Annotated in this window: 80 protein-coding genes and 1 tRNA gene; 28 read left to right on the top strand and 53 right to left on the bottom strand. The window is 62.9% G+C overall.

What is annotated here, in order from left to right:
• A partial coding sequence (locus tag GCN75_RS19415; protein ID WP_152283887.1) for an extracellular catalytic domain type 1 short-chain-length polyhydroxyalkanoate depolymerase occupies positions 1-1,086 on the top strand: 1,086 nt, incomplete at its 5' end.
• Positions 1,087-1,090: 4 nt separating this feature from the next.
• Here GCN75_RS19415 and GCN75_RS19410 read toward each other — a convergent pair.
• From GCN75_RS19410 to GCN75_RS19400, 3 genes are all read right to left on the bottom strand, one after another.
• Positions 1,091-2,242 carry a response regulator gene (locus GCN75_RS19410; protein ID WP_152283886.1) on the bottom strand — a complete coding sequence of 384 codons (1,152 nt, stop codon included), beginning with the start codon at positions 2,240-2,242 and terminating at the stop codon, positions 1,091-1,093.
• A gap of 31 nt (positions 2,243-2,273) precedes the next feature.
• The gene (locus GCN75_RS19405; RefSeq protein WP_152283885.1) at positions 2,274-5,321 is read right to left on the bottom strand and encodes a response regulator; all 3,048 of its coding nucleotides are present in this window, start codon (positions 5,319-5,321) and stop codon (positions 2,274-2,276) included.
• A 94-nt stretch (positions 5,322-5,415) separates the two neighbouring features.
• Positions 5,416-5,619, bottom strand: a complete 204-nt coding sequence (locus tag GCN75_RS19400) for a cysteine-rich CWC family protein (protein ID WP_152283884.1) — start codon at positions 5,617-5,619, stop codon at positions 5,416-5,418.
• 231 nt (positions 5,620-5,850) lie between these two features.
• On the opposite strand from GCN75_RS19400, the gene argB reads away from it, so the two are divergent.
• Both argB and GCN75_RS19390 read left to right on the top strand, forming a co-directional pair.
• Positions 5,851-6,744: an acetylglutamate kinase gene (gene argB, locus GCN75_RS19395; protein ID WP_010393729.1), complete on the top strand. Its 894-nt coding sequence runs from the start codon at positions 5,851-5,853 to the stop codon at positions 6,742-6,744.
• A gap of 65 nt (positions 6,745-6,809) precedes the next feature.
• Positions 6,810-6,884 (top strand) — tRNA-Thr (locus GCN75_RS19390).
• Between the two features lie 145 nt (positions 6,885-7,029).
• Here the strand turns inward: GCN75_RS19390 and GCN75_RS19385 are convergent.
• Positions 7,030-7,899: a TraB/GumN family protein gene (locus tag GCN75_RS19385; RefSeq protein ID WP_226941467.1), complete on the bottom strand. Its 870-nt coding sequence runs from the start codon at positions 7,897-7,899 to the stop codon at positions 7,030-7,032.
• Between the two features lie 90 nt (positions 7,900-7,989).
• Here GCN75_RS19385 and GCN75_RS19380 point away from each other — a divergent pair, with 90 nt between their 5' ends.
• The 3 genes from GCN75_RS19380 to pabB all read left to right on the top strand — a co-directional run bounded on the left by GCN75_RS19380 (position 7,990) and on the right by pabB (position 11,250).
• A complete protein-coding gene (locus GCN75_RS19380; RefSeq protein ID WP_152257851.1) occupies positions 7,990-8,724 on the top strand; it encodes a pyrimidine 5'-nucleotidase in 735 nt (244 codons plus the stop codon).
• Between the two features lie 103 nt (positions 8,725-8,827).
• Positions 8,828-9,403, top strand: coding sequence for a nucleoid occlusion factor SlmA (gene slmA, locus GCN75_RS19375; RefSeq protein ID WP_152283882.1), 576 nt, complete (start codon positions 8,828-8,830; stop codon positions 9,401-9,403).
• A gap of 8 nt (positions 9,404-9,411) precedes the next feature.
• On the top strand, positions 9,412-11,250 hold the full coding sequence (pabB, locus tag GCN75_RS19370; protein WP_152283881.1) for an aminodeoxychorismate synthase component I: 1,839 nt from the start codon (positions 9,412-9,414) through the stop codon (positions 11,248-11,250).
• Here the strand turns inward: pabB and GCN75_RS19365 are convergent.
• Complete coding sequence (locus GCN75_RS19365; protein ID WP_152283880.1) at positions 11,243-11,605, bottom strand: DUF1428 domain-containing protein; 363 nt, start codon at positions 11,603-11,605, stop codon at positions 11,243-11,245. The genes pabB and GCN75_RS19365 overlap by 8 nt on opposite strands.
• 115 nt (positions 11,606-11,720) lie before the next feature.
• On the bottom strand, positions 11,721-12,314 hold the full coding sequence (locus GCN75_RS19360; RefSeq protein WP_152257847.1) for a glutathione peroxidase: 594 nt from the start codon (positions 12,312-12,314) through the stop codon (positions 11,721-11,723).
• A 181-nt stretch (positions 12,315-12,495) separates the two neighbouring features.
• Between GCN75_RS19360 and GCN75_RS19355 the strand changes: the two genes are divergently transcribed.
• Positions 12,496-13,632, top strand: a complete 1,137-nt coding sequence (locus tag GCN75_RS19355; protein WP_152283879.1) for an extracellular catalytic domain type 2 short-chain-length polyhydroxyalkanoate depolymerase — start codon at positions 12,496-12,498, stop codon at positions 13,630-13,632.
• 144 nt (positions 13,633-13,776) lie between these two features.
• Here the strand turns inward: GCN75_RS19355 and gabD are convergent, their stop codons facing one another.
• From gabD to GCN75_RS19280, 15 genes are all read right to left on the bottom strand, one after another.
• Positions 13,777-15,231, bottom strand: coding sequence for an NADP-dependent succinate-semialdehyde dehydrogenase (gene gabD, locus GCN75_RS19350; protein ID WP_152283878.1), 1,455 nt, complete (start codon positions 15,229-15,231; stop codon positions 13,777-13,779).
• 92 nt (positions 15,232-15,323) lie between these two features.
• Positions 15,324-16,166 carry a PPK2 family polyphosphate kinase gene (locus GCN75_RS19345; RefSeq protein ID WP_152283877.1) on the bottom strand — a complete coding sequence of 281 codons (843 nt, stop codon included), beginning with the start codon at positions 16,164-16,166 and terminating at the stop codon, positions 15,324-15,326.
• Positions 16,163-16,585: a CoA-binding protein gene (locus GCN75_RS19340; RefSeq protein WP_152283876.1), complete on the bottom strand. Its 423-nt coding sequence runs from the start codon at positions 16,583-16,585 to the stop codon at positions 16,163-16,165. The genes GCN75_RS19345 and GCN75_RS19340 overlap by 4 nt, the downstream gene beginning before the upstream one ends.
• Before the next feature lie 66 nt (positions 16,586-16,651).
• Positions 16,652-17,305 (bottom strand): bifunctional 2-keto-4-hydroxyglutarate aldolase/2-keto-3-deoxy-6-phosphogluconate aldolase, encoded by a 654-nt coding sequence (locus GCN75_RS19335; protein ID WP_152283875.1) that lies wholly within the window; start codon positions 17,303-17,305, stop codon positions 16,652-16,654.
• A gap of 13 nt (positions 17,306-17,318) precedes the next feature.
• Positions 17,319-18,212 (bottom strand): SMP-30/gluconolactonase/LRE family protein, encoded by an 894-nt coding sequence (locus GCN75_RS19330; protein ID WP_152283874.1) that lies wholly within the window; start codon positions 18,210-18,212, stop codon positions 17,319-17,321.
• Between the two features lie 14 nt (positions 18,213-18,226).
• Positions 18,227-19,957, bottom strand: a complete 1,731-nt coding sequence (gene araD / locus GCN75_RS19325) for an L-arabinonate dehydratase (protein ID WP_152283873.1) — start codon at positions 19,955-19,957, stop codon at positions 18,227-18,229.
• Positions 19,954-20,967, bottom strand: coding sequence for a 2-dehydro-3-deoxygalactonokinase (locus GCN75_RS19320; protein WP_152283872.1), 1,014 nt, complete (start codon positions 20,965-20,967; stop codon positions 19,954-19,956). The genes araD and GCN75_RS19320 overlap by 4 nt, the downstream gene beginning before the upstream one ends.
• 84 nt (positions 20,968-21,051) lie before the next feature.
• Positions 21,052-21,825 (bottom strand): aldose epimerase family protein, encoded by a 774-nt coding sequence (locus tag GCN75_RS19315; RefSeq protein WP_152283871.1) that lies wholly within the window; start codon positions 21,823-21,825, stop codon positions 21,052-21,054.
• Positions 21,822-23,021, bottom strand: a complete 1,200-nt coding sequence (locus GCN75_RS19310) for a XylR family transcriptional regulator (protein WP_152283870.1) — start codon at positions 23,019-23,021, stop codon at positions 21,822-21,824. The genes GCN75_RS19315 and GCN75_RS19310 overlap by 4 nt, the downstream gene beginning before the upstream one ends.
• 153 nt (positions 23,022-23,174) lie before the next feature.
• A complete protein-coding gene (locus GCN75_RS19305) occupies positions 23,175-24,317 on the bottom strand; it encodes a sugar ABC transporter permease (RefSeq protein WP_152257836.1) in 1,143 nt (380 codons plus the stop codon).
• Positions 24,314-25,891, bottom strand: coding sequence for a D-xylose ABC transporter ATP-binding protein (gene xylG / locus GCN75_RS19300; RefSeq protein WP_152283869.1), 1,578 nt, complete (start codon positions 25,889-25,891; stop codon positions 24,314-24,316). Before xylG ends, GCN75_RS19305 begins: the two co-directional genes overlap by 4 nt.
• A 120-nt stretch (positions 25,892-26,011) precedes the next feature.
• The gene (gene xylF, locus GCN75_RS19295; RefSeq protein WP_152257858.1) at positions 26,012-26,986 is read right to left on the bottom strand and encodes a D-xylose ABC transporter substrate-binding protein; all 975 of its coding nucleotides are present in this window, start codon (positions 26,984-26,986) and stop codon (positions 26,012-26,014) included.
• Between the two features lie 92 nt (positions 26,987-27,078).
• Entirely contained in the window at positions 27,079-28,866 is a 1,788-nt protein-coding gene (locus GCN75_RS19290; protein WP_152283868.1) for an IlvD/Edd family dehydratase, read from the bottom strand.
• A complete protein-coding gene (locus GCN75_RS19285; RefSeq protein ID WP_152283867.1) occupies positions 28,863-29,630 on the bottom strand; it encodes an SDR family NAD(P)-dependent oxidoreductase in 768 nt (255 codons plus the stop codon). Before GCN75_RS19285 ends, GCN75_RS19290 begins: the two co-directional genes overlap by 4 nt.
• Before the next feature lie 28 nt (positions 29,631-29,658).
• On the bottom strand, positions 29,659-30,819 hold the full coding sequence (locus GCN75_RS19280; RefSeq protein WP_152283866.1) for a fumarylacetoacetate hydrolase family protein: 1,161 nt from the start codon (positions 30,817-30,819) through the stop codon (positions 29,659-29,661).
• 102 nt (positions 30,820-30,921) lie between these two features.
• Here GCN75_RS19280 and GCN75_RS19275 point away from each other — a divergent pair, with 102 nt between their 5' ends.
• From GCN75_RS19275 to mmsB, 4 genes are all read left to right on the top strand, one after another.
• Positions 30,922-31,200 carry a hypothetical protein gene (locus GCN75_RS19275; RefSeq protein WP_193317567.1) on the top strand — a complete coding sequence of 93 codons (279 nt, stop codon included), beginning with the start codon at positions 30,922-30,924 and terminating at the stop codon, positions 31,198-31,200.
• 50 nt (positions 31,201-31,250) lie between these two features.
• Positions 31,251-32,273, top strand: coding sequence for a multiple monosaccharide ABC transporter substrate-binding protein (chvE, locus tag GCN75_RS19270; protein WP_226941468.1), 1,023 nt, complete (start codon positions 31,251-31,253; stop codon positions 32,271-32,273).
• Positions 32,274-32,388: 115 nt separating this feature from the next.
• On the top strand, positions 32,389-33,930 hold the full coding sequence (gene mmsA / locus GCN75_RS19265) for a multiple monosaccharide ABC transporter ATP-binding protein (RefSeq protein WP_152283863.1): 1,542 nt from the start codon (positions 32,389-32,391) through the stop codon (positions 33,928-33,930).
• Positions 33,920-35,137 carry a multiple monosaccharide ABC transporter permease gene (gene mmsB, locus GCN75_RS19260; protein WP_152283862.1) on the top strand — a complete coding sequence of 406 codons (1,218 nt, stop codon included), beginning with the start codon at positions 33,920-33,922 and terminating at the stop codon, positions 35,135-35,137. The genes mmsA and mmsB overlap by 11 nt, the downstream gene beginning before the upstream one ends.
• A 63-nt stretch (positions 35,138-35,200) precedes the next feature.
• On the opposite strand, the gene GCN75_RS19255 is transcribed toward mmsB, so the two are convergent.
• Together GCN75_RS19255 and GCN75_RS19250 are read right to left on the bottom strand one after the other, a co-directional pair.
• Positions 35,201-36,832 (bottom strand): NAD(P)-binding protein, encoded by a 1,632-nt coding sequence (locus GCN75_RS19255; protein WP_152283861.1) that lies wholly within the window; start codon positions 36,830-36,832, stop codon positions 35,201-35,203.
• Complete coding sequence (locus GCN75_RS19250; protein WP_152283860.1) at positions 36,832-38,343, bottom strand: polyamine aminopropyltransferase; 1,512 nt, start codon at positions 38,341-38,343, stop codon at positions 36,832-36,834. The genes GCN75_RS19255 and GCN75_RS19250 overlap by 1 nt, the downstream gene beginning before the upstream one ends.
• Before the next feature lie 60 nt (positions 38,344-38,403).
• On the opposite strand from GCN75_RS19250, the gene GCN75_RS19245 reads away from it, so the two are divergent.
• The 7 genes from GCN75_RS19245 (at position 38,404) to rsgA (ending at position 43,806) form a co-directional block, all read left to right on the top strand.
• The gene (locus GCN75_RS19245; protein ID WP_152283859.1) at positions 38,404-38,790 is read left to right on the top strand and encodes a DUF350 domain-containing protein; all 387 of its coding nucleotides are present in this window, start codon (positions 38,404-38,406) and stop codon (positions 38,788-38,790) included.
• A 30-nt stretch (positions 38,791-38,820) separates the two neighbouring features.
• Positions 38,821-39,831, top strand: a complete 1,011-nt coding sequence (locus GCN75_RS19240; RefSeq protein ID WP_152283858.1) for an SPFH domain-containing protein — start codon at positions 38,821-38,823, stop codon at positions 39,829-39,831.
• A gap of 10 nt (positions 39,832-39,841) precedes the next feature.
• Positions 39,842-41,305, top strand: coding sequence for a DUF4178 domain-containing protein (locus GCN75_RS19235; RefSeq protein WP_152283857.1), 1,464 nt, complete (start codon positions 39,842-39,844; stop codon positions 41,303-41,305).
• Positions 41,302-41,472 carry a hypothetical protein gene (locus GCN75_RS29245; RefSeq protein ID WP_193317566.1) on the top strand — a complete coding sequence of 57 codons (171 nt, stop codon included), beginning with the start codon at positions 41,302-41,304 and terminating at the stop codon, positions 41,470-41,472. The genes GCN75_RS19235 and GCN75_RS29245 overlap by 4 nt, the downstream gene beginning before the upstream one ends.
• 2 nt (positions 41,473-41,474) lie before the next feature.
• On the top strand, positions 41,475-41,846 hold the full coding sequence (gene speD, locus GCN75_RS19230) for an adenosylmethionine decarboxylase (RefSeq protein ID WP_152283856.1): 372 nt from the start codon (positions 41,475-41,477) through the stop codon (positions 41,844-41,846).
• 65 nt (positions 41,847-41,911) lie between these two features.
• On the top strand, positions 41,912-42,466 hold the full coding sequence (locus GCN75_RS19225) for a hypothetical protein (protein ID WP_152283855.1): 555 nt from the start codon (positions 41,912-41,914) through the stop codon (positions 42,464-42,466).
• 275 nt (positions 42,467-42,741) lie between these two features.
• Positions 42,742-43,806: a ribosome small subunit-dependent GTPase A gene (gene rsgA, locus GCN75_RS19220; protein WP_152283854.1), complete on the top strand. Its 1,065-nt coding sequence runs from the start codon at positions 42,742-42,744 to the stop codon at positions 43,804-43,806.
• 57 nt (positions 43,807-43,863) lie between these two features.
• Here rsgA and GCN75_RS19215 read toward each other — a convergent pair whose 3' ends face one another.
• The 13 genes from GCN75_RS19215 to mnmG all read right to left on the bottom strand — a co-directional run bounded on the left by GCN75_RS19215 (position 43,864) and on the right by mnmG (position 55,712).
• Positions 43,864-44,283, bottom strand: a complete 420-nt coding sequence (locus GCN75_RS19215; protein WP_077398374.1) for a F0F1 ATP synthase subunit epsilon — start codon at positions 44,281-44,283, stop codon at positions 43,864-43,866.
• 62 nt (positions 44,284-44,345) lie between these two features.
• On the bottom strand, positions 44,346-45,746 hold the full coding sequence (atpD, locus tag GCN75_RS19210) for a F0F1 ATP synthase subunit beta (RefSeq protein ID WP_034752705.1): 1,401 nt from the start codon (positions 45,744-45,746) through the stop codon (positions 44,346-44,348).
• Between the two features lie 29 nt (positions 45,747-45,775).
• A complete protein-coding gene (gene atpG, locus GCN75_RS19205; RefSeq protein WP_034783836.1) occupies positions 45,776-46,651 on the bottom strand; it encodes a F0F1 ATP synthase subunit gamma in 876 nt (291 codons plus the stop codon).
• Positions 46,652-46,713: 62 nt separating this feature from the next.
• Positions 46,714-48,255: a F0F1 ATP synthase subunit alpha gene (gene atpA / locus GCN75_RS19200; RefSeq protein WP_077398373.1), complete on the bottom strand. Its 1,542-nt coding sequence runs from the start codon at positions 48,253-48,255 to the stop codon at positions 46,714-46,716.
• 78 nt (positions 48,256-48,333) lie between these two features.
• Entirely contained in the window at positions 48,334-48,879 is a 546-nt protein-coding gene (locus GCN75_RS19195; protein WP_034783838.1) for a F0F1 ATP synthase subunit delta, read from the bottom strand.
• A 2-nt stretch (positions 48,880-48,881) separates the two neighbouring features.
• The gene (locus GCN75_RS19190; RefSeq protein WP_034752697.1) at positions 48,882-49,352 is read right to left on the bottom strand and encodes a F0F1 ATP synthase subunit B; all 471 of its coding nucleotides are present in this window, start codon (positions 49,350-49,352) and stop codon (positions 48,882-48,884) included.
• A 43-nt stretch (positions 49,353-49,395) separates the two neighbouring features.
• Complete coding sequence (gene atpE, locus GCN75_RS19185; protein WP_034752695.1) at positions 49,396-49,674, bottom strand: F0F1 ATP synthase subunit C; 279 nt, start codon at positions 49,672-49,674, stop codon at positions 49,396-49,398.
• 59 nt (positions 49,675-49,733) lie between these two features.
• Entirely contained in the window at positions 49,734-50,543 is an 810-nt protein-coding gene (gene atpB, locus GCN75_RS19180) for a F0F1 ATP synthase subunit A (RefSeq protein WP_046681851.1), read from the bottom strand.
• Positions 50,544-50,594: 51 nt separating this feature from the next.
• Positions 50,595-50,963, bottom strand: a complete 369-nt coding sequence (locus GCN75_RS19175) for an ATP synthase subunit I (RefSeq protein WP_034752692.1) — start codon at positions 50,961-50,963, stop codon at positions 50,595-50,597.
• 281 nt (positions 50,964-51,244) lie between these two features.
• Positions 51,245-52,129, bottom strand: coding sequence for a ParB/RepB/Spo0J family partition protein (locus GCN75_RS19170; RefSeq protein WP_152283853.1), 885 nt, complete (start codon positions 52,127-52,129; stop codon positions 51,245-51,247).
• 64 nt (positions 52,130-52,193) lie between these two features.
• Positions 52,194-52,964, bottom strand: coding sequence for a ParA family protein (locus GCN75_RS19165; RefSeq protein WP_034752687.1), 771 nt, complete (start codon positions 52,962-52,964; stop codon positions 52,194-52,196).
• A 168-nt stretch (positions 52,965-53,132) separates the two neighbouring features.
• A complete protein-coding gene (rsmG, locus tag GCN75_RS19160) occupies positions 53,133-53,777 on the bottom strand; it encodes a 16S rRNA (guanine(527)-N(7))-methyltransferase RsmG (protein ID WP_152257816.1) in 645 nt (214 codons plus the stop codon).
• Positions 53,778-55,712 (bottom strand): tRNA uridine-5-carboxymethylaminomethyl(34) synthesis enzyme MnmG, encoded by a 1,935-nt coding sequence (gene mnmG, locus GCN75_RS19155; protein WP_152283852.1) that lies wholly within the window; start codon positions 55,710-55,712, stop codon positions 53,778-53,780.
• A gap of 317 nt (positions 55,713-56,029) precedes the next feature.
• Between mnmG and sugE the strand changes: the two genes are divergently transcribed.
• The 5 genes from sugE to GCN75_RS19135 all read left to right on the top strand — a co-directional run bounded on the left by sugE (position 56,030) and on the right by GCN75_RS19135 (position 58,949).
• Entirely contained in the window at positions 56,030-56,350 is a 321-nt protein-coding gene (gene sugE / locus GCN75_RS19150; protein WP_152283851.1) for a quaternary ammonium compound efflux SMR transporter SugE, read from the top strand.
• A gap of 11 nt (positions 56,351-56,361) precedes the next feature.
• Positions 56,362-56,721, top strand: coding sequence for an NADH-quinone oxidoreductase subunit A (locus GCN75_RS19145; RefSeq protein ID WP_152283850.1), 360 nt, complete (start codon positions 56,362-56,364; stop codon positions 56,719-56,721).
• Positions 56,718-56,879, top strand: coding sequence for a hypothetical protein (locus GCN75_RS29240; RefSeq protein ID WP_193317565.1), 162 nt, complete (start codon positions 56,718-56,720; stop codon positions 56,877-56,879). Before GCN75_RS19145 ends, GCN75_RS29240 begins: the two co-directional genes overlap by 4 nt.
• A gap of 76 nt (positions 56,880-56,955) precedes the next feature.
• The gene (locus GCN75_RS19140; RefSeq protein WP_152283849.1) at positions 56,956-58,113 is read left to right on the top strand and encodes an iron-containing alcohol dehydrogenase; all 1,158 of its coding nucleotides are present in this window, start codon (positions 56,956-56,958) and stop codon (positions 58,111-58,113) included.
• Positions 58,114-58,157: 44 nt separating this feature from the next.
• The gene (locus GCN75_RS19135) at positions 58,158-58,949 is read left to right on the top strand and encodes an EAL domain-containing protein (RefSeq protein ID WP_226941465.1); all 792 of its coding nucleotides are present in this window, start codon (positions 58,158-58,160) and stop codon (positions 58,947-58,949) included.
• Between the two features lie 46 nt (positions 58,950-58,995).
• Here the strand turns inward: GCN75_RS19135 and GCN75_RS19130 are convergent, their stop codons facing one another.
• The 7 genes from GCN75_RS19130 to GCN75_RS19100 form a co-directional block, all read right to left on the bottom strand.
• Positions 58,996-61,056, bottom strand: a complete 2,061-nt coding sequence (locus GCN75_RS19130) for a 3-hydroxybutyrate oligomer hydrolase family protein (RefSeq protein WP_152283848.1) — start codon at positions 61,054-61,056, stop codon at positions 58,996-58,998.
• Between the two features lie 76 nt (positions 61,057-61,132).
• A complete protein-coding gene (locus GCN75_RS19125; protein ID WP_152257810.1) occupies positions 61,133-62,113 on the bottom strand; it encodes a branched-chain amino acid ABC transporter permease in 981 nt (326 codons plus the stop codon).
• A gap of 31 nt (positions 62,114-62,144) precedes the next feature.
• Positions 62,145-63,029: a branched-chain amino acid ABC transporter permease gene (locus tag GCN75_RS19120; protein WP_152283847.1), complete on the bottom strand. Its 885-nt coding sequence runs from the start codon at positions 63,027-63,029 to the stop codon at positions 62,145-62,147.
• A gap of 164 nt (positions 63,030-63,193) precedes the next feature.
• On the bottom strand, positions 63,194-64,402 hold the full coding sequence (locus GCN75_RS19115; protein ID WP_152283846.1) for an ABC transporter substrate-binding protein: 1,209 nt from the start codon (positions 64,400-64,402) through the stop codon (positions 63,194-63,196).
• Positions 64,403-64,478: 76 nt separating this feature from the next.
• Entirely contained in the window at positions 64,479-65,207 is a 729-nt protein-coding gene (locus tag GCN75_RS19110; RefSeq protein WP_152283845.1) for an ABC transporter ATP-binding protein, read from the bottom strand.
• The gene (locus tag GCN75_RS19105) at positions 65,207-65,977 is read right to left on the bottom strand and encodes an ABC transporter ATP-binding protein (RefSeq protein ID WP_152283844.1); all 771 of its coding nucleotides are present in this window, start codon (positions 65,975-65,977) and stop codon (positions 65,207-65,209) included. The genes GCN75_RS19110 and GCN75_RS19105 overlap by 1 nt, the downstream gene beginning before the upstream one ends.
• Positions 65,978-66,110: 133 nt before the next feature.
• Positions 66,111-67,736 (bottom strand): GMC family oxidoreductase, encoded by a 1,626-nt coding sequence (locus tag GCN75_RS19100; protein WP_152283843.1) that lies wholly within the window; start codon positions 67,734-67,736, stop codon positions 66,111-66,113.
• A gap of 1,478 nt (positions 67,737-69,214) precedes the next feature.
• On the opposite strand from GCN75_RS19100, the gene GCN75_RS19095 reads away from it, so the two are divergent.
• Complete coding sequence (locus tag GCN75_RS19095) at positions 69,215-69,991, top strand: 5'-methylthioadenosine/adenosylhomocysteine nucleosidase (protein WP_152283842.1); 777 nt, start codon at positions 69,215-69,217, stop codon at positions 69,989-69,991.
• Positions 69,992-70,068: 77 nt separating this feature from the next.
• On the opposite strand, the gene putA is transcribed toward GCN75_RS19095, so the two are convergent.
• Positions 70,069-73,722: a trifunctional transcriptional regulator/proline dehydrogenase/L-glutamate gamma-semialdehyde dehydrogenase gene (gene putA / locus GCN75_RS19090; RefSeq protein ID WP_152283841.1), complete on the bottom strand. Its 3,654-nt coding sequence runs from the start codon at positions 73,720-73,722 to the stop codon at positions 70,069-70,071.
• A 207-nt stretch (positions 73,723-73,929) separates the two neighbouring features.
• On the opposite strand from putA, the gene GCN75_RS19085 reads away from it, so the two are divergent.
• Both GCN75_RS19085 and GCN75_RS19080 read left to right on the top strand, forming a co-directional pair.
• On the top strand, positions 73,930-74,385 hold the full coding sequence (locus GCN75_RS19085; RefSeq protein ID WP_010393827.1) for an Lrp/AsnC ligand binding domain-containing protein: 456 nt from the start codon (positions 73,930-73,932) through the stop codon (positions 74,383-74,385).
• A gap of 202 nt (positions 74,386-74,587) precedes the next feature.
• On the top strand, positions 74,588-76,147 hold the full coding sequence (locus GCN75_RS19080) for a methyl-accepting chemotaxis protein (protein WP_152283840.1): 1,560 nt from the start codon (positions 74,588-74,590) through the stop codon (positions 76,145-76,147).
• Positions 76,148-76,209: 62 nt separating this feature from the next.
• On the opposite strand, the gene GCN75_RS19075 is transcribed toward GCN75_RS19080, so the two are convergent.
• Positions 76,210-77,190, bottom strand: coding sequence for a LysR family transcriptional regulator (locus tag GCN75_RS19075; protein ID WP_152283839.1), 981 nt, complete (start codon positions 77,188-77,190; stop codon positions 76,210-76,212).
• Positions 77,191-77,382: 192 nt separating this feature from the next.
• Between GCN75_RS19075 and GCN75_RS19070 the strand changes: the two genes are divergently transcribed.
• Entirely contained in the window at positions 77,383-77,688 is a 306-nt protein-coding gene (locus GCN75_RS19070; RefSeq protein WP_101483346.1) for a hypothetical protein, read from the top strand.
• A gap of 66 nt (positions 77,689-77,754) precedes the next feature.
• Here GCN75_RS19070 and GCN75_RS19065 read toward each other — a convergent pair whose 3' ends face one another.
• From GCN75_RS19065 to GCN75_RS19045, 5 genes are all read right to left on the bottom strand, one after another.
• Positions 77,755-78,351 (bottom strand): chalcone isomerase family protein, encoded by a 597-nt coding sequence (locus tag GCN75_RS19065; RefSeq protein ID WP_152283838.1) that lies wholly within the window; start codon positions 78,349-78,351, stop codon positions 77,755-77,757.
• 113 nt (positions 78,352-78,464) lie between these two features.
• Entirely contained in the window at positions 78,465-78,731 is a 267-nt protein-coding gene (locus tag GCN75_RS19060; RefSeq protein ID WP_152257799.1) for a YfhL family 4Fe-4S dicluster ferredoxin, read from the bottom strand.
• A 14-nt stretch (positions 78,732-78,745) separates the two neighbouring features.
• Positions 78,746-79,243, bottom strand: coding sequence for a pantetheine-phosphate adenylyltransferase (gene coaD / locus GCN75_RS19055; protein WP_034752633.1), 498 nt, complete (start codon positions 79,241-79,243; stop codon positions 78,746-78,748).
• A gap of 112 nt (positions 79,244-79,355) precedes the next feature.
• Complete coding sequence (rsmD, locus tag GCN75_RS19050; protein ID WP_152283837.1) at positions 79,356-80,015, bottom strand: 16S rRNA (guanine(966)-N(2))-methyltransferase RsmD; 660 nt, start codon at positions 80,013-80,015, stop codon at positions 79,356-79,358.
• Positions 80,016-80,106: 91 nt separating this feature from the next.
• Positions 80,107-81,012 (bottom strand): DUF6279 family lipoprotein, encoded by a 906-nt coding sequence (locus GCN75_RS19045; protein ID WP_193317564.1) that lies wholly within the window; start codon positions 81,010-81,012, stop codon positions 80,107-80,109.
• A gap of 27 nt (positions 81,013-81,039) precedes the next feature.
• On the opposite strand from GCN75_RS19045, the gene glmU reads away from it, so the two are divergent.
• Entirely contained in the window at positions 81,040-82,416 is a 1,377-nt protein-coding gene (glmU, locus tag GCN75_RS19040; protein ID WP_152283836.1) for a bifunctional UDP-N-acetylglucosamine diphosphorylase/glucosamine-1-phosphate N-acetyltransferase GlmU, read from the top strand.
• 430 nt (positions 82,417-82,846) lie between these two features.
• Here the strand turns inward: glmU and GCN75_RS19035 are convergent, their stop codons facing one another.
• The 3 genes from GCN75_RS19035 to GCN75_RS19025 all read right to left on the bottom strand — a co-directional run.
• Positions 82,847-84,517: a ShlB/FhaC/HecB family hemolysin secretion/activation protein gene (locus GCN75_RS19035; protein WP_226941464.1), complete on the bottom strand. Its 1,671-nt coding sequence runs from the start codon at positions 84,515-84,517 to the stop codon at positions 82,847-82,849.
• Positions 84,518-84,551: 34 nt separating this feature from the next.
• Positions 84,552-90,269 (bottom strand): YDG domain-containing protein, encoded by a 5,718-nt coding sequence (locus GCN75_RS19030; RefSeq protein ID WP_152283834.1) that lies wholly within the window; start codon positions 90,267-90,269, stop codon positions 84,552-84,554.
• Between the two features lie 341 nt (positions 90,270-90,610).
• The coding region (locus GCN75_RS19025) for a sensor histidine kinase (RefSeq protein WP_152283833.1) at positions 90,611-92,418 on the bottom strand (1,808 nt) is incomplete at its 5' end.

Below are 92,418 nucleotides of genomic sequence, written 5' to 3'. Positions count from 1 at the left end.
CCGGCGCCTGCCGCAGGCGCCCAGCCGCAAGCGGCCGCCGCACCGGAAACGCCAGCGGCGCCGCCCACGCCCGCGCAGGCGGCGCAGGACTTCGCACAGGATTTCATGGCGCGCCTGGGCGTGCCCGTGGGCCTGGGGCAGCACGGCTTCGACATGCCCAGCTTCGAGCTGCCGAATTTTCATCCGCCCGGCTTCAATGCGCCGGCCACGGCACCGGCGGACATGCCCGCTGGCGCGCAGTTCATCGATGGCGTGTACCGCAACCATGCGGGCACGCGTTCGTACAAGCTGTATATCCCCAGCAGCTATCACGGCCAGGCCATGCCGCTGATCGTCATGCTGCACGGCTGCACGCAGAACCCCGACGATTTCGCCGCCGGCACGCAGATGAATGCGCTGGCCGAAGAAAAGGAGTGTTTTGTCGTCTACCCGGCGCAGACGCAGGGCGCCAACAGCTCGCGCTGCTGGAACTGGTTCAATGCCATCGACCAGCAGCGCGACCAGGGCGAGCCGTCGCTGATCGCCGGCATCGCCCAGCAGGTCATCGACGAATACCCGGTCAATGAACGCGCAGTGTTCGTCGCCGGCCTGTCGGCGGGCGGCGCCATGGCCGTCATCGTCGGCACCCTGTATCCGGACGTGTTTTCCGCCGTCGGTGTGCATTCGGGCCTGCCCTTTGCCTCGGCACAGGACCTGCCGTCGGCGCTGGCCGCCATGAAGGGCGGCGCCATGCCCAATGCCCAGCGCCAGGCGCCGGCGGGCGGCGTACCCATCATCGTCTTCCACGGCGACCGCGACACCACCGTCAACCCGCGCAATGGCGATGAACTGATCGCCCAGGGCGTGCGCAGCCAGGCCGGCGGCAAGGCGGCCAGGGCCGATTCCATCGATGGCAGTGTGCCGAATGGCCACCGCTACACGCGCACCACGCACCGCCAGGCCGACGGCTCGCCGCTGGGGGAACACTGGGTGATCCACGGCGCCGGCCACGCGTGGTCGGGCGGCAGCGGCAGCGGCAGCTATACGGATGGCAAGGGCCCGGACGCCAGCCGTGAGATGCTGCGCTTCTTCAAGACCGTCAGCTGAACCGTCAGCTGATTTTGTCGGCAAACGGCGCCACCTGCCGCTGCTTGTCGGCGATCTCGCACACGCCGTCGGCATAGCGGTTGGAGATGGCGATGAACTGCTCCTGGATTTCCAGGAAAGCGTCGACAATCTCGGCGTCGAAGTGCGAGCCGCGCCCTTCGACGATGATCTGCACGGCCTGCGCATGGTCCATGCCCTGCTTGTAGATGCGCCGGCTGATCAGCGCGTCATACACGTCGGCCAGCGCCATCAGGCGTGCCGAAATCGGGATGTCTTCGCCGGCGAGCCCTTGCGGGTAGCCGCTGCCATCCCATTTTTCATGGTGGCTGTAGGCGATCTCTTTCGCGTACTTGAGGAAATCGACTTCGATGCCCAGCTCGTGTTCGGCCGCCAGGATGGCGTCGCGCCCCAGGGTGGTGTGCGTCTTCATGATAGCCATTTCGTGCGGCTCGAAGCGTCCCGGCTTGAGCAGGATATGGTCGGGGATGCCCACCTTGCCGATGTCGTGCAGCGGCGCCGTCTTGAACAGCAGTTCGATATTCTTGTCCGTCAAAAAATCGCGGAAGCGCGGCAAGCCGCGCACCTTCTCGGCCAGCGCCTTCAGGTAGTGCGAGGTGCGGCGGATATGGTTGCCCGTCTCGCTGTCGCGCGTCTCGGCCAGAGAAGCCATGGCGTGGATGGTGACATCCTGCAGCGCCTTGACTTCCTGCACGCGGCGTTCCACCTCCGTTTCCAGGTACTGGTTCTGGTCGCGCAGGAAATCCTGCATCTGCTTCATCGCCAGTTGCGTCTTGATGCGCGCCAGCACGATGGGCGCCGAAATCGGCTTGGTGATGTAGTCGACGGCGCCCAGGGCCAGGCCCAGCTGCTCGTCGGCCACTTCGCTCATGGCGGTGACAAAAATCACGGGAATGGCGGCCGTGGCGGGATCAGCCTTCAGCGCGCGGCACACGTCGTAGCCGCTCATGCCCGGCATCATGATGTCGAGCAGGATCAGGTCGGGCTGGTCGCTGCCGGCGGCGATCTTCAGCGCGCGCTCGCCATTGACGGCGATCTTGGTGCGGTAATCGTCTTCCAGCACCGCGCGCAGCAGGTCGATATTGTCTGGCGTGTCATCGACCACCAGGATGGTTGGCTTGCTTGCCGGCGCTCTCATGCCCGTCCTTCGCTTTGCATAGTTATCCTTGTCACAGTGTCAGCTCCAGCGCATCGGCTACCTCGCCCAGCTGCGCCAGCGCACCTTCGAAATCGTATTGTCCCAGCATGCGCTTCAGCTGGCGCGCATGTTCGGCCTGGCCCGCCGCGACCAGCACGGGACCGATGCCGTCGAGGTGCTTGACGGCCTGCGCATCGTCCTGCTGCAGCAGTTGCGACAGCTCGCGCAAGCCCGCCTCCAGCTGCGCCCGGTCCACCGCGGCCACCTGCACCACCGGCGCAGCGCCCGCCTCGGCCGCATTGCTGCGCGCCTGCATGGCCAGCACGATCTTCGGCACCAGTTCGTCGAGCGCCAGGGTGCAGGCGGCCAGCGCCTGCGGCAAGCCGTCGTGCGAGCCCAGGCTGAGCAAATGCTCGACCCGCGCGGCGCTGTCGGCCAGGCCACCGGCGCCGATATTGCCGGCCAGGCCCTTCAGGGTATGCGCTTCGCGGATCGCCGTCTCGAGCTGGTTGTTCTCGATGGCGGCAACGATGCGCTGCATGGCATCGAACTGGGTTTCCACAAAACGGTCCAGCAATTTTCGCATCAAAGCGGCGTTGCCGCCCACGCGGCGCATGGCCTCCGCCATTTTCAGGCCCGCGATCACGGGCAGCTCCGCTTCCGGCTGCGCCACCACCGCCGTCATTTCCTGCGGCGCGGCTGGCGCGATCCAGCGCGCCAGCGTACCGAACAGCTGCGCCACGTCGATCGGCTTGGCGATGAAATCGTTCATGCCCGCGTCCAGGCATTTTTCCTTGTCGCCCACCATGGCATTGGCCGTCATGGCGATCACGGGCAGATTCGAATAACGGGGGTCCTGGCGCAGCTTGCGGGTGGCCTGGTAGCCATCCATCACGGGCATCTGGCAATCCATCAGCACGCCGTCATAGGCGTTTTCCTCGATCTTTGCCAGCGCGATGGCGCCGTTGCCCGCGATATCGACGCGGATGCCGGCGTCGTTGAGAATATGCTGCGCCACTTCCTGGTTCACCTCATTGTCTTCCACCAGCAGCAGCCAGGCGCCGCGCAGCGCGCGTTCGTCGTCGCGGTAGCTGCTCTGGCGCTGCGTCTTGCGGCTCTGCCCCGTCACGCCGCCAAACACGAACGAGATCTGGTCGAGCAGGGTCGAGGCGCTGACCGGCTTGTTCAATACGCCGTCGAGCGGCAATTCGCGCTGGCGTGCCGCCTCCAGCAGTGCTTCGCGATGGAAGGCCGTGACCATGATGCAGGCCGGCGTCGCATCGATGCCGGCGGCATCGGCGCGGATGCCAGCCAGGGTATCGAGGCCGTTCATGCCCGGCATTTTCCAGTCCATCAGCACCAGCCCGTACGGCCGCCCCTCGGCGCGCGCCTGCGCCACGGCGCCGATGGCCAGCACACCGCCAAACACGGCACGCGCCTCGAAGCCCAGCGCCGTCAGCATGCTGACGAAGATTTCACGCGCGCTGGGGTTGTCGTCGACCACCAGCACGCGCAGGCCCTGGAATTGCAGCGGCACCGGCAGGCTGTCGCGCGGCACGGCGGCCAGGCCGAAGCGGGCCGTAAAGAAAAAGGTACTGCCCACGCCCGCTTCGCTGACCAGGTCAATCTCGCCTTCCATCATTTCCACCAGGCGCTTGCTGATGGTCAGACCCAGGCCCGTGCCGCCATGGTGGCGCGTGGTCGAGGTGTCGGCCTGGGTAAAGGCCTGGAACAGCTTGCTGCGCTGGGGCGGCGTCAGCCCGATGCCCGTGTCGCGCACGTCCACGCGCAAGACCGCCGCATGTTCCTCGAGCTGCTGCAGACGGATGGTGACGACGATCTCGCCCTTTTCCGTAAATTTGATGGCATTGTTGGTCAGGTTGATCAGCACCTGTCCCAGGCGCAGCGGATCGCCCTGCAATGCATTCGGCACGTCGGGGCCGATGTCGAACAGCAGTTCCAGTCCCTTGTCCTGGGCCCGCATCACGGACAGGTCGGCGATCTGCGCCAGCACGTCTTCGAGGAAAAAATCGACTTTTTCAAAGGCCATCTTGCCCGCCTCGATCTTCGAGAAATCGAGGATGTCGTCGATGATGGCCAGCAGATTCTTCGAAGCCGATTCCACCTTCTCCAGGTAGTTGCGCTGGGTCGACGTGAGATCCGTCTGCAGCGCCAGGTGGGTCATGCCGATGATGCCGTTCATGGGCGTGCGGATCTCGTGCGACATATTGGCCAGGAAGTCCGACTTCATCTTGGTCGCATCCTCGGCCACTTCGACGGCGTGGCGCAGGTCCTGCTCGACGGCCAGGCTGGTGCTCATGTCCTTGAGCGCCTGCAGCAATTCGCCCGTCTCGTCGCGCGACGTCACTTCGATGATGGAACTGAGGTCGCCATTGGCCACGCGCGTGGCGATCGCCACCGCCTCGCCCAGCGGGCGCGTGATCGAGCGCGCCGACCAGGCAAAGGCCAGCCCCGTCAGCAGGGCAGCCAGGCCGATGCCGCCCATCAGCAGCAGCGAAGTGTCGATGTCGTTGCGTATCCTGGCCGCGCTGTCGCGGATCTGCTGCTGCTGCAAGTCGTCGAGCTGGCCCACGTACAGCAGCACCTTTTCCAGCACGGGCAGCGTTTGCGTCTGCATCGTCTGCTCCGCGCCAGCATCGTCGCCCTGCCCGACCAGTGCGAACAGGGACTGCAGGGACGTGTAATAGCCGGCGCGCGCCTGGTGCATCTGCTGCAGCAGGCGCCGCTCGTCGGGCCGCGCATCGAGCCCGTCGAGGATGCGCACCTGGTCGTCGATGCCTTGCCGGATCGCCTCCAGGCGTTCCTGGTTCGCCTGGCGCTGCGCCAGCTTGTGCTGGCTCGGCAGGCTGGCGATACGCGTGGCCGCCTCGCGCGCCAGGCTGTGGATCTTGCTGGTGGCCTTGGCGGCGACCCAGTCGCGCTGCAGGATATCGTCCGTCTCGGCGCGGATGGCGTAGATACGGCTGCCCGCCAGCACGATGACGACCAGCATCAGCACGATCAAAATGGCATAACCGGCATTGATGCGCACGCCGATCCGGATATCCCTGAAGCGCATGACTTTCCTATCAGAAATTCTTAAAAATCGAAGTCTGAACGTATTCCCCTACAGAATGCAAGGTTTATTGCAAAGCAATTGCATGCCGAAGCGCTTAATTGGCCGACGTTATGGCTTTTGCGGGCAGCGGCAGCGCGGCGATATGCGCTTGCAGGCAGGCAGGGCACCAGCAGCCGATGGCGCTGTTGCCCGGCACGGGCATGGCGGGCGGCAGGGCCGTGCACCAGCATGGTCCGCTGGCCTGGGGGTCGGTCTGGCCACATTGGAAAGTGGCGCCGCAGCGGCTGCACTGGCTCATGGCTGTGTTTGAATTGGCAAGTGTGTGACACGCCAGGTCCCCGCGCGACGCAGATGTAACTGGCAGTAAAAGGGCTGGCTGGCGGACATATCGGACCAGACTATAGGATGATCAGGGAAAATACAACAAGATCGCCCTATAATGCCTCCAAGATTTTCGTCTTCCCTGTAAAATCTCACCAATCTATTTTCCGGACTCGCCATGAATCAACTAGCTAACTTGAACCTGGACATGAATGACGACTTGACGGCGGTGTCGCCGCAAATCAAGGCGCAGATTCTGGCCGAGGCCCTCCCCTACATCCGCAATTTCCACGGCAAGACCATCGTCATCAAATACGGCGGCAATGCCATGACGGACGAACGCCTGAAGCACGGCTTCGCGCGCGACGTCATCCTGCTCAAGCTGGTCGGCATGAACCCCGTCGTGGTCCACGGCGGCGGACCGCAGATCGACAACGCGCTGAAAAAAATCGGCAAGCAAGGCACCTTCGTGCAAGGCATGCGCATCACCGACGAAGAAACCATGGAAGTGGTGGAGTGGGTGCTGGGCGGCGAAGTGCAGCAGGATATCGTCATGCTGATCAACCATTACGGCGGCCAGGCCGTCGGCCTGACGGGCAAGGATGGCGGCTTGATCCGCGCGCGCAAGATGCAGATGCCGGACCGCGAACATCCGGGCGAATTCCTCGACATCGGCTTCGTCGGCGAGATCGACGCGATCAACCCGGCCGTCGTCAAGGCGCTGCAGGACGATGCCTTCATTCCTATCATCTCGCCGATCGGTTTCGGCCAGGACGGCCAGGCCTACAACATCAACGCCGACGTGGTGGCGGGCAAGATCGCGGAAATCCTGAAAGCGGAAAAGCTGATCATGATGACCAATATCGCCGGCGTCCAGGACAAGCAGGGCAATCTGGTGACCGACCTGTCGGCGCGCGAAATCGACGAGATGTTCGCCGATGGCACGATCTCGGGCGGCATGCTGCCGAAGATCTCGTCGGCGCTCGACGCCGCCAAGTCCGGCGTGAACACGGTGCACATCATCGACGGCCGCATCGAACACTCATTATTGCTGGAAGTGTTGACCGAGCAGGCTTTTGGTACTATGATCCGTTCGCACTAAAAAAATCGCCGTGCATCACGGCGAGTAGTTTGGCGGCGCAGATCACCTGGCGCCGCTTTTAATTTGCCCTTGTAGCTCAGTGGTAGAGCACTCCCTTGGTAAGGGAGAGGCCACGTGTTCGATCCACGTCAAGGGCACCAACTATATCTCCCCGCAGCTGAAAAAATGTCCATGGCGGCGTTGTCCTTCCTCGCCGTACCTGCGTACTGTCTTCGTCAGTCCGCCTTGCCCTGAACACTTTTCCATCTGCTCTGCCGCCGTTGCTTGCGCGGCTAAGCCAGCAGCTCAATACACCCGTTCGACCTTCAAGCCCTTCTGACGCAATAGATCCGGAACGCTTTTCGTGCCCACCAGGTGCAGCACGCCGATGGCGGCGAGGCTGGACTTTTCGCGTGCCAGCAGTTTGGCGATGCCGTCGGCCAGGGCGGGGTTGCGGCCGTCGAGCAGCACTTTCTGCACGAACTGGGCGGCGAACGACGGGTCTTGCGCCGCTTTGGCGGCCAGTTTGTCGAAGGCGGCCGCATCGGCCGTGCGCCAGGCGTCGGCGATCTCGCGCGCTTCCTGGCTTTGCTCCTGGTCCTCGATCGACACCACGCCGTCTTCCAGGAAGCGGCACTGGTCGGCCGGCGACATGGCGCCGAACAGCGCCATCTGGCCTTCCATCGATTCGAGTTCCACCACGGGGATCTTGCGCGCCTTGGCCTGCTGCGACAGATAATTGTCCACCGCCAGTTCCGAGCGGTAGCCCAGGGTGGAAAATTCGCCGATGGCCAGCATGCTGGCCAGCATCCACGGCTTCATCGGCGCCACCGATTCGGCCGGAATGCCGTATTTTTGCAACAACGGCGCCAGGCGCGGCGCCAGGGTCTGGCGGCAGTCAGGCGGCGCCTTGCTGCCTGGCGCTTCCATGCCGTATTTGAGCACGGCGCCCATGGCGGCGCGCGGATCGGCGCCGGGATCGATCTCCAGCGCCAGCGCCCCGGCCTGCTGCAACGCCTGCGTCACCGTCGGCTCGAGTGGATAAAAATCGGGCGCGCCGACATGGATGGTGCCGAACAGATACAGGGTGTGGCCCCCGTCCTGCACCTTGAACAGGGCACCCCGGTTTTGCGCCACGGGTGCCGCGTCGGCCAAGGCCGCCTGCAACGGCAGCAAGAATAATCCGCAAAACATCACTATAATCTGGCGTCGCATGGTTTTCCTGATTGTTGAATTTTTCATCTTCTCTCGCTAGCAAAGACTCCTGTGCCTGTGTCCCATCTTAACCGCTCGTCGCCGGTCTGGCTGTTTGACCTCGACAACACGCTGCACAATGCCTCGCACGCCATCTTTCCCACCATCACGGCCAATATGAACACCTATATTGCCCGCGTACTGGGCGACGGCGTGACGCCGGCCGACGACGCCGTCGTCAATGCGGCGCGCGCGGCCTACTGGCGCCGCTATGGCGCCACCTTGCTGGGCATGGTCAAGCACCACCAGGTGCAAGCCGCGCACTTCCTCCACGAGACACATGCGTTCGACGATTTGCGCGCCATGATACGCGCCGAGAAGGGACTGGGGGCTTTACTCAAACGCCTGCCTGGCCGTAAAATTTTACTCACCAATGCGCCGCTGCGCTATTCGAGCGACGTCATGCGCCACCTGGGCCTGCGCCAGCACTTTGCGCAGCATATCGCCATCGAGGCGATGCACGTGCACCGCCAGCTGCGGCCCAAGCCATCGACCCTGATGCTGCGCAAACTGATGCGCAAGCACCAGCTCCGCCCGGGCCGCTGCATCCTCGTGGAAGACACCCTGGCCAACCTGAAGGGGGCAAAAAAGCTGGGCCTGCGCACGGCCTGGGTCACGCAATACCTGAAAATGGCCGATCCGATCGGCGTGGCCAAGCTGCCCAAGGCGTTAAATCGCCCCGCTTACGTCGATGTCAAAGTAAAATCTGTCCGGCATTTGGCACGCCGCCTTCACCGACTGCGTTGAAGGGGATTCCTGGGCTTCCGGTTGACGCCGGAAGCCGCACCGCTAGCGGCGGTGACGGACCTCCCCCATCAAGGCAGCATTTTTTTTAACGACAAGAGAAAATATGGCAAGCACACCGCCGGGCCAACGCAGGCTACAAATTCTTCAGGCCCTCGCCGCAATGCTGGAGCAGCCGAAAGGCGAAAAGATCACCACGGCCGCACTGGCGGCCAGACTGGCCGTCTCGGAAGCGGCCCTGTACCGCCATTTCGCCAGCAAGGCGCAAATGTTCGAAGGGCTGATCGAATTCATCGAGTCGAGCGTTTTCGGCCTGATCAACCAGATCGCGGAAAAGCACAGCGACGGCATGACGCAGACGCGCGACATCGTCGGCATGCTGCTCAATTTCGCCATCAGCAATCCGGGCATGACGCGCGTGCTGATCGGCGACGCCCTGGTCAATGAGGACGAGCGCCTGCAAGTGCGCATGAACCAGTTCTACGACCGCGTGGAACTGGCGCTCAAGCAGTCCCTGCGCGTGGCCGCCGCCGAAGGCCATGGCAAGGAAAGCGAAGTGGCGGCGCGCGCCACCCTGATCGTCGGCTACGTCATCGGACGCTGGCACCGCTACGCCAAGAGCGGCTTCAAGATCAATCCATCCCAGGAAGCGGCGCTGCAAATCGCCATGCTGCTGGGATAGCAGTCCCCATGCCTGCCGACTGCTTCGCCCTGCTCGACGACGCCAGCACGCCCGGCGCCGGTTCGCGCCTGTACACGGGCCTGGCGGCGGTCTTGCAATGCACCGAGGGCAGCGGGTGGCCAGCCCTGCTCGCAGGGCTGCAAGAGGCCTTGCAACGCGGCCAGCACGCCGTCAGCGTGTGCAGCTACGAACTGGGCGCGCACTTGCTGGCCATGCCGCCGCGCGCGGCCGGCATCGACGCACCGCCGCTGGCGCAAGTGCTCGTCTTTGAACACTGCACGCCGCTGTCGCAGGATGAGGTGCTGCAGTGGCTGGACCAACGTGCGCCGGCGACGGCAGCGCCGTCTGGCGTGGCCAACATCCGCGCGAACGTGGATCAGGCCGAATTCACGCGCGCGCTGCACCGCATCCACGACTACATCGTGGCCGGCGATACCTACCAGGTAAATTACACCTACCGTTTGCGCTTCGACGCCTTCGGCTCGCCCCTGGCCCTGTATGCGCGGCTGCGCGCGCGCCAGCCCGTGCCGTACGGCGCGCTGGTGATGCTGCCCGATGGCGGCGCCCTGCTGTCGCTGTCGCCCGAGCTGTTCGTGCGCCATGCGCAAGGCGAGCTGACGGCGCGTCCCATGAAAGGCACGGCGCCGGCCGCCCCTGCCGAACAGACGCAGGAAAACGCGCGCCGCGCCGGCGCCCTGGCCAGCGATCCGAAAAACCGCGCGGAAAACCTGATGATCGTCGACCTGCTGCGCAACGACATCGGCCGCATCGCCGCCACGGGGTCCGTCACGGTGCCGGCCCTGTTCGAGGTGACGCGCTACAGCAGCGTGCTGCAAATGACGTCGACCGTGCAGGCGCGCCTGCGCGACGACGCCAGCCTGGCCGACATCTTCCAGGCCTTATATCCGTGCGGTTCGATCACGGGCGCGCCGAAACGCCGCACCATGGAAATCATCGCCGAGCTGGAGCCGGCGCCGCGCGGCATCTACACGGGCGCCATCGGCTGGTTCGATCCGCCACACGCCGGCACTCCCCGCCCGGTGGGCGACTTCTGCATGTCCGTGCCCATCCGCACCCTGGCCCTGCAGCCGGCAGGTCCTGGCGGCATCCGGCGCGGCGAGATGGGCGTGGGCGCCGGCATCGTGCTCGACAGCGACCCGCAGGAGGAATTTGCGGAGTGCCAGCTCAAGGCCCGCTTCCTCACGGGACTGGCCAACGACTTCGAACTGTTCGAGACCCTGCACGCCAGCCGCACGGGCGGCTGCCGCCAGCAGGAGCGCCATCTGGCGCGCCTGGCCGCTTCCTGCGCCTACTTCGGTTTTGCGTGGGACGAGAATGCCGCCCGCGCCGCGCTGCAGGCCGCCTGCGCGCAGCGGCCGGACGATGCGCCATTCCGCCTGCGCCTGGCGCTGCGCCAGGATGGCCAGTGCACGGTACAAAGCGGCGCTCTCGCCGCCCTGCCGGACACGGTCAACGTCCTGCTGGCGCCCGACGCCACCATGGCGGACGACCTGTTCCTGCGTCACAAGAGCAGCGTGCGCGCGCGCTATGACGCAGCCTGGCGCGCAGCCGAAGCGCAAGGCGCTTTCGACATGCTGTTCTTCAATGAACGGGGCGAGCTGACGGAGGGCGGGCGCAGCAATGTGTTCGTGAAACTCGATGGCCGCTGGCACACGCCCCCGCTGTCCTGCGGCTTGCTGCCCGGCGTGCAGCGCGCGGCCATGCTGGCCGATCCCGCCTGGGACGCGCAGGAAACCATCATCACACGCGCCATGCTGGCGCAAGCCGAGGCCATCGTCGTGTGCAATGCCCTGCGCGGGGCGCTGCCCGCACAGCTGCTTATTTGATATCTACCTGCATTTCATAGCCGCCGTAGATCATCCGCTTGCCATCGAACGGCAGCTTGGCCGGGTCCATCATCTCGGCCAGGCGCGGGTCTTTCATGACCTTGTCGTTGATTTCATCGCGCCTGGCGCGCGATTCGAACACGATCCAGGAAAACACCACCACTTCGCCATCCTGCAAGTCCACCGCCTGCGGGAACGAGGTCAGCTTGCCCGGCTTGACATCGTCGCCCACGCATTCGCGAAATTCCTGTGCGCCATATTCACGCCAGACGGCGCCGCAGGCGCGCGACATGGCCAGATAGGTATCGAGCTTGGCTTTCGGTACGGGCACCACAAATCCATCGACATACGCCATGATGTTCTCCTTTGTTGTGACAAACGCGAACACCCAGCTTAGGACAGTGATGGCAAGACGACAAGCGCGGCATTAAAAAAAAGCAGGCGTTCAAGCCTGCTTGTGTCCTGGCAACTTACATCGCCAGCGCTTTTTCCACCGCACCCACCAGTTTCTTGTCGTCCGGCGTCACCTTGCTGGGGAAGCTTTCCACCACCTTGCCGTGGCGGTCGATCAGGTATTTATGGAAATTCCAGGCGGGCGTCTTGCCCGTCTGCTTGATCAGATCCACGTACAGGGGATTCGGCGCCGGGCCCGACACCACCGACTTGGCGAACATGGGGAATTTCACGCCATAGGTGTTGTAGCAAAAATCGGCGATTTCCTTGCTGTTGCCCGGCTCCTGCTTGCCAAAATCGTTCGACGGGAAGCCCAGCACCACCAGTCCCTTGCTGCCGTACTTGGCGTACAGCGCCTCGAGTCCTTCGTATTGGTTGGTAAAACCACAATAACTGGCCGTATTCACCACCAGCACGACCTTGCCCGCGTACTGGCACAGGTTTTGCGGCGCTTCATCCTGCAAGCGGTTGAACGTCTGCTTGAGGATGGCGGGACAGGCGGCCGGTGCGGCGGCAGCCGTGGCGGCTTCCGCAGCATGGGCGGGGATGGCCAGGCTGGCACTGGCGGCAAGGGTGGTCAGCGCAAACAGCTGGGCAAAGGTCTTGGACATGAGGGGCACCATGGTGGGAAGGAAAAAAACCATTCTATGTCAAACGCTGCGCGCGCGTATGAGAGCAACAACAACAGCGATAGCTTGAGCGACATCAACGACGGTGCAGTACTTGCCCAACGCACAGTTTTTTTACCTATGCTCGGCCTTCCTGTCCTTTTTCCTGTCTTGTGGAGATGCCATGCCCTTCCCCGCCCTTTCCCGTCCCGTCTGCGCACTGCTGGCCGCAGGCCTGCTGACCCTCGCGCCAGCCGGCGCCCACGCCGCCACAACCGTCAAGGCCGCCAAGGCCGTCACGCCCGCCGCGACAAGAGACGCCCCCGCCCTGCCCGGCTACCAGGCCGACCTGAGCCAGACCACCGTGTCCGGCCTGTCCTCGGGCGGCTTCATGGCGGCGCAGTTTGCCGTCGCCTATTCCGCCACCGTTGCCGGCGCCGGCATCATCGCGGGCGGCCCGTATTTCTGCTCGGGCCAGCCGGGGCGCTTCCCCTACATTCCCTACCTGACGAACGCCCTGACCACCTGCATGAATCCAGGCAGCGCGCAGGTGGCGCCGCCCGTGGCCAGCGAATTGCTGCGTGCAGCGAACGATTTTGCGCGCATGCGCCTGATCGACGACACGGCCAACCTGAAACGCCAGCGCGTGTATCTGTTCAGCGGAACGAAAGACCAGACCGTGACGCAGCCCGTGGTGGAACAGGTGGGGAAATTCTATGCGCTGGCGGGCACGCCGGCCGAGCAGATCCGCTTCGTCGACAATGTCGGCGCAGGCCATGCCATCATCACGGACAACAACCAGGACACGGCTTGCGGCGTGACGGCGTCGCCCTTCATCAACGACTGCGACTTCGTGCAGGCGCGCGACATCCTGCAGCACCTGTACCCGGGGCTGCAGCCCGCATCGGCCACGCTGACGGGCAAGCTGATCTCCTTCAACCAGCGCAGCTTCATCCAGAGCGCGTACTCGAGCATGAACAATACGGGCTACGCCTATATCCCGAAAGCCTGCGACAGCGAGAGCTGCCGCGTGCACGTGGTCTTCCACGGCTGCCTGCAAACGACGCAAGCCATCGGCGACCGGTTCTATACCAGCACCGGCTACAACCAGGTAGCGGACGCCAACAAGATCATCGTGCTGTATCCGCAGGCCGAACCGAGCCCCGTCTACCCGTACAACCCGAAAGGCTGCTGGGATTTCTGGGGCTACACCAGCCTCAATCCGATCGACCCGGATTTCTACCGCAAGAGCGGCACGCAGATGCAGGCGGTCAAGGGCATGCTGGACAGGTTAGGATCGGCTCGCAACAGCCGTCACTGACAGACGTCACGGATGCCTGAGAAAATCGTAGCGAGCGGCAACGATTTCTGGCCAGGAAGCGCAGCTGTACTAGGTACGGGGCCGCCGAAGCAGCGCGCATCGCAGGCCGGAAAGCGCGCCGCCCGGCAGATTTAATCCAGCATCCTAGATACCGCCCATGCAGATGTACTTGATGACCAGGTAGTCTTCGATGCCGTAGGTCGACCCTTCGCGGCCCAGGCCCGATTGCTTGACGCCGCCGAAGGGTGCGATCTCGTTCGAGATCAAGCCCGTATTGACGCCGACCATGCCCGTTTCCAGGCCTTCGGCCACGCGCCAGATGCGGCCGATGTCGCGCGAATAGAAGTAGGCAGCCAGGCCGAATTCCGTATTGTTGGCCAGGGCGATGACTTCATCGTCCGTCTTGAAGCGGAACAGGGGCGCCAGCGGACCGAAGGTTTCTTCCGTGGCCACGCGCATGTCGTTCGTCACGTCGGCGATGATGGTCGGCTCGAAGAAGCCATTGCCCAGCGCATGGCGCTTGCCGCCAGCGAGCAGGCGGCCGCCCTTGCCCAGCGCGTCGGCCACGTGCTCTTCCACCTTGGCGACGGCCTTGGCGTCGATCAGCGGGCCTTGCGTGACGCCCGCCTCGATGCCATTGCCCACCTTCAGCTTGGCCACGGCGGCCACCAGCTTGTCGGCAAACGCGTCATACACGCTGTCCTGCACATACAGGCGGTTGGCGCACACGCAGGTCTGGCCCGCATTGCGGTATTTCGAGGCGATGGCGCCTTCCACGGCCGCATCCAGGTCGGCGTCGTCGAAAACGATGAACGGCGCGTTGCCGCCCAGTTCCAGCGACAGCTTCTTGATCGTCGGCGCGCATTGTTCGGCCAGCAGGCGGCCCACCTGGGTCGAACCCGTAAATGTCAGCTTGCGCACGATGGGGTTCGACGTCATCTCGCCGCCGATGTCCTTCGGCGCGCCCGTGACGATGCTGAACACGCCCGCAGGCACGCCCGCGCGCTCGGCCAGCACAGCCAGCGCCAGCGCGGAAAACGGCGTCGCTTCGGCCGGCTTGAGGACCATCGGGCAGCCGGCGGCCAGGGCCGGGCCGACTTTGCGGGTGATCATGGCGGCGGGGAAATTCCATGGCGTGATGGCGGCGCACACGCCGATCGGCTCCTTGGTGATGACCAGGCGGCGGTCCGGCCATGGCGACTGCAGGGTATCGCCTGCGACGCGCTTGCATTCTTCGGCAAACCACTCGATGAACGAGGCGCCGAACTGCACTTCGCCCTTCGCTTCCGGCAAGGGCTTGCCCTGCTCGGTGGTCATGATCAGCGCCAGGTCGTCGGCGTTTTCCAGGATCAGGTCATGCCAGCGGCGCAGCACGGCCGCGCGCTCCTTGGCCGTCTTCTTGCGCCAGGCAGGCCAGGCGGCATTGGCCGCCTCGATGGCGCGGCGCGTCTCGGCCGCGCCCATCAGGGGCACCGTGCCGATATGCTCGCCCGTGGCGGGATTGCTCACATTAATCGTCTGGCCACCATCGGCATCGACCCAGACTCCATTCACGTAAGCCTGGTGACGCAACAAGGTAGGATCTTTCAACTGCAGCATATGCATCTCCGGTCTGGTTTGAATTATCGACGAGGGATACTATGCCACAGCGCGGCCGATTCCGCAGGCGCAGCGCCAAACTCCCCCAGGCGCTACTCGACCTTGAAAGACGACAGTTTCGGGTCCGGCGCCGGATATTCCAGCTTCATGCCCTGCAACGTTTCCAGCAGCAGCGAGGCCACCACCAGGTTGCGCTGGGTCTTGGAATTCGATGGCACCACGTACCAGGGCGCATGGTCGGCGTCGGTTTCGCGGATGGCCGTTTCATAGGCGCGCTGGTAGCCATCCCACTTCTTGCGCTGGGCGATATCGTTGGGATCGAACTTCCACTGGCGGTCGGGATCGTCGAGCCGCTCCTGCAGCCGTCCCCGCTGTTCGTCCTTGGAGATATGCAGGAAGATTTTCAGGATGACGGTGCCCGTTTCGCTCAGCATGCGCTCGAAATCGCGGATCTGCGCGTAGCGGCGCTGGCATTCGGCCTTGTCGATCATGTCCTGCACGCGCGTGATCAGCACATCCTCGTAATGGCTGCGGTTGAAGATGGCGATCTCGCCCTTGACGGGCACGTGCTGGTGCACGCGCCACAGGTAATCGTGCGCCAGTTCGATATCGGTGGGGCCCTTGAACGCCACGGCGCGGATGCCCATCGGGTTGATATTGCTGAAGATGGCCTTGACGGTACCGTCCTTGCCCGAGGTATCCATGCCCTGCAGGACCAGCAGCACCTTCTTTTTGTGCTGCGCGTACAGCATGCTCTGGCACTCGGCGATCTGCGCCGTCAGCGCCACGGTTTCCTCGCGGTCCAGCGCCTTGCACTGGGCCGCCGTCAGCTTCTTGTTTGCCGCCTTGGTGGCGGCGCCCAGCAGGCGCTTGCCCGCGAAATCCTCGTTCAGGTCGAAGTCCTTCCCGGCCCGGAACTGCGTGCGCGCCTTCATGCCGCCACCGCCTGCTTGCGGTGCTCGATTTTCGTGCAGTGGTCCATCACCACCTCCAGCCCCGCCGCGCGCGCCAGGCGCGCCGCCTCTTCATTGACGACCTCCAGCTGCAGCCACAGGCAGCGCGCCTGGACGGCGATGGCTTCCTCGGCGATGGGCAGAATGTCTGCCGGCTTGCGGAAGCAGTCGACGATATCGATGCGCGCCGGTGCGACGGCGACCGCCGCCTCGGTCAGGGACGCATAGGCGTGCTGGCCCAGCACCTGCTTGCCGGCGAGGGCCGGATTGACAGGCAATACGCGGTAGCCATGCTGCAGCAGGTAATCGGCCACTTCGTGGCTGGCGCGTTCGGGCTTGTCGGACATGCCGACGATGGCGATGATGCGGCTGTCTTGCAGGATGCGGGCGATGTTGGACATATTCTGTTCGTGGTTGGGCGTGCGACATTGCCCGCCTAGCGTAGCAGAATTATCCAGCGCAGGGAGCTATCCAGAAGACCTAGAAGTCCGCACGGCCGCCATCTTCGCCACGAAAGCCTGCGCGCGCGCCGTCACGGCCGCGTAATCGCCCGTGGCGCCCGGGCCACTCAGGCTGCTGCCGATGCCCACGGCCACGGCGCCGCTGGCAAACCATTCATCGAGGTTCTCCACCGTCACGCCGCCCGTGGGCATCAATGGCGCTTGCGGCAACGGCGCGCGCAGCGCCTTGATGTAGGCGGGACCGAACATCTCCGCGGGGAAGACCTTGACGATGTCGGCGCCCGCCTGCAGGGCCGTGACGATTTCCGTCGGCGTCATCGCCCCCGGCATGGCCAGCACCTGGTAGCGCTGGCACAGCGCGATGGTTTCCACGTTCACGCCGGGCGAGATGATGAACTGGGCGCCGGCCAGGATGGCGGCGCGCGCGGTCTCCGTATCGAGCACCGTGCCCGCGCCCAGCAGCACGTCATGGCCGTGGCGTTCGCGCAGGGTGCGCAGCACGCCCAGGGTGTCGGGCGTGGTGAAGGCCACTTCCAGCGCCGTGATGCCGCCGGCGATGCACGCCTCGGCGATCTGCACGGCCGCCTGCGCCGAAGGGGCGCGCACGATGCCCACCATGCCCCGTTCGAGGATGCCCTTGAAAACCAGGTGCTTTTGCATATGCTCTCTCCTGTCAGGCCGGCAGGGCGCCGAAGCGCACCTCCGGCAAGCCGCGCAAGCCAGGCTGGCGCGCATGAAACAATCCGCCGGCCAGTGGTTCGCTTTCCAGTTGTGCCGGCGTCAGGTTTTCCTGGGCCGTCGTGACGAACAGCTCGTCATAATCGGGGCCGCCCAGGCTCACGCAGCTGGGCTGCGACACGGGCAAGCCGATCGCGCGCTCGATGCTGCCGTCCGGCGCGAAGCGCAAGACCCTGCCGGCGCCCCACTGCGCGCTCCACAGGTGGTCGTGCGCATCGATGGTGGCGCCATCGGCGGCGCCAGGGCCCGGATCGAGCACGGCAAACACGCGCACCCGGCTGGCGTCGCCCCCCAGGTAATCGTCCCAGCGGTAGATCGCCTTCTTCATCGAGTCGCAAAAATACATGGCCGTGCCATCGACGCTGAAGCAAATGCTGTTCGAGATGGCGATCTGCGGCAGCGGCAAACGCTCCAGGGTCAGGTCCAGGTTGAGGCGGTAGAAGCTGGCGATGGCATCGCGGCACGGGCGTTCATCGAGCGTGCCGAAGACAAAGCGTCCCTGGCGGTCGCAGCGGCCATCGTTCAGGCGCGTCATGGGTAAGTCGTCCTCCACCGTGTGCAAGGGCGTGACGGCCCCGCTGCGCGCGTCAAACCACGCCAGCCGCGAGGCCAGTCCCAGCAGCAGCACCTCGGCATTGTCCGTCAGCGCGAAGCAGGCCAGGCGCTCGGGCATGTCCCAGCGCTGGCGTTCGCCCGTGGCCAGCACCAGCGCATGCAGCTGGCAGCCTTCGATATTCGTCCAGAAAACGCGGCCGCTGCGTTCGCACCAGCGCACGCCCTCGCCCAGGAAATCCTGCGCATCGACCAGTAATTGGGCCTGTGTCCCCATGTCTGTTCCTTCTTTCAATGTGATTCGCGCGGAACCGCCGAGCCCCGGCAGCCGACGAGGAAGTCGAGGTCCGCACCTTCGTCGGCCTGCGTCACGTGCTTGATGTACATCGACTGGTAGCCGCCCTTCATGGCCGGTGGCGGCGCGCTCCATTCTGCCCGCCGGCGCGCCAGCTCGGCCTCGTCGACGTCCAGGTGCAAGCGCCGTCCCGCCACGTCCAGCTCAATCATGTCGCCATCGCGCACCAGGGCCAGCGGCCCGCCCACGGCCGCTTCCGGCGCCACGTGCAGCACCACCGTGCCGTAGGCCGTGCCGCTCATGCGCGCGTCCGAGATACGCACCATGTCGCGCACGCCCTGCTCCAGCAGCTTCTTCGGCAATCCCATATTGCCCACTTCCGCCATGCCCGGATAGCCCTGCGGGCCGCAATTTTGCAGCACCATCACGCAGCTGGCGTCGATATCGAGCGCCGGGTCGTCGACGCGCTTTTTATAGTGCTCGATGCTGTTGAAGACGACGGCGCGGCCACGGTGCTGCATCAGCTCCGGCGAAGCGGCAGAGGGCTTGATGACGGCGCCGCGCGGGGCCAGGTTGCCATGCAGGACGGCGATGCCGCCCTCGTCCTTGAATGGCTGCGTCAGCGGCGTGATCACGTCGGGATTGAAGTTTTCCGCCTCGGCCACGTTGACGGCCATGCTGGCGCCCGTGACGGTGAGCGCCTCGCCATGCAGTTTGCCCAGCAGGTCGCGGATGATCACGGGCAGGCCGCCCGCATAGTAAAAGTCTTCCATCAGGTACTGGCCCGATGGCATCAGGTTGAGCAGGCACGGTATGTCGCGGCCCAGGCGGTCCCAGTCGGCCAGGCGCATGTCCACGCCGATGCGCCCCGCGATGGCCAGCAGGTGGATCACCGCATTCGTCGAGCCGCCGATGGCGCCGTTGACCATGATGGCGTTTTCAAACGCTTCGCGCGTGAGGATCTGCGACAGTTTCAGGTCTTCGCGCACCATGTCCACGATGCGCCGGCCCGTCAGCTGCGCCTGCAGCTTGCGGCGCGCATCGACGGCGGGAATGGCGGCGTTGCCGGGCAGGGTCACGCCCAGCGCTTCGACCATGCTGGCCATGGTTGAAGCCGTGCCCATGGTCATGCAGTGGCCGGCGGAGCGCGACATGCACGATTCGGCCTGCTTGAATTCGCTGGAGGTCATGCGCCCGGCCCGCACGTCTTCGGAAAACTTCCACACGTCCGTGCCCGAACCGATCGGTTTGCCCCGGTAATTCCCGTTCAGCATGGGGCCGCCCGACAGCACGATGGTGGGCAAGTCCACGCTGGCCGCGCCCATCAGCAGGGCCGGGGTGGTCTTGTCGCAGCCCGTCAGCAGCACCACGCCGTCGATCGGGTTGGCGCGGATCGATTCCTCGACATCCATGCTGGCCAGGTTACGGAACAGCATGGCCGTCGGGCGCAGATTCGTCTCGCCCAGCGACATCACGGGAAATTCGACGGGAAAGCCGCCCGCCTCGAGCACGCCGCGCTTGACCATCTCGGCCAGGTCGCGGAAATGGCCATTGCAGGGCGTCAGCTCGGACCAGGTATTGCAGATGCCGATGACGGGACGGCCATCGAAGGCATCGCCAGGATAACCCTGGTTCTTCATCCAGCTGCGGTGGATGAAACTGTCCTTGTCGTCGCCGCCAAACCACGCTTGCGAACGCAGCTGGAGCTGCTTTTTATTGTCACTCATACTGTCTCCTGCGGGGAAATCAAGCCGCGCGCGGCGGCGATCAGCAGCGCACCGTGGCCAGCCAGATTTGCCTGCTGCTGGTCGTCGACGATGATGCGCTTGCCATAAAAAAATCCGTGTTCTTCGATCAGCAGCCCGAGCGCCTGGCGCAGCATGGGCTTGCCGGTGATGACGAGCGGGGTATCGGGCCGCATCTGGATGGCGGTGCTGTTGCGCAGCGCCAGCAAGTCGCCGCTGAGCACTGCGCCCATCAGGAAATTGGCCCGCTCGTTGCATTCGATGGCGCTGAACTGGCCCAGGGTGCGCACGCTGAAGCAGGCGCGCGCCAGTCCCGTCTTTTGCGCCGCGGCCGCGCCGGCCAGCAGCATTTTCGGCACCAGGGTCTGCGCAAAACCGCCGTCGACCGATTGCTTGATCAGGGTGTGCTGCGTGATCGCCTGCAGCAGTTCGCCCGCGATGGTGGTGCTGCAGCCGAGGATGCGGCGCTGCTCGTCCACGCTGATCAATTTGGTATGCGAGCCGGGCATGATCAAGGTTGCCGCGCCCCGCAGCTGCAGGCGCTCGAGCAGCGCGACGACTTCCGTCTCTTCGCCGCGCATCATGTCCATCGCCTCGACGTTATGCAGGCCGACGGCACCATGTTGGTTGCGCACGCCGGGAATCAACCACAGGGGCTGCGCCAGCACGTCGGGCAAGTCCACCGCCTGCATGCCTTGCGCCAGCTGGGCCAGGCCGGCGGGCGCCGGCAAATGCGGCACTTCCTGCACGCCCATGGGCGAGGTGATCATGCCCGAGGCCAGCGCCAGGTCCACCTCGGACGGCGCGATGCGCGCGCTGGCCAGCACGCTGGCGATGGTGTCGCGCAGCGCCTGTTTCAGCGCGCCGTTATGGCCATCGATGGCGGTATTGCGCACGCCCGTTTCCAGCTGCGCCTGGGCGACGACGGCGCCTGCGCGCCACAGCAAGGTACGCGTATTGGTAGTGCCGGCATCGATGGTGAGTATGTTCATGGGCAGGTTCGCGGCGTCGGTAAGGGCAAAAATAAATGAGGGAAAAACTACCTCATGGTAGAACTGCCCCGCATATCTGACCAATCACTTATTTGGCGTCATTGATATCGGTTCGGATATGTCAAACGCATCGATATCCTGCACGCCCAAACGGTAGGCAAGCGTGAACCGCATCGCCTGCCCCGGCTGCAATTGCACGTCCTGCGCCAGCAGGGAAAAACAGCGCGCATCGGAATACAGATGGCAGCCGTCCTGGGTGCTGGAAAAACGCAGGACCCGGCCCGACGCAGGGTCGGCCACCCGCGCCGCCTCGCGCAGCTGGCCGCTGCCGGCCCAGTAGAAGTCATGCCGGAAGCCCGGCAAGTGGGCCAGCGCGGGCCAGGCCAGGCGCGAAGCGAGCGGCGCCGGCTGGCGGAAGTCGAAGGCGCTGCCCGCCACGTCGAGCGGCGCGCCGCCCGTGCCGCCGCCAGGCCAGGGCCCGTAATGGTCGGCGGCCAGGCGCAGCACATGGTCGCCCACGGCCGCATTGCGGCCCTGCAGATTGAACAGGGGCGCGGCAAGCGCAAAACGGGAAACGCCATCGGCGATGGCGGCGCAATCGAGGTGCAGGCTGCCATCGTCATCAAGGCGGTAGGCCAGGCGCACCGACAGGCCGTCCCGGGCCAGGCGCAACAGCAAGTGGCCGCCGTCCGGCGGGTCGCACTGCCAGTCCACGGGCGCATGCGCCGCAGGGGGCGCTGCGCCCAGCACGTCGGCCAGGCGGCCATAGCGGTCGGGCGCCCACCAGGCCCGCACGCTGGCATCGTGCGCGCCGATGGCCACGCGCATGCCGCGCGCATTGCGCAGCAGATGCATCATGGCGCCTGCCCGGGCGCCGGCGGCGGCCGGCTGCGCTGCTGGAATTCACGCGGCGTGCAACCGAGTTCGCGCTTGAAGACGGCATGCATGTACTGCACCGTCGTAAAGCCGCAACGCACGGCCACCTCGGCCACCTGCCCCGGCCCCCGTGCCAGCAGGGTCTTGGCCGCATCGAGCTTGAAATGCAGGATCTCGTCGTGCACGCTGCGTCCCAGCTCGTGGCGGAAGTGCGCTTCCAGCGAGGAGCGCGACACGCCCACGTAATCGGCCACCTGCTCCGTCTTGATGCCCTGGCATGCGTACTGGCGGATGAAGTGGCGCGCCTGCATCACCTGCGGGTGCTGGAAAGGCTGGTGGCGCGTGGAGGCCAGCACGTTCAGACCGGCCGGCGGCACGAGGATGCGCGTGCCGGACAGGCGCGCGCCATTGAGCATCTGGTGCAGCAAATGCGCCGCCGTGCGGCCCATTTCTTCCGTGCCCTGGATGACGGAACTGAGCGGAATGCGCGTGAGCATGCGCGCCAGCGGGTCGTTGTCGATGCCGATCAGCGCCACCTGCTCCGGCACGGCGATGCCTGCGTGCATGCACGCTTGCAGCAGCTGGCGCGCGCGCGCGTCGCTGACGGCGATGATGCCGACGGGTTTTTCCAGGCTGTTGAGCCAGGCGATCTGCTGTTCCACCGCCTCGTCCCACGACGGTGCGCTGGTGGCGACGCCCCGGTACACGTCGGCGCGCATGTGGTCGCGCTGCATCAGGGCGCAGAACGCCGTTTCGCGCTCCTGCGCCCAGCGGTTGACATCGGCCTCGGGCAGGCTGAAACAGGCAAAGCGCGTCAAGCCCGCTTCCACCAGGTGTTCATAGGCCAGCTTGATGATCTTGAAATTATCGGTCGCCACATACGGGATGCCGGCCGGGTAGTCTTCCGCGCGCGCATACGAGCCGCCCACGGCCACCACGGGCAGGCGACTGTGCGCCAGCGCCGCGCAGACGGCGGGATCGTCGAAATCGGCGATGATGCCGTCGCCCTGCCAGCGTTCGATGCCGGGCAGACGGCAGCGGAAATCCTCTTCCAGGAACAGGTCCCACGACACGCGCGTGGTGTTCAGGTAGGCGGCGATGCCCGCGATGATGTCGCGGTCATAGATCTTGTTCCCGTTGAACAGCAGCGCGATCCGGTGCGCGGTCGGTAACTTCATGCTGGTGTCTCCTCCATGTGGCGGCCAGGCCTTTCGGGGCCTCGAAAAACCGTAGCGAGCGGTCCAATATCGCCTTGAGTAGCGCAAGCGGAGGTACGCTGAGCAACGCAGAGGCGATAGTGGGACGCGCAGCAGGTTTGTCGAGGTTCCCCGCTAGCGGCGCCCTGCCCGCGTGCTGACATCGACCCACACGGCCAGGGTGAGGATACTGCCTTTCACGATCATCTGCCAGTAGGTGTCCACGTCCAGCATGGACATGCCGTTATCGAGGCTGGCCATGACCAGCGCGCCGATCAGGGCACCGTACACGGTGCCCGAGCCGCCGCGCATCGAGGTGCCGCCGATGAAGCAGGCGGCGATGGCATCGAGTTCGCTGAAGGTGCCGGCCGACGGCGAACCGGCCGCCAGGCGCCCCGTGTTGATCAGCCCCGCCAGCGCGCACATCAGGCCCATGATGCCGAAGATCCACAGCTTGACGGCTTTCACGTTGATGCCGGACAAACGCGTCGCTTCCATATTGCTGCCCACGGCGTAGATGCGGCGGCCAAACACGGTCTGGCTGGTGATGTAGCTGAACAATCCCAGCAAGGCCAGCAGCAACAGCACGGGCAGCGGGATGCCTTCATAGCCGTTCAGGGTTTGCACGAAGGCATACAGCACGGCGCCGATGACGGCCAGGCGCAAGCCGTCGGCCCAGGGCGCCGTCTGCGGCAAGCCATGCTGCGCGCGGCTGGCGCGCGCGCGCCACGTCAGGAAGGCGGCCAGCAGGAACAGGCCGATGCCCAGCGCGATGCCGGGCACCGCGGGCAGGTAGCCCTGCCCCAGGTACACGAGCGGCTCGGAAACGGGCGCGATCGTGATGCCGCCCGTGATGCCCAGCAGGATGCCGCGGTACGCCAGCATACCACCCAGGCCCACGATGAAGGACGGGATGCCCCGGTACGCCGTCAGGTAGCCATTCAGCAAGCCGATTACCAGGCCGCAACCGAGTACCGCCGCCAGGTTCAGAGCCAGCGGCCAGTGCTGCGTCACGTCCAGCACGGCGGCGATGCCGCCGAGTAGGCCCAGCAGGGAGCCGATCGACAGGTCGATCTCGCCGGCGATAATCACCAGCACCATGCCGCAGGCGAGGATGCCCGTGACGGACATCTGGCGCAGCAGGTTCGACAGATTGCGCGGCGTGAGGAAACTGCCCTCCGTCTTCCACGAAAAAAAGGCCCAGATCAGCGCCACGGCGATCAGCAGGGCCAGCATCTTGTATTGGGTGAACAGTTGTTTGATACTGTGCGGTTTCATGCTGCGGGTTCCTTGTAGGCGGTAGGGGCGGCGGGCGCCGGGTGCTGGGACAGGGCCGCCGCCAGCACGGTTTCCTGGCTCAGGCCATCGTTGATGAAGTCGCCGCGCAAGCGGCCTTCGCCCATCACCAGCACGCGGTCGGACACGCCCAGCACTTCGGCCAGTTCCGACGAGACCATGATGATGGCCACGCCCCGGTCGGCCAGCGCCAGCATCAGTTTGTAGATTTCATACTTGGCGCCCACGTCCACGCCGCGCGTGGGCTCGTCGAGGATCAGCACGCGCGGGCGCGTCAGCAGCATCTTGGCCAGCACGGCTTTTTGCTGGTTGCCGCCGGACAGGCTCGTGATGGGCAGCGACGGGCTGGCTGTTTTGAGTTCCAGCTGGGCGATCTCGCCGCGCACGGCCGCCAGTTCCGCCTCGCCATCGATGCGCGTGGCGCGCGCAAATTCTTCCAGCACGGCCAGAGTGATGTTCTGCCCCACGTCCAGGTCGGGCACGATGCCGTGGTGCTTGCGGTCTTCCGGCACCATGGCCAGGCCCATGGCGATGGCCTTTTGCGGCGAACTGGTATCGATTTGGCGGCCATCGAGCCAGACTTCGGCCTGGTACGGTCCCTGGTAGGCGCCGAACAGGGCCGAGACGAGCTCCGTGCGCCCCGCCCCCACCAGCCCCGCGATGCCGAGGATCTCGCCCTTGCGCAGGGTAAACGACACGTCGTCGACACGCTTGCGCCGCGGATTGTCAGCATCGATGCACGTCACGTGGCGCGCCTCGAACAGCACCTCGCCGATGGCGCCCTTTTGTTCTGCCGAGCGCCGCGGATACAGCTGGTTCATTTCGCGGCCCACCATCTGCGCGATGATGCGTTCCACGTTCATCTGCGCCATCGGCGTGGTGGCGATATGCTGGCCGTCGCGGATGACGACGATGGTGTCGCAGATGGCTGCCACTTCATCGAGCTTGTGCGAAATGTAGATGCAGGTGACGCCCTTGGCTTTCAGCGCGCGCAGGATATCGAGCAGCACGGCGATTTCCGATGCCGTCAGCGACGACGAGGGTTCGTCGAGAATCAGCAAACGCGCATTCTTGTTGAGCGCCTTGGCGATTTCCACCAGCTGCTGGTGGCCGCCGCCGTAATTCATCACGGGCAGCGCCACGTTCAGTTCGGGAATCTTCAGTTCGCGCAGCAGCTCGTCGGCGCGTTTGTACATGGCCGCGTAATGCATGCGCCCGCCGGGCAGGGTGAGCTCGCGGCCCATGAAGATATTCTCGGCCACGGACAGCTGCGGCACCAGCATCAGCTCCTGGTGGATGATGATGATGCCTGCGTCTTCCGTGTCGCGGATCGATTGCGCGCGCAGGGGCTGGCCATCCCACAGGATCTCGCCATCCCAGGTGCCGTGCGGGTACACGCCGGACAGCACCTTCATCAGGGTCGACTTGCCGGCGCCATTCTCGCCGCACAGGCCGATGCACTCCCCGGCCCGCACCTGCAGGTCGATGCCGTCGAGCGCGCGGACACCGCCAAACTGTTTGACGATGCCTTTCATTTCAAGCAGATAGTCGGACATGCTCACTCTCGTTGCGGATACGAAGAAGAATGTCGGATTACGCTACGCTAATCCGACCTACCGGCAAAAACGGGTCGGTCGGGTTAGCGCATAGCGCGTAACCCGACATGACACAGGCGATCAATTACCGAGCTGCGCCTTGGTATAGAAGCCATCGTCGACGAGAATGTTCACGTTTGCCTTGGTCAGCGGCGTCGGTTTCAGCAGCACCGTGCTGACCTTTTTCAAGCCGTTGTCGTAGCTGGAGTTGTAGGCCGGCTTTTCATTGCGCGCCAGCTGCACGGCCAGCTTGGCCGCTTCGGCAGCGATGGTTTTGAGCGGCTTGTAGACGGTCATCGATTGCGTGCCCGCGATTACGCGTTTCACTGCCGCCAGGTCGGCGTCCTGGCCGGAAACCGGCACCTTGCCGGCCAGTTTTTGCGCGGCCAGCGCCTGGATGGCGCCGCCGGCCGTGCCGTCGTTCGAAGCGACGATGGCGTCGATCTTGTTGCCGTTGGCCGTCAGTGCATTTTCCACGATGGACAGCGCTTCGGAGGCGCTCCAGTCCTTCACCCATTGCTGGCCGACGACCTTGATGTCGCCCTTGTCGATGAACGGTTTGAGCACCTTCATCTGGCCTTCGCGCAGCATCTTGGCGTTGTTGTCCGTCGGCGCACCACCCAGCAGGTAGTAATTGCCCTTCGGCTGCAGCTTGACCACGCCTTCGGCCTGCATCTCGCCCACTTTCTCGTTGTCGAACGAGATGTAGGCATCGATATCGGCGTTCAGGATCAGGCGGTCATACGACAGCACCTTGATGCCGGCCTTTTTCGCTTCCTTGACGGTGTTGTTGAGGACAGTGGCGTTGAACGGCACGATCACCAGCACGTCCACGCCGCGCGAAATCAGGTTCTCGATCTGCGAGATCTGGCGCTGTTCGCTGGCGTCGGCCGATTGCACGAAGACCTTGGCGCCCTGCTTTTCAGCCGCGGCGATGAAGAAATCGCGGTCGCGCGTCCAGCGCTCCACGCGCAAATCGTCGATGGAAAAGCCGATCTTCGGATTTTTCGCATCGGCCAGGGCGGCGCTGCTTGTCAATGCCAGCATGGCGGTCATGATGGCTGCACTGATGATCTTGTTCATTACGTGTCTCCTTGTTGGATTTTTTTAACGACGTTTTTTCACTACGGGTGTTGCGGCTTCAAAAATCAGTGGTTATGGCGTGGCAAGGTCTGTCCCACGGCCCGGTACTTCAGCGCCAGCTCCATGCAGGCGCCCGTTTCCAGCTGGCCCACGCTGGCGCGGTAGATTTCCTGCCATGGCGTGGCGCTGTCGTTGACTGGCGGCGGCAGCTCCGTGGCGCGGCGCGCCAGCTCCTGCGCATCGACCAGCATGTCGCACCGGCCCCCGTTCAGGTCCACGCGGATGATGTCGCCCGTGCGCAGCAAGGCCAGGCCGCCGCCCACGGCGCTTTCCGGCGAGGCGTTCAGGATCGACGGGCTGTCCGAGGTGCCCGACTGGCGCCCGTCCCCCAGGGTCGGCAAGTTCAGGATGCCCGCCTTGAGCAGCGCGTCGGGCGGCTGCATGTTGACCACCTCGGCCGAACCGGGCCAGCCCACGGGACCGGCGCCGCGCATGACCAGCATGCAGCTGTCGTCGATGCCCAGCGCCGGGTCGTTGATGCGCGCGTGGTAGTCGGACGAACCATCAAAGACGATGGCGCGCGCCTCGAACACGCCCTCGCTGCCGGGGCGCGACAGGTAGCGCTCGCGGAAAGCGGGCGAAATCACGCTGGTCTTCATGATGGCGAAATCGAACAGGTTGCCCTGCAAGGCCATGAAGCCGGCCTTTTCCTTCAGCGGCGCGGCAAACGGGCGGATCATCTCGCGGTCCGCGCTTTCGCGCCCGGCCAGGTTCTCCGCCATGCTCCGGCCCGTGACGGTGGGGCGCTGCGCGTGCAGCAAGCCCGCCTGCAGCAGCTCCCACATTACGGCCGGCACGCCGCCGGCGCGGTGGAAGCGCTCGCCCAGGTATTTGCCGGCCGGCTGCATGTTCAACAGCAGCGGCACGTCGTAGCCATGCGCCATCCAGTCGCTTGACGCCAATTCCACGCCCGCATGGCGCGCCATCGCCATCAGGTGCGGCTGGGCGTTGGTGGAGCCGCCGATGGCGGCGTTGACGATGATGGCGTCCAGGAACGCCTCGCGCGTGAGGATGCTCGACGGACGCACGTCGTCATGCGCCATGCCGACGATGCGGCGCCCCGTTTCGTAGGCGATCTGGCCCCGTTCGCGGTACGGCGCGGGAATGGCCGAGCAGCCCGTCAGGGACATGCCCAGCGCCTCGGCCAGCGCATTCATGGTCGATGCCGTGCCCATGGTGTTGCAGTGGCCGGCCGACGGCGCCGAAGCGGCGGCGATCTGCAGGAATTTGTCGTTGTCGATCAAGCCGGCGGACAGCTGGCGGCGGCCCTTCCAGATGGCCGCTCCCGAGCCCACCAGTTCGCCGTCCATCCAGCCGTCGAGCATGGGACCGCCCGACAGCACGATGGCGGGAATGTCCACCGTGGCGGCGGCCATCAGCTGGGCCGGCGTCGTCTTGTCGCAGCCCGTGGTCAGCACCACGGCGTCGATCGGGTAGCCATGCAGAATCTCCACCAGGCCCAGATACGCCAGGTTGCGGTCCAGCGCGGCCGTGGGACGGCGGCAATTCTCGAAGATCGGGTGCAGCGGGAATTCCATCGGGATGCCGCCCGCATCGCGGATGCCGTCGCGCACGCGCTGCGCCAGCTCCAGGTGGATGCGGTTGCAGGGGCTGATATCGCTGCCGCTTTGCGCAATGCCGATGATGGGGCGGCCCGAACGCAGCTCCTCGGCCGTGATCCCGTAGTTCATGAAGCGCTCCAGGTACAGCGCCGTCATGTCGATGTGCTCGGGATTGTCGAACCAGTCCTGCGAGCGGAAGCGCCGCGACGGGCGATGGGCGGGAATGTTCATGCGCCGTACCAGCCTGCGTCGACATAGTATTCGCGTCCGGCGCACTTGGCCGCGTTGTCGGATGCCAGGAACAGCGCCAGCGCCGCCACGTCGTCCGGCTCCACGCGCACCTGCAGGCATTGTCCCTGCAGGATCACGGCTTCCGCCTCCGGCGTATGCCACAGCCGCTCCTGGCGCGGCGTGCGCACGGCGCCGGGAATGATGCAGTTGACGCGGATGCCATGCACGCCCAGGTCGCGCGCCAGGCCGCGCGTCAGGCCCTCGATGCCGGCTTTCGCCGTCATGTAGATCGACAGGTTCGCTTGCGCCAGGTGCCAGGAAATCGAGCCCAGGTTGAGAATCACGCCGCGGCCCTTGGCGCGCATGGCGGGCGCCACCGCCTGCGCGCAGAAGTACTGGTGGCGCAGGTTGACGGCGATGCGCTCGTCCCAGTAGGCGGGCGTGACGTCCTGCAGCTGGTGGCGGTCGTCATTGGCCGCGTTGTTGACGAGGATATCCGTGGCGCCCGCGCTGTGTTCGATCTCGGCGAAGGTGGCTGCCAGGGCGTCCAGGTCCGTCAGGTCGCAATAGCGGAAAACGGGAGGGTGCGGCAGATGCGCCAGTTTTTCTTCCAGTGCGTGCGATGGCGCGCTGGCGATGTCGAGAAAGGTGACGTGGGCGCCCTGGCGCGCAAACGCCTCGACGATGGCCACGCCGATGCCGGTGCCGCCGCCCGTGATGACGACGCGTTGGCCTGCCAGGCTGGGATAGCTTGCATGTTGCATGGTGTCTCTCGTGATAAGAAGGGGGAAATCAGATCAGGCCGCGCTGCGCCAGGCTCCGGTACAGCGCGCGCACGCCAAACGTCCAGGGAGGGATCGCATCGCAGCGCTGCACTTCGTTGACCAGCGCGCCCAGCGCGGCGCTGGCGATGGTGACCCGGTCGCCCAGGTGGTGGGTGAAGCCGCCGCCCTGCGCGGCGCGGTCCTTCACGGGCGAGAACATCGTGCCGAGGAAAAGCATGAAGCCATCCGGATACTGGTGGTACTGCCCCGCCGTCTGGCGCACCAGGTCCAGCGGGTCGCGGCTGATCTCGCGCATGAAGCTGGCGCCTTCGAGCACGAAGCCGTCGTCCGCGCCTTCGATCAGCAGCGACACTTCCGCCTGGCGCACGGTATCGAGCGTAAAACCGTCGTCGAACAGGCGGATGAAGGGGCCGATGGCGCACGAAGCGTTGTTGTCCTTGGCCTTGCCCAGCAAGAGGGCGCTGCGCCCTTCGATGTCGCGCAGGTTGACGTCGTTGCCCAAGGTCGCCCCCAGCACCTGGCCGCGGCTGTTGACGGCCAGGACGATTTCCGGCTCCGGGTTGTTCCAGGCCGACGACGGCAGCAAGCCCACCTGCGCGCCGCAGCCAACGGAAGACATGGGCTGCGCCTTGGTAAACACTTCCGCATCGGGGCCGATCCCCACTTCCATGTATTGCGACCAGGCGCCGCGCTGCTGCAACTGCTGTTTCAGCCGCTGCGCCGCGTCCGAGCCGGGCTGCAAGGCCGACAGGTCGCTGCCCAGGGTGGCTTGCAGCGCAGCGCGCAAACTGGCAGCGCGTGCCGCGTCGCCGCCCGCCTGTTCCTCGATCACCCGTTCCAGCAGGCTGACGGCAAACGTCACGCCGCAGGCCTTGACGGCCTGCAGGTCGCACGGCGCCAGCAGCAGCGGCTGATCGGCTGGCGCGGCCAGGGCCTGCGCCATCAGCGCCTGCACGGGGCCGAGCGCAATACCGGGCGCATGGCGGGCGATATCGAGCGCGTCGCTGCGCTCGAACAGTTCCGCCACCGTCGCTGCCGTCTGCGTGATGTCGATCGCTTCGCCGCCGCGCACGGCGACGACGCAGGGACCGTCACGCCAGATACGGCCGACGAGGGTGGCCTGCGCCAGATCGGCGGGCAACAGGGAGGCGGGAGAAATCGGCTGCATGGCAAGCTTTCAAAAGAGCGTGGCGGGATGGCTGGTCTTCAAGTCCGGACCGATTCTGCGCGCCGGCCTGTGTCGCCGCAATTACGAAAATCACCAAATTGGATGATGATTATTGGTATTGCAGCGCACCAAAAAAAGCCGCCGCACGGCCTGCCTTCCTGCCCTGCCCGCACGGCTGGAAGGGGCCGCATGGCGCATTGCATCAATCTGCTGATCGATACCGTTTTGGATATCGCCGATGTGAAAAAAGTGATTGGTGGGGGATGGATGGACAAACTAGTATCAGCCGTGGCCTGCAATCGGCCATCCGCACGGAGCCCGCCCACTGGGACGACGGCCCTGGCACATTCAACTATCGAAGACGGTGGAGACCTGAAATGAAAACAACAATGAAAATGCTGACCGCGAGCCTGGCGCTGGCCATCTCCGGCATGGCCGTAATACCCGTGGCAAGCGCCGCCGACAAGGGCGCCATCGGCATCTCGATGCCGACCAAATCGTCCATGCGCTGGATCGCCGACGGCGACAACATGGTCAAGGTATTCAAGGAGCGCGGCTACAAGACGGACCTGCAGTTTGCCGACGACGATATCCCGAACCAGCTGGCGCAGGTGGAAAACATGATCACCAAGGGCGCCAAGGTGCTGGTGATTGCCGCCATCGACGGCACCACCCTGTCGAACGTGCTGCAAAAAGCGGCCGACAAGGGCATCAAGGTCATCTCGTATGACCGTTTGATCCGTGGCACGAAGAACATCGATTACTACGCCACCTTCGACAACTTCCAGGTCGGCGTGCTGCAAGCCGGCTATATCGAATCGGCGCTGAAACTCAAGGAAGGCAAGGGCCCGTTCAATATCGAGCTGTTCGGCGGCTCGGCCGACGACAACAACGCGCACTTCTTCTACAACGGCGCGCTGTCGGTGCTGAAACCGTACATCGACAGCGGCAAGCTGGTGGTGCGCTCGAAGCAGATGGGGATGGAAAAGGTCGCCACCCTACGCTGGGACGGCGCCGTGGCGCAGGCGCGCATGGACAACCTGCTCAGCGCCTATTACGGCAATGCGAGAGTCGACGCGGTGCTGTCGCCGTATGACGGCTTGAGCATCGGCATCCTGTCCTCGCTCAAGGGCGTCGGCTACGGCACGCCGAAACAGCCGTTCCCCGTCGTGACGGGCCAGGATGCGGAAATCCCGTCGGTGAAATCGATCATCCGCGGCGAACAGGCATCGACCGTGTTCAAGGACACGCGCGAGCTGGCCAAGGTGACGGCAAATATGGTCGACGCCATGATGTCGGGCAAGGTCCCGGCCGTCAACGACACGAAGACCTATAACAACGGCATCAAGGTGGTGCCGTCCTACCTGCTCAAACCCGTCACCGTCGACAAGGCGAACTGGAAGCAGGTGCTCGTCACCGGCAGCGGCTACTACACGGAAGCACAAGTGAAATAAGCGGCCACGCTACTGAAGGCCCGGCCATGCCGGGCCTTTCGCTTCATGCACTATCCAGAACAAGACTGCCGCACGACCGAAGCCAAGCAGCATGCGGTCGTGCCAGAGAGGTTATATGACGAACACTATCCTGGAAATGCGCGGGATACGCAAAACATTCCCGGGCGTCGTTGCGCTCGACAATGTCAACCTGCAGGTACGCAGCGGCGAGATCCATGCCATCGTCGGCGAAAACGGCGCCGGCAAATCGACCCTGATGAAAGTGCTGAGCGGCGTCTACGGCCATGGCAGCTACACGGGCGACATCGACTACCTGGGCCAGACGCGGCACTTCCGCGGCATCAAGGACAGCGAAGAAATCGGCATCATCATCATCCACCAGGAACTGGCGCTGGTGCCGCTGCTGTCGATCGCCGAGAATATCTTCCTCGGCAACGAACCGGCCCATATGGGCGTCATCGACTGGGAATACGCGCAAGCGAAGACGCGCGAGCTGCTGCAAAAGGTGGGCCTCAAGGAGTCGCCCGACACCCTGATCACCAACTTGGGCGTGGGCAAGCAGCAGCTGATCGAAATCGCCAAGGCGCTGTGCAAGGACGTCAAGCTGCTGATCCTCGACGAGCCGACGGCGAGCCTGAACGAGAGCGACAGCGCGGCCCTGCTCGATTTGCTGCTGGACCTGAAACGCCAGGGCATCGCCTCGATCCTGATCTCGCACAAGCTCAATGAAATCTCCAGGGTCGCCGATGCCATCACGGTGCTGCGCGACGGGAACACGGTCGACAGCTTCGACTGCCGCGTGGAGCCCGTCAGCGAAGACCGCATCATCGAAAAAATGGTCGGGCGCGAGATGGCGGACCGCTATCCGCCGCGCACGCCCACCATCGGCGAGACCATCTTCGAGGTGCGCGACTGGCGCGTATTCCATCCCGAGCATGCCGAGCGTCCCGTCATCAAGGGCATCAACATGCACGCCAAAAAGGGCGAGATCATCGGCATCGCCGGCTTGATGGGCTCCGGGCGCACGGAACTGGCGATGAGCATTTTCGGACGCGCCTACGGCCAGCGCATCAGCGGCACGGTGCTCAAGAATGGCCGGGAGATCGACGTCAGCACCATCGGCAAGGCGATCGGCCACGGCCTCGCGTATGTCACGGAAGACCGCAAGGGCCTGGGCCTGATCCTCGAGGAAGACATCAAGAAAAACACCAGCCTGGCCAACCTCGATGCGGTTTCGACCCGCACGGTCATCGACGAGGCGCGCGAATTCGGCGTGGCCGACGAATTCCGCCGCAAGCTCAAGATCCGCTGCTCGAGCATCCTGCAAAAAGTGGTCAACCTGTCCGGCGGCAACCAGCAGAAAGTGGTGCTGGCGAAGTGGCTGTTTTCGCGCCCCGACATCCTGATCCTCGATGAACCGAGCCGCGGCATCGACGTCGGCGCCAAATACGAGATCTACAGCATCATCAGCGAGCTGGCCGCCGAAGGCAAATGCATCATCATGATTTCCTCGGAAATGCCGGAATTGCTGGGCATGTGCGACCGGATCTATGTCATGAACGAAGGCCGCTTCGCGGCAGAACTGAGCGCAGCAGAAGCGTCGCAGGAACGCATCATGCGCGCGATCGTTACACACGGAGAAAACAATGGACAATAAACTGACAGCGGGGACGGCGGCAGGCGCCGCCCCCAGCACGGCGCCAGCCGCCAAGAGCTATGCCGGCTTCCTGAAAAACAATATGCGCGACTACGGCATGCTGCTCTCCCTGATCGTCATCATGGGCTTTTTCCAGTACATGACCGACGGCACCCTGATGCAGCCGCTGAACCTGACCAACCTGGTGCTGCAAAACAGCTATATCGTCATCATGGCGCTGGGCATGCTGATGGTCATCGTGGCCGGCCATATCGATTTATCCGTCGGCTCGGTGGTCGGCTTCGTGGGCGCGCTGGCGGCCGTCCTGATCGTCAACTACCACATGCATTTTGTCGCCGCCAGCATCCTCTGCCTGCTGGCCGGCGCCGTGATCGGCGGCGCGCAAGGGTATTTCGTCGCCTTTTTCAAGATCCCGTCCTTCATCGTCACCCTGGCCGGCATGCTGGTATTCAAGGGCCTGACCCTGGCGCTGCTGGCGGGCCAGTCGGTCGGCCCCTTCCCGGAAGGCTTCCAGATGCTCAGCTCGGGCTTCTTGCCCGACCCGTTCGGCGGCGAAAACCTGCGCGGCCTGTCACTGCTGCTGGGCGTGATTGCCGCCGCTGCGCTGATCGTCACCTCGCTGCGCAGTCGCGCCAAGCAGATGAAACACGGCATGGAAAACGAACCGCGCGCCTTCTTCCTGCTGAAAAACGCCATCTTCGCCGCCGTGATGGTGTATTTCAGCTACCTGCTGGCGTCGTACCGCGGCTTTCCCAACGTGCTGGCCGTGATGTCCCTGCTCATCGTCGCCTACACCTTTGTAACCAACCGCACCGTGATGGGGCGCCGCGTGTATGCCGTGGGCGGCAACGAGAAGGCGGCGCGCCTGTCCGGCATCAAGACGGAACGGGTCAGCTTCTACACCTTCGTCAACATGGGCATGCTGGCCGCGCTGGCCGGCCTGATCTTCGCCGCGCGCCTGAACACGGCCACGCCGAAGGCGGGCACGGGGTTCGAGCTGGACGTGATTGCCGCCTGCTTCATCGGCGGCGCCTCGGCCTCGGGTGGCGTGGGCAAGGTGATGGGGGCCGTCATCGGCGCCTTCATCATGGGCGTGATGAACAACGGCATGTCCATCATGGGCATCGGCATCGATTACCAGCAGGTGATCAAGGGCCTGGTGCTGCTGGCGGCCGTGTTCATCGACGTCATTAATAAAAATAAATGAGAAGAACAAGGAAGCACAGGTTCGAGCCTTAGGGGGCTCTGGCCGGCGTTCGCGCCGGCCTTTTTATTTAGCCGCCAGGCGCGCCGCCCGGTCTCCCCACCACGCCGCTTCCTCGAACACGGAAAAGCCCGACAGATCCGCATGCGCGAACAGGATCGCGCCGTCGTGCTCGCGCAGCGCCTTCAAGCCCGCGTTGCTGCGAAAACCGGGCAAGGGCGCGGCCATGGCGTGGCCGCGCACGGTGATGTCGACCCGTTCCACGCAGCGGGCAAAATCGCGTCCATACGCCGTTTCCAGGTCGACGCTGGCCAGCGCCAGCAATTCCTCGGGCGTGGCCACATCTAACCACTTGCGCGCTTCCTGCGGCGTGCGGTCGGACAGGGCCACATAGGCGCTGAAGACGGTTTTCTCGGGCGGGCGCACGCGGATGTCCTGGTGCGTGGAGACGACATAGCCGAGGCCCGGCTCCTGGTACACCACGTTATCCCAGCACAGGGGCGCATGCGGCAGTTCGTCGGGAAAGCGCTTGAGCAGGAAATTGGCCACCAGCCACGGCGCATATGCGGGCGTATCGCGCTTGAGGTCGTAGCCATAGCTGGCGATATCGCTGACCACGCGCGCCGCCACATACAAGGGCATGGCGCAGATGGCCTTGCGCGCCTTGACCAGGTAGGTGCGCGGCTGGCCATCGACCAGTTCCAGGCACAGCGCTTCCACGCCCTTCGCCGTCGTCTGCACGGAAACCACCGTGCCGCTCCTGCGCCGCACGCCCGACGCCTGCTCCATGGCCGTGGCCACGGGCTGCATGCCGCCCGGCCAGGTCAGCCAGGCGCCGTTGCCCGCATTGGCCGCCTGGCCCCAGCGGCTGCAATAGTAGTGCAGGCCGGCCCAGGCCGAAACCTGGTCGTAGCGCGTACCGTAATCGTCGCGGCAGCAGTAGTTCAGGTACCAGTGCAGGGTGGGCGAGGTATAGCCTTCGCGCTCCATCCACTGTTTCAGGGTGATGCTGTCGAGCGCCTGCCAGGCCGGATCTTGCGACGATGCCACGGTGGGGAAAACGAAGACGCGCTTGCCATCATTGCCATGCGCCTGGCGCAGGCGCCGCACCTCGGCAAAGAAGCGTTCATGCTGCGCCAGTTCCGCCGGCGGCACGCCTTCCGTGGGGATGAAGCCATCCTGCCAGTGGCCGTTGAACAGCAGCCGCTCCTCGGGCGCGTGCAGGATGAAACGCTCGTCGTAATACGGTTTTTCGGCCTGCGGATCGCGCTGGATAATCCCCAGGTCGAACAGGATTTCCCGCACATGGGTCGATTCGGGCGAAGGCAGCGGCAGATAGTGGCCGCCCGTCGGATAGGCGAGCTCGCCGAAGTGGCCGCCGGCCGCGTTGCCATACGGCTGCGGCCCATCGATCATGAGGAAATCCTGGTGGCCCAGTTTATTCAAGCGCCAGGCGGCCGTCAGGCCCGCGATACCGGAGCCGAGAATGGCCACGTCGGTAGTGACGGTCTCGCCCGGTGGCGGCAGCGCCGTGCGCTCTCGCAGCAGCTTGCGCAAATAATGCCCCTCGCTGCGGCCCGGGTACAGCACCTTGGGCGTGATCTCCTGCCAGCGCAGGTAGGCGGCGATGCTGCCGATGCCGGCCGCCGCCGCCGCGGTGCCGCCGGCGGCCCACAGCATGAAGGAACGGCGCTGCATCAGCGGATCACCTGGCGCCAGTCCTGCTCGAATTCATGTACGAGCGACTGCGTATTGAGACGGTTCGGTGCCATGGGCAGCGGCTGCATGTCGGGCGGGAAGATGAACATCTCGCGCGTGGTGTCCGCATTCAGGTAGCGCATGGGCAGGCGGTAGGTTGTCGGCGGCACGTAATCGAGCTGGGGCGAGGCAAGGATAAACCCCCATTCGCCGAACGACGGCACGTAGGCGTGATACGGCCAGGTGCGCATGCCCACTTCGCGCAGGGTGGCATTGATGGTCCAGTAGGCGTGCGGGGCAAAAAAGGGCGACGTCGATTGCACCACCATCAGGCCCTTGGCCGCCAGGTGCTTTTTCACCAGGTCGTAGAACGGCACGGAATACAGTTTACCGAGCGCGAAGCTGGATGGATCGGGGAAATCGACGATGGCCGCGTCGTACATGTCGCCATTGTTGCGCAGCCAGACGGCGGCATCGGCATTGACGACGGTGACGCGCTTGTCCGAAAACGAGCCGTGATTGAGCTTTGCCAGTTCCGGGCGCGTGGTAAACGCGGCCGTCATGGCCGGGTCGAGGTCGACCACGGTGACGTGTTCGATCTGGGGATAACGCAGGATTTCGCGCAGCGCCAGGCCATCGCCGCCGCCCAGCACCAGCACGCGGCGCGCCCACGGCAGCGCTTCGAGCACGGGGTGCACCAGCGCCTCGTGGTAGCGGTACTCGTCGCGCGAGGAAAACTGCAGGTTGCCGTTGATGTACAGGCGCGTATCGTCCTTCCAGCGCGTGATCACCAGGCGCTGGTAGGGCGTGGTGGTGGAATACACGATCTCGTCGCCGAACAGGCCGTGCTCGCCCCAGGCCACCATGCGGTCGGACAGGGCAAAGCCGGCGATCAGCAACAGCATCACGGCGCAGGCGCGCAGGAAGCGCCCCGTGAGGTTCTTCAGCTCCGTGCGGAACACCCAGATCGTCCACAGGCCCACGCCCACGTTGAGCATGCCGAACAGGAAGCCCGTGCGCACCAGCCCCAGGTACGGCGACAGCACCAGCGGGAACAGCAGCGAGACGGCCAGCGCGCCCAGGTAATCGAAGGTCAGCACGCGGCTGACCAGCTCGGAAAACTCCGTCTGGCGCGAATTCAGGGCGCGCATCACCAGCGGCACTTCCATGCCGACCAGTGCGCCGATCAGGAACACCATCACATACAATAAGGTGCGGAAAGGCGCGGCCATCCACGAAAAGGTCATGAACAGGATGGCGGCCGACAGGCCGCCGATCAGGCCCACGGCCAGTTCGATGTCGACAAAGCGCGAGAGCACGTCGTCATCGTGCACATATTTTGAAAAGTGAGCGCCCACACCCATGGCGAACAGGTAGCAGCCGATGATGGTGGAAAACTGCAGGATGGAGTCGCCGAGCAGGTAGCTGGACATGGCGCCGGCGATCAGCTCATACGCGAGGCCGCAGGAGGCGACCACGAAGACGGACAAAATCAGAATCTTTTTGTTCATGGGACTTTTTTTTGTTCTAATATGCGTTGACGTTATCAAATACTCATTGCGAGGAAAGCCGTGCCCGCCATCCTAAACTATCTGATCCATCTTATACTGGCCGCCGGGCTGCTGATTGTATTTTTTATCATCTATACGCGCGTCACGCCGTATGACGAGGTGCTGCTGATCCGCCAGGGCAACCACGCGGCCGCGCTGTCGCTGGGCGGCGCCCTGCTGGGCTTTTCCGCCACCATCGCCTCGTCGCTGATGCACACGGCCGACTACCAGCAGTTCTTCGCCTGGGCCTTCGGCGCCATGGTGGTGCAGCTGCTCGTGTACCTGGTGACCACGCGCCTGCTGCGCATGTCGAAGGACCAGATCGAATCGAACAACAGCGCCTTCGGCGGCCTGCTGGGCGCCATCTCGCTGTCGATCGGCGCCATCAACGCCGCCTGCATTTCCTGACACCGCTTCATCTTTTCAAGGATATCCATCATGAGCCTCGGCAGCTTTATCAAGAAACAGTTTATCGACGTACTGCAATGGAACGAAGAGACGGACGGCGTGCTGGCCTGGCGCTTTCCCATGCAGGATTTCGAGATCCAGAACGGCGCCATCCTCAATGTGCGCGAATCGCAGGTGGCCGTCTTCGTCAATGAAGGCAAGATCGCCGACGTCTTCGGTCCCGGCACGCACAAGCTGACCACGCAAACCTTGCCGCTGCTGACCAACCTGAAAAACTGGGACAAGCTGTTCGATTCGCCGTTCAAGTCGGACGTGTATTACTTCAGCACCCGCGTGCAGACGGGCCGCAAATGGGGCACGCCGCAGCCGATCACCATCCGCGACAAGGATTTCGACATGATCCGCGTGCGCGCCTTCGGCATGTACTCGTACCGCATCGCCGACGCCCGCACCTTCTTCACCGAAATCAGCGGCACGCGCGAAGTCTATACGCGCGACGAAGTGGAAGACCAGTTGCGCGGCATCCTGATGTCGAGCATGGCCAGCTCGCTGGGCGGCGCGAACGTGCCCTTCCTCGACATGGCGGCCAACCAGGCGCTGATGGCGCAGGAAGTCAAGGATGGCCTGGCGCAGGCGTTTGCCCGCTATGGCGTGGGCCTCGATGAATTCAATGTGGCCAGCATCAGCCTGCCCGAGGAATTGCAGGCGGCGCTCGACGAGCGCATCTCGGCCGGAATGAAGGGCGGCCTGGGCGCCGACAAGATGAGCGGCTACACGAAATTCCAGGTGGCCAATGCGATCCCGCTGGCGGCGCAGAACGAAGGCGGCATGGCCGGCATCGGCGCCGGTCTCGGTGCCGGGCTGTCGATCGGCCAGGTGATGGCGCAAAGCATGGGCGGCGCATTGCAGCAGCCCGCCCCCGCGGAAGAACCGGTCGAGGCGCGCCTGGAAAAGCTCAAGGGCCTGCTCGACAAGGGTCTCATTTCGCCGGCCGACTACGACGGCGCCAAGGCTGAACTGTTGAAAAAACTGATCGGCTAAGCGCGACTGCATGCAAACTGTTTCCTGTCCCAGCTGCGGCGCGGAAGTCCGCTTCCGCTCGCACGCTTCCGTGCTCGCCGTGTGCGAGTACTGCCACAGCACCATCCTCAAGGACGCCGATTCCGTCAGGGACGTGGGCAAGATGTCGGCCGTCCTGGAAGACTATTCGCCGATCCAGATCGGCACGGCCGGCGTGCACGACGGCGTCCACTTCACCGTCGTCGGGCGCATCCAGCAGCGCTACAGCGCCGGCACGTGGAATGAATGGTATCTGCTGTTCGACGACGCCAGCACGGCCTGGCTGGGCGACTCGTCCGGCCTGTACACCCTGACGCGCGAACGCGCGACGCAAGACGCCCTGCCCGCCTTTGGCGAGCTGGCGCCGGGCCGCCGCTACACGATCTGCGGCGAGCCGTACACGGCGGCCGAGATCCGCAATGCCGAATGCATCGCCGGCCAGGGGGAATTGCCGTTCAAGGTGGGCGCCGGCTGGCGCATCCAGGTGGCGGACTTCCGCAACTACGCCAGCTTTGTCACGCTCGACTACACGGACGGCCCGCAGCCCGTCGTCTACCAGGGCGTGGCCGTCACCCTCGATGGCTTGCAGTGCCAGCTGCTGCGCGACGACGATGCCATCGCCAGGAGCGCCGGCAAGTACCGCGGCAAGCTCGATGCGCTCGACTGCCCGTCCTGCGGCAGCGGCATCCAGTACGTGCCCGGCGCCGCGGCGCAGCTGGTGTGCCCCGCCTGCCACGCACAGCTCGACGCCAGCGGCCCGGAAGCACAGGTGCTGGCCATCGGCAAGCAGGTGCATGACAACGCCGACATCACGCTGGAACTGGGCGCCAGCGCAAAGATCAGCAATGCCGACTATACGGTGATCGGCATGATGCGCCGCGCCGACGACGAAGGCAGCGAGTGGAATGAGTACCTGCTGTACAACGCGCGCGCCGGCTTCTTCTGGCTGGTGGAAACGGACGAAGGCTGGTCGCGCTCCAACGTGCTGCCGAACTGGCCCACCTGGCCGTCCATGGAGGCGGAGCGCTGCACGCTCGATGGCGCCACCTATGCCAAGCTGTATGACTACGGCTCGCAGGTCGTGTATGCGGCAGGCGCCTTCAACTGGAAGGTGGCCGTGGGCGACAGCACGCGCGTGTTTGAATTCGAACAGGGGCAGACCAAGCTGGCGGCGGAGGTCACGGGCGAGGAAATGACCTGGTCGCGCTCCATCCCCGTCGCCTACGACCAGATGGCCGCCTGGTTCGGCGCCGCCTTCCACGGCGGCGACAAGGTGCAGCATATCCAGCTGAGCCACCGCGGCATCGCCAAGGTCTTCATCGTCATCGTGCTGGTCCTGAATGCGATCCCGATGTTCGTCTCGTTCTCCAGCACCCTGATGTGGAGTTTGCTGGGCTGCCTGGCGCTGTTCCTGCCGGCCGTTTTTCTCGACAAGAATGCAAAGAATCCCCCATGAGTAGATATGTGATCTATGCCTTGATGGTGACGTTTTCCGTCACGGCCGCCAACTGGGTGCGCATGTTCAAGGTCGCCGGCAGCAGCAGCGGCAGCAGCTGGAGCTCGCGCACGGGCAGCGGCGGCGGCAGCTATGGCGGCGGTTCCAGCGGCGGCAGCCACAAATAGGCATGGCAGCCACACCGCATCTGCCGCTGGGCACCCATCTGCTGGCCGACCTGTCGGGCATCGCGCCGGAACGCCTGCGCGACTGCGCGGCGCTCGAACGCCTGCTGCGCGCAGCAGCCACCACGGCCGGCGCCCAGGTGCTGCACAGCCATTTCCACAGCTTTGGCGCGGGCCAGGGCGTCACGGGCGTGGTGCTGCTGGCCGAATCGCACATTTCCATCCACACCTGGCCCGAATGCAGCTTTGCCGCCGTCGATATCTTCATGTGCGGCGCGGCGCGGCCGCAACTGGCCCTGGACGTCCTCAAGGAAGCGCTGCAGGCGGCGCACTGCCAGCTGCAGTCGGTGCGGCGCGCGCCGCCCGGCCACGCCTAGCGTCGCTGGTGGATCGCGTGGCGATCGCTTACACTGTCGGCTCGTTCCCCCAACCACTGCCTGCCATGCGCCGTTCCGCCCTGTCCCTGCTGCCACTCTTACTGCTCGTCGCCGCCTGCGATGACTATACGGCGCCCAGCCTGTACCAGGCCACCACGCCCGAGTGCAAGACGTGGACGGAAGGCTCGCGTTTCGAGCTGCCGCGCGGCATCAGTATCTATGCCACGCCGCCCGTCACGCTGAAGGATGGCGGCACGGAACTGGCGCTCATTTTTACCTTGCCGGTCGGTACGCAAGCCAGTTTTACGCGCCTGTCCTTTTTGCTGGAAGAACCAAAGAAGCCGCCGTTCGCCGCCGCCAAGATACTCACCATTTACCAGCGCGGCATGAACCAGAAGGCGGAAATCGTCGACGTCATCGAGCAGCTGCCCATCATGTTTGCCGCCGTGGGCAGCAGCAAGGAAACCCAGTGGCGCTTGCGGCTGCAACTGCCGCGCCAGCTGCCGCAGCGTTTCGATCTGTCCATGCCCGACATGCTCGTCGGCGGCAAGCGCTACCCCGTGCGCACGTTTACCTACCGCTATTTCCCCGAGCGCAGCGCCTACGGCATGTGCAGCTGAACCACGCCATCCATTGACGGCGGCGCACGCCGCTGGCACACTGGCGTTTTCCATCACACAACAGGAGTAGACAACATGCGCCATTCGGATACTGCCGTGCTGTCGGCTGCCTGATCACTGTCTTTCCCGGCTCATACCTTTAGCCTGCAATTGCCCATACGCGTGATCGCGTAGCCGACTTCCCTTTCTTTCGTGCCAGTCATCGCGACTGGCGGTGCCTGCACGCGCAGGCGACATGTCCGCACGCGGACGACAGAATTTGGAATCACGCTACCATGATCGCACTCGATTTTGCGCAACTACGCCCCATCGGACTGCAGCAGGCCATCGCCAGCGCAGCCGCCCAACTCGAACTCCCTTCCCCCGCAGCGCAGCTGCTGCGCGTGAGCGCCGTGCACCGCGACAGCATCATCGTGCATGACGGCTTGCGGGAAAGCCCGGCGCAGATGCTGCCGCAGCTGCTGCACGCACTGCTGGAACAGGAGCAGCTCCTCACGGTCGGCGACTGGGTCGCCGCCGAAGCCGATGCGCACGGCACGCTGTGGATAACGGCGCGCTTATCCCCGGTCACGCAGATCGCGCGGCGCGGCAATGACGGCCGGCGCCAGGTCCTCGCCAGCAATGTCGATACGGCCCTGCTGGTGATGGGCATGGATGGGGATTTCAACGCGCGCCGCCTGGAACGCTATCTGGCCATCGTGCTGGCGGCGCACGTGACGCCCGTGGTGGTGCTCAGCAAGGCTGACGTGGCCGACGACGTGGCGGGCAAGCTGGCGCAGCTGAAACAGCGCCTGCCGCCCCCCGTGCCCCTGTTTGCCGTCGATACGCGCCATGCGTACGACGTGGCCATCCTGGAACCGTGGCTGGGCGCGGGCCAGACCCTGGTGCTGCTCGGTTCTTCGGGCGCCGGCAAGTCCAGCCTGACCAATACGCTGTGCGCAGCCGGACAGGCCACCAACGGCGTGCGCCATGGCGACGGCCGCGGCCGGCATACGACGACGGCCCGCTCGCTGCACCTGTGTGCCAGCGGCGCCTGCATCATCGACACGCCGGGCTTGCGCAGCTGGCGCGCCGATGCCGATGCGGACACCCTGGCGGCCACGTTCGACGATATCGCGCAGCTGGCGTCCACCTGCCAGTTCCGCGACTGCCGGCACGCCAGCGAACCCGGTTGCGCCGTGCGCGGCGCCGTCGACGGGGACCGCCTGCGCAATTTTCACAAGCTGCTGCGCGACGCGCGCCGTATCGACGAGACGCCGCTCGAGCGCATCGCCGCGCGCGCCAAGTGGAAGACGATCTTGAAGGCGGGACTGGAAAGGGGGAAAGACAAACGCCGTTAATTTTTGCTGAAAAAAAAGGCAGCCCGAAGGCTGCCTTTCTTGCTGCTGGCTCGCTGATTACAGCTTGCGCAGCTTCTGGATCGCTGCCAGCTGCGCAATCGCGCTGGCCAGCTCGGCTTGCGCTTGCGCGTAGTCGATGCCCGAATCCTTGTTGTGGATATTTTCTTCCGCCAACTTCTTCGCTTCCAGCGCTTTCGCTTCATCCAGGTCGTGACCGCGGATGGCGGTATCGGCCAGGACGGTCACGGTATCCGGTTGCACTTCCAGCAGGCCGCCGGCAACGAAGACGAACTCTTCTTCAGCCTGGCCGACTACCTTGATGCGGACCGCGCCCGGACGGATGCGGGTAATCAAAGGCGTGTGGCGTGGGTAGATACCCAGCTCGCCCTGTTCACCCGGCAACGCGACGAATTCTGCTTCGCCTGAAAAAATCAGTTCTTCAGCGGAAACCACGTCAACGTGAATTGTGTGTGCCATGTGTGTCCTATCGGGTTGAAGAACCCCGCCGTATAACGGGCGGGGTTAGGCCCAGACTTAACTTAGTTAAGTTTCTTGGCTTTTTCGATTGCTTCTTCGATCGTGCCGACCATGTAGAACGCTTGTTCCGGCAGGTGATCGAGTTCGCCCGAAGCGATCATTTTGAAGCCCTTGATCGTGTCTTTGAGCGAAACGTATTTACCAGGCGCGCCGGTAAAGACTTCAGCGACGTGGAAAGGCTGCGACAGGAAACGCTGCATCTTACGTGCGCGGGCGACCAGCAGTTTGTCTTCCGGTGCCAGCTCGTCCATGCCCAGAATCGCGATAATGTCGCGCAATTCCTTGTAGCGCTGCAGGGTCGTTTGCACGGCACGCGCGGTGTCGTAGTGCTCTTGACCGACGATCAACGGATCGAGCTGACGCGAGGTCGAATCCAGTGGGTCCACGGCTGGGTAGATACCCAGGGAAGCGATGTCACGCGACAGCGCAACGGTCGAATCCAAGTGAGCAAACGTGGTAGCAGGCGACGGATCGGTGTAATCATCGGCTGGAACGTAGACGGCCTGGATCGAGGTGATCGAACCGGTCTTGGTCGACGTGATACGCTCTTGCAGACGGCCCATTTCTTCGGCCAGGGTCGGTTGGTAACCCACAGCCGACGGCATACGGCCCAGCAGTGCCGACACTTCGGTACCGGCCAGCGTGAAGCGGTAGATGTTGTCGACGAAGAACAGAACGTCCTTGCCTTCATCACGGAACGATTCAGCGATCGTCAGGCCGGTCAGCGCAACGCGCAGACGGTTACCTGGCGGTTCATTCATCTGACCGTAGACCATCGCGACTTTGGAGTTCTCCGGGTTTTCCAGATCGACCACTTTCGCGTCAGCCATCTCGTGGTAGAAGTCGTTACCTTCACGGGTACGCTCACCCACGCCGGCAAACACGGACACGCCGCTGTGCGCCTTGGCGATGTTGTTAATCAGTTCCATCATGTTCACGGTCTTGCCTACGCCAGCGCCGCCGAACAGACCCACTTTACCGCCTTTTGCAAACGGGCAAACCAGATCGATCACCTTGATGCCGGTTTCCAGCAGTTCTTGCGATGGCGACAGTTCGTCGTATGCAGGAGCGGTGCGGTGGATCGACGCGATCTGCTCGTGCGACACAGGGCCGCATTCGTCGATCGGGTTGCCCAGCACGTCCATGATGCGACCCAGGGTTGCTTTACCGACTGGCACCATGATAGGTTTGCCGGTGTTCTGGATCATCATGCCGCGACGCAGGCCATCGGACGAGCCGAGTGCAATGGTACGGACAATGCCGTCGCCCAACTGCTGTTGTACTTCCAGGGTCAGTTCCGAGCCTGCCATCTTCAAGGCATCAAATACCTTAGGCATCGCGTTGCGGGGAAACTCAACGTCCACCACAGCGCCGATACACTGAACGATTTTGCCATCAGCCATGTTCGTTCCTTCAATATAGTTAAATTCGTTTAAACCGCAGCCGCACCGGCGACGATTTCGGAGAGTTCTTTGGTAATCGCAGCTTGGCGGGTCTTGTTGTAGATCAGCTTCAATTCGCCGATCACACTACCCGCGTTGTCGCTTGCAGCTTTCATCGCGACCATCCGTGCCGATTGCTCGGACGCCAGATTCTCCGCGACTGCCTGGTACACCAGCGCTTCTACATAGCGCTCCAGCAATTCGTCGATCACGCTTTGCGCATCCGGCTCGTAGATGTAATCCCACGAGTGGGCACCCTTGTCGGCGACCATCTTGTCGGCCGTCAGGGGCAGCAATTGCTCCACGACTGGTTCCTGCTTCATCGTGTTGATGAATTTGGTGTAGCACAGGTACACTGCATCGATCTTGCCTGCCTGGAACTCTTCGAGCATGACCTTGACAGGTCCGATCAGTTTGTCCAGGTGGGGCGTATCACCGGTTTGAATGGCGTGCGCAATGATCTTGACGCCGATGCGATTCAAAAAACCCAAACCCTTGTTACCGATGGCAACTGCTTCAACCCGGTTGCCAGCTGCTTCCAGCTCGCGCGACTTCGACGTCACCTGGCGCAGGATGTTGGTGTTCATGCCGCCGCACAGACCCTTGTCGGTCGTGACAACGATGAAACCCACTGCCTTCGCTTGCGTACCCTGGGCAGCTGCCAGGAACGGGTGCGTGTATTCCGGATTGGCGGTCGCCAGATTGGCGGCGATATTCCGAATCTTGTCACTGTAGGGACGGGCGGCCCGCATCCGGTCTTGCGCCTTGCGCATTTTGGACGCGGCGACCATTTCCATCGCCTTGGTGATCTTCTTCGTATTCTCTACGCTCTTGATCTTGCCTCGTATCTCTTTGCTTGATGCCATGAGTCCTTACTCCTTCTGCGCGTAGGGCGGCGCCTCACTCGAGGTGGGCGCCGCCTGGCCGCTTAATATGCGCCGGATTTCTTGAAATCAGCAATGGCCGCCGACAGAGTTGCTTCGCTGTCTTTGTCGAGTTGCTTGGTTTCTTCGATCTTGGCCAGCAGAGCAGCTTGCTTGGTCTTCATGTAAGCGTGGACACCAGCTTCGAACGACAGCACTTGCTTGACTGGCACGTCGTCCATGAAGCCTTTGTTCACCGAGAACAGCGATACGGCCATCAGCGAGATCGACAGTGGCGAGTATTGGGCTTGCTTGAGCAATTCCGTTACGCGCGCGCCGCGGTCCAGCTGCTTGCGGGTCGATTCGTCCAGGTCCGATGCGAACTGCGCAAACGCGGCCAGTTCACGGTACTGCGCCAAGTCGGTACGGATACCGCCGGACAGGTTTTTGATGACCTTGGTCTGAGCGGCGCCACCGACGCGCGATACGGAAATACCGGCGTTAATTGCAGGACGGATACCGGCGTTGAACAGCGAGGTTTCCAGGAAGATCTGACCGTCGGTAATCGAAATCACGTTGGTTGGAACGAATGCGGACACGTCGCCAGCTTGCGTTTCAATGATCGGCAGTGCCGTCAGGGAACCGGTCTTGCCTTTGACGGCGCCGTCGGTGAACTTCTCGACGTAGTCGGCGTTCACGCGTGCTGCGCGTTCCAGCAGGCGGCTGTGCAGGTAGAACACGTCGCCTGGGTACGCTTCGCGACCTGGTGGACGGCGCAGCAGCAGCGAGATTTGACGGTATGCAACAGCTTGTTTGGACAGATCATCGTAGACGATCAGTGCATCTTCACCGCGGTCACGGAAGTATTCACCCATGGCGCAACCGGAGTACGGCGAGATGTATTGCATGGCGGCCGATTCCGAAGCGGAAGCGGCGACAACGATGGTGTATTCCATCGCGCCGTGCTGTTCCAGCGAGCGCACGATGTTCTTGATCGACGAGGCTTTTTGGCCAATCGCGACGTAGATACATTTCATGCCCTGGCCTTTTTGATTGATGATCGCATCAATCGCCACAGCCGACTTGCCGGTTTGACGGTCGCCGATGATCAGTTCGCGCTGGCCGCGGCCAACTGGAACCATCGCATCGATCGACTTCAGGCCGGTTTGCATCGGTTGCGACACGGACTCGCGGGCGATCACGCCCGGGGCGATTTTTTCAATCGCGGCCGTCAGTTTGGTGTCGATGGCGCCTTTGCCGTCGATCGGCTGACCTAGCGCGTTCACAACGCGGCCGAGCAGCTCAGGACCGACTGGCACTTCCAGAATGCGGCCGGTGCATTTCACCGTGTCGCCTTCGGAGATGTGCTCGTAGGCACCCAGAATCACGGAACCGACGGAGTCGCGTTCCAGATTCATTGCCAGGCCAAACGTGTTGCCTGGGAATTCCAGCATCTCGCCTTGCATCACGTCCGACAAACCGTGGATGCGGCAGATACCGTCGGCGACGGAAATAACCGTGCCTTGATTACGCACTTCAGCGCCGCCGTCAAGACCTTGGATCCGGCTCTTGATCAACTCGCTGATTTCAGATGGGTTGAGTTGCATACTAACTCCTAAAAGTGTTTCTCTCAGCTTGCGCGAGGGGTAAGGGTCTGTCTAAGCTGGCCTGCCGAAGCGCGTGTCTTACGACACCAGTGCAGCGTGCAGTTGCTGCAGCTTGGCGCGCACCGAGGTGTCGAGCACTTGGTCGCCAACAACCACGCGCACGCCGCCGAGCAGCGATGGATCCACTGTGACGGCAGGGTTGAGCTTACGACTGAATTTCTTTTCCAGCGTTGCGACCAGCTCGGCCGTTTGGCCTTCGCTCAGATCGAAAGCGCTCGTGATCTCGGCGTCAGCCGCACCTTCCAGACCGTTTTTCAACGTATGGAATTGCGCGCCGATTTCCGGCAGCAGGCTGATGCGGCCATTTTCGATCAACATCGTGACGAAGTTTTTCACTTCCTCATTGAGCGGCGATTTCAACAACGACAGGATGGTGGCGGCGACGTCGCTTTCCGAAACTTTCGGATTGCGCGCGTACGCCTGTACCTCGGGGTGGCTACCGATCTGTGCCAGTTCGGACACCAGTTCGGACCACGCCGCGAGGTTGCTTGACTCCTTACCAGCTTGGGCTACGCGGAACAAAGCTTCCGCGTAGGGACGGGCGACGGTTGCGAGTTCTGCCATGATTACAGCTCGACAGCAAGACGCTGCAACATTTCGGCGTGAGCCGTAGCGTTTACTTCACGCTTCAAGATCTGCTCGGCACCCTTGACAGCCAGGTCAGCCACCTGAGCGCGCAATTGTTCGCGTGCTTTCGACAGTTGCTGTTCGGCGTCCGACTGGGCTTGCGCAATGATACGCGCAGCTTCAGCTTGTGCATTTTGCTTGATCTCTTCAGCAACCAGCTGCGCGCGCTTTTCAGCGTCCGCAACGCGTTGCGACGCTTCTTCACGTGCACTGTTCAATGCCTCTTGCGCACGCTTTTCAGCGACAGCCATCGAAGCCTGACCTTGATCGGCCGCAGCCAATCCATCCGCGATTCGTTTGGCACGCTCATCCAGCGCGTTGTTCAGCGCTGGAAATACGAACTTCATCGAGAACCAGACCAACACCGCGAAGGTGATCATCTGGCCGATGAGCGACATATTGATGTCCATACCTTTGCTCCTAACTAAAAGTTTCTCCTAGGGTTGGAGCGAATTACTGAGCAACAGCCGTCAGAGCGGACAGGAACGGGTTAGCGAACGTGTACAGCAGAGCAACACCAACGCCGATCATCGAAATAGCATCCAGCAGACCAGCGATAACGAACAGTTTGGTTTGCAGTTGTGGCATCAGTTCTGGTTGACGTGCCGAAGCTTCCAGGAATTTGCCACCCAAGATAGCGAAGCCCAGAGCGGTGCCGATTGCGGCCAGGCCGATGATGATTGCTGCTGCCAGAACGGTCATGCTTTGTACTTGTGCGATCAGAGCTTGCATAAAATTCTCCTAAATTTAAAAACGAAAGATACTAAAAAAACAAAATATAAAGTTAATGATTAATGTTTCTCAACCGCGAGGCTCAGATACACAACCGTCAACGCCATAAACACAAAAGCTTGCAAAGTTACAATCAAGATATGGAAAATTGCCCATGGACCACCCAACGCCCACTGTGCCCACCAAGGCAACAACGCGATCAAGATGAAAATCAGTTCGCCGGCATACATATTGCCGAACAGTCGCAGCGACAGGGAGATCAGTTTGGCAACCAACTCAACCATTTGCAGCAGGAAATTGACAGGCGCCAGGGCGATCGTGCCGATCAGGCCGCTCGCATGGAACGGTGCCGTGAACAGTTCCTTGATCCAGCCGCCCAGGCCCTTGGCCTTGATCGAGAACGCGATCACGCACAGCACGACCGACAGCGACATGGCGAAGGTGTGGTTGACGTCGGCGGTCGGCACGGCACGCAGTTTATGCACGCCAAACCAGCTCAGAATCTTCGGCAACAGGTCAACCGGCAGGAAGTCCATCGCGTTGAGCAGCCAGACCCACACAAAAATTGTGATGGCCAGCGGTGCGATGACCTTGCTTTTCGCGTGGAAGGCCCCATTAATAGTGTCATTGACGATTTCCATGACCATTTCGACGAAGTTTTGCAACTTGCCAGGGACACCAGCCGTCGCGCGGCGCGACGCCATATAGAAAACAGCCAGGAAAACAAAGCCCAGAATGGCCGAAATCCAGAACGTATCCAGATTGATCATGCCGTCGGCACTTCTCAGGTGGGCCAGATGGTGACTGATGTATTCTGTGGCGTTGGCCGGGGCAGCATGGCCCGCTTCAATAGCGTGTTCTGTGGTCATAATGAATTTAGATTTGTCGTTTCAGAGCACAACCGGCCCCAAAACCAATGATTAAACAGCGAGCAATGAAAACCAGTATGCTAAGGTTGCCACCGCGAAACCCAAGATCAGCCATAACCAGGCGGCCGACTGAAACAACACCAGTGCCAATATAAACAGCACCGCTGTGATAAATATTTTCACCACTTCTGCGCGCAAATGCGCCCGGAATGCCTTATTGGCGTCGCTAGAACCGCGAACCACCAACAGGGCATACACCAGGCTACCGATGACTGCGATAGCGCCGCCGTATGCGGCGGACCAGCCTCTGACACTGCCGCCAAAAAACAGGGTGACGGTGGCAAAACTGATAGCGATTGCTAGCTGCAATGCAACTACTTTGTAGACGGGTTTGGCAATACTTTGTTGTGAATCACTCAATTGCCAGGTTCCCAGAAAAATCTACACACGCAAAGACACGGGATTATAGTTGGCTTTGATCTATAGAGTCAAACGTTGCTGCACCGCAGCAGGGCAATTGCTGCGTGAAACTGACGCTTTACCGACTATTCGCCGCCTTTTGCACCACTATATGGCAAAGTCGCTTGTCTGGCCGCTTCCAGCCGTGTTATCAAGGAATTATGCACTGCGCCTGGAAAGCGTTGACAGCTTGTCCAGAGCGCTTGTGGCTTGCCATTTTCCCGTTTTTGCCAACTTGCTATTTAACCACGCAAGCGCGTCAATAATCCATCGAGCACGTCAAGATCGGCAAAATCGATCACCAATTGGCCACGGCCTTTATTCCCCATCTTGAATACCACGGGCGTGGCCAGCGCATCGGACAGCTCTTCTTCCAGGCGCGCCATGTCGCCGGACTTTTCCTTCTGCCGCGGCTCGACGGGGTTGGCCGCTTCCTCGACCGTGCGCGTGACGAGCTTTTCCGTTTCGCGCACGGACAGGCGCTTGGCCACCACCTGGTTGGCCAGGGTGATCTGGCTGGCCGCATCGACGGCCAGCAGCGCGCGCGCATGGCCCATGTCGATATCGCCGGCCATCAGCATGGTCTGCACGGGATTGGCCAGGTTCATCAGGCGCAACAGGTTCGACACGGCGCTGCGCGAGCGTCCCAGCGCAGTGGCCGCTTGCTCATGCGTAAAATTGAAGTCGGCGATCAGGCGGTGGATGCCCTGCGCTTCTTCCAGCGGATTCAAGTCTTCGCGCTGGATGTTCTCGATCAGCGCCATGGCCGCGGCGGCCAGGTCGTCCACATCGCGCACCAGTACCGGCACTTCCGTCAGGCCCGCCAGTTGCGAGGCGCGGAAACGGCGTTCGCCGGCGATGATTTCATATTTGATCACGCCGCTCAGGGTGTCCTGCCCGATCGGGCGCACCAGGATAGGCTGCATCAATCCTTGCGCCTTGATCGAGGCGGCCAGTTCATTCAGGGCCCCCTCGTCCATGCGCGTGCGGGGCTGGTATTTGCCGGCTTGCATTTGTGACACGGGCAAGTTCGACGGTTGATTCGTGTCCGGACTGGCAAAGTCGCCGCCGCCGCCCAATAAGGCGTCGAGTCCGCGACCCAGTCCTTTTAATTTTTTCGTAGCCATGCTGTCCTAATCGTGTTTTCAGAGTAAGCGCTTACATCATAATGTGCAGGCGCTCGCCCCTTGTTTACATATGTTTGATGCGTTCGACCATCTCGGCGCCGAAGGCGATATAGGCCTGCGCACCTTTCGAGCTGGGGTCGAAGGTCACGCCGGGCAAGCCGTACGACGGCGCTTCGGCCAGACGCACGTTGCGCGGGATGATGGTATTGAAGACCTTGTCGCCGAAGTGCTGCTCCAGCTGGGCCGATACCTGTTGTGATAATGTCATGCGCGGATCGAACATCACGCGCAACAGGCCGATGATCTTCAGGTCCGGATTCAGGTTCGCGTGCACCTTCTTGATGGTGTTGACCAGGTCGGACAAGCCTTCCAGCGCGTAGTACTCGCACTGCATCGGGATGATCACGCCATGCGCGGCGCACAGGCCGTTCAGGGTCAGCATCGATAATGCCGGTGGGCAATCTACTAATATGAAGTCGTATTCGCCGTCGACTTCGGCCAGCGCATCCTTCAGGCGGCGTTCGCGGTTGTCCAGCTCGACCATCTCCACTTCGGCGCCGGCCAGCTCGCGGTTCGACGGCAGGACGTCGAACCGCCCCGCTTCCGAACGCTGGCGTGCCGTCTTGACATCGGACTCGCCCAGCATCACTTCATAGGTGGACGCCTTCAGGCCGGCCTTGTTGATGCCGGCGCCCATGGTCGCATTGCCCTGCGGGTCGAGGTCGACCAGCAGCACGCGCTGGTTCAACTTGGCCAGACCGGCGGAGAGGTTGACGCTTGTTGTGGTTTTACCAACACCACCCTTTTGATTTGCTACACAAAAAATTTTGGCCATGTATCTTCTAGTTGTAAATAGGTGCAAACTTCATCGTGCGCCCCGGCATCCGGCCGAAACGATTTATACTGTTTATTTCATTTATACGATATAAATCATTTATACGGTTTATATAATTTATACCGTATAAACCGTTTATATGATTTACACCGTTTATTTTTTCAATCCTTAAACTCTTGCTATAAAGACCAGATGACGCTCTGCATTTAGCCCTGGCACCGCAATTGCGCGTAGCTCCGTTACTCGCCATTCCGCTGGCAGTCGCTCGCGTTCGTCTGGCGGCGCCACCCCTTTCAAGGCGATGAATTGACCGCCCTCTTCCAGCACGTGGCCCGACCAGTTGACGAAGTCGGACAGGTCGGCAAAGGCGCGCGAGGTGATCACATCGAATTTCTGCTGCACTTCCAGCTGTTCCACGCGTTTCGTGTACACGGTCACGTTGCTCAAGCCCAGTTCGGCCTTCACTTGCGTCAGGAAAGCCGTCTTCTTGTGCACCGTGTCGATCATCGACACCTTCACGTCGGGCCGCGCAATGGCCAGCACCATGCCCGGCAAGCCGCCGCCCGCGCCCACGTCGAGCACGTTTTTTGCCGCCGCGAACGCCGGCACGGCGGCCAGCGAATCGAGCACGTGCAAGGTCAGCATCTGCAGGGGATCGCGCACCGACGTCAGGTTGTACACGCTATTCCATTTGGCCAGCAAGGCCAGGTAATCGAGCAGTTTTTCCGTCTGATCCGCGCTCAGGTCCAGCCCCAGCGCGGCGATGCCTTCATTCAAAATCTGGGCCAGTGCGGCCCGGTCAAACTGCTTCATTCAACAACCTCGTCCTTTAAAAGTGGTGGTCTGCGCGGCACCGAAGCCGCGCTTTTTCAGGTGGACCAGCAGCAGCGAAATCGCCGCCGGCGTCACGCCGGAAATGCGCGATGCCTGGCCCAGGGTTTCCGGGCGCTGCTTGTCGAGTTTTTGCCGCACTTCGACCGACAGCGCGCCGATATCCAGGTAGTTAAAACCGGCCGGCAAGGCCAGGTTTTCATAGTGTTCATGGCGCTCGATTTCCTTGCTCTGGCGCTCGATGTAGCCCGCATATTTGAGCTGGATTTCCACCTGCTCACGCACGGCAGGATCGTCCACGCCGGGACCGGCCAGGGCCTGGCCTTCCATGCCCGTCATGCTCATCAGGGTGTCGTAGGCGACGTTCGGACGGCACAGCAAATCCGCCAGCGAGTACTCGCGTTCGATGGCCTGGCCGACGATGCGTTCCGATTCCGCGGCCGCCAGAATGCGCGGGTTGACCCACGTGGAACGCAGGCGCTCGAGCTCGCGCGCCACGGCTTCGCGCTTGGTCTCGAACGCCTGCCATTGCACGTCGCCCACGCAGCCCAGCGCGCGGCCGATTTCCGTCAGGCGCATGTCGGCATTGTCTTCGCGCAAGCTCAGACGGTACTCGGCGCGGCTGGTGAACATGCGGTACGGTTCCTGCACGCCCTGGGTGATCAGATCGTCGACCAGCACGCCCAGATAGGCCTCGGAGCGGCCCGGTACCCAGGCTTCCTTGTCCTGCGTCAGCAAGGCCGCATTCAGGCCCGCCAGCATGCCTTGCGCGGCCGCTTCCTCGTAACCCGTGGTGCCGTTGATCTGGCCCGCAAAGAACAGGCCGGCGACGGCCTTCGTTTCCAGCGACGCTTTCAGGCCGCGCGGGTCGAAATAGTCGTATTCGATGGCGTAGCCGGGACGCAGGATGTGGGCGTTTTCCATGCCCTTCATCGATTGCACCAGGGCGATCTGCACGTCGAACGGCAGGCTCGTCGAGATGCCGTTCGGATAGAACTCGTGCGTCGTCAAACCTTCCGGCTCGAGGAAGATCTGGTGCGATTCCTTGCCCGAGAAGCGGTGGATCTTGTCTTCGATCGAGGGGCAATAACGGGGACCCACGCCTTCGATCACGCCCGTGTACATGGGGCTGCGGTCGAGGCCGGCGCGGATGATGTCGTGCGTCTGGCTATTCGTGTGCGTGACCCAGCATGGCACCTGGCGCGGGTGCATGGCCGTGTTGCCCATCACCGAGAAGACGGGCACGGGATCGAGGTCGCCCGGCTGTTCTTGCATCACGGAAAAGTCGATCGTGCGACCATCGATGCGCGGCGGCGTGCCCGTTTTCAGACGGCCCTGCGGCAGTTTCAGCTCTTTCAGGCGGGCCGACAGCGAGATCGCGGGCGGATCGCCGGCACGGCCAGCCGAGTAGTTGTTCAAGCCCACGTGGATCTTGCCGTCGAGGAAAGTCCCCGCCGTCAGCACCACGGCGCGCGCCAGGAACTTCAGGCCGATCTGCGTCACGGCGCCGACGACGCGGTCGCCTTCGACGATCAAATCGTCGACCGCTTGCTGAAACAGCCACAGGTTCGGCTGGTTTTCCAGGCGCGTGCGGATGGCGGCCTTGTAGAGAATACGGTCGGCCTGGGCGCGCGTGGCGCGGACTGCCGGGCCTTTCGAAGAGTTCAGGATACGGAACTGGATGCCGGACTCGTCGGTGGCAATCGCCATCGCGCCGCCCATGGCATCGACCTCCTTGACCAGGTGGCCCTTGCCGATGCCGCCGATGGAGGGGTTGCACGACATCTGGCCCAGTGTCTCAATATTATGCGTGAGCAATAGCGTCTTCTGCCCCATGCGGGCGGAAGCGAGGGCCGCCTCGGTACCGGCGTGACCACCACCGACAACGATGACGTCGAATTCTGTAGGAAATAACATGATAAATAGGTAACAGTGCAAGTAAAAATGCGGGAAGAGAGCTCCGATTATAGAGTCTTTTTGCGAGCGCAACCTTCCACGGGCCAATTTTTGCTTAATTTTTACTCAGCAGGGGCAGGCACACGGCGATTTCTGTTTCACGTGGAACACGAACCGTGGCCAGGCAGAGGGCTGCGGTAGCGTGAAATGTTTGCTACAATTGCCCCATCGTCCGCATCCGTGTTCACGCCAGTGGCCATCGGGACGAGCATTCAGGAGGACGGCCTCCCCCATCATGGGAACACACCGGGACGGCCCGCTCTGTATAAGGAGCCGCCATGGCCTGGATACTATTACTCATTGCCGGCATGTTTGAAGTCGTGTGGGCATACTCGATGAAACTCTCCGAGGGTTTCACCAAACTCACCCCCTCCGTCATTACCATCGTCATGATGATCGCCAGCTTCGGCTTGCTGTCGCTGGCCATGCGCACCCTGCCCCTGGGCACGGCCTACACCATCTGGACGGGCATCGGCGCCGTCGGCGCCTTCATCGTCGGCATCGTCTTTCTGGGCGAGCAGCTCAATGCCATGCGCGTGTGCGCTGCCGTCCTCATCGTGTGCGGCATCGTACTGATGAAAATGTCGTCCAGCCATTGAGAGGAATCCCCATGCTCCTCGAAAACTATTTTCCCGTCCTGCTGTTCATTCTCGTCGGCATCCTGGTCGGCATCGTGCCCATGCTGCTGGGGCGCGTGCTGGGTCCGCACAAACCGGATCCGCAAAAACTCTCGCAGTATGAATGCGGCTTCGAAGCGTTCGGCGACGCGCGCATGAAGTTCGACATCCGCTTTTACCTGGTGGCCATCCTGTTCATCCTGTTCGATATCGAGGTGATCTTCCTGATGCCGTGGGCGGCCAACGTCAATGAACTGGGCTTGCATGGCTTCTGGGCCGTCATGGGCTTCTTGAGCGTGCTGGCCATCGGGCTGGCCTATGAATGGAAACGCGGCGCGCTGGAGTGGGAATGAGAAACCTGCTCTTCCTCAACATCGTGATGGGTGTTGGCCTCGCGTATGCGGCCGTGCGCGAGTACCGGCAAGATGCGCGCACGTTCCGCGTACTGGCCGCCGTGTCCAGCCTGTCGCTGCTCGTGAGCCTGGGACTGGCAAGCCAGCTGCAAGGCTGAACGGTTCCACGTGAAACATGCGCGGGGCGGGAAAGCGGAGTAAGCTTGGCTACTGTCCTTGCCGTCAGGAGTCTGCATGTCCGCCTTCCAGTTCCGCACCGTGCCGCATCTGATCGTTGAACCGGGCGCCGCCGCCCAGCTGGGCGCGCACATCGCCCATCACTTCCCCACCGTCCGCCGCGCCCTGCTCGTCACCGATGCAGGGTTTCTGCGCACGGGACTGGCCGATGCTCCCCTGCACAGCCTGCGGACGGCGGGCATCGATACCCACGTCTTTTCCGAGGTGCAAGCCGATCCGCCCGAAGCCATCGTGCTGGCGGGCGTGGCCCAGGCCCGGATGTTTCACGTGGAACTGATTATTGGCCTCGGTGGCGGCAGCTCGCTGGACGTGGCCAAGCTGGTCGCCGTACTGGCACCGGGCCACCAGGAACTGGCCCAACTGTATGGCATCGGCAATGTCCACGGCCAGCGCCTGCCCCTCGTGCAATTGCCCACCACGGCGGGCACGGGTTCCGAAGTAACGCAGATCGCCATCGTCACCACGGGCGCCACCAGCAAGATGGGCGTGGTGGCGCCGCAACTGTATGCGGACCTGGCCATCCTCGACGCCAGCCTGACCCTGGGCTTGCCGCCCGCCGTGACGGCCGCCACCGGCATCGATGCCATGGTGCACGCGATCGAAGCGTACACCAGCCGCCTGCTGAAAAATCCCTTGTCCGACATGCTGGCCACGCAGGCGCTGTCGCTGCTGTCCGGCAATCTGCTCACGGCGTGCCGCGATGGCGCCAACTTGCCGGCGCGCCAGGCCATGCTGCTGGGCGCCATGCTGGCCGGCCAGGCGTTTGCCAACGCTCCCGTGGCCGCCGTGCATGCGCTCGCCTATCCCATCGGCGGTTTGTTCCACGTGCCACACGGCTTGTCGAATGCGCTGGTGCTGCCGCACGTGCTGCGCTTCAATCTGTCCCACGCGGCACCCCTGTACGCGCAGCTGGCTGCCATCGTGCAGCCCGGCATCACGGGCAGCGACGAGGCGCGGGCGAACGCCCTGATCGACAGCATGCAGGAGATTGCCCTGGCCACCGGTATCGCGCGTACCCTGCGCGAAGTGGGCATCGCGGCTGGCGACCTGGACCGGCTGGCCGACGACGCCATGCTGCAGACGCGCTTGCTGGGCAACAATCCACGTCCCGTCACGCGCGGCGATGCGCGCGCCATCTATGCAGCCGCACTGTGAGCCAGCAGACGCAGTCTGCCAACCTACCCTGCTACACTGCCGCCATGATGCCTCCCGATATCCCCATTCATCCTGACAACACCAGCTTTCCGCACGGTGCCTGTGCCGGCTGCCATGACAGCGCGCCGCTGCCGTTTGCCTTCGAGTATGCGTATCAGCCCATCGTCGACCTCGCCACGCGCAGCATCTATGCGCACGAGGCACTGGTGCGCGGCCCCAACGGCGAAAGCGCGGCCAGCGTGCTGGCGCAAGTCAACGACGCCAACCGCTACCGCTTCGACCAGGCTTGCCGCGTCAAGGCCGTGGCCGGTGCCGCCAGGCTGGGCATGCATGGCTTTCTGTCGATTAACTTCCTGCCCAACGCCGTCTACCGCCCTGAAGTCTGCATCCGCAGCACCCTGGAAGCGGCCACCTTGCACCGCTTCCCCACCGATAAAATCATCTTTGAAGTCACGGAAGGCGAACGGGTGCAAGACCGTCCCCACCTGGTCGATATCTTCCGCGCCTACCGGCGCTTCGGTTTCCAGACCGCCATCGATGATTTCGGCGCCGGCTATGCAGGCTTGAACCTGCTGGCCGAATACCAGCCCGACATCATCAAGATCGACATGGACCTGGTGCGCGGCATCGATACGCACGCGCCACGCCAGGCAATCGTGCGGGCCATCGCCAGCCTGTGCCATCAGCTCGGTGTCCGCGTGCTGGCCGAAGGCATCGAGACACGCGCCGAGCGCGACTTCCTGGCCAGCTGCGGCATTTCCCTGATGCAGGGCTACTGGTTTTCCAAACCTGTCTTCCAGGGACTAGGCCATATCCCCGATACGGCCTGGGAATAAAAACGGCCACGTAAAACGTGGCCGCAGGTTTCATAGGTGATACAGCCTAGTTGGGAATGTCGACGACCGTCCCCGTCACGCTAATGGCATTGCCGGGCGCCGGCGCCGCGGCGATCGCCGGCACGTTGACATTCGTGATCAAGGTCGAAGCATCGGCCCGCGTTACCGTGCGCACCACCTGCGATGGCGGCAAGGCTTGCTTGGCAGACAAATGCGCATACATGGCGTCCAGCGCCCGGTTCAGGTACACGTGCAGGGGCACGATCAGGGTCGGCAAGGCGCTGCTGAAGGAATCGAAGTGGTTGGCATTCGTCACCTCGATATAGCGCAACCGGCTATTGGCTCCCTCCACCGACGCGTTCAAGCCCACATACGCGCGCGAGGCGTGGTTCACGGGTATCAAGGTGTCGCTGCGGCCGTGCACGATGATGGCGGGCTTGCCGTTCAATTTGCCGCTGGCCGCCACCTCGGCCATGCCGGCCCGCACGCGCGCGCTTTGCCCACCCAGCGTGCCCTCCAGGGTGGCGCCGTTGACGGCATTCCTGCCCGTCGCCAGGCTGCGCAGGCACAGGAAGCCGTCGAGCGACTGGTCCGCCAGATTGCTGGAGGGCGACACGCCGGACGTGTAGACCTTGGCGCCGCCCACGCTGTTCTCATACACGACATTGCCCACGATGCCGCTCTGGGCGGCAAAGCTGGCGGCCTTCTGCGCCGACGTAAACGCCACCGGATTGCCGCTGAGGTCAGTCTGCGCAAACGTGAAACCGCACACCTTGTCCGTCACGGAAAATTTGCCGTAGGCAGACGCATACGTGACGGCCACCAGAATATTCGTGCCCGCGTGCGCCGCCTGCAGCGGATCGGAATCCACTAACCAGCCGTATGCGCACAAGCGCTGTTTCGCATCCGCCTGCTGCGCCGCCAGGTCCGCGCCGTTCAATAAACCCTTGCTGACGAGTGCCGTGCAGCGTCCCGCGTTGCCCGCCACGGAAGCGATGCACGGCTGGTACAGGGCCGCATAGGTGGCGTAGTCGAACAGCGCGCGGCCCGGATTGGCCACCAGCGCCCCGCCCTGACGCACGCTGTAGGCAGTCGATGGCGCCGGCTGGACCTGCGGCTCGCTGGCCGCCACGCCGCCGATCAAGCCCTTGCTATCCTGTTCCGCCGCCAGCAAGGCCGAGCCAGCGCCGTTGGAAATGCTCGACGCGATCGTGATGGTGTTCTTCGGCGTCAGGCGCACGACGCGCGCACTGCCGTCGCGGGCCAGCACGCCGTAGCGCTCGTTCAACACATAATAGGCCATCTCGATCGCCTGCAAGGTGACCTTGCCCCAATCCTTTTCCGGATTCTGCTGCGAGTGCGCATGCTTGAAGGCGATGCGGTTGGGGTTGGCGGCAGCCCAGGCCAGCCGGTCCGCATCGCTCAGGTCCGGCGCGAAGAGCGCGTTCTTGCCGGCCGCCACCCTGCCCGCGCGCACGCCGTTCTGCAGGTTGACGCTGTCGTCCTCGAACACATACAGGCCCGTGCCGGAACCCTTGTCCGCATACGCCACGGCGCAGCCCTTTTTCAGGCCCCATTCGCCCGAGCTGCCGATGGCGCCGTAGATGCCGCGCGAACCGCTGGACGTGCCCGTGACGATGCAGGCGTGGTCCGGGTCGAAGCTGGCCGGCACCTGCACCATCAAGGTGACATTTTTCCTGCCCGTGCCATCGTCCGCATACGCGATGTATTCGCTGCCCGCGACCAGGCCCTCGCCCGTGCCCACGTTCCCGGACGCATCCACGTTCGGTCCGTACAGGGTGCCGTAGCCGCTGTTGGCGGCAATGTCGAGCACGGCGCGGTAGTTGGCGTGGATCGCATTGCGGCGCAGTTCGGCCGACGTCGGCTGCTCGGCGTTTGCATACGCGGGCGTCGCGGCCGCCAGCCCCGTCTTGCCCAGGCCGGCCGTGAGCAGATCATTCGTCTTGCCGTCGTAGTCGGCGCGCGCAATCGTGCCCAGATAGCTGGGCATCTGGTTCAATTCTTCCGGTGCATGGTTGCTGCCGCAGGCTGCCAACGCCAGCAGGGTGCACAGGCCGCCCCCGGCGCGCGTGATCGTCGTTTGCATGGTGGTTCTCTCCGTTGAGGTAACAGTGGACGCACAATGAAAAACGCCGGACGATCCGTCCGGCGTTGCTTGAAAATCAGACAGCGGCTTTGGCAGCCCTGCCGCCGAAGCGCGCGATGGCTTCGCCGACGATGCCGCGCCGGAACAGCAAGACGCAGATGACGAAGATCACGCCCGTGACCATGCCCACCGATTCGCCCAGGGTGCCGAACCACTCGATGCCCGTGTGCGTGGCCAGATAGGTGCCGACGTCGCCCAGCTTGTTTTCCAGCGCGATGATCAGCACGGCGCCGAGGATGGGACCGGACAAGGTGCCCATGCCGCCCACCAGTGTCATCAGCACGACCAGGCCCGACATGCCCCAGTACACATCGGTCAGGGTTTCAAAGCCCAGCACCAGGGTCTTGGTGGCGCCGGCCAGCGCGGCCAGCGAGGCGGACAGCACGATGGCCATCAGCTTGTACTTGTTGACGTCGTAGCCCAGCGAGATGGCGCGCGGTTCGTTTTCCTTGATGGCCTTGAGCACCTGGCCGAACGGCGAGTGGATGGTGCGCACGATCAGGGCGAAGCCGGCGACAAAAATGGCCAGCACGACGTAGTACAAGACCGTGTCGTTGCCCAGGTCTATCATGCCCAGCAAGGTTCCACGTGGAACACCCTGCAAGCCATCCTCGCCGCCCGTGAACGGCAGGCGCAAGGCCAGGAAATACACCATCTGCGCCAGCGCCAGGGTGATCATCGTGAAGTAGATGCCCTGGCGGCGGATGGCCAGGCCGCCGATTACCAGGCCCAGCAAGGCGCCCGTGGCGACGCCGGCCAGCAGGCCCAGTTCCGTTGGCCAGCCCCAGGTGCGCAGCGCGTAGCCGGTGACATAGCCGGCGCCGCCGAAGAAAGCCGCATGGCCGAACGACAGCAAGCCCGTGTAGCCGATCAACAAGTTGAAAGCGCAGGCAAACAGGGCAAAGCACAGCAATTTCATCAGGAAGACGGGATAGCCGTAAAACGGCGCCGCCAACGCCAGCAGCAAGGCAATGGCGTAGCCTACATTCTTATTCATCGTGGTAGCTCCAATACATGACTGATGAGGATTACTTTTCTTTGCCGAACAGGCCGGCCGGACGCAGCAGCAGCACGATGACCATCACCACGAACACCACGGTGGCCGAGCCTTCCGGGTAGAACACGCGGGTCAGGCCCTCGATCACGCCCAGGCCCAGGCCCGTCAGTATGGAGCCCATGATGGAACCCATGCCGCCGATCACCACCACGGCAAACACGACGATGATCAGGTTCGAGCCCATCAGCGGCGACACCTGGATGATGGGCGCGGCCAGCACGCCGGCGAAACCGGCCAGCGCCACGCCGAAGCCGAACGTCAACGTCACCATCAGCGGCACATTGATGCCGAAAGCTTCCACCAGTTTCGGGTTTTCCGTGCCGGCCCGCAGGTAGGCGCCCAGCTTGGTTTTTTCGATGACGAACCAGGTGGCCAGGCAGACGGTGAGCGACGCGATCACCACCCACGCGCGGTAGTTCGGCAAGATCATGAAGCCCAGGTCCGTCGCGCCGGCCAGCGCTTCGGGCACGGCATACGGCTGGCCCGAGACGCCATAGAACGAGCGGAACACGCCTTCCATGATCAGGGTGATACCAAAGGTCAGCAGCAAGCCATACAGGTGGTCGAGTTTATACAGCCAGCGCAGCATGGTCTTTTCGATCAGGATGCCGACCAGGCCGACGAGGATCGGGGCGATGACCAGCATGGCCCAGTAATTGATGTCGAAATAACTGAGGCCCATCCAGGCCAGGAAAGCGCCCATCATGTACATGGCGCCGTGCGAGAAATTAATCACATTGAGCAAGCCGAAGATGACGGCCAGACCGAGGGACAACATGGCATAGAACGAGCCGTTGACGAGACCCAGCAGCAGCTGGCTCATCATCGCTTGTAATGGAACGCCGAAAATTTCCATGGCATCACAGTATAAAAAGCACCGCCGGAGAACGGTGTGGTATCAAGGGAAACACGCCACCGCAGACTGGCGCGGCGGCGCAAGGCGAACCCTGCGAGCGAAAAGCATGCAGGACGGAACGCCCGCGCACGGGCAGGCGATCCGCTGGAGGTCGGTCTACAGCGTTACTTCCACAGCGAACACTTCGATTCGGCCTTGGTCACATACGCCTGCGCACCGGGCACGGTGGCCACGACCTTGTAGTAATCCCATGGGTATTTCGACTCGGATGGCTTCTTGACTTCCATCAGGTACATATCGTGCACCATGCGGCCATCGGGACGCACTTCGCCATTCTGGGTAAACATGTCGTTGATCTTGGTCTTTTTCAGGTAGGCCATGACCTTCTCGGTGTCGTCCGTTCCCAGCGCCTTGACGGCTTTCAGGTAGTTCGCCGCAGCCGAATAGTCGGCCGCCTGCAGCATCGACGGTTCCTTCTTCATCTTGGCGAAATAGCGTTTCGACCAGGCGCGCGTGTCCGCATTCAAGTCCCAGTACCAGCCGTCCGTCAAGTACATGCCTTGCGTCAGGTTCAAGCCCAGCGAATGGATGTCATTGATGAAAATCAGCAAGCCGGCCAGCTTCATCGATTTCGTCAGGCCGAACTCGTTGGCTGCCTTGATGCTGTTGATGGCGTCGCCGCCCGCATTGGCCAGGCCCAGGATTTGCGGCTTGGCGGCCTGTGCCTGCAGCAGGAAGGAAGAGAAATCGGACGCGCCCAGCGGATGCTTGACGCTGCCCAGCACCTTGCCGCCGGCCGCCTTGACGACCTCGGCCGTGTCTTTTTCCAGCGAATGGCCAAACGCGTAGTCGGCCGTCATGAAATACCAGTTCTTGCCGCCCTGCTTGACGATGGTGCCGCCCGTGCCGCGCGCCAGCGCCACCGTGTCATACGCGTAATGCACGGTGTACGGCGTGCATTCCTCATTCGTCAGGCGCGACGAGCCGGCGCCGATGGCAATGAATATTTTCTTCTTTTCCGCCGCCACCTTGGCCATGGCCAGGCTGGCGCCGGAATTGGTGCCGCCGATCAGCATGTCGACGCCCTGCTGGTCGAACCATTCGCGCGCTTTCGAGGCGGCGATGTCGGCCTTGTTCTGATGGTCGGCAGAAATGAATTCCACTTTTTTGCCGGCAATGACCACGCCGGCGTCGGCGATCGCCATCTTGATGGCTTCCGCGCCACCGAGGCCGTCGACGTCGGAATACACGCCCGACATGTCGGAAATAAAACCGATCTTGATGGTGTCGCCCGATACCTGGGCGTGCGCGGCAGCAGAAAAGCCCAGTGCGCAAAGAGTGGCGGTGGCAATGGCGATAGCGTTACGTTTCATAGTGTCTCCGTTGGGATTATTGTTTGCTATTCAGTCGATTGCTGGACGATGACGAGTACAACAGACTACATGGGGACTACACGCCAAGCAGCTCGGTCAATACCGGCATCTTGGCCTCCAGTTCGGATGCAGCAAAAGTCTCGACGATCTGACCGTGCTCCATCACATAAAACCGGTCCGCCAGCGGCGCGGCAAACCGGAAATTCTGTTCCACCATGACGATGGTGTAGCCTTTCGCCTTCAGGGTGGTGATCATGCGCGCCAGGCCCTGCACGATGACGGGCGCCAGGCCTTCGGAAATTTCATCGAGCAGCAGCAGGCGCGCGCCCGTGCGCAGGATGCGCGCCACGGCCAGCATCTGCTGTTCCCCGCCCGACAAGCGCGTGCCCTGGCTGTGGCGGCGCTCCTGCAGATTCGGGAACATGGCGTAGATTTCCTCCACCGACATGCCCTTTTCGCCGCTGGCCAGGGTGGGCGGCAGCAGCAGGTTTTCCTCCGTCGACAGCGAGGAAAAAATGCCGCGCTCTTCGGGACAATACCCGATGCCCAGGTGGGCGATTTTGTGCGTGGCCAAACCGATCGCTTCGGCGCCGTTGACTTTGATGGAACCCGTGCGCGCGCCCGTCAAGCCCATGATGGCGCGCAAGGTGGTGGTGCGGCCGGCGCCGTTGCGGCCCAGCAAAGTCACCACTTCGCCCTGCTGCACTTTCAGATTGACGTCATGCAGGATGTGCGATTCGCCATACCAGGTATGCAGCTGTGTAATTTCCAGCGCGGGTGCGCTGCCATTCACTTGTGTCGCCATCAATGCGCCCCTTCCAGTTCCGCGTGGGTGGTGCCCATGTACGCTTCCATCACTTGCGGGTTGCGCGACACTTCCGCGTAGCTGCCTTCGGCCAGCATGGCGCCGCGCTGCAAGACAGAAATCTTGTCGCAGATGCCGGAAACCACGCTCATATTGTGTTCCACCATCAAAATCGTGCGGCCGGCCGACACCTTATTGATCAGTTCCGTCACGCGGTGCACGTCTTCGTGGCCCATGCCCTGCGTGGGCTCATCGAGCAGCATCATTTCCGGTTCCATCGCCAGGGTGGTGGCAATTTCCAGCGCCCGCTTGCGGCCGTACGGCATGTCGACCGTGATGGTGTCGGCAAACTCCGTCAGGTCGACCTCGGCCAGCAAGGCCATGGCGCGGTCGTTGAGCTGATTCAATGCCCGTTCGCTCTGCCAAAAGTGAAACGAGGTACCGAGCTGGCGCTGCAAGCCGATGCGCACATTTTGCAGCACCGATAGATGGGGGAAGACGGCGGAAATCTGGAATGAACGGATCACGCCCATGCGGGCAATCTGCGCCGGCTTGGCGGCCGTGATGTCTTTTCCATTGAACAGGATCTGTCCGGAAGTGGGAACCAGGAATTTGGTGAGCAAGTTGAAACACGTGGTCTTGCCGGCGCCGTTAGGACCGATCAAGGCGTGGATATGGCCCCGCTCTACCTTCAGGTTCACCTCGCTCACCGCGGTGAAACCCTTGAATTCCTTGGTCAAATTTCTTGTTTCCAAGATTACGTTTGACATCGTGTCTCCTAGTTGTACTTTTTGTACTACTTAGTCATTTTTATAATACACAACTTAAATTTAACGCACAATACAGTATAACTACGGGGATTTTTCGCTCGCCCGAATGGCGCAAACTCGCGGCTTTGCCCAGCTATTTCCAGGCCGCGTGTATCATTTGCGCCGCTTTTTCCGCGATCATCACGGTGGGCGAGTTTGTATTACCAGAAGTAATGTACGGCATGATGGAAGCGTCGACGACGCGTAAACCCGCCACGCCGATCACGCGCAAGGTGCTGTCGACAACGCTGGACGGATCGCCGGCCACGCCCATGCGGCAAGTGCCCACCGGATGAAAGATGGTGGTGCCGATCTGGCTGGCCGCCTGCGCCAGTTCTTCCTCCGTCTGGAACTGCACGCCGGGCTTGTACTCCTGCGGCGCAAACCGCTTGAGCGCCGGCGCGGCAACGATGGAGCGCGTCAGGCGCAGGGCGTCGGCCGCTATCTTGCGGTCCTGCGGCGTACTGAGATAGTTGGGCACGATGTTCGGCGCCGCATAGCTGTCGGCCGAGGCGATCTGCACGTGGCCGCGCGAGGTGGGGCGCAGATTGCAGACGCTGGCCGTAAAGGCGGGAAACGCATGCAGCGGTTCGCCGAATTTATCCAGCGACAGCGGCTGCACGTGGTATTGCAGGTTCGGCGTGGCTTGCTGGGGATCGGACTTGGCAAATGCGCCAAGCTGCGACGGCGCCATCGACATGGGTCCGCTCTGGAACAGCGCATATTGCAAGCCGATCTGCATCTTGCCCACGATATTGCTGGCCATCACGTTCAAGGTCTTGACGCCCTGCACTTTAAAAACCATGCGCAGCTGTAAATGATCCTGCAGATTGCCGCCCACGCCAGCAGCATCCAGCACGGGCGCGATGCCGTGCTGCTGCAGCAAGGCGGCCGGGCCTATGCCGGACAGTTGCAGCAACTGGGGCGAGCCGATGGCGCCCGCCGTCAGCAGGGTTTCCCGCCGGGCCGTTGCCTGCCACTGCGTGCCGCCGCCCGTAAACACGATGCCCGCGCAGCGGGGTCCCGCTTCCGTCGTTTCCAGCAACAGACGTTCCACGTGGCAACCCGTCATGATGGTCAGGTTCGGGCGCCGCGACGCCGGTTTCAAGAACGCTTTCGAGGTATTCCAGCGGATGCCGCGGCGCTGGTTGACGTCGAAATATGCGCTGCCGCCATTGTCGCCGCCATTGAAATCGCTGGTTTTCGGAATGCCGACCTGCTGCGCCGCATCGCGGAACGCGTTCAGGATATCCCACGACAGCCGCTGCTTTTCCACGCGCCATTCGCCACCCACGCCATGGTTTTCCGAGGCGCCGCCGTAGTAATCCTCGCTTTGTTTAAAGAGCGGCAAGACCTTGTCCCAGCGCCACGATGCGTCATCCGTCAGGTCGGCCCAGTGGTCATAGTCGCCGGCCTGGCCCCGCATATAGATCATGCCGTTGATGGACGAGCTGCCGCCCAGGACTTTTCCGCGCGGATACATCAGGCTGCGTCCGCCCAGGCCCGCATCCGCCTGCGTAGCATACAGCCAGTCCGTACGGGGATTGCCGATGCAATGCAGATAGCCGACGGGGATATGGATCCACACGTAATCGTCCTTGCCGCCCGCTTCCACGAGTAAAACGCTGGCGTCCTTGTCGCGTGTGAGCCGGTTGGCCAGCACGCAACCTGCCGTGCCGCCGCCCACGATGATGTAGTCGAATTCGCCTGCCGATTCCAATGAAGCTCCTTTCGGTATGCCATCAAGCTGTCGCGCCGTGTGTCTCCCCACCGCGTCCCGCTACCAGAGTCTGTCTTTTTTCATGCATGCATGGCTGCTGAGCCACATCGAGATTACCACCAGTGCCGGGCCAGGGCGACATTAATCGTGGCCAGCGACACGGGCCAGCATCCAGGATGAGGTTAAAAACAGCGCCAAACAGGGCCTCAAGCTGTGGATAACCGTATGGATATCCACAGGGACGATATGTGCGTAAACAAAAATTTTTTGGGACGCCTTTTTTTATCCCAAAACCATCCCCGGCAGATACAACCCTTACTCAGCGCTTATCCGCACGCCAAGCAATTGTTTACAAGGATAAATCGGGACTTATCCACAGAAGAAGGCGCCGTTAACTACTATTACTATTCTTGTATACGAACTTGTTAAGGTAAACCCGACAACGCGCACTTTGCCTGCCCTTGCCCGTCGAGAGCATTCGCGGGTCTGTCTTCAAGCTGTCTTCAAAAAGAACGGCAAGCAACGTTGACCGCTTAAAAAAAAAATGGGGCCAACAACTGAGCGACGAAAACCGGCACGGCCAACAACACGCGCACAGCACTGCCAAACCGTTTTGCAAAAGGGAAGCGTCAACAGGCTTGAGCAGGCACAGTGCCGGCAAGCCGTTCGACATCGAAAAGAGGGGAAATTTACAACGATTGTGGATAAGTCACTTGATATCCACAGGATGACTTGTGAGTAAACACGAAGTTATGCGCAGGCCCGCATTTTATACAATTTTGCTCCTCGCGTGATACAGCGATTATGCACGCTTTATTTTGCGCGTAAACGATTGATCCTGTTGAAAAAAAGCGACTTATCCACAGAAAAAAACGCGTTTACTATTACTACTATTTTTATATATAGATCTATTGTAAACCGACAAAAAAAGCGGAAGTCCGGGGATATTTCAAAAAAGCATGCAAAAAACGTCAAAAAAAAAAGCCAACGGCAACAGTCAGACCCACTGCCAAACCGTCTTCCAGGAATCGCTTGAACGCGCACGTCCGTACAAGAACCGCGCTCGTGGTCGCTCAAGGTCGGTTGCCGGACAACGATAGCGATAGGCAAAGCACGTCAAACATGCCACGACAGCAAGAAAATCCGTGATTTTTGCTTGCTGCTGTGGATAAGTGCCTGCATATCCACAGGATGAGATGTGGGAAAAGTCGATCTTTGTCCACAAGCCGATTTTTATCCCAAACAAGTCCTCCGTAGATACAATGCTTGTGCGCCTACTTTTTTGTGCGCCAAGTCGATGATTTTTATACGGTATACCGACTTATCCACAAAAGAATGGCCGTTTACTATCACTACTATTTTTATGTATATATCTTTATTTAAAACACAGAGACCAACGCGAACGGTGGAAAAGTCGCCGAAACGGCTGTTTTCACCGTATACACCGTCTGGCAATCCCCAAAACCTGTAAAAACAGCATGAATTCACCCAAAAAAATGCGTTTAGGCATCATCAGTGCCTTGCACGAAGAACAGCAGGGGCTCGTAGAAGCCATGCAAGGCCCCCAGAGGCGTTCGCACGGCATGCGCGACTACACCCTGGGAACCCTGTGGAATATCGACGCTGTGTGCGTCCTGTCGCGTCTGGGCAAGGTTGCTGCTGCCATGACAGCTTCTATCCTTGTGGAAAAGTACGGAGTTACCCACATCGTCTTCACCGGCGTGGCCGGCAGTGGGGATAAACGCGTGAAAGTCGGCGATATCGTGGTGGCCGAAGCGCTGCTGCAGCACGATATGGATGCGCGCCCCCTGTTTCCCCGCTTCGAAGTACCGCTGACGGGCTTGCAGCGCTTTGCCACGGATCTGGAACTGAGCACGCAACTGGCTGCCGCCGCCGCCGATTTCCTGCGCGACGATGTTTCCAGCGTGCTCAAGGTGGCCGATATCGCGGAATTCGGCTTGCAGCACGCGCAAGTGCACCGGGGCCTGATCGCCAGCGGCGACCAGTTCATCGGCAGCGCCGCGCATGTGAACCAGCTGAAAGAAGATATTCCCGACCTGCTGGCCGTCGAGATGGAAGGCGCGGCCGTGGCGCAAGTGTGTTTTGAACTGGGCGTGCCGTTTACCGTCATGCGCACCATTTCCGACAACGCCAACGAAGAGGCGGCCATCGACTTCATGCGTTTCGTGCAGACCGTCGCCTCGCCGTACGCGTTTACCGTCATTCAGCAACTGTGTCAGCGCCTGGCCGGCTGATTTTTTATTCCAGCGTGCATAAAAAAAGGGCAGAACCACTGGTTCTGCCCTTTTTACATGCAACAGCTGCTTATATTTTAGACGCTGAGCATCATCAGGCTGGCATTCCCGCCCGCTGCCGTCGTATTCACGCACAGCGCCCGCTCAGCGACCAGGCGCCACAGGGGGATGGCTCCCTCTTGCGTGGTGGCGATGGTGCCCACCAGGGCCCCTTCCCGGGCCGCCAGCAGCGGCTTGAGCTGGCCATCGAGACTCGGTTCGATCATGGCGATCTGGAAATCATGCTTGATGGATTCCAGGCTGCTGATGACCTGGATGCGGTCCTTCAGCGCCGCCGGCAAGTCGCCGGGAATCACATCCGCCGATTGCGCCAGCACCAGGGCCTGGTTACCGGTGGCCAATACGGCGGCCAGCTGGTTCATCAGCGTGCCCGCAGTCGCCGCCGCGCACAGAATCGTGCCGCGCGCGGCAAAGCTCAGGGTATTGCGCTCGCCCGTCGGGCCTGGCAAGATGGTGGTGCTGCCCAGCAAGGTCGTGCGTGCATAGTCCTGTGCCAGCTGCTCGACCTTGTCGTGGCCATGCATCTTCGCCCACACGGTCAGCGCATCGAGTGCCGGCGCCGCCTGGCGCTGGTGCTGCGCGCCGGCCGGCGCATTGCGCTGCAGGCGTTTCAGGTACAGGGGACCGCCCGCCTTGGGACCGGTGCCGGATTTGCCTTCGCCGCCGAACGGCTGCACGCCGACGACGGCGCCCACGATGTTGCGGTTCACATAGATATTGCCCACGTGCGCGCGCTTGGTGATGAAATCGATGGTTTCATCGATGCGCGTATGGATGCCCAGGGTCAAGCCGTAACCGCTGTCGTTGATCGATTGCACCAGTTGCGGCAGTTCGGCCCGCTTGTAGCGGATCACGTGCAGCACGGGGCCGAAGACTTCCTGCGTCAATTGCGCCAGCGACTTGATTTCCAGCACGGTCGGAGCGACAAACGTGCCTTTGACGGTGGGCAAATCGAGCGAATAGTGGTCGATGGCCATGGTTTTCATCTTGTTGATGTGCGCCAGCAGATTGCCTTGCGCTTCCGCATCGATGACGGGACCGATATCCGTGGCCAGGCGGTCAGGATTGCCAACGCGCAATTCCTGCATGGCGCCCTTGAGCATGTGGATGGTCTTGTCGGCGATTTCCGTTTGCAGGAACAGCACGCGCAAGGCCGAGCAGCGCTGGCCGGCGCTGTCGAAGGCCGACGACATCACGTCCTGCACCACTTGTTCCGGCAAGGCGGACGAATCGACGATCAGCGCATTCTGGCCGCCCGTTTCGGCGATCAGGGGAATGTCGATGCCTTCGGCCACGGCGCGCGCAGCCAGGTTGCGGTTGATCAATTGCGCCACTTCCGTCGAGCCCGTGAAAATCACGCCCTTGACGCGCGCGTCATTGCACAGGCCGGCGCCCACGACTTCGCCGCTGCCGGGCAGGAACTGCAGCGCGCCGCGCGGCACGCCCGCTTCATGCAGCAATTGCACGGCGCGGTGGGCGATCAGCGGCGTTTGCTCGGCCGGCTTGGCCAGCACCACGTTGCCTGCCGCCAGGGCGGCGGCCAGCTGGCCCGTAAAGATGGCCAATGGGAAATTCCACGGGCTGATGCAGGTGACGGGGCCGAGCGCCAGGGTGTTCGGCGCGTGTTGCACCTGCGCCGCGTAGTAGCGCAGGAAGTCGACGGCTTCGCGGATTTCCGCGATCGCGTTCGGCAGGGACTTGCCCGCTTCGCGTACGGCCAGGGCCATCAGCTCGATATGGTGTTCTTCGAACAGGTCGGCCGCGCGCAATAACGCTTGTGCGCGGATCGACGGTTCCGTCGTCTGCCAGTCCATGGCGTAGGCGCTGGCGCTGGCCAGGGCCGTTTCCACGTCGGCCGGACCGGCTTCCATGACCTTGCCCACGACATCGTCGTGCTGGGCCGGATTGTGCAGCATGTGCGTGGGGCCATTCAGGCTGACGGCACCATCGATCAGCGGCGCTGCCTGCCATGCCTGCTGCTGCGCCAGGCCCGCGGCCAGGGTGCGCAAGGTGTCTTCATTCGACAGGTCCAGGCCGGCCGAGTTCTTGCGTTCGCTGCCAAACATGTCCAGCGGCAGCGGAATCGACGGGTGCGGCAAGCCGCCCTGCAGGCGCGCTTGCTCCAGGGGATCGCGGATCAGGCTATCGATGGCCACGCTTTCGTCGACGATCTGGTTGACGAACGAGGAGTTGGCGCCGTTTTCCAGCAGGCGGCGCACCAGGTAGGCCAGCAGCGTTTCATGCGAGCCGACGGGCGCGTAGATGCGGCACGGCTTGTCCAGGTTGTCGGGGCCGACGACCTGGTCGTACAGGGTCTCGCCCATGCCGTGCAGGCACTGGAATTCGTAGTCGGTGATGCCGTCGCGTTTCGCCCACGTATAGATGGTCGACAGGGTTTGCGCGTTGTGCGTGGCAAACTGTGGATAGATCAGGCTGCTGGCGTCGAGCAGTTTTTGCGCGCACACGAGGTAGGAAACGTCCGTGTAGACCTTGCGCGTGTAGACGGGATAGCCTTCCTGGCCATCGACTTGCGCGCGTTTGACTTCCGCATCCCAATACGCGCCCTTGACCAGGCGCACCATGAACTTGCGGCCGCTGCGGCGCGCCAGGTCGATCAGGAAATCGATGGCGAACGGGCAGCGCTTCTGGTACGCCTGCACCACGTAGCCGATGCCGTCGAAGCCGGCCAAATCGGTATCAAAGGCAAGTGCTTCCATCAGGTCCAGCGACAGTTCCAGGCGGTCCGTCTCTTCCGCATCGATGTTGAAGCCGATGTTGTACTGTTTTGCCAGCAACAGCAGTGCCTTGATTTTCGGCAGCAATTCTTCCATGACACGGGCGCGCTGGGCGCGGCTGTAGCGCGCGTGCAGGGCCGACAGTTTCACGGAAATGCCGGGGCCGTTGCGGATGCCGCGGCCGTTCGACGCCTTGCCGATGGCATGGATCGCCGTTTCGTACGAAGCGTAGTAGTTGGCCGCATCCTGCTGCGTCAGGGCCGCCTCGCCCAGCATGTCGTACGAATAGCGGTAGCCGCGCGTTTCATTGTCGCGGCTGTTTTTCAACGCTTCTTCGATGGTCTGGCCCGTCACGAACTGGTTGCCCAGCATGCGCATGGCCAGGTCGACGCCCTTGCGGATCAGCGGTTCGCCGCCCTTGGCGATGAGCTTGGTCATGGCCGAGCCGAGGCCCGATTCGCTGCTGGTACTGACCAGTTTGCCCGTGATCAGCAAGCCCCAGGTGGCGGCATTGACGAACAGCGACGGCGATTCGCCCAGATGCTTGCGCCAGTCGCCCTTGCTGATTTTGTCGGCAATTAAACGGTCGGCCGTTTGACTGTCGGGTATACGCAACAGCGCTTCAGCCAGACACATCAATGCAACACCCTCTTCCGACGACAGCGAGAACTCGTGCATCAATGCATCGACGCCGGACGCGCGCGTGCGTTTTTGGCGCACGTTCGAGACCAGGCGGTGCGCCAGGGCTTGTCCCTCGGCCGTCGTTTCGGTGCTGCTGGCGCGCACTTGCTGCAACAGCCACTGCACGGCGGAAACCTCATCGCGCCTATAGGCGGCCGTGACGGCGGCGCGTTGTGGTGTCGCTTCGGGCAGGATTTCTGCCTGGAGCGCAGCGAAAGGAATCGGGGTAAAAGCCGAAGGGCCAGCAGGGTGCATAAGTACTCTTTACAAGGAAAAAGGGGACGAAAACTGACGTAATTCTTGCTCTTTTTTGGTGCAAAAAAATACAGAAAGTCGGACGTTAAGATGATTCGATTGTAAAGGGGATTCTTATGGATTAATTCTGGTAATACAGGGGACTAGCAATAGATAGTTTTTGATGCGACAATTTAACCAAATAATATTAATTTGGGGGTGATAGGAATGCTGGACAAGATCAGTAAGAAAATCTTGATGGAATTGCAGAGCGATGGACGCATCAGCAATGTGGAGCTGGCCGCGCGCGTAAATCTGTCGCCGGCCGCCTGCCTGGAGCGCGTGCGCAAGTTGCACGAATCCGGCTACATCATGGGCTATACGGCCCAGTTGAACCCGCAGCTGCTCGACGTGTCGCTGCTGGTGTTCATCGAAGTCGTGCTCGATCGCACGACACCGGAAGTGTTCGATGCCTTCAAGCATAGCGTACAAATCATTCCAGAGGTACTGGAATGTCATATGGTGGCGGGCGGCTTCGATTATCTGGTCAAGGCGCGCGTCAAGGACATGGCCGCCTACCGCGAATTCCTGGGCAAGACCCTGTTGCAGAAAGGTGTGCGGGAAACCCACACTTATGCCGTCATGGAAGAGGTCAAAAACACGACCAAATTGCCGATTAAGTGACCCTGGTGTAGCCGCCCCACTTTTCTGATTGAGCTATCGGAACAAATGTTGTAGGGTAGAACTACAATTCTGCTATCCGGTAGCCGCCTGAAACGCCGCGCAGACGGGACGTTCAGGGTGCAAAGTGGGCAATCGTGCCCACCCGCATACGGTTACGGCACGTCCCTGCGGGGGCGTGACGGGTTCGCGCAGCGGGGGACAAATGAAGCAGTTGCAGCATCAGCTGGTGCGTTTCTTTGTATTCACGATCCTGGCCATGGCCGTGGCCTGTTGCCTGGCCTATCTGCTGCTGCTGTCGGGCGGCGACCATCCCTACCTGATCGCCTGCGTGGCTGCCGCCATCGGCGCCGCGCTGCTGGCGTTTGCCGGCCGCCCGCGCGGCGAGCCCGGCTTGCACCAGTTCGCCGACACGGTGGGCAATGCCATCGATGCCATCATGATCGGCGCGGCGGAAACCTCGTATTTTGTCGATTCCGTCAAACAGAAGGTGGAACTTGACGTGCGCACGGCCAGCGACATTGCCGACAGTTCCGCACAAAATGCCGCGATGACGGAAAAGATTGCCGCCAATGCGGAACGGGCCGCCAAGGTGGCCGCCGGCGTGCGCGTGGAAAGCGTGGCGGCGCGCGCCGAAGTGGATCAGGGCCTGCGCCGCATCAACCACGCCCGCGAGGAAGCGCAAGGCGCCTCCAGCACCATGCTGAGCCTGCAGGACAAATCCAAGCGCATCACCGGTTTCACGGAGGCCATTTCCGATATTTCCGCGCGCACCAACTTGCTGGCGCTGAACGCCGCCATCGAGGCGGCGCGCGCCGGCGAACATGGGCGCGGCTTTGCCGTGGTGGCGGGGGAAGTGCGGCAATTGGCGCAGCGCACCAAGGAAGCCTCCGATGAAATCAGCGTGATGGTGCGCGAAATCAATGAACAGTCGGAAAAAGCGGCGCGCGGCATGAGTTCGCTCGCGGCCGGCGTGACGGAAGCGGCGCGCAATGTGGAAAGCGTGCATGCCTCGCTCAGCCATATCGAGGAATCGTCGGGCGTGTCGGAAGACGAGATCGGGCAAATCGCCCGCGCCTCGCGCGAACACGTCGACACGACGCAAGTCATTGCCGACGCCATCCTGCAAATCCGCGACAGCATGTTGTCGACGAACAGCGAATTGCCGCGCGCCACGCAGTCGGCCATGGCCCTGGCCGAGCGGGCCGAAGTGATTGCCAGCGCCCTGGGCGAGTCGAGCGTGGCCACGCCGCACGACGAGATCCGCGAGGCGGCCCAGCGCGCCGCGCGTGAAGTGGGGAAACTGTTCGAACAAGCCATCGCGTCCGGCCGCATCACGCGCGAAGCCCTGTTCGACCGCCACTACCGGCCCATCCCGAACACCAATCCGCCCAAGCACAACACGAAATTCGACGCGTTTACGGACAAGGTGCTGCCGGACCTGCAGGAAGGCGTGCTGGCCGCCCTGCCCCACCTGGCGTATGCGGGCGCCGTCGACAACAATGGCTATTTTCCAACGCACAACAAGAAATTTTCCCAGCCGCTGACGGGCGATTACGCCACCGATATCGTCAATAACCGCACCAAGCGCATTTTCAGCGACCGCACGGGCGCGCGCTGCGGCAGCAACACCAAGCCCTTCCTGTTGCAGACGTATAAACGCGACACGGGCGAAGTCATGCACGATTTGTCCGTGCCCATCCATGTCGACGGCAAGCACTGGGGCGGTTTCCGGGTCGGATATCGCTCCAGCAGCCATGCATAAAAAAAACGCCTGATGAGACATCAGGCGTTTTTTTTGAGCCGGCTAGAGTTACTCGATGTGGCTTACTCGATATGCGGCTTCGGCGCCACGCCGCCGCCCGCCGCCGTGGCCGTGCGCAAGGTGGGCGTGTTCATGCTTTCCAGGTGATTGCGCAGCCATTTGTGGGCGGGGCTGCGCGCATCGCGCTCGTGCCACAGCATGTCCAGGTGGACGGCCGGCAGGGTCAGCGGCAAGTCCTTGTACAGCAAGGATTCCGTCATGCCCGTCGAGGCGATCAGATGGCGCGGCAAGACGGTGATCAGGTCGGAATTGGCCACCACGCGACCGGCCGTGAAGAATTGGTTGACCGTCAACAAGATGCGCCGTTCGCGGTGGATCTGCGACAGCGCCTCGTCGATCAAGCCATGGGCGCGGCCGGAAAAGCTCACCAACAGATGATTCGCCGCGCAATAGTTATCCAAGGTCAACTCCTTGTTGGCCAGCGGATGGCCGCGCCGCATCACGCACACATACTTGCCGGAATACAGGCGCTCGTGGCGGATGGGCGAACCCGTTTCGCTGGACAATTGCGCCGCCACGCCGGGAAAGAAGCCCACGGCCAGGTCGATATCGCCGCGCAGCAGCATGGGCCGCGGTTCGCGCGTGGTCAGCGGCATCATGCGCACGTTGACGCCGGGCGCTTCCCGTTCGATCGAGCGCATCAGCGAAGGCAGCCAGAACGCGGCAGTCGCATCGGCCATGGCCATGCGGAACGTGGCATGCGTTTTCGATACGTCGAAGGTTTCCGGCGTGACGGCCGCTTCCAGGCTGGCCAGGGCCGAGCGCACGGATGGCCACAGCGCCTCGGCACGGGGCGTGGGTTTCACGCCATATGCCGTGCGGATCAGCAATTCGTCACCGAGGCTTTCGCGCAGGCGTTTGATGGCGTTCGATACCGCCGGCTGCGTCATCGCCAGGTGGCCGGCTGCGCGCGTCAGGTTTTGTTCCGTCATGACGGCGTCGAAAACGCGCAGCAAGTTCAGATCCAGCGTCAGAAAACTCATGGAAAGCCCAAGATAAAAGTTGAATTGATTACTTAAGAGTGTAAACCGCGCCGGGCACGAATATTTTCACTCGTAAAAAAATATTACAGTTTTCCATTCACGATTCATATAATTGGTATCAAGAAATGGAATTAGATTTATATGTTGCACTGCACTATAGTACTGGCAAATTCTATAATGCACTGGAACAGTATGTCTACCTTCGCCTCCGCCCTATACGCAGTATCCGCACCCGTGCTGGAGATTTCCCTGCTCAACGCCCTGCAACTCGTGCTGGTGATCGTGGCCGTGGGCGCATTCGCCCTGCTGTTCAAGCCTTTGCTGGTGGGCATCGCCCGCGCCATGGTGCTGGTGGTGCGCCCCAAGCTGAGCCGCGAAGAGCGCCTGGCGCGCCAGCAGATGCGCGAAGCGCAAGCCTTGAAGCGTACCCTGGGCAAGATGGATGGCGTGTCGCCGAGCAATGCGGCCGAATTGCGCGCCCTGTCGACGCGCGCCTGAGCGATCAACTGTTGCAAAACACCAAGCCGGCCTGCGCCGGCTTTTTTTACGTCTGCCGCCAGCCGATTACGCCATGTCGCCCAGCAAATGTGCGCGCAGCAAGGTGTCGGCCGGATGGGCGCCGATCCAGATTTTCAGCAGCGCATTATAAAAAGCCAGGTCCGGCACCGTGTCGCCCACCTGTTTGCCGTTTAGCCTGCACAAGGTTCCCTCTTCCGGCAGCCAGTCCACGGTGAGAATGTCGCCCTTTTTCAGGCCCGGCACCATTTCGAACATGGCGCCGAACTGCATCGTCTGGCTCAGCAGGCGCGTGCGGTCGGCCTGGTCGGAACTGCGCTTCAAGCCCTGCATGAAAGCTTGTCCCAGCTCGTCGGAGGTGACGTCGCGCAGCATGACGATCTCGAGGCGGCGGGGGCCGGGCAGCGCCAGGATGTCGGCCAGCTGGGTTTTCTTTTCCGGCAGGTACAGCGCGATCGTGTAGACCTTGAAGATGACCTTGTAGCGCACGCCGGCGCCGTTGAGTTTCAATTCGCGGCTGGCCAGCTGCACCGTATCGTCCAGCTTGACGCCGCCCACGTCGACGGCCATGGCGGGCTGCGCCAGGGCGCCGCATACGCAGGCGGCCGCCAGCGAACGGATCAAACGGGATGTGCTTATTTGCATCTTCTACCTCCGTGGATAACCATGTGCTGCGGAACAGCGAGCACACAGTGTAGAACAGTTGGCAGAAGCTGGCGCCACGCAGACGTGGCCCGGAAGTGGCGTGGGAGAAACGCTTAGACTTTGGAAGCGGGCAGTTCCGCCTGCAGGCGTTCGTACTTGGCCATCAATTGCTCCGGGCTTTCGCGCCAGGCGGGATTGAAGGGGATGCAGCTGACGGGGCACACTTGCTGGCATTGCGGCTCGTCAAAGTGGCCCACGCATTCGGTGCACTTGTTGGGATCGATTTCGTAGATTTCCGCGCCCATGTAGATTGCGTCATTCGGGCACTCGGGCTCGCAAATGTCGCAATTGATGCATTCGTCGGTGATCAGTAATGCCATGATTTCACTCTTACTTATTGCGATGAGGCAGCGTTGGCGGCAATCTTGTTTTGCAGCCAGCGGTTCACCGAGGGGAAGACAAACTTGGAGACGTCGCCGCCCAGCGCCGCGATTTCGCGCACGATGGTGCCCGAAATGAACTGGTACTGGTCGGACGGCGTCAGGAACATGGTTTCGACATCGGGCAGCAGGTAGCGGTTCATGCCCGCCATCTGGAATTCGTATTCGAAATCGGAGACGGCGCGCAAGCCGCGCACGATGACCCGCGCTTCGTGCTTGCGCACGAAATCCTTGAGCAGGCCGGAAAAGCTTTCCACTTGCACATTCGGATAGTGGCCCAGCACTTCGTTGGCGATTTCCAGGCGTTCGTCGAGCGAGAAAAACGGTTGCTTGTTCTTGCTGTCGGCCACACCGACGATCAGCTTGTCAAACAGACCCGATGCGCGGCGCACCAAATCTTCATGACCGCGCGTGAGCGGATCGAATGTTCCTGGATAAACGGCTACAACCATTGCGGCTCCCTGATGATGCACCAATATAGACGCGCATTATGCCTGAAATTGGTGACCACCTTGGTGCGACGCCTCGGGTCAGGGAGCCTTTTTGCCTCATTTATAGGCAGATTCAGGCAGTTGCCGGCACTTTGTTGTAAGTTAGCAAATGATAATAAACGGTGCCCGCTTTGTCGGCGCGGATGACTTCCCACGGCGCCATCCACTCGGGTTTTTCCAGGGCGCTGGCTTCGTCGAAGACCAGCGGCAAGCCCGATTCCGCGTACACCATGCCGCCTTCCTTGAGCAGGTTGGCGCACAGCGGCAAGGCTTTCGCCAGGAAATCCTGCTGGTACGGCGGGTCGAGGAAGATCAGGTCGAAACGCTGGCCCCGCGATGCCAGGCCTTGTGCCGTCAGCAACGCGTCGCCGCGCAGCAGTTGCACGTTGTCGGCGCGCAATTTTGCCTTGTTCTCTTCCAGCTGGCGGATCACGGGCGTATGCGTGTCGACCATGGTGACGGACGCCGCGCCGCGGCTGGCCGCCTCGAAGCCCAGTGCGCCGCTGCCGGCAAACAGGTCCAGCACCTGGGCATTGGCCCAGTCGCCGTCGCGCAAGTGGTTGATCCAGTTGAACACGGTTTCGCGCACGCGGTCCGGCGTGGGACGCAAGCCCAGTGCCTGCAAAACAGGCAGCACGGAGCGCTTCCACTGGCCGCCGATGATGCGCACCTGGTTCGGTGGCGGCGCGTGGTGGACGGGGACTTTGGCGGGTTTTTTAATCTTTTTTTGCATGGGGATTTCTTCGATTCGATGGCGGCCACTATAGCATATGGCCCCCTCGCCCAGCGCCAGACCCCCGGCTGGCGCTGCTGTTCACGTGCGCCTATTTGGGCGCGCTGGCGAGCGAATTGAAATCGTCGATCCAGCCCTGCATGCGCTTGATGGCGTGGGCTTTTTGCGCGGGCGTGGCGATCTTGATCACCGTCAAGACCATTTGCGCCGTGCTCGCTTCATAGCTGTCAAAAAAGGCCTTGCGCTCGGAATGCTCGAGGCGCTCGAAACTGTCCTTGATCAGGGTGTTGATCAAGGTCACGCTGGCTTCCTTGCCGAGTTTTTCCTGGTGGATTTTCTTGACCAGGTTCAACACGTTCTGCTGGCGCCGCATGCGTTCGTCGAGCCAGATCTCATTGTTCAGCGGACGCGCGTCGGACGCCTTGCGTATGATGGCTTCCTGCTCGCTGCTGAAGCTGCCGAACCACAGTTCGAATTGTTCCATGGCTTTCTTGTAGCGCAGCTTCTGGCGCTTGTCCTGGTCGCCGCTCAGGTATTTCTTGCTGTAATCGTCATTGTTCGACTTGAACTTCTTTTCCATCTGCGCGATCTGCTCGGGCTTGAGCGAGCGGGCCAGGTCGGCCAGCTCGGGTGCCGCCTTCAGCAGCAGCGCCTCGGTGCGCTGCTTGATCTCGCCGTAGTCAGCCATCAGGTCCGCTTGCGTGATATTGCCCTGCAGCTGCTTCTGGCCCGTGCGCAGGATTTCCACGTAATCCTTCAATTGCGTCTTGCGGTGCCAGTCAAACAGCTTGTCGATGTCTTCGCGCACCCAGCCCTTCTGGTCGCGGTCCAGGTCGACGTACGCGTTCAGCCACCAGTACAGCACGGTATCGCCGTTGTTGTAGGCCAGGCGCAAGCCGCTGCAGCCGGCCATGACGACCAGCAGGAGGGCCAGCACGGCATAAGTAAACCGGCTAAAGGGCGTGGAAGACGGGGCCTGCGTGTTAAACTTTTTCATATTCTTAACTTATAAAAATTACGGTCTATGAACGTTGTCATTCTCGCCGCCGGTATGGGGAAACGCATGCAGTCGGCCCTGCCCAAAGTACTGCACCCGCTGGCTGGCAAGCCGCTGCTGTCGCATGTGATCGATACGGCGCGCACCCTGGCGCCGTCCCGATTATGCGTGATTTACGGGCATGGGGGCGCAGCGGTGCTGAAGTTGCTCGACGGCTACAAGGTGAACCATGCCGTGCAGATCGACGCTGCCGAGCAGGCGCAGCAGCTGGGAACGGGCCATGCCGTGCAGCAATCGCTGTCCTTGCTGGATGACTCCGTGCCGACCCTGATCCTGTACGGCGACGTGCCGCTGACCAGCGCCGCCTCCCTGCAGCAGCTGGTGCAGGCGGCCGGCAAGGACAAGCTGGCCATCCTGACCGTGGAACAGGACGATCCTTTCGGCCTGGGCCGCATCGTGCGCGACAACGGCGCCATCGTGCGCATCGTCGAGGAAAAGGATGCCACGCCGGAAGAGCGCACCATCAAGGAGATCAACAGCGGCATCATGGTCGCGCCCACCGTGCAGCTGAAGCAATGGCTGTCGGCCTTGTCGAATGACAATGCCCAAGGGGAATATTATCTGACCGATATCGTCGCCCAGGCCGTGGCCGATGGCGTGGCCGTCACCTCGGCCCACCCGGCTGCCGTGTGGGAAGTGGCGGGCGTCAACAGCAAGGTGCAACTGGCGCAATTGGAACGCATCCACCAGAACAATATCGCGCAAGCGCTGCTGGAACGGGGCGTGACCCTGCTCGATCCGGCCCGCATCGATGTGCGTGGGGAACTGATCTGCGGCCGCGATGTCACCATCGACGTGGGCTGCGTGTTCGAAGGCCGGGTGGAACTGGGCGATGGCGTGCGCGTGGGCGCCCACAACGTCATCATCAACGCCACGCTGGCGGCTGGCGCGCACATCAAGCCCTTCTGTCATATCGAGGATGCCGTCGTCGGCGCCGCTTCCATCATCGGCCCGTACGCGCGCCTGCGCCCGGGCACCGTGCTGGCGGAAGACGTGCATATCGGCAACTTCGTCGAAGTGAAAAACAGCCAGGTCGCCGCGCACAGCAAGGCCAACCACCTGGCCTACATCGGCGACGCCACCATCGGCTCGAAGGTCAACATCGGCGCCGGCACGATCACCTGCAACTACGATGGCGTGAATAAATTCCGCACGGTCATCGAAGACGATGCTTTCATCGGCAGCGACAGCCAGCTGATCGCGCCCGTCACCGTCGGCAAGGGCGCCACCCTGGGCGCCGGCACGACCTTGTCGAAAGACGCGCCGGCAGGCAAGCTGACCGTGTCGCGTGCGCGCCAGGTGACCATCGAGGGCTGGACGCGTCCCGTCAAAATCAAGAAGTAAGCGCGACTTCCATCCTTGCGCTCAGGCAGGCCACGTGGCCTGCCTTTTTTTATGTGGATAACTCTGTGGGCAAGCCACTGCACAAGTGGCGGATAAGCCTGTGCGCAAGCCTGCGCATAAGCTGTTGGTAAATGTGTCAATGTCGCCTGTCATGCACCTGTCCATCCATTTCCTGCGGATCTCAAGCCGCTGCGATGGCCGCAATGGCGTTTACCCGCGTATTGTGGATAAGTCTGTGCGTAAGCCTGCGGATAAGCGCTGGATAGCGTGGGTACAAGTGGGGATAACTATGTTTTTGCCGTGAGCATCCCTGCTCATGCTGTGGGTAAGCCTGTGGAAAAGCGCTGCATAGCTAGTGGAAAGCTGGTGGATAAGTCTTGCGCTGTATCAAATGACAGCCGGAAACCGGCTTCCGGCTGTCATTGCCGCATCAGAAGCGGCGATTGAGTTCCACCCACAGGCGGGCGGAACTGCGCGAGGCCAGCAGGACGGGCGTGCTGCCGATGGGCTTGGCGACGTATGCGCGCGCATTCCATTGCTGCCCGCCAGCCCAGTTCACGCCCAGCCCGGCGCCGTGCAGGCGCGCGCTGTTCGGGCCTGGCGTCCAGCGCTGCTGGTTCACCGTCACGCGCGCGCTGTCGACGAAGGCCACGGCTTGCCACTGTCCCGCGTCGCTGGCGCTGAGCTCATGCCGCCATTCCGCGCTGCCAAAATAGCCGAGGTCGCCAGCGGCCGCGCCCACGTCATAGGCGCGCACCGTGTACGGGCCCCCCACGCTCATCTTTTCGGATGAATCGAGGTTGCTGTCCGCCCACTGCCCCGCGAAGGCCAGGTACACGGCGTTGCGCTGGTCCAGGTTTTGCAGGCGCGACAGGTTGACATTCCATTTCGCGTAATTGCCATGGCTGCGTGCGCTGAAGGCGTCGTTCAGGCGTGCCAGCGGGTCGCTGATGTCGAGCTTGCCAGCCGTCGCGGCCACGCTCCAGCTGGTGATGGCGCCGGCCAGGGAGGCATCGCGCACGTCGCCACCGAGGGTGGCGCTCAAGTTATCCAGGCGGCGGTCGCTGCGCATGGCGCTGGCGTCGATGCGGTCGCGCAAGTGCACCTGGTCGTATTGCAGCTGGATCGACATATTGGCCTCGCGGCTGCGCAGCAGCGGATGGCGCAGCCAGCCACTGGCGACCTGGGCCGTACCATGTGCATGCAGCGGCTGCATGGCGCCTTCCAGGCGGTAGCGCAGGGCGGACAGGGCCACCCCGGCGCGCGTGCCGGCGCCGTTCAGCAGCAGGTCATAGCCGAGACGCGCATACGACATGCCCTTGCCCGAACTGAGCACGCTGGCGCTGGCCACGTCGCCCTGGTGCAGCGGGTTGTACAGGTACACGGTGGCACCAAGGCGGGCGCGTCCCGTGTAGCGGTTGCCATTGTTGTCGAGGAAGGCAGCGCCCGCCACGCGCGGACCGGACCAGGCATGGACCAGCAGGTCGGAGCCGCCCACCTCGGCGCCGGGCTTGAGCGTGGCCGTGATGGCGACATTCGGCACGTCGGACAACAGCAGCAAGCTGCGGTCGAGTTCTGCCTGGCTGATGGTCTGGCCCGTTTGCAGCGGTGCCAGGGTGGCGTGCAGCAAGGCATCGCTGACATCGCTGCGGTTGTCGATGCCCACCTGGCCGTAGCGCGCTTCGAGTACCTCGATGCGCACGGCGCCCTGGCGGATGGTCTGGGCGGGTACGATGGCGCGCGCCAGCGGATAGCCGTTGAGCCGGTAATAGCTGGTGATGCGGGCAGCCAGTTCTCCCAGCTGCTCCAGCGACACCGTCGTGCCTTGGGCGTCGGCGACGAGCGCCTGCAAGGTGGCCGTATCGAACGCGCTGTTGCCGGCGATCTCGATGCGCGTGACGGAAAATGGCGCGCTGGCAGGCAGCGGCGCGCCCTCTTTCTGCTCGATGCGCAGCGCCGGCGCACCGGGGGAAGTATTGGCGGGCGTGGCCGGTTGCAACTGGCGCAGGATGGTGCCCGCGTCGGGCACGACCGGGGTGGTCTGGGCAGCCGCCAGCGGCGCAAAGGCCAGCAGCAGCAGGGACAGCAATGGTTGTTGCATCAGGTGTCGCGGAATCGATGAATGAGTCATAGTGTTATTGATTTACGTTGAGCATGTTGGCGGGCAGCTTGACGCCGCCCAGGACGACTTGCAGGGCCGGGCCGCGGCTGCCGATCTGCATGGTGGTGTTTGGCATGGCATTGCCGGCGGCACCCGTGTCGGCTGGCGCATCCGTCTGCGTGACGGTGATGGTGGGCGCGGCGGACAGCGTGCCGGGACGCGTGTCGGCTACACTGCCCAGCACTTGCGCCTGCAGTTGCACCACGGCAGCCTGGGCCGGCGGCGGCAGGCTGGCCGACTTCAAGGTCAGGGCGCCGGCATTGCCCTCGGCTTGCACGAAGGCATAGTCGTTTGAAGCCAGGCCGCTACCCGTGATGGCGTAGTTGCCGGCCGGACTGCTGGCCGTGGCCGGACTGGTCCAGGCCAGGGTGCCGCTGGTGGCGTCCGCCAGGGTGTCGCTGCCCAGCAGGCCGCTGACCTTGCCGCTTAACCCTTCTGGCGTGCGGCCACCCGTCAGGCTGGTGGCCGTGGCCGTCAACAGCAAGCTGGCCTTGGCGATATCGGCCTTCACGTTGCCGGGCTGCACGAGCTGATAGTTGGCCGCGTCTGTACCCTGCAAGGCGTAGCCATCGACGATAACGGTTTTGCCTGTTCCGGCGTGCTTGTCGGCAAAGCGGGCGGTGCCGCCCGCCACGCGCAGTTCATCGCCGGCCAGCGCCAGCACGGTGGCCGTGCCCGTCAGGGTGGCGGCCGTGGTGGCGTCATAGATTTTGTTTGCCGCCCCCACGCCGCTGACGGTGACGCTGGCCTTGCCGATATCGGCCGTGACCTTGCCCGGTTGCACCAGCACATAGTTGGCCGCATCGGCGCCTTGCAAGGCAAAGCCGTCGAGGGTGACGGTCTTGGCGCTGCCGGCGTTCTTGTCGGCAAAGGATGCGCTGCCGCCGGCCACGCTCAACTGGTCATCGCCCAGTGCCAGCACGCTGGCCTTGCCCGTCAGGGTGGCGCCGGTGGTGGCGTCATAGATTTTGTTTGCCGCGCCCACGCCGCTGACGGTGACGCTGGCCTTGGCGATGTCGGCCGTAACCTTGTTCGGTTGCACCAGTACATAGTTGGCCGCATCGGCGCCTTGCAAGGCAAAGCCGTCGAGGGTGACGGTCTTGGCGCTGCCGGCGTTCTTGTCGGCAAAAGATGCGCTGCCGCCGGCCACGCTCAACTGGTCATCGCCCAGCGCCAGTACGCTGGCCGTGCCCGTCAGGGTGGCGCCGGTGGTGGCGTCATACACTTTGCTTGCCGCACCCACGCCGGTCACAGTGACGCTGGCCTTGGCGATGTCGGCCGTAACCTTGCCCGGTTGCACCAGCACATAGTTGGCTGCATCGGCGCCTTGCAGGCGGTAGCCATCAACGATGACGGTCTTGCCCTGGCCTGCGTTCTTGTCGGCAAAGCGGGCGACGCCGCCGGCCACGCTCAGCTGGTCGCCGCCCAGCGCTTGCACGGTGGCCTTGCCCGTCAAGGTGGCGCCGGTCGTCGCGTCATACACCTTGCTTGCGGCGCCCACGCCGGCGACGGTGACGCTGGCCTTGCTGATATCGGCCGTCACGTGACCCGGTTGCACGAGGACATAGTTGGCCGCATCGGCGCCCTGCAAGACAAAGCCGCCGAGGGTGACGGTTTTGGCGCTGCCCGCGTTCTTGTCAGCAAAATGCGCATTGCCGCCCGTCAGGCTGAGCTGGTCGTTGCCCAGCGCCTGCACCTTGGCCGTGCCCGTCAGGGTGGCGCTGTTCGTGGCGTCATACACTTTATTGGCCACGCCCGCATCCTGCACAGTCAGCGTGGCCTGGGTGATGGTGGCACGGTGCTGGCCACCTTCCAGCGTGTAATTGTCCGCCAGGCCACCCTGGCCGTCCGCCAGCGTCAGGCTACCGTTGTTGACGTGCTTGTTTGCGCCGACGTTCTTGTTATCGAGGCTGCCATTCCCGGACAGGGACAGACTTTCGCCGTTGACCAGCCCGTGCATGGTCAACTGGCCGGCAGCCATGCTGGTGCTGGCGTCATAGGTGCGCGTGCCATCGAGCGTGATAACGGCGCGCTGGATCGTCAGCGGCCCGGCCATCATCTTGATGTCATAACCTTGCTGGCCGGAGTACGCGTAATTGTCCAGGGCGTTATAGCTGCCGGCATCGCGCATGGCGCCATACAGGCCATTGCTGCTGTAGAGTATTTTCCCGGATTCGGCGGCGCCGGCCAGCGAATAGCGGGCATTGACCAAGCCGCCGGAGTAGCTCTTGCCATCGTAGGTCTTGCTGATGGCGTCGGCGTTGATGGTCAGGGCCGTCAGGAAGCTGCGCAGCAGCGGCGTGGTCTGGCCTGCATAGATACGCCAGACGGCATGGCTGCCACCGCTGGTCGCCATGTCCCAGCCTTCGAAGCTTGATGGCGAGCGCAGCTCTGCGTCGCTCAAGCCCCGCACATTGGTCAAGGTGCCCTCGTTTTCGCCGACGCCCGGTGCCGTTGGCGAATTCTTCCAAAAGCTGTTGCTGATCACGCCCGCATTGCTGCCGACCAGCGCGCCCGTGCTGGCATTGCCTTGCACCTCGCCCGTGGCGTAGCTGTTGCTGACGCTATCGGTGGCGCGGGAACTAAAACCGAGCAAGCCGCCCACATCGCGGTCGCCGCTGACCTTGCCGCTGGCGTAGCTGTCGGCGATGGTGCCGCTCTTGTTGTAGCCGACCAGTCCGCCAGCATTGTCTTCGACCGCCGTGATATTGCCGCTGGCATAGCTGCCGCTGACCTGGGCGATGGCGCCGTCATAGCCGCGGTTGTCGCCCACCAGGCCGCCGACATTGCGCAAGCCGCTGGCGTCGCCCGTGGCATAGCTGCCAGTGACGCTGCCGCTGTTGCTGCCAGCCAGGCCGCCTACGCGGTCCGCGACGCCGCTGACCTTGCCGCTGGCGTGGCTGGCGCTGATGGTGCCGCCGTAGTTTTCACCCACCAGGCCGCCGACATTGTTGTCGCCGCTGACCGTGGTGCTTGCATGGCTGTTGCTGACCAGGCCTGCGTTCGAGCCGACCAACGCGCCGACGGCGAAATTACCCTTCACGCTGCCGTCCAGCAGGCCGATATTGCTGATGAGCGAGCCTGGGTTCGTGTAGCCGATCAGACCCACGTAATCGTACGTCGGCCGGTCGATGGTCAGGCCGCTGACGGTGTAGCCGCGGCCGTCCAGGCTGCCCGTGAAGGGGTGCGCCTCGGTGCCGACGGGCACGAAGCCGGCAGCTGTCCAGACATCCTTGCCGCCTGCCGTACCGGCCGCGTTGATGTTACTGCCCAGCACATATGCCGCATCCGGCGCCATGGCCATCAATTGCAGCTGGTGGGCATTCTGGATGGTGGTCGCATATTCGGATGCCAGCATCGGATACGTGGCGCCGGCCGCGCCGCCCGCATTGTTCAAGCCGCCGTCCACGCTGACCAGCACCCAGTTGTTGCCTGGCGCGCCAGGCGTGGTGGTGAAATTGAATCCCGTAAAACTGCTGGCCGTGCGCATTTGCGCATCCGTCAAGCCAGTGCCGCCATCCGAGCTGGCCTGGCCAGTGCCGCTGATGGACCAGAAACTGTTGCTGACCTTGTTGGAATAGGCATTACTGCCAATCAGGCCGCCGACGCCGTTGCCGCCACTGGTGAGGACCAGGCGGCCCGTGGCGAAGCTGGTGTCGACACTGCCCCAGTTGATGCCAATCAGGCCGCCAATATAAGTCTGGCCCGCCACGCTGCCCGTGGCATAGCTGTTGGTGATGCTGCCGTTGTTGCTGCCGACCAGGCCACCTGTCTGGGCCTGGCTCCTGACGGTGCCGGTGGCGTAGCTATTGTCGATGCTGCCATTGTTGCGCGCCACCAGACCGCCGCTGACGGAGTAGCTGTCGACGTCGAGCGCAGCATAGCTGTTGCGGATGGTGCCCGCGTTTGTGCCGACCAGGCCGCCGGCTACATACGTGGCCCAGATACTGCCGCCATTCAAGCCCACATTCTGGATCAGGGCATCCTTGGTGGTGATGGAAAACAGGCCGCTGCCCTGGTTGCGCGAGGCTCGCATGCTGAGTTGATTGATCGAGTGGCCGAGTCCATCGAACACGCCGCTAAAACCCGTGTCGCCGCCGAGTGGCGCGAAACCAACGCTCCAGCCGGCCTGCCAGCCGGCTGCGGCGGAGGCGTCGATATTTGCGCCCAGCACATATTTGCCATCCAGCTTGCCATTAATGCCTTGCAAGTCAGTGCCAGTGACGCTGCCGGCTGCTCCCAGGGCGGTAATCACCGTGTAGTTGGCGCGCACGCCATCCGCACCCAGTTTGGCGCTGAAGTTTTGTCCGGCGGGCAAGTTCACCTGCGCCCCGCTGCCCAGCTGATACACGGCCGTGTTGCCCGCGGCAGCAGCACCCTGGCCGTACTCCAGCGCCAGGCTGGCCGTGCCGGAACCGTTCAGGTTGGCGTTGATATTGATGTTGCGCTGCGCGTTCAGGGTCAGCTGGTTGGCGGACCAGCTGACCTGGTCGTTGACATGCACGTCGCCCGCCGTGCCGTGGCTGCCTTGCGTGCTCTGGATGACCACATTGCCGTTGCGCAGATTGTTCGTCAGGACGGCGCCGCTGATGTCGCCGCCGCTGGCGGCGATGGTGAAGTCGACGGGGTCGATCAGCCAGGTGCCGGCGCGGCCCGACGGTGCTGCCGTGCTGATGCGGGCGTCGTTGCCGATCTTCACGTGGGCAGCGCTCGTTTCGATGAAGCCGCCATTGCCGCCTGCGGGGGCGCTGGCATCCAGGGTGCCGGCCACGTGGGTGGTGCCGGCGGCCATGCCGCCGAGCAGGATGATGCTGCCGTCGCGCTGTTCCACGCCGCGCGCCTCGATGACGCCCGTGTTGTTGACGACGCTGGCCAGCAGCGTATCGCGGGCGCCGGCGCTCATCAGCACCTGGCCCCCATCGGCGCGGATCAGGCCGCCGTTCTCGGCCAGGTTGTTCAGGGTGCTTTGGTCGATCTGCAACTGCAGCAGGCGCGCACCGTCAAAGCTCAGGGTGGCGGCGCTGCCGGCGCCCAGGGCGACCGTGCCCAGGCGGGCCGCAATGCTGCCCTGGTTGCTCACTTGCCGGCCCAGCAGGGCGATATAGCCGCCGTCGGCCGCGCGCAGCGTGCCTTCATTGACGACCCGGCCAGTGCCATTGCCACTAAACGCATGCTTGGCGCCGCCCAGGCTGGCGTTGTCGACGTCGAGCGTCGAGGCCACCAGGCCGCCCACATTGACTTGCGCGCCGTGGCCGAACAGCACGCCGTTCGGATTGATCAGGTACACCTGGCCATTCGCGTTGACCTTGCCGAGGATCTGCGTGCCGTTGCTGTCGAAGATGCGGTTGACGGCCAGCGCGCTGGCCGAGGGCTGGACGAAGTTGACGGTTTCATGGGCGCCCACGTTAAAACTGTTCCAGTTCAGCGCCGCCTGTTGGCTGTCCTGCCGGATGGTGGTGGTGCCGCCCTGCTGGCTGATGCTGGCCGTGCCAGCCACCACCTGTCCGCCCGTGGGCGCGGCCAGCGCCGGTCCTCCCAGCGCCAGTGCCGTCATGGCGGCCGCCGCCGCGGCCAGTTTGCGGCGGCTGCCCTTGCCGCGCCCGCGCGAGGTTTCCGCGACGGCGACCCAGGCGTTCAAGACGTGGCTCCAGACGAGGCGGTAGATATGGTTCAACGATCCGTGACGGTGCATGCTATGTCCTTGTTGAGATGAATGGGGGATACGCCCGTGCGCCGGCGGGCTTGGCCGGGCTGGCGCAAACGGGCAATGGGAAAGAGCGGGTCAGGTACGCGGGGCGAACAAGGAGGGGGCGGTGCGGTAGCTGGCGAATTGATTGCGGTGCATGTTTTCCTGTGCTGTGCGTGGACGGCGTCCGTTTGCGGCTCTGTTTATTGCTTTTTTAAATACAATCGTTATAAAAAGCTACAAAGATTTCTGAACGGAAAGATATCAGAACAGGGAAATTTAAAATTGAGCAAACCTGAGCGATTCCCGACTGATTTAGTCGGGAATGCGCAGGTGCATGCGGTGGATCAGACGGGCAGGCGCAGGGCGAAACTGATGGTGCCGTTGTTGCCGGCGCTGGCCAGTATCACCTGGCCGCCGTGCAATTCGGCGATGCGCTGTACCAGGTACAGGCCCAGCCCGGCGCCGGGTTTGTGCTGGGCGATGCGGCCGCGGAAGTATTTCTGGAACAGGCGGGGGATTTCATCGGCGGGCAGCGCTTCACCCTCGTTGCTGACGGTAATCTGCACGCGGCCGTCATCGAGCATGCCCGCCTGCACGCGGATGGCCAGGGCTTGCGGCGCGTGCCGGTCGGCATTGCTGAGCAGGTTGCGCAGGGCCACGCGCAGCAGGCTGGCATCCACCACGACGCTGTCTGGCAGCGCCTGCACGCTCGCTTCGATGCGGCCGGGCGCCCATTCGGCCAGCACGGCCGCCAGCAGGGCGCGCAAGTCGCATGGCAGGGGGCGGAAGGTTGCCGCGCTCGTTTCCATGCGGTCGGCGCTCAGGTATTCATCCACCAGCGCCGTCATGCGGCCGCTGGCTTCGCGCAGGTTCTGGCAGCGCTGCAGGGTTTTCTCGCGCGGCGCTTCCGTATTGCGGGCAATTTGCTGGGCCGTGGTATTGATGATGGCCAAGGGCGTGTGGAATTCATGCGACACCATGGCAACGAAATCCTGCTGCTCTTCGCGGGTGCGGGTTTCCACTTCCAGGGCGGCGCGCAATTCGCCTTCCAGCGCGGCGCGCCGGCCGATTTCCTGCCGCAGCGCCGCGGTGCGCAGCGCCACCTGCTCTTCCAGGCGTTCATTCAGGGCGCGCACGGCGCTGACGGCTTCCGCTTGCGCCCGGTCCTTGGCGCGACGCAATTCGGCATAGCGGCGGTTGAGGCGCAGACTCATCAGCATCATGTGCACAAAGGCACCCAGGGTGGCCGCATGGTTGGTCCAGAAGTTGGGCGGCACGATGGCCATATTGCGCAGGAAACTGACCACCACGCCCGCATAAAAGATGCCGAAGATAAACAGGAAGGCGCGCGCCGGCCGATGCCCGCGCAGCGCCAGCCAGCTGGCCAGGGTGATGAACAGCACGATCAATGGCAAGGCCGTCATCTGCACGACGAGCACGCCAGCCGCATAGTCGCCGTGCAGCACCAGCAGCGCGCCGCACAGCGCGGCGGCGGCCGTCAAGCCCACCACCACGCGGCTGAAGCGCGGATACAGGGCGGGCAGTTCCAGTTGCAAAGTGGAAAAACGCGCACCGACGGCGATGGACATCGCCATCGACACGCCCAGCATGGGATCGGACAGCCAGTTCGGCATGGCGAAAATCTGCTGGGGAATGGCGATCGTCAGCGCTTCCGTCGTGGCATTCGTCAGCACGTACAGCAGATACCAGCCGCTGTGGGCTTCGCGCGTCATGCGCCAGAAAAAGATATGGAACAGGATCAGCAGCAAATAGCTGCCGAACTGCAAGCCGTAATACAGGTATTCGCGGCGCGACACATCGTCGAAGGTTTCGCTGGGCAACAAGGTCAGCTCGGTGGACATGGCTTTCTTGCTGTGCAGGCGCACCAGCCAGCGCTGCGGCGTGTCCGCCTGCAGGCGCAGCGGAAACACCACCTGGCGCGCGTCGATGGGCCAGTTGCCGCGCGCCACATCGGCGCCCGCCTCCTGCAAGACCCAGTGGCCCGCCGCGTCCCAGCGGTACAGCCGCACGTCGTCGAGCACGGCGTTGCTGAAACGCAGCACCCACTCATCGGGAGCGGCGGCCGCGCGCGCCACTTCCAGGCGCAGCCAGACGGCGTCCCGCGTGTAGCCGGCGCTGACGGCGCCGGGCA

Origin of the sequence: Janthinobacterium violaceinigrum (assembly GCF_009208555.1) — a bacterium.
GTDB lineage: Bacteria > Pseudomonadota > Gammaproteobacteria > Burkholderiales > Burkholderiaceae_D > Janthinobacterium > Janthinobacterium violaceinigrum.
The sequence above is the reverse complement of the archived record's forward strand: the minus strand, read 5'-3'. Positions and strand labels throughout refer to the sequence as shown.

What these genes read in the sequence shown, in the direction of transcription:
- GCN75_RS19410 (WP_152283886.1), bottom strand. Translation starts at nt 2,242, where the DNA reads ATGAGAGCGCCGGCAAGCAAGCCAACCATCCTGGTGGTCGATGACACG.
- GCN75_RS19405 (WP_152283885.1), bottom strand. Translation starts at nt 5,321, where the DNA reads ATGCGCTTCAGGGATATCCGGATCGGCGTGCGCATCAATGCCGGTTAT.
- GCN75_RS19400 (WP_152283884.1), bottom strand. Translation starts at nt 5,619, where the DNA reads ATGAGCCAGTGCAGCCGCTGCGGCGCCACTTTCCAATGTGGCCAGACC.
- argB (WP_010393729.1), top strand. Translation starts at nt 5,851, where the DNA reads ATGAATGACGACTTGACGGCGGTGTCGCCGCAAATCAAGGCGCAGATT.
- slmA (WP_152283882.1), top strand. Translation starts at nt 8,828, where the DNA reads ATGGCAAGCACACCGCCGGGCCAACGCAGGCTACAAATTCTTCAGGCC.
- pabB (WP_152283881.1), top strand. Translation starts at nt 9,412, where the DNA reads ATGCCTGCCGACTGCTTCGCCCTGCTCGACGACGCCAGCACGCCCGGC.
- GCN75_RS19365 (WP_152283880.1), bottom strand. Translation starts at nt 11,605, where the DNA reads ATGGCGTATGTCGATGGATTTGTGGTGCCCGTACCGAAAGCCAAGCTC.
- GCN75_RS19360 (WP_152257847.1), bottom strand. Translation starts at nt 12,314, where the DNA reads ATGTCCAAGACCTTTGCCCAGCTGTTTGCGCTGACCACCCTTGCCGCC.
- GCN75_RS19355 (WP_152283879.1), top strand. Translation starts at nt 12,496, where the DNA reads ATGCCCTTCCCCGCCCTTTCCCGTCCCGTCTGCGCACTGCTGGCCGCA.
- gabD (WP_152283878.1), bottom strand. Translation starts at nt 15,231, where the DNA reads ATGCTGCAGTTGAAAGATCCTACCTTGTTGCGTCACCAGGCTTACGTG.
- GCN75_RS19345 (WP_152283877.1), bottom strand. Translation starts at nt 16,166, where the DNA reads ATGAAGGCGCGCACGCAGTTCCGGGCCGGGAAGGACTTCGACCTGAAC.
- GCN75_RS19340 (WP_152283876.1), bottom strand. Translation starts at nt 16,585, where the DNA reads ATGTCCAACATCGCCCGCATCCTGCAAGACAGCCGCATCATCGCCATC.
- GCN75_RS19335 (WP_152283875.1), bottom strand. Translation starts at nt 17,305, where the DNA reads ATGCAAAAGCACCTGGTTTTCAAGGGCATCCTCGAACGGGGCATGGTG.
- GCN75_RS19330 (WP_152283874.1), bottom strand. Translation starts at nt 18,212, where the DNA reads ATGGGGACACAGGCCCAATTACTGGTCGATGCGCAGGATTTCCTGGGC.
- araD (WP_152283873.1), bottom strand. Translation starts at nt 19,957, where the DNA reads ATGAGTGACAATAAAAAGCAGCTCCAGCTGCGTTCGCAAGCGTGGTTT.
- GCN75_RS19320 (WP_152283872.1), bottom strand. Translation starts at nt 20,967, where the DNA reads ATGAACATACTCACCATCGATGCCGGCACTACCAATACGCGTACCTTG.
- GCN75_RS19315 (WP_152283871.1), bottom strand. Translation starts at nt 21,825, where the DNA reads ATGATGCATCTGCTGCGCAATGCGCGCGGCATGCGCGTGGCCATCGGC.
- GCN75_RS19310 (WP_152283870.1), bottom strand. Translation starts at nt 23,021, where the DNA reads ATGAAGTTACCGACCGCGCACCGGATCGCGCTGCTGTTCAACGGGAAC.
- GCN75_RS19305 (WP_152257836.1), bottom strand. Translation starts at nt 24,317, where the DNA reads ATGAAACCGCACAGTATCAAACAACTGTTCACCCAATACAAGATGCTG.
- xylG (WP_152283869.1), bottom strand. Translation starts at nt 25,891, where the DNA reads ATGTCCGACTATCTGCTTGAAATGAAAGGCATCGTCAAACAGTTTGGC.
- xylF (WP_152257858.1), bottom strand. Translation starts at nt 26,986, where the DNA reads ATGACCGCCATGCTGGCATTGACAAGCAGCGCCGCCCTGGCCGATGCG.
- GCN75_RS19290 (WP_152283868.1), bottom strand. Translation starts at nt 28,866, where the DNA reads ATGAACATTCCCGCCCATCGCCCGTCGCGGCGCTTCCGCTCGCAGGAC.
- GCN75_RS19285 (WP_152283867.1), bottom strand. Translation starts at nt 29,630, where the DNA reads ATGCAACATGCAAGCTATCCCAGCCTGGCAGGCCAACGCGTCGTCATC.
- GCN75_RS19280 (WP_152283866.1), bottom strand. Translation starts at nt 30,819, where the DNA reads ATGCAGCCGATTTCTCCCGCCTCCCTGTTGCCCGCCGATCTGGCGCAG.
- GCN75_RS19275 (WP_193317567.1), top strand. Translation starts at nt 30,922, where the DNA reads ATGATGATTATTGGTATTGCAGCGCACCAAAAAAAGCCGCCGCACGGC.
- chvE (WP_226941468.1), top strand. Translation starts at nt 31,251, where the DNA reads ATGGCCGTAATACCCGTGGCAAGCGCCGCCGACAAGGGCGCCATCGGC.
- mmsA (WP_152283863.1), top strand. Translation starts at nt 32,389, where the DNA reads ATGACGAACACTATCCTGGAAATGCGCGGGATACGCAAAACATTCCCG.
- mmsB (WP_152283862.1), top strand. Translation starts at nt 33,920, where the DNA reads ATGGACAATAAACTGACAGCGGGGACGGCGGCAGGCGCCGCCCCCAGC.
- GCN75_RS19255 (WP_152283861.1), bottom strand. Translation starts at nt 36,832, where the DNA reads ATGCAGCGCCGTTCCTTCATGCTGTGGGCCGCCGGCGGCACCGCGGCG.
- GCN75_RS19250 (WP_152283860.1), bottom strand. Translation starts at nt 38,343, where the DNA reads ATGAACAAAAAGATTCTGATTTTGTCCGTCTTCGTGGTCGCCTCCTGC.
- GCN75_RS19240 (WP_152283858.1), top strand. Translation starts at nt 38,821, where the DNA reads ATGAGCCTCGGCAGCTTTATCAAGAAACAGTTTATCGACGTACTGCAA.
- GCN75_RS19235 (WP_152283857.1), top strand. Translation starts at nt 39,842, where the DNA reads ATGCAAACTGTTTCCTGTCCCAGCTGCGGCGCGGAAGTCCGCTTCCGC.
- GCN75_RS29245 (WP_193317566.1), top strand. Translation starts at nt 41,302, where the DNA reads ATGAGTAGATATGTGATCTATGCCTTGATGGTGACGTTTTCCGTCACG.
- speD (WP_152283856.1), top strand. Translation starts at nt 41,475, where the DNA reads ATGGCAGCCACACCGCATCTGCCGCTGGGCACCCATCTGCTGGCCGAC.
- GCN75_RS19225 (WP_152283855.1), top strand. Translation starts at nt 41,912, where the DNA reads ATGCGCCGTTCCGCCCTGTCCCTGCTGCCACTCTTACTGCTCGTCGCC.
- rsgA (WP_152283854.1), top strand. Translation starts at nt 42,742, where the DNA reads ATGATCGCACTCGATTTTGCGCAACTACGCCCCATCGGACTGCAGCAG.
- GCN75_RS19215 (WP_077398374.1), bottom strand. Translation starts at nt 44,283, where the DNA reads ATGGCACACACAATTCACGTTGACGTGGTTTCCGCTGAAGAACTGATT.
- atpD (WP_034752705.1), bottom strand. Translation starts at nt 45,746, where the DNA reads ATGGCTGATGGCAAAATCGTTCAGTGTATCGGCGCTGTGGTGGACGTT.
- atpG (WP_034783836.1), bottom strand. Translation starts at nt 46,651, where the DNA reads ATGGCATCAAGCAAAGAGATACGAGGCAAGATCAAGAGCGTAGAGAAT.
- atpA (WP_077398373.1), bottom strand. Translation starts at nt 48,255, where the DNA reads ATGCAACTCAACCCATCTGAAATCAGCGAGTTGATCAAGAGCCGGATC.
- GCN75_RS19195 (WP_034783838.1), bottom strand. Translation starts at nt 48,879, where the DNA reads ATGGCAGAACTCGCAACCGTCGCCCGTCCCTACGCGGAAGCTTTGTTC.
- GCN75_RS19190 (WP_034752697.1), bottom strand. Translation starts at nt 49,352, where the DNA reads ATGGACATCAATATGTCGCTCATCGGCCAGATGATCACCTTCGCGGTG.
- atpE (WP_034752695.1), bottom strand. Translation starts at nt 49,674, where the DNA reads ATGCAAGCTCTGATCGCACAAGTACAAAGCATGACCGTTCTGGCAGCA.
- atpB (WP_046681851.1), bottom strand. Translation starts at nt 50,543, where the DNA reads ATGACCACAGAACACGCTATTGAAGCGGGCCATGCTGCCCCGGCCAAC.
- GCN75_RS19170 (WP_152283853.1), bottom strand. Translation starts at nt 52,129, where the DNA reads ATGGCTACGAAAAAATTAAAAGGACTGGGTCGCGGACTCGACGCCTTA.
- GCN75_RS19165 (WP_034752687.1), bottom strand. Translation starts at nt 52,964, where the DNA reads ATGGCCAAAATTTTTTGTGTAGCAAATCAAAAGGGTGGTGTTGGTAAA.
- rsmG (WP_152257816.1), bottom strand. Translation starts at nt 53,777, where the DNA reads ATGAAGCAGTTTGACCGGGCCGCACTGGCCCAGATTTTGAATGAAGGC.
- mnmG (WP_152283852.1), bottom strand. Translation starts at nt 55,712, where the DNA reads ATGTTATTTCCTACAGAATTCGACGTCATCGTTGTCGGTGGTGGTCAC.
- sugE (WP_152283851.1), top strand. Translation starts at nt 56,030, where the DNA reads ATGGCCTGGATACTATTACTCATTGCCGGCATGTTTGAAGTCGTGTGG.
- GCN75_RS19145 (WP_152283850.1), top strand. Translation starts at nt 56,362, where the DNA reads ATGCTCCTCGAAAACTATTTTCCCGTCCTGCTGTTCATTCTCGTCGGC.
- GCN75_RS29240 (WP_193317565.1), top strand. Translation starts at nt 56,718, where the DNA reads ATGAGAAACCTGCTCTTCCTCAACATCGTGATGGGTGTTGGCCTCGCG.
- GCN75_RS19140 (WP_152283849.1), top strand. Translation starts at nt 56,956, where the DNA reads ATGTCCGCCTTCCAGTTCCGCACCGTGCCGCATCTGATCGTTGAACCG.
- GCN75_RS19135 (WP_226941465.1), top strand. Translation starts at nt 58,158, where the DNA reads ATGATGCCTCCCGATATCCCCATTCATCCTGACAACACCAGCTTTCCG.
- GCN75_RS19130 (WP_152283848.1), bottom strand. Translation starts at nt 61,056, where the DNA reads ATGCAAACGACGATCACGCGCGCCGGGGGCGGCCTGTGCACCCTGCTG.
- GCN75_RS19125 (WP_152257810.1), bottom strand. Translation starts at nt 62,113, where the DNA reads ATGAATAAGAATGTAGGCTACGCCATTGCCTTGCTGCTGGCGTTGGCG.
- GCN75_RS19120 (WP_152283847.1), bottom strand. Translation starts at nt 63,029, where the DNA reads ATGGAAATTTTCGGCGTTCCATTACAAGCGATGATGAGCCAGCTGCTG.
- GCN75_RS19115 (WP_152283846.1), bottom strand. Translation starts at nt 64,402, where the DNA reads ATGAAACGTAACGCTATCGCCATTGCCACCGCCACTCTTTGCGCACTG.
- GCN75_RS19110 (WP_152283845.1), bottom strand. Translation starts at nt 65,207, where the DNA reads ATGGCGACACAAGTGAATGGCAGCGCACCCGCGCTGGAAATTACACAG.
- GCN75_RS19105 (WP_152283844.1), bottom strand. Translation starts at nt 65,977, where the DNA reads ATGTCAAACGTAATCTTGGAAACAAGAAATTTGACCAAGGAATTCAAG.
- GCN75_RS19095 (WP_152283842.1), top strand. Translation starts at nt 69,215, where the DNA reads ATGAATTCACCCAAAAAAATGCGTTTAGGCATCATCAGTGCCTTGCAC.
- putA (WP_152283841.1), bottom strand. Translation starts at nt 73,722, where the DNA reads ATGCACCCTGCTGGCCCTTCGGCTTTTACCCCGATTCCTTTCGCTGCG.
- GCN75_RS19085 (WP_010393827.1), top strand. Translation starts at nt 73,930, where the DNA reads ATGCTGGACAAGATCAGTAAGAAAATCTTGATGGAATTGCAGAGCGAT.
- GCN75_RS19080 (WP_152283840.1), top strand. Translation starts at nt 74,588, where the DNA reads ATGAAGCAGTTGCAGCATCAGCTGGTGCGTTTCTTTGTATTCACGATC.
- GCN75_RS19075 (WP_152283839.1), bottom strand. Translation starts at nt 77,190, where the DNA reads ATGAGTTTTCTGACGCTGGATCTGAACTTGCTGCGCGTTTTCGACGCC.
- GCN75_RS19070 (WP_101483346.1), top strand. Translation starts at nt 77,383, where the DNA reads ATGTCTACCTTCGCCTCCGCCCTATACGCAGTATCCGCACCCGTGCTG.
- GCN75_RS19065 (WP_152283838.1), bottom strand. Translation starts at nt 78,351, where the DNA reads ATGCAAATAAGCACATCCCGTTTGATCCGTTCGCTGGCGGCCGCCTGC.
- GCN75_RS19060 (WP_152257799.1), bottom strand. Translation starts at nt 78,731, where the DNA reads ATGGCATTACTGATCACCGACGAATGCATCAATTGCGACATTTGCGAG.
- coaD (WP_034752633.1), bottom strand. Translation starts at nt 79,243, where the DNA reads ATGGTTGTAGCCGTTTATCCAGGAACATTCGATCCGCTCACGCGCGGT.
- rsmD (WP_152283837.1), bottom strand. Translation starts at nt 80,015, where the DNA reads ATGCAAAAAAAGATTAAAAAACCCGCCAAAGTCCCCGTCCACCACGCG.
- GCN75_RS19045 (WP_193317564.1), bottom strand. Translation starts at nt 81,012, where the DNA reads ATGAAAAAGTTTAACACGCAGGCCCCGTCTTCCACGCCCTTTAGCCGG.
- glmU (WP_152283836.1), top strand. Translation starts at nt 81,040, where the DNA reads ATGAACGTTGTCATTCTCGCCGCCGGTATGGGGAAACGCATGCAGTCG.
- GCN75_RS19035 (WP_226941464.1), bottom strand. Translation starts at nt 84,517, where the DNA reads ATGCAACAACCATTGCTGTCCCTGCTGCTGCTGGCCTTTGCGCCGCTG.
- GCN75_RS19030 (WP_152283834.1), bottom strand. Translation starts at nt 90,269, where the DNA reads ATGCACCGTCACGGATCGTTGAACCATATCTACCGCCTCGTCTGGAGC.